The sequence below is a fragment of the Olsenella porci genome (genome assembly GCF_009695875.1).
In the GTDB taxonomy this organism is placed as follows: Bacteria; Actinomycetota; Coriobacteriia; order Coriobacteriales; family Atopobiaceae; genus Olsenella_H; species Olsenella_H porci.
In genome coordinates this window covers 115343-230685 of sequence record NZ_VUNC01000002.1, presented here as the reverse complement: position 1 = coordinate 230685, position 115343 = coordinate 115343, and the positions used below count along the sequence as shown (strand labels likewise).

The window sequence follows — 115343 nt, the reverse complement described above, 5'->3', positions numbered from 1 at the left end:
GTACCCGCGCTCCCACAGGCGCCTCAGCACCTGTGCGGTGAGCTGCTCGTGAAAGCCCTTTGCGGGCTCCAGGCCCGAGCCGGCAAAGAGGTCGAGCGAGATCCCGTACGCCTCGAGCGCCTGGAGCTGCGCCTCGTGGTTTGCCGAGACGTAGTCCACGATGGTCCCGTCGTACCCCTCGCCCTCGACCTTCTTGCGGTACCCCTCCATGATGGGGGAGCCGTAGCAGTCGGTGCCCGAGACAAAGACCACGTTCTGGCTGCCGATCCTGTCGCGGAGGAAGCGAGCGAAGAAGTCGGCGGGCACGAAGACGCCGCCGATGTGGCCAAAGTGGAGGTTCTTGTTGCCATAGGGCATGCCGCCCGTGATGACCGCCCGCTTGGGGAAGGTTGGCCTCTCGGCCGAGGAGACGTTCGAAGGCATGTGCGTCCTTAGTTTTGGCGCCGCAGGGAGCGGCAAGTGCAGTAACGGGGGAGATTATCCCACAACACGGGGGTCGCTGCGTCCCCGTGCGGGCGGTGGCGGAAGGCGGCCCGACTCCTTGACGGGCGGGAAGTGCGGTGGGAGCATGGCCGCCATGAGGGTCATAAGGGACATCGACATCATGGGAGACCTGCTGCTCCAGCGGCTGCTGTCGTGGCTCGGGTTGGGCATCCTCGCGGGTGGGTTTGCCGTGGGGCTCATTGCGTGGGGCGCCGGCGCCACGGAGGCACCGTCGCTCGCCGGCATCGTGGCCTATCTCGCCCTCTCGGTTGTCGCGCTCCCCGTCCACGAGCTCGTGCATGCGGGTGCCTTCCGCCTTTTGGGCGGGCGAGACGTTCGGATTCGCTTTGGGTACCGAGAGGGGATGCTGTACACGGGCGCCGGCGGGGCCGTGCTTCCGCGCGGGTGGTTCACCTGCGTCCTCCTCGCCCCCACCGTGGTCCTCACCTGCGGCTTCGTGGCGCTGGGCGCCACGCTGGGGCTGCCGCTGCTGGCGTGGACGTGCCTCTCCACCCACCTGGCGGGCTGCGTGGGAGACCTGGCGATGGCGTGGGAGGTCGTCCGCACACGGGGGTGCACCCACGTGCGGGACACCAGCTCCGGCATCCAGCTCCTGGGGTAGGGGGCGGCGGGTCCGCTATGCCCTCGCGGGGAGATCTGCCACCGCGTGGCCGATCACGTGGCCGCGCATGCCGTCGACCATCTCGCTCATCCAGAAGCCCTCGCGCAGGGGCAGCTCCGTGTCGAGCGCGAAGGCGGCAAGCGTGTACACGTGGGTGCGGTCGGGAGGCTGGGGCCCGTTGTAGCGGCACGCCAGGAGCGGGTCGGTGCTGCCGCCCGCCCATCTTGCGGCGCTCGAGTTTCTGCCCTGCACCATGCCGTGCTCGCCGAGGTTGGAGGCATTCTCGGCAAATCGGATGGTCCCGTTCTCCGCTTCGCTCGCAGGGATGTTGGCGGCGCACCAGTGGATCCATGGGAAGCCGCATACCGGGATGGAGTCAAAGTCCACGAACGCGAGGGCGACCGTCCGCGCCGCGTCTGGCACCTCCTCCACCGCGAAGGGGAACGACGTGGTCGGCGTGCCATGGTAGAGGTGCGCCGCGTCCGCGTGCTTTGCGTACCTGTCGGGGACCATGCCCCTCTCGTCCAGCTCGACCCGTATCCTCATGGCGCTCCCTTCCGCGTATGGATGGCTGCTAGAATTCTGTACCCAGACAACCTGGGGCATACGGGGGAAACCGATGAACGAGGCCATCCGACAGCTATTTGAGCGCGCGTCCGCGCGCGCCTTCTCGAACGAGCCCGTCTCCTCCGAGGACGAGAGGCTCATCCTCGAGGCAGCCTGCCAGGCGCCGACCGCGGGCAACCAGCGGCTCAAGGCGTTCTGCGAGCGCAAGTGGAACTCGGGCTTCTCGCGCGAGATGACCCGGTCCGTGGCGCAGATGCTCTCACCGCTGGCGACGGGCTTTAGCCAGCCTGACGAGGCGGGGGAGAGGTGAGCGCCCCTCTCGCCCCGGCCACTCCCACCGGCCGCACGCCAATCCTGCTCCACGCCTGCTGCGGGCCCTGCTCCCTGGAGCCCGTGAAGTACCTGCGGCTGGAGGGCTTTGAGCCCACGATCTGCTGGACCAACCCCAACATACAGCCGAGGGAGGAGCACGACAGGCGCCTGGGCGTGCTACTCTCGTGGGCTCGCGACGTCGCCGGCGTGGACGTCATCGTCGCGGGGGACGACCGCGACGGCTGGGAGCGCTCGGTCGCCCCCGCCGCGTTCGACCGCGAGAGGCGCTGCCGTGCGTGCTATGCCCTGCGGCTGTCGGAGGCGTGCCGGGTCGCCCGCGAGCATGGCTTCGAGTTTGTGAGCACGACCCTGGCCGTCTCCCCGTACCAGCTGTTCGACACGTGCCACGAGGTCCTCCTGGCGACCGCGCGCGCGAGCGGCCTCACCCCCGTGTGGCGCGACTTCAGGCCGCACTACCCGGAGTCCGTGGAGGACTCCCGTGCGCTCCACATGTACCGGCAGAACTACTGCGGCTGCCGGTTTTCCGCCGCGGAGGCCGCGGTCGAGCGGCAGGAGGCGCGCGACCTGAGGAAGGCTGCCCATGCCGCCGAACGTGCTGGGGATACGGTGTTGGCGGCATCGATCAGAGCACGGATCGTCGCCAGGGGATAGAGTAGAGGGCTTGGAGGGGTGCCGTCGCTGCGGCGCCACAGGCAAGACGGGGCGATCCTCTCGCCCACCAAGGAGATTCCGCATACCATGCGAACCGATGACTTTGACTACCCGCTGCCAGACGAGCTCATTGCCCAGGAGCCCGCGGAGCCGCGCGACTCGTGCAGGCTGCTCGTGCTCAACCGCGAGGACGGCGGGGTCGAGCACCGCAGGTTCCGCGATGTGATCGACTACCTGGAGCCCGGCGACCTCCTGGTTGCCAACAAGACGCGCGTGATGCCCGCCAGGCTCGTGGGCCACAAGCGCGCCACGGGCGGCGTCGCCGAGACGCTCCTGCTGCGCCGGAGGGAGGACGTTGACGCCCTGGGGCACGTGTGGGAGTGCCTCGTGAACCCCGGCAAGCGGCTCAAGCCCGGAGCCGTGGTGGAGTACCGCCCCGGCGGGCTGCACGCGCCCATGTCCGCCCCCGTGGTGCTCACGGGTGAGGTCCTGGACTTCGTGGACGACAACCGCGGCGGCCGCCTGGTGCGCTTCACGCCGGCGGAGGGCCTCACGCTCGACGAGGCCATGCACAGGGCGGGCCACGTGCCCCTGCCTCCCTACATCACCAAGTACGAGGGCGACCCTGAGAAGTACCAGACCGTCTATGCCATGCGCGAGGAGCACTCCGCCGCCGCTCCGACCGCGGGCCTGCACTTCACGCCCGAGCTGATCCAGCGCATCGAGGAGAAGGGCGTGGGCTGGGCAACCGTGGAGCTTGAGGTTGGCATCGACACCTTTCGCCTGGTGACCGAGGACGACCCCACCCAGCACGTCATGCACACCGAGCGCTATCACGTGAGCCAGGAGGTCGTGGACCTCGTGCACCAGACCAAGGAGGCCGGGCACCGCGTTGTTGCCGTGGGCACCACCTCCGTGCGCTCGCTCGAGAGCGCCTACGACCCCGAGGCGCCGGCATGGAGGGTCCCCGTCGTCGCGAGGCGCTTCGAGGACGTCCCCGACTCCGCCAAGGTCCTCGGCAGGGGCGACATAGTGGAGAGGCGCAACGCCACCACCAACCTCTACCTCATGCCCGGGTCCACCTACCACGTGGTCGATGCGCTGATCACCAACTTCCACGTACCCCGCTCCACGCTCATGATGCTGGTCTCGGCGCTCGCGACCCGCGACCAGATCATGTCCGCCTACCAGCAGGCAATAGACCAGAGGTACCGCTTCCTGAGCTTTGGCGACGCCATGCTCATTAGGTAGCGCATCCAGGCGAGAGGGACGCGGCGGGCCTCGGGGGGTTGACCCACCCGAGGCCCGCCGCATGTTGGGACGTCGTTGCGGCCGGTCGCGCTGGCCGTCGTTCGGGCGAGTGGGCTAATCGGAGAAAGGCGAGGGTAAGGAAGGGGTCGCGACGCCAGGCGTCCTGGGGTCGAGGCGTTGCCGGTTGGGGCAAGGCTGACGGGATGGGCCAGAGAATGGGCGCCAGAGACGGGTATTCGCGCCCGGGCTCGCACGGTTTCGACGGCGATAACGACCTGGTGGAAAGAACGCTTGGATGACAAGGCGTCCTTGCGGGATGCCTTGGTGGAGTGCCTTTCTATGTCCGCACTGATGCGGTGCGTGCGACCGCGACGCTTAACTTTTCCCAGCCTCATGCGGATTCGGTGCCGTCGCGCTTAGTGATCCTAGGCCTCATGTGGATTCTGCCCGAGATTGCTTAACGCCCCTAGCCCTAATGTGGGTTTCAGCCGCTTTGCATCCAAGAGGCCTAGTGAGGTTAAGCATTCCATCCTGGAATCCGCACGAGGCCTAGTGAGATTAAACGCCGCTCCCGTAGTTCGTGCAGGTTCGGGGGCAGGGAGACGCGCCTTACGCTCGCACGTGAGAGGGCTGCCAGGGAGAGGTGGGCGAGACGCTGGGGTGGGAGCGATCACGCGGTGCCGTGAACTTCGCAGGCGGGGAGACCTTGCATCCCCTTCTTCGGGCACATGAGACGTGAGGGGCCCCGCAACGGCTGCGGGACCCCTCCAGATGCCGATAACCTTCGACAGGAACGGCGCGCGGAGCGCTACTGCTAGTGCAGGTTAGGCAGCACGAGCATGACCACGACCAGCGCGAGCACGACCACGCAGGCAACCACGACGATCGCCACGAAGCCATAGCGTTGGCCGCGCGTCTTGGAGCGCAGGCCCCTCTCGGCTGCGGCAAGGCGGTCGACCTCAGCCTGCTGAAGATGGAGGCTCGCCTTGTCCTGGGCGATCTTGCCCCTGAGCTGCGCCGTGGCCTCGGGGGTGGCGTGGATGGAGTTCGCCTCGTCGAGCGCCTCCTGGGCGGCGTCGATCCTGCCCTGGGCGGCGGCAGCATCCTTGTTGGCCGCCTCGAGGTCGCCCTTGCGCGCCGCAATCTGGTCGGAGAGCTCCTTCTCCCTGCACGTGGCCTCGTTGTGCAGGCGCTCGTACTCCTCGCGTCGGGCGTCGGCCTCCTTGCGGGCCTCGCCTGCCTGGCGCTCCAGGGTCTCGAGCGACTGCTTCTGGGTCCACAGGTGCGTCTGCGCGTTGTCCATGAGCTGCTGGCACTCGGCGGTAACGCGCTTGACCTCCTCGCGGGCGGCGTCGAGGTGGGCCTGCTCGGCAACGACCTCGCTCTGCATCTTGCTCACGGCGGCGGGGGAGGCGCTTGGGTCTGCCTGAAGGGAGGTGAGCTCCGCCTGGACCTTGCGGAGCCTGTCCTGGGCGTTGTCCACCGAGCGGTTGCTGGCGTCAATGCGCTGCTCGCGCCTCTTTGCGGTGTCGCTCACCTGCTGGTCGGCGGCCTTGACGGCACGGCGCACGTCCGAGAGGGACTTCGCGGCGTCGTCCGAGCGGCCTTTGGTGGAGTTCATGAGCTCGCGATAGGGGCGCAGCTGCTCCTCGTTGGCAGCCTTCATGGCGTCGAGGCGCTGGGTCAGCCCCTCGACCTCGACGGAGAGCCGCTGGGACTCCTCCCCGGCCTTTGCGAGAAGGGTGCTTGCCTCTGCCATCTCGGCGCGCTGGCGCTCGACGATCTGGGGGTAGTCGCCCTCTATCTTGTCGCGGTGCGCGAGCTCCGCGCTGTCCGCCGCAACCTGCTTCTTGAGCGCCTCGGCACGCTCGCGCGCGTCGGCGTGCTCCTTCGAGGCGCTCCTCACGCTCCGTATGGCGTCAATGCCTCCCCGGATGGCGCCCGGCCCCTTGGAGCCCTTGGGCCTGCCCCCGGACCGATGCCGCTTCGACCGTGCGGTGCCGGCGGGCTTGTCGGGCGTGCCGCTCGCGGCCTGCCCCTGGTTGCCCTCGTCGGTCTGTTGGTCGTTGTCCATGCGATGCTCCTCACGTCATGACGCGGGCGTGCGGCGACCTGCCACCCGCCCAAGGACCATTTTGCACCAATCCGGGACCCGCATGTCCCTCTCCGACACGGTTTGCCGCCGTCTCCTGAAAAACAGCCCCCAGTTATGCATGGTTTTGTCATTTGTTTGTTACTATGTCGGAAGGCAAGCCATACGAGGGCTCGCGACCCTTCAAGCAAAGGAGATTGGCAATGGTTTCCAAGCAAGTGACTATCGTCAGCGCGACTGGCCTCCACGCACGCCCCGCTTCCCAGTTCGTCCAGGTTGCGAAGCAGTACCAGAGCGCGGTCACCATCAAGGACGTCGACAAGGGCACGGCCCCCGTCAACGCCAAGTCCATCATGATGATCCTGGCCGCCGGCCTGGGCACCGGCACCAAGGTCGAGATCGCGGCCGACGGTCCCGACGAGCAGGACGCCCTCAACGCGCTCCTTGGCATCAAGGACGGCGAAGAGGCCCTCTTCGGCGAGTAGTCCCAGCATTCAGACGTGGAAGGGCCTGGTGCCTCGCGGCATCGGGCCCTTTGCTATGGGCAGACGCGGGAGCGCATGCCCGGGAGAGGAGAGTCCCATGAGCGACGATCAGACGGCCACGCAGGGCGGCGACGAGGCGCGCTGGTTCACCTACGACATCGTCGCCGAGGACCCCGGCACGCATGCCCGGGCGGGGGTCCTGCACACCCCGCACGGCGACGTCCCCACCCCCATCTTCATGCCGGTGGGGACCAAGGGGACCGTGAAGGGGCTCCTGCCGCCCACGCTCCGCGAGCTGGGCACCAAGATCCTCCTCGCCAACACCTACCACCTGTCCATGCGGCCGGGGGAGGCGCTCGTGGAGGAGATGGGTGGACTGCACGAGTTTATGCAGTGGCACGGCCCCATCCTCACCGACTCCGGCGGCTTCCAGGTGTTCAGCCACGGGGAGTTCACCAAGCTCACCGACGACGGGGTCACGTTCCGCGCCGTAGACTACGACGGCACGTACGTGAGCTGGACGCCCGAGGACAACATGCGCATCGCGCAGAGCCTGGGGGCGGACATCTGCATGCAGCTCGACCAGTGCCCGGGCTACCCCGCCAGCCGCAGCTTCGTGGAGCGCGCCGTGGAGCTCAGCAGCATGTGGGCCGAGAGGTGCTACCGCGCGCACGACAGGCGCGACCAGGCGCTCTTTGGCATCGTCCAGGGCGGCATGCACATGGACCTGCGCCTGCGCAGCCTGCGTCACCTGGAGGAGTGCGGCGACTTCCCCGGCTACGGCATCGGCGGGTACTCGGTGGGGGAGGACCACCAGACCATGTTCGAGACGCTCGCGCCGCTGGCGAGCGAGTACATGCCGCGCGAGAAGCCCCGCTACCTCATGGGCGTGGGCAATCCCACGACGCTCGTCCACGGCGTGGAGTGCGGCATCGACATGTTCGACTGCGTGCTGCCCACCAGGACGGCGCGCATGGGCTCCGCCTTCTCGAGCGAGGGGAGGCTCAACCTCAAGAACGCCCGCTTCACGCACGACCACGACCCGCTCGACCCCGGCTGCACCTGCCCGGTGTGCACGGGCGGCTACACGCGCGCCTACATCCACCACCTGGTTCGGCAGCGCGAGATGGCGGGCTCCATCCTCCTCTCCATGCACAACGTGTACTACCTGCTCGACCTCATGCGCCGCGCGCGCGAGGCGATTGTCAGGGGGGAGTACGCCTCCTTCGTGGGCGAGTGGGACTCGCTGCCCGCTGCCCGCGACTGGTAGCCGCGTCCGGGCGGGGAGGCGTCAGGCCCCTCGCGGGCGCGAGGGGTGCCCACGGGCTAGAATGGGACGGTTGCAATAGGTTGGGTGGGCACGTCTCGCCCGAGGACGGGAGCTTCTCATGAAGGATGACAAGGAGCCCCAGGACGGCGCCACGGGGATCGACCGCTGGCGCAAGTCCGAGGGAAGGGGGGAGAGGCGCCCCAAGTCTCGCCCCCGCCGCAAGCGCGGGCATAGGATGGGCGCCCACGTTCGCCGCTACGTATCGACCCTGGTAGTGCTCGTCGTGGCGCTGGGGGTGTGCGTGTTCGGATTCACACCGCTCTCCGAGCGCATCACGCAGGGCCTCGACATCAGGGGCGGCGTCTCGGTCATCATGACCGCCAAGACCTCCGACGGTGGCACGCCCAGCGCCGAGCAGATGCAGGAGGCGACCTCCATCGTGCAGCAGCGCGTGAACTCGCTCGGCTCGTCCGAGACGACCGTGCAGCAGCAGGGGGCGGACTCCATCCTGATTCAGATCCCTGGCGCCACCAACGCGGACGACGCAATCAAGACCATCGGGCAGACGGGACACCTGGAATTCGTGCGGCTCGACGACATCGGCGACGCCGACGCTCTCGCCAAGCTCGACGCCGGCACCGAGGGCGTGAAGCTGAAGGACGGCACCTACGAGGCGTTCATGGACGGCTCGCACATCACGCAGGTGACCGTGGCGCAGGCGTCCAACTCCGCGACCGGCACGTACGCCGTCAACATCAAGCTCGACGACGAGGGCACCAAGGACTTTGCCGAGGTCACCAAGGAGCTCGCGCCCACCAACGGCAGGATCGCCATCGTGCTGGACGGCGTGGTAAAGTCGGCCCCCGCGGTGCAGTCCGAGATCTCGACCGGCGAGGTGTCCATCACGGGCAACTTCTCGCTCGACGACGCCAACTCGCTCAAGACGGTCCTGGACTCCGGGTCGCTCCCCGTCACGCTCACCTACTCCGAGAGCCGCGTGGTCGGCCCCACCCTTGGCCAGGACTCCCTCACCCAGGGCGTCACCGCCATCGTCGTGGGCGTCGCGATCGTCGTGGTCTACCTCTTCGTATTCTACCGTGGCCTGGGCCTGCTCACGCTGGGCTCCCTGGGCGTGTTCGCTGTGCTGTACCTGGGCCTTCTCGCGCTGCTCTCGCACTTTGGCGCGTTCGCGCTCACGCTCCCCGGACTCGCCGGCATGGTGCTGACGACAGGATCTGCCGCCGACTCCTCGATCCTCGTCCTCGAGAGGTTCAGGGAAGAGATCCGCATGGGCCGCAGCGTCAAGAACTCCTCCGTGAGCGGCGCCAAGCACGGCATCATGACCTCCCTTGACGCCGACGCCGTCACGCTCGTGACCGCCATCGCGCTCTTCGCCTTCGCCGTCGGCCCGGTCAAGGGCTTTGGCCTCACGCTCGCCCTGGGCATCGCCTGCGACGTGGTGACCATGTTCTGCTTCAAGGCACCTGCCCTGAGGCTCCTCGCCCTTGGCGCCATCGAGAGGCATCCCAAGTTCTGGGGCGTCGATCAGGACCTGGCTGAGGCAGCACGCCGGAAGGAAGAGAAGCTCGGGAAGGGGGGTGTGGCAAATGCGTAGCCACTTCTCAAGGGAGATCCCGTTCATGCCGCACCGCCGGCAGCTCCTGAGTGTCTCCGCGGTTCTGGTGGTCCTCGCCGTGATCGGCCTCGTGGTGCGCGGCCTGGTCTTTGGCATCGAGTTCCAGGGCGGCACCGAGATCGACTTCCGCGACACCGGCTCGGTCACCATCGAGCAGATGAGGGATGCCCTGGTGGACGCGGGCGAGAAGGACCCCACCGTCCAGACGAGCGTCACCGATGGCAAGGCGGGCTTCCTCGTCCGCTCCGACACCACCGACCCCAACACCGCCAACCAGCACGCCTCTGCGGCGGCAAAGGCCCTCTCGCTCGCCTCGGACAGCTACACCGTCACCACGATAGGCCCCGACTGGGGTGCCAACGTCACCCGGTCGTCCGCGCTCGCGTTTGGCGTTGCCATCCTGCTCATTATCGCGTTCGTGAGCATTCGCTACGAGTTCAAGATGTCCATCACTGCCGTCGTGGCGCTCCTGCACGACCTGGTCATCACCCTGGGCGTGTACGCGTGGACCCAGACGGCAATCACCCCCAACGTCGTTGCGGCGCTCCTCACCATCATGGGCTACTCGCTCTATGACACGGTGGTCGAGTTCAACCGCGTGAACGAGAACGCCAAGGAGCTGCACGACGGCGTGCACCGCACCTACTACCAGATTGCCAACTTCTCGATCAACGAGGTCATCGTGCGCACCATCAACACCTCGATCACCTCGCTGGTCCCCGTTGCCTGCATGCTCGCGCTGGGCGGGGCGACCCTCAAGGACTTCGCCTTCGCCATGCTCGTGGGAGAGGTGCTGGGAACCTACTCCAGCTTTGCCGTGGCGTCGCCGCTCCTGGCCATCTGGAAGACGCGTGAGCCCAAGTGGGCCAAGCTCGAGGCCAGGTATGGTGACGGCTCTACCAAGGTCAAGCCCGCCGCAGGGGAAGCGGAGTAGCGTGTCTGGCCTCCCCGACAGCAGGCGCTGGGACGTCCTGCCCGCACGCCCGGACGTCGAGCGGCTCCTCCGCGAGTCGCTGGGGCTTCCCGGTATCGTCGCCAGGACGCTCGCTGCCCGTGGGGTGACCTCGCCAGACGAGGCGCGTGCGTTTCTCTCGCCCTCCCTCGAGGCCTCCTGGGCAGATCCCCTGGGCATCCCGGGGATGGCCCAGGCGGCGGACAGGGTCGAGCAGGCGCTGCGCGGGGGAGAGTCGATCGCCGTCTTTGGTGACTTTGACGTGGATGGCATGAGCGCCACCTGCCTCCTGACCCTTGCCCTGCGGAGGCTGGGGGGCACGGTAAGCCCGTTCATCCCCCATCGCTTTGGCGAGGGGTATGGGCTCTCGCGCGAGGCCTTGGAGAGGGTCATCGACGGCTGCCACCCCGACCTGGTGGTGACCGTGGACAACGGCATCTCGTCCAGGGACGAGGTGGGCTGGCTGGTCTCGCAGGGCATCGACGTGGTGGTGACCGACCACCACGAGCCCTCGGAGAGCGTGCCGGAGGGGGTTCCCGTCACCGACCCCAAGCTCAGGGCGGACGGTCCAAGCCGGGAGCTCGCCGGCGCCGGGGTCGCCCTCAAGCTGGTGTGCGAGCTTGGCAGGCGCATGGGCCAGCCGGACCTGTGGCGCGACTACACGGAGGTCGCGACCCTGGGCACCATCTCGGACATGATGCTGCTCGACGAGGAGAACAGGGCCCTGGTGGCAGATGGCATCGAGCACATGAGGGACACCCATCGTCCCGGCATCGTCGCGCTCTCCGCGACCGCCCACCTGGATATCACCACGGTCACGGCGGACCAGCTGCCGTTCTCGCTCATCCCCCGGCTCAACGCCGCCGGGCGCATGGGTACCACCGACGTCGCCTTCGAGCTGCTCGTGACAGACGACCCCACCGAGGCGGCCACCCTCGCGGCGCGCCTGGAGCAGGTCAACAACGAGAGGCGCGAGATCGAGGCCCAGCTGACCGAGGAGGCCCTTGCCATGGTCGAGGCCACCTACGACGGCGGTCGCGTGATTGTCGTGGGCGGCGAGGGATGGCACGAGGGCGTGAAGGGCATCGTGGCGAGCAGGATTGCCAACCGCTACCACGTGCCTACGATCCTCTTCTCAATCTCGGACGGCATCGCGCGCGGCTCGGGGCGCTCCGTAGGCAGCGTCGACCTGTTCCACGCGGTGGAGCAGTGCTCGGACGTGCTGGTGCGCTTTGGCGGGCACGCCGGCGCCGTGGGCGTCACCTGCGACGCCGCCAACCTGGACGCATTCCGCGATCGCCTGGGCGAGGTCATGGCGGCCCTGCCCACCGAGCAGTTCGAGGACAGGGGAGAGGTCACTGCCCTGGTGGGGCTGGAGGAGATGAGCGTCCCCAACATCCGTGCGCTCGAGATGCTCCAGCCGTTTGGCCAGGGCAACAAGAAGCCGCTCTTTGGTGTGCGGGGCGTCACCATGCGCAACCGCGCAAAGGTCGGTGCCGGCGGCAACCACCTGCGCTTCTCCGCAACGGACGGAACGAGCAGCGTCGCCGCCATCATGTTCCGCGCGCCACAGATCGACCGCGCGGTGGACTGCGAGCAGGCTGTGGACCTGGTGTTCGAGCCCGTCGCCGAGACCTGGCAGGGCCGCACCAAGCCCAAGCTCATGGTTCGCGACATCCTGTACCGCGACCTCGACCGCCGCAGCGTCCCCTCGGAGGAGTCGGAGTCCATCTCGGATGAGCTGTTCTCCCGTGCCTCCCAGATCCTCTCGCGCGACGAGTACTCGGGCATCGTCGAGGCATCGTCGTTCGTGACCAAGGTCGTGGGAGTGAGCTTTGGCGGAAGGCAGGACTGCGCCAGGTCGCTCCGGGCGGGGCAGGCGCTCCTGGTCGTGCGCCAGCCTGACAACCCCGAGGACCCCAATGCCATAGCGGTCGAGACGACAGAGGGATCCTCGCTCGGGTTCCTCCGTCGGCAGATCGCTGCCGCCCTCGCCCCCGCCATGGACGCCGGCGCTGCCTACTCCGCCGAGGTGCTGTGCGTCTCCGGCGGGACGGCAGAGAAGCCCACGCTGGGCGTGAGCATCCAGGTCGTGCGTCACGACGTGCTGCCCTCGCGCGGGGGCGACCCCACGGCACCGGCGGGGGAGCGGCAGAGGCTCGCCTCGCTGGGCTACGACGAGCTCACCGACGAGCTCCGGCGCCGCATGATCGGCGGGCATGAGCTGCTTCCCGCCCAGGCCGCCGCGCTGGACCGCCTGGCCAGGGGCCACTCCACCCTCTGCGTCATGGCAACGGGCCGGGGCAAGTCGCTCATCTTCCACATCCACGCGGCCAGGGAGGCAATCGCCCGGGGACGCGCGAGCGTGTTCGTGTACCCGCTACGGGCGCTCGTCTCCGACCAGGCCTTCCACCTGGAGACCGCCCTTGCTCCGCTTGGGCTGCGCGTCCGCGTCCTCACGGGCGAGACGGGCATGGACGAAAGGGACGACGCCTTCGCCGCCCTGGCCGAGGGCAAGGCCGACGTGGTGCTCACCACGCCGGAGTTCCTGGCCATCCACGCCGCGCGCTTCGCAGCCTCGGGGCGGATCGGCTTCGTGGTCGTGGACGAGGCGCACCACGCGGGGACCTCGCGCGGCGGCAACCGCGGCGCGTACTCGTCGCTCCCGCAGGTCCTGGGCCAGCTCGGCGACCCCACGGCGCTTGCCGTGACCGCAACGGCGCAGGACGAGGTGGCGCGCGAGATCTGCCGGCTCCTCTCCATCGACCAGGAGGACGTGGTGGTGGATCCCAGCGTGAGGGAGAACCTCCATCTGGTCGACAACCGCGAGCTGCGCGACCGCGAGGCGGCGCTTGTGTCGGTCGTCGCCACGGGCGAGAAGACCGTGGTGTACGTGAACTCCCGGGAGCAGTCGGTGGCACTCGCGCGCATGCTGCGCAAGTGCATACCCGACCTGGGGCAGCGGATCGCGTTCTACAACGCTGGGCTCACGAGGTCGGACCGCACGCGCGTGGAGGACGCCTTCCGCAGCGGCACGCTATGCTGCATCGTCTCGACCAGCGCGTTTGGCGAGGGAGTCAACCTGCCGGACATCCGCAACGTGATGCTGTACCACATGCCCTTCGGCGCCATCGAGTTTAACCAGATGAGCGGGCGCGCCGGCCGTGACGGCGCCGACGCGCGGGTGCACCTCATGTTTGGTGCGCGTGACGCCCGCATCAACGAGCGCATCCTGGCCTCCGCCGCTCCCGAGCGCGGCGACCTTGTCACGCTCTACCGCGTGCTGAGGGGCCTCTCGAGGGGTGATGGCTCCGCCGGCCCCGAGCCCATTCGCATGACCAACGCCGACATCGCGCAGGTGGCGGTGGAGTCCAATCCCGCCACGCGGCTGGACGAGCGGTCCGTCTCGTGCGGCATCGGGATCTTCCGGGAGCTTGGGTTCCTCGAGACGAGCGGCTACGGCTCGGGCAGGAGCATCGCCATGAGCGAGTCGCCGGAGCGCGTCGAGCTTGGCCGCTCCATTCGCTACCTCGAGGGATTGAGGTCCCGTGACGCGTTTCTCAGTTTCAGGGATTGGGTACTCTCTAGCAGTCCCGACGAGTTGCTCGCCCGCATCAACAGCCCCATCACGCCGGGATTTGGCACGAGGGTGAGCCCATTGGAGGAATCATGAGCGTGGAGACCACTGGCGGCGCGCCGAGCGTCGCGCGACGAAGCAACGCACCCCAGGCGGACAACTGGCGCGTCCTGTCGGACACGTGCGCCACGTACCTCTCGCCCGAGGAGCTGGCCAAGGTCACGTCCGCGTACGAGTTTGCGGCAGACTTCCACCGCAACCAGAAGAGGCGCTCGGGGGAACCCTACATCAACCACCCCGTCGAGGTGGCGCTGATCCTGGCCAAGGACCTCCACATGGACGAGGACACCATCTGCGCCGCCCTGCTCCACGACACCGTGGAGGACACCCCTGCGACCCTCGACGACCTGAGGGAGCGCTTTGGCGACATCGTCGCGGAGCTCGTGGACGGCGTGACCAAGCTCACCTCCATCGAGGTTGCTTCGATGGACGAGAAGCAGGCCCTCAACCTGCGTAAGATGTTCCTGGCCATGAGCAAGGACATCCGCGTGGTGATCATCAAGCTCGCCGACCGCCTGCACAACATGCGAACGCTGGCGGCCCTCCCGCCCGACCGAAGGACGTTCAAGGCGCGCGAGACCATGGACGTGTACGCGCCCCTGGCCGACCGCCTGGGCATCTCGTCCATCAAGTGGGAGCTCGAGGACCTGGCCTTCTTCTACCTGCAGCCCGAGGAGTACGAGCGAATCGCCCGCATGGTGCAGGAGTCCCGCGCCCAGCGCGAGCAGAAGACCTCGGAGGCCATCAAGACGCTCGACGACGAGCTGTCGCGCGTGGGCCTCAAGGGCTACCAGATCAAGGGCCGCCCCAAGCACCTGTGGTCCATCTACCAGAAGATGACGCGCAAGCGCAAGGAGTTCGACGACATCTACGACCTCATCGCCCTGCGCGTCCTCACCAAGACGGTGGGTGACTGCTACAGCACGCTCGGCGCCGTCCACACCCTCTGGCACCCGCTCCCGGGGCGTTTCAAGGACTACATCGCCATGCCCAAGCCCAACGGGTACCGCTCCCTGCACACCACGGTGATCGCCTCGGACGCTCGCCCCATCGAGATCCAGATCAGAACCTACGAGATGCACGAGCAGGCCGAGTACGGCATCGCCGCCCACTGGCTGTACAAGCGCTCGGGCAACTCGCGCGGCAAGATGAGCCAGGACGACCGCGACATCGACAGCCAGATCAACTGGATCCGCCGCAGCCTTGACTGGACCGTGGACGACGAGATGGGTGACCCCCACGAGTTCCTCAACAACCTGCGCGTGGACCTCTTTGAGGACGAGATCTTCGTGTTCACTCCCAAGGGGGAGGTCATGAGCCTGAGGAGGGACTCCACGCCCCTCGACTTCGCGTACGCGGTCCACACCGAGGTGGGCAACCACTGCGTTGGTGCCAAGGTCAACGGCTCGGTGGTCCCCCTGACCTATCGCCTGCAAAACGGCGACAGGGTCGAGATCCTTACCAACAAGAACTCCAAGCCCGGCCATGACTGGCTCAACATCGTTGCGACCCCCTCCGCCAAGGCCAAGATCCGCAAGTACTTCACCTCGCTCAGCAAGGTGGACGACGCGGAGCAGGGGAGAAGCGACCTGGGCCACGAGCTGCGCAAGCACGGCTATGGCATCTCGGCCCAGCGCACGACCAAGGCGATCGACAAGGTGGTGGGCCAGCTCGACTTCGTGAAGGCCGACGACCTGTTCGCGGCAGTTGGGGCCGGCAAGCTCAGCGTGAAGCAGGTTGCCAACAAGGTCATCGGGGTGCTGGAGGAGAACTCCCCCGAGAAGGTCGCCGAGGCCGAGCGCGTTGCCGCCAAGCGCACCGCCAAGGAGCAGGCGCTCGCGGAGGACATGCCGCTCGCGAGCCCGGAGGTCCGTGCGGCCTCGGACAAGAGGCGCCAGCGCAACTGCGGCGTGGTGGTGAAGGGCGACCCCGACCTGCTGGTGCACCTGGCGCACTGCTGCAACCCCGTCGCAGGCGACAGCATCGTGGGCTTCATCACCCGCGGCCGCGGCGTGTCGGTACACCGCGCCAACTGTCCTAACGTCAAGGGCCTGATGGCGCACCCCGAGCGAATGATCGAGGTCGAGTGGGACACCACGGGAGCCACGGAGTTCCAGGTCGAGATCGTGGTGGAGGCCACCGACCGCATGGGGCTCCTCAAGGACGTGACCATCGCCATAGGCGACTCGGGCGGCAACATCCTCTCGGCGGCGACCCAGACCTCGAGCTCCGGCGTGGCGCGCCTGAGGTTCCTCGTCGCCATCAGCGACGCCAGCCGCCTCGCGCCCATGCTCGCCACCGTGGGGCGCGTCCCCAGTGTGTATGACGCCCGTCGCATCATGCCGGGCGAGGGCTCCAACCAGATGAAGAGGCGCGTCAAGTGAGCGAGAGGGACGGTTCGGCGGACCAGATACGCCAGTTCGTGGTTGGCCCCATCCAGACCAACTGCTACGCGTACGTGAGCGACGGTGAGGCCATGGTCGTCGACCCGGGCGACTGGGGCGACCAGATCGCCTCGCGCCTGGGGGATGTCAAGGTGGTCCTCATCGCCGCCACGCACGGCCACGGGGACCACGTGGGCGGCGTCGCCGCGCTCAGGCGTGCGACGGGTGCCCCCTACGCCATCAGCCGCGCGGACGAGGAGCTGGCGACCCATGCCGGCGAGGTCAACGAGATGGGCCTGCGCTACGACGAGAACGCCCCTCTCGCCGATCGCTTCCTGGGCGAGGGCGACGTCCTCAGGGTGGGTTCCGCCACGTTTAGGGTGATGGAGACGCCCGGTCACACGCCAGGTGGGGTGTGCCTTGTGGGCGGAGGGTCCGCGCGGGGCGTCTGCTTTGTGGGTGACACCCTGTTCCCGGGCTCGCACGGCCGGACGGACCTGAAGGGCGGCGACGAGGGCGCGATTCTCTCGTCGCTGCATCGAATGGCGAGCCAGATCGACCCCGACACCACGCTCTTGGTGGGGCACGGGGAGTCCACGACCATGGCGCGCGAGTTGAGGGAGAATCCCTTCCTGGCGTAGCTCGCGGGCTCAGGCCATGGGTGCGGCGCGTTCTGGTATCATGCGAAGGCGTCGATGGAATCGGCAGGCCCTGGTGGCGGAATTGGCAGACGCGGCGGACTCAAAATCCGCTTCCGGCAACGGAGTGTGGGTTCGAGTCCCACCCGGGGCACCACTTATTGATATGCCTGGTGGCACGTCGTGCGGGGTGTCCATCCCCCGAGGTATGTTGCCGTCGATCCCCCTGGTCGCACGTGACGGCAATAGTGGACGGTTTGTCTCGCCTGTCCATGCAGATATGGTGGGGCTGGATTTCCACTTGCAGGGGCGACGGTTTGCTCCTATCATAATCCGAGTGTGTTATGAGAAGCGGGGTCGAGAGACCCCCACCTACACGGCGCCCAAGGCAGCTGTCTGGTCAAGAGAAGAGTTTCCCACCACGGGTGGGGTCTGTCTCCTGGGCTGGCATGGCTGCGGGAGTTTTTTAATGCCGTGAGGCACAGACGAAGGAAGGTGTAAAAGATAGCCAAGAACGAGGGTCCTCGCATCAACGACGAGATCAACGCGCGTACCTGCCGCCTGATCGGCGTCGATGGTTCCCAGCTTGGTCTGTTCGGCATTCGCGACGCCCAGCGCATCGCCGACGAGCAGAACCTCGACCTCGTGGAGATCGCTCCCAACGCGGAGCCTCCGGTCTGCAAGGTCATGGACTATCGCAAGTTCAAGTATGAGCAGGACCGCAAGGCCAAGGCCGCCCGCAAGAAGCAGGTCAAGGTCGAGGTCAAGGAGATGAAGTTTCGCCCCAAGATCGACGTGGGCGACTACACCACCAAGAAGAACCACGTCATGCGCTTCCTGAAGAAGGGCGCGCGCGTCAAGATCACGATCATGTTCCGTGGTCGTGAGATGGCCCACCCCGAGCAGGGGAGGATGGTGCTCGACCGCCTGGCGGAGGACCTCAAGCCCTACGCCACCGTGGAGTCCGCCCCCAAGATGGAGGGCCGCAACATGCACATGGTCGTCGCCCCGATCAAGGGTGCCTTCGACGAGAAGAAGGCCGACAAGGACGACGTGGAGACCGAGAAGGAGAACTAGCATGCCCAAGATGAAGACGCACAAGGGTTCGGCAAAGCGCTTCCGCCGCACCGGCACTGGCAAGATCATGCGCGCCAAGGCCTTCAAGAGCCACATCCTCACCAAGAAGTCCCAGAAGCGCATCCGTGGCTTCCGCAAGGAGACCGCACTGTGCCCCAGCGACGCCAAGACCGTGTCGCAGCGCATGGGCAAGTAACAGGCGCACACGCGTCAGCATAATTTCGTTTTCTAGGAGTTGATTAGATATGGCACGTGTCAAGCGCGCAGTCGCCGGTCGCAAGAAGCGCCAGACCCTCAAGAAGCTCACCAAGGGCTACTACGGCACCAGCTCGCGTACCTTCCGCGGCATGAAGGAGCAGGCCCAGCACTCCGGCCAGTACCAGTACCGTGACCGCCGCAACAAGAAGCGCGACATTCGCGCCCTCTGGATTCAGCGCATCAACGCCGCGGCCCGCATGAATGACCTCTCCTACAGCAAGTTCATGCACGGCCTCAAGCTCGCTGGCGTCGAGCTGGACCGCAAGGTCCTCTCCCAGATTGCCTACGAGGACGAGGCGACCTTCGCCGACCTGGCCAACGTGGCCAAGAAGGCGCTCGCCGAGGCCGAGTAGCACAAGGTCCCAAGTCAGTTGGAAGGACCCTCTCCCACGGGAGGGGGCCCTTCTTGTATGTGGATGCCTGAGTGTCTCTCCCGTGATCTTGAGTTCTATTGTGCCGATGGTTCCAGCGTTCGGCGGGAAGCCACAAGGGCCAAAGAGGGGATGGGGTGGCCATCCCCTCTTGCCCTGCGGGGCAAACACTGTGGGGAACGTCACTTCTCCCCCAAGGAAGAGCATCCGCAGGGGAAGCGAGGGTCCGTGCGCTACCGGAGGCGATGGGTTGTCGAGAGTTTTAGAAGGGGAGGGGGTCACTCCGGACTGGCCTCTTTCAAACGGTGGCCTGCCCTTCCATGGACGGCTGCCCATTGATGCACGCTCGGGAGGTAACCCCCCTTCTCGAGTGTGGGCCCCCGTATGGGTGACCAGCATCAAACCACAAGCATTGGCAGGAAGCTCCGGGTGTGAGTGCACCCATCAGGCTCCCGGGGCCCATTGTGGGCGCTGACCCTTACCCATGCCCAGTTGTTTGAGATAAAACGTGCGACTATGGCAAATGGATTCCGATATGAGCGCTCACATCGGGCTTTGGCTGCCATGGTTCCAGATCTGATGTTCCGTCAACTGGGGAGGCGCCACGCGACAGGCGACGCCGGGCGGGCGGAGGCTCTCGCGCGAGCGACCTTCTGCCAGAGGAGGCTGCAGGGACGAGTGGGGGAAAGGCATGCGCGCACGTCCCTCGCTCTAGTTCTCGTCCTGGTGGTGGTGATGGAAGTGCTCCCGCTCCTCCAGACGCTCCTCCTCCACCTCGAAGTCCGGGTCCTGGGGTGAGATGAGCTCGTCGTCTCCCGTCTTGGGGTTGGTGTGGTGCAGCAGGACGGGACGGAACAGGTGGAGGTGGCGTGCGATGATCGCCGAGACAACCAGGAGCAGGGCAAAAATGAGCATGCGGGGCCAGAGCGAGACCTGGGTCATCACGATGCTGCCCAGGCAGAGCACACCCGTCCATGCGTACATGAAGAGCACCGCCTCCCTCTGGTCAAAGCCCTCGGAGATGAGGCGGTGGTGGATGTGCCCGCGGTCTGCCTGGCCAATGCTCACGTGCGCCCTCCAGCGCCTGACGATGGCAGAGAACGTGTCGATGATGGGAACGGCGGCGATGACCAGGGGGACGATGATCGTGGTGAGGCCGGCGACACGGGTGACGGAGAGCAGGGACACCGCCCCGAGGGCGTAGCCGATGAGGAGCGAGCCGGAGTCACCGAGGAAGATGCTCGCGGGATGGAAGTTGTAGCGCAGGAACCCGAGGGTGGAGCCAAGAATCGCGATTGAGAGCGATGCTGCGTCGCCGCGTCCGGCAAGATACGACAGCACGAACATCGTGAGGCTTGCGATTGCGGCGATGCCGGATGCAAGGCCGTCGAGGCCGTCGATGAGGTTAAAGATGTTCACGTAGGCCACGAGGTAGACGATGGTGATGGGATAGGCGAGCCAGCCGAGCTCGAGGGGACCACCTGTTAATGGGTTCACGATCACGCCAATGACGCAGCCTGCGAAGGCGGCGACGGATGCCGCAATGGCCTGACCGAGAAGCTTCTGGAGCGGCTTGAGCTGAAACACGTCGTCCAGCATCCCCGTGATGAAGATGATCGCGAACCCCAACGCAATCCCCTCGTATCGCAGGCTCTCGAGGTGGGGGCTAGGAATGAGGACGGGCGGCCAGCCCAGGTAGAGGGAGCCAAGGTACTGGATCACGAACGCGGCGATGATGCCGGAGAACACCGCGATGCCGCCCATGCGTGGGATAGGCTTCTTGTTGATCCTCCTTGCACTGGGGTAGTCGACCGCGCCGAGCTTCCAGGCGACCTTGCCCGCCACCGGGGTTATGGCGAGCGAGGTGAGAAGTGCCGCGGCAAACACGCATAGGTACGAGACCCAAGACTGAATCACGCGCTTCTCACCCCCACCCGTATCGACGTCGCATAGACCCGTCCATGATACAGGATGTTCATCCAGGGGGAACAAAGTGCCGCGCCGGCTTGGAAAAGCACACGCGCAGTGGAATGCGCGCAGGTTGGGCCGAAGATGGGGGAGAGGGGACGTCCACAAAGGTCTTGGCTGGCTGAAGCCGCGCGAACACCTGCATTTCATTAGTCTTTGCGATGCCGCTCCCCAAGTCAAGACTGGCATTGCGGCTAGGTTCTCGTATATTGAAGACGTCGTCCCCCTGCGGAGCAATAAAGGGTGAACCGACAAGCGTTTCGAGGGAGCCCATATATCGCTCTTAGTACAGGCATCCCCCGTTGTTGGGGAAGCTGGAAGAGACGACGAGGGCACCCACCTTTTTGAGAGGTGGGTTCATTACGCGACCGCAGGGGGCGACATTTCATTTGGTCGCGAAAAGTGGTTGACACCCGCAGTGGAAATCGGGATACTACCTCTTGCGCGAAAACGCGCCTGGGGATGTAGCTCAGCTGGGAGAGCGCTGCCTTCGCAAGGCAGAGGCCGAGGGTTCGAATCCCTTCATCTCCACCATGTAAATGCAGGGCACCTTGGCTTCGCCAGGGTGCCCTTTCCTTAGGGCGACGAATTACGTTTGAGGATCCGTCCGAGAGGCGCGCACCGCGCGGCCCCACCGCCGGAGGCGGTTGGCCTGTGGGTCTCCGGGGACGGGATGTCCCTGACGCCCGTCGCGAGGGAGGAAGCGGGATGGTCTCGGCAGAATCGTACAGGCGATGCAGCCTCTGCCCACGTGCGTGCGGGGCGCGGAGGCTCGAGGGCGTGGCGGGGTTCTGCGGTGCCACGTCGACGCTGAGGGTCGCCCGCAGCGCGCTCCACTACTGGGAGGAGCCCCCGATCTCGGGGGAGGCGGGCTCCGGCGCCATCTTCTTCACGGGATGCCCCCTGCGCTGCGTGTTCTGCCAGAACCACGAGATCTCGCAGGAGGGCTTTGGGCTCCCCGTCTCGACCTCCCGCCTCGCCCAGATGATGCTCGAGCTCCAGGGGCAGGGCGCACTCAACATCAACCTGGTGACGCCCCTGCACTACGCCCCGCACGTGAGGGAGGCGGTCCGTCTCGCCCGCGATGCCGGGCTCACGCTCCCCATCGTGTGCAACACCTCCGGCTACGAGACCGCCGAGGTCGTGGACGAGATGGGCGACGTGATCGACGTGTGGCTCACCGACTACAAATACGCCTCGCGCGAGCTTGCAGGCAGGCTCTCGAAGGCTCCCGACTACCCCGAGGTGGCACACAGGGCGCTTGGCCGCATGCTCGCCTCGCTTCGTTCGAAGGGCGGCAGGCTGCTGGGGGAGGACGGCAGCATGCTCAGGGGCATCGTGGTGAGGCATCTTGTGCTTCCAGGGCACGCGGACGACTCCAAGGCGGTGCTCGACCGCGTGTGGGACCTTTGCGGCAACGAGGTCGACCTCTCGGTGATGAACCAGTACACCCCAAACCGCCAGTGCCGCGAGGCAGGGGGCGCGCTTGCGCGCACCGTCACGGACGACGAGTACGAGGAGGTCTTGGACCACGCGGACGACCTGGGGTTCGAGCGCATGTGGTGGCAGCAGGGGGGCACGGTGTCCGAGAGCTTTGTGCCCGCCTTCGACGCGACCGGGGTGCGCGGCCCCGAACTGGGCGACAAGGGCTAACCTTAGGCTTGCTTATGTGGCCCGCACGGACGCGGGCCGAGAAGGGATGCGTGCGATGGCAGACGACACCAAGCCGCTGAGCGACGAGGAGCGCGAGGAGCTGGAGGCGCTGCGGCGTGAGAAGGCCCAGCGCGAGGAGGCCAGCCGCGCCGCGCAGGAGCGTGCCGAGCTAGAGCGGCTCAAGCGCGAGCGCGAGAGGGCACAGCGCGACGCCGAGGAGGACAGGCGCATTCGCGAGGTCCGCGAGCGCAACGCGAAGATCATGGAGCCCGACGACGACCTTAAGATGCCTCTGGGGCAGAAGATCGTCCTCGTCGGGATCATCGTGGTCGCAGTCGCGATCATCCTGGTCATGAACTTGGGAAGGTAGCCCAGGTGCGCCCCGTCGTGCTTCGTGCGTGACGGGGCGCCTCTCGAAGGGAAGGCACCATGGCACTGACAGACCGAACGAACCCACATGACGTATCGCTCAACACCGACCTCTACGAGCTCACCATGGCCCAAGGCTTCTGGGAGTCGGGGATGGTCGACGCCGAGGCGTGCTTCAACGTCTTCTTCCGCGACAATCCGTTTGGCGGTGGCTACGCCGTGGCGTGCGGCATGGGGCAGATCGCGGACCTCGTGAGCAACTTCGTATTCGAGGACGACGTAATCGACTACCTCGCCTCCATCCAGGCGCCGGGTGGCGGCCCCATGTTCAAGGCGGGCTTCCTCGACTACCTCCGCGGCTTCCACATGCGTGTGTCTGTCTGGGCCGTTCCCGAGGGCGACCTGGTGTTTCCCCGCGAGCCCATGGTGAGGGTCGAGGGTCCCATCATCGACTGCCAGCTGCTTGAGACCGCCCTTCTCAACCTGGTCAACTTCCAGACGCTCGTTGCCACCAAGACGGCCCGCGTGGTCCATGCGGCGGAGGGCCATCCGGTCTCCGACTTTGGCCTGAGGCGGGCGCAGGGCCCCGACGGCGGCCTTGCGGTCGCTCGCGCCTCCTACATCGCCGGCGCCAGCTCCACCTCCAACGTGCTGGCAGGCAAGATCTATGGCATCCCCGTGTTTGGCACGCACGCCCACTCGTGGGTCATGGCGTTTCCGAGCGAGCTCGAGGCGTTTCGAGCCTTCGCTGAGTCGATGCCCAAGAACTGCGTCCTGCTGCTCGACACCTACGACGTCCACCAGGGCATCAAGAACGCCATCACCGTCGCCAAGGAGATGGAGGAGAGGGGAGAGCGCCTCGCCGCCATTCGCATCGACTCGGGCGACCTCGCCAAGCTCACCAAGGAGGCACGCCGCGAGTTTGACGCCGCGGGTCTCCCCTATGTCAAGATCTCGGCGTCCAACGACCTTGACGAGTACACCATCCAGTCGCTGTTTGCCCAGGGTGCGCCCATTGACTCGTTTGGCGTGGGCACCAAGCTCGCCACCTGTGACCCCCAGCCCTCGCTCGGTGGCGTCTATAAGCTGAGCGCCACGCGCGCCACGCACGACAGCCCGTGGGAGCCCGTGATCAAGCTCTCCGAGACCGCGTACAAACGGACCATCCCGGGCGTCCAGCACGTGAGGAGGTTCTACGACGCGTCGGGCTGCCCCGTGGGCGACATGATCGTGGACGACGCGGTGGCGAGTGACGATTCCACGTCGATGGTGGACGTCCTGGACGAGTACGTGAGCTACGACATGGGCGACGCCGAGCCCCGCGAGCTCCTGACCCAGCTGGTAGATGCCGGAGAGCCCAGCGGCGTCCCGGAGGGGATCGAGGCCGCCAAGGCGCGCTGCCGCGAGGCGCTCATGAGGCTCGACCCCGCCGTCAAGCGCTTCCTCAACCCGCAGACCTACCCGGTGGGGCTCGAGCTTGGCCTCGCTCGCACGCGCTCCGAGCTCGCGCGCCGGGAGCGTCGCGCGTCGGGTCGCAGCTAGGACGGTGAGTCCGGGCAAGTCGAATCTGATTCATTTGCAAATGGGAACCCACCATGCCTTGTGCCTGATATAAACTCAATCACTAAGTATGCGTTCTTTTGCATTTTTGGCACGACCTAAGGAGATTTCATGCCAGAGACGATCGAGGGGCTTGTGAAGCAAGCCATTTCCGCTGCGCAGGCAGCGGGCGACCTGCCAGAGTTCGAGGTGGAGGACCTCGGCGTCGAGCGACCGGCGGACAGCTCCAACGGCGACTGGTCCACGACGGTCGCCCTGCGCTCCGCCCGCCTGGCGCACATGGCCCCCGCAAAGATCGCCGCCGCCATCGTGAGTCACATGCCCGAGGACCCGCAGGTCTCCAAGGTCGAGGTCGCAGGTCCCGGCTTCATCAACTTCTACCTGAGCGCCGCCTCCAACAACGAGGTCTTCCGCACCGTGCGCGAGGCCGGCGGCGACTGGGGCAAGTGTGACGAGGGCCACGGCCTCAAGGTCAACTACGAGTTCATCTCGGCCAACCCCACCGGCCCGCTCCACGTTGGGCACGGCCGCTGGGCCGCACTGGGCGACTCCATGTGCAACGTGCTGGAGCACGCCAATTTCCACGTTGACCGCGAGTACTACATCAACGACCACGGTTCTCAGATGGACGTCTTTGGCCGCTCGGTCGCCAAGCGCTACCTTCAGCTCGTTCAGATCATGCGCGAGGAGGGCATCGACGTCGACCAGGCGTACGAGAAGCTCCTCAAGGACCGCGAGGCGTACGTGGACGACGAGGCGGACGAGCACCCCGAGAACCACCCGTACATGGACGAGTTCAACGAGGCCCTTGGCGGCAACTCCTACGGCGGCGACTACATCGTCGAGATCGCCCGCGAGTTCTTCCAGGAGGACGGCGACAAGTGGGTCGACGTCGACCAGGAGACCCGCGACGCCGAGTTCCGCGAGCGCGCCTACCAGAAGATGCTCGCTCGCATCAAGGCCACCTGCGACGAGGTCCGTTGCCACTTTGACCTGTGGTTCTCTGAGCGCTCCCTCTATGTTAAGGACGAGTCGGGCACCTCGCAGGTCGACCGCGCCTTCAAGCGTCTGGACGACATGGGCTACCTCTACAAGACCGACGACGGCGCCCTGTGGTTTAAGTCGACCGCGTTTGGCGACGACAAGGACCGCGTCCTCATCAAGTCCAACGGTGAGTACACCTACTTCGCCTCCGACGTCGCCTACCACTGGAACAAGTTCCAGCGCGACGAATACTCCATCGACCTGTGGGGCGCCGACCACCACGGCTACATCGCTCGCGTCACCAACGTGTGCGACGCGCTGGGATACCCCGGCAAGTTCGAGGTCGACCTGGGCCAGTTCGTCAACCTGCTCCGCAACGGCGAGCCCGTCCGCATGTCCAAGCGCAAGGGCACCATGGTCACCTTCCAGGAGCTGATCGACGAGGTCGGCGTCGACGCCACGCGCTACACGCTCATCTCCAAGTCCTCCAACCAGACCATCGACTTCGACATCGAGGCCGTGAAGCAGAGGAACAACTCCAACCCGGTGTACTACGTGCAGTACGCGCACGCTCGCATCTGCTCCATCCTCCGCAGGGCTGCGGGCGTCACCGAGGAGCAGGCGCAGGAGATGGGCATGGAGGCAGTTGCCCAGAAGGCCATTGGCCCCGACTACGACCTCTCGCTCCTGACCGATCCCACCGAGGCAGCCCTGGCGCGCAAGCTCTCCGAGTTCCCCGAGCTCATCGCCGGTGCCGCGCGCGACCGCGCTCCGTTCCGCCTCACGCACTTCTGCGAGGAGCTCGCCGGTGACTTCCACGGCTTCTATGCTGCATGCCAGGTGCTCCCCAGCGAGGGGCGTCCGGTGGACGAGGGCCTCTCCCGTGCCCGCCTCGCCGCGATCGACGCCGTGCGTGTGAACCTCGAGGTCGCTCTCGGGCTCATCGGCGTCACCGCACCGGATGTGATGTAATTCTGCGCTCGTTAAACAATTAAGTTTCAGCGAAGTGAACTATGCCATCCTGCAAGGATGGACCCCCTGCAACTAGGGGTATGGTCAGATAAACGTTGGAACCGAGTGCGGGACGCCTCGTCACCATCGTGACGAGGCGTCTCTCTTTTGGTCACGGGAGATGGGGATGCCGCATGGAGCTTCGTGAGTACATGTCCATACGCAGGGCATACAACCTCGTGAGGCAGGACATAGAGGCAAAGAGGCGCCTGACCTTCAGCGAGTTCGCCATCCTATGCAGGCTGAAGATCTCGGGTCGCGGTCTCAAGACGTCCGAGATTGCCGAGTACCAGGGCGCCCTGCGACCGACCATGACACACAGGACGAAGCACCTCTCCAACCTGGGGCTCATCAGCAGTGTCAAGGGGAGCGTCGACCGTCGCAACGTGGTCTGCACCGTCACCGACGATGGGCGTGCCTGCGTGCGTGACCTCTGCGAGCGCACCCGTGCGCAGATTCTACCCGGCCAGTCGCTCAGCCGCACGACGGCGGATCGCATCTGCCGCTACATCGACGCAATGGGTGCCATCCCCTGCATGGCCGGTGAGCTCACGCTCCTGGGCCTTTCGATGGGCGGGGAGGAGGGCATGACCATCTCCGACCTGGTCAATGCCCTTGGACTGCTTCAGCCCACGGTTTCGATGTCCGTCTCGACCCTGGTTGAAGAGGGGGTCGTCACCAAGAGCGCCGAGGTTCCGGGTTCTCGCTTTGTGAACATCAGGCTCACCGAGAGCGGATGGGCACAGGTGGAGGACCTAAGGGCCAAGATTTCTGACGTTGTCGTCAGGCGCGGCCCGCGCACAAGGAAGCGTCAGTCCGAGGACGATGCCGAGTAGCCACTTCCAACGCAAAGGAATGAATGCAAATCGTCCGAAATCCAGCCTTTGGCCGCGGGATCGGGCGATTTTTCATGTCGCATGCTGGCATTGCGACGTGGTTATGCTATATTCGGCTCGTTGCGCGAGGCCGCGACGCATGTGAGTCTGGCATTGCCATTCCAGCGTGACATCACACCCTTGTAAATGCCGTTTTGTGGCACGGGAAGTCGCACCTCTCCCCATATGAGAACAACTTTGGACCTGGCGGCGGATAGAAGCCGCCTGGCGCAAGAAAGGTAGCCTTGATGGCAGAAGACAACCAGGAAGAGAGCTCGGAGCCCACGCAGTCTGAGGAGGCCCCCAAGCCGCGTCGTAGGCGCACCACGCGCAAGTCGGCCGCCAAGAAGGGCGAGGAGGGCACCCCGGAGCAGGCTGAGCTGCAGCTTCAGCCCGCGACGGCATCCGAGGCCACCGTGGAGGAGAAGCCCAAGCGCCGTCGCGGTCGCCCCCGCAAGGTGAAGGTGGCGGAGGATGCCCCCGAGCAGGGCGAGGCACCTCAGCCCCAAGTTTCGGAGGAGACTCCCAAGGCTGAACGCGCAGCCAACGAGGGCGGCTCGAATTCCACCGAGGAGGCGCCTGCGGCCGAGAGGCCCAAACGTCGCCGTGGTCGCCCCCGCAAAGTTAAGCCCGCCGAGGAGGTACCTGCCGACGTCCCGCAGGCAACCGAGGAGGGCGACAGTCCCACGGATGCCGCGAAGGCGCAGGACGAGGCTGGGCAGCGCGTGCTGGGCGCCCCCGCGGCAACGCTTGCCGAGGCGGATGCCGCCAAAAGTGATGCGGGCGAGCAGGAGGGCGACCAGCAGCAGCGGCACGGCGAGGATCACCAGCAGCGCCGTCGCAGGGGTCGTCAGCAGGGCAACGACCGCCAGGGCAGCCACGAGGGGCAGCAGTCCGCACGCAACGGCGGCAACGGTACCTACGGCAACGGTGGCAGCCGCAACTCCAATCGCCGTCGCAACCGCAGGGACCGCCGCCAGGAACAGCAGGTGGAGCCCAGCCTGACGCGCGACGAGGTCTCGCTCATGAAGGTTGCCGAGCTGCGCGAGAAGGCCCAGTCCCTGGGCATCCCCTACGTGGGCGTGCGCAAGAAGGACCTGGCTGAGGCGGTGTACGAGGCCGCGGCGCTCGCCGAGGGCTTTAGGCCGGTGCAGGGCATCCTCGAGATGCAGAACGAGGGCTATGGCTTCCTCCGCACGGGCAACTACATGGCGGGCGATGGCGACGCCTTCGTGCACCAGCAGCTCATCAGGCAGTACGGCCTTCGTCCGGGCGACGAGGTGAAGGGCTCCGTCTCACCCGCGCGCAACAACAGCAAGTACCCACCGCTGCACCACATTGACAGCATCAACGGCCGTCCCCCCGAGGAGATGCGCGGCAGGCCGCGCTTCCGCGACCTCACGCCCATCTTCCCCAACGAGCGCCTGATTATGGAGCACGGCAGGGACTCCATCACCGGCCGTGCCATCGACCTGGTCGCGCCCATCGGCAAGGGCCAGCGTGGCCTGATCGTTTCACCCCCCAAGGCGGGCAAGACGACCGTGCTCAAGAAGATCTGCCAGTCCATCACTGCCAACAACCCCGAGGTGCATCTGTTCTGCCTGCTCGTGGACGAGCGCCCCGAGGAGGTCACCGACATGGAGCGCTCCATCCGCGGGACCGTGGTGGCCTCCACGTTCGACATGCCGGCGAGCAACCACACCGCGGTCTCCGAGCTCGTGATCGAGCACGCCAAGCGTCTGGTGGAGATGGGCGAGGACGTGGTCGTGGTCCTGGACTCCATCACGCGACTGGCGAGGGCGTACAACCTTGCGATGCCCGCCAGTGGCAGAATCCTCTCCGGCGGCGTAGACTCCGCGGCGTTGTACCCGCCCAAGAAGTTCCTGGGTGCCGCGAGGAACATCGAGGGCGGCGGCTCGCTCACCATCCTGGCGTCCGCGCTCGTTGACACGGGGTCCAAGATGGACGAGGTCATCTTCGAGGAGTTCAAGGGCACGGGCAACATGGAGCTCAAGCTCGACCGCGACCTCGCCGACCGCAGGATTTACCCTGCCATCGACCCGATCGCTTCCGGAACGCGCAACGAGGAGCTCCTCCTCGACCCGGAGCTGCAGCCTTTCGTGTGGGGCATCCGTCGCGTTCTGGCAAACATGAACAACACCGAGCGCGCCGCGACGGCCTTGGTCAAGGGCCTGCGAGCGACCAACGACAACGCGGAGTTCCTGATTCGCTCCGCCAAGAAGGCGCAGATGTCCGACTACGTGTCGTAGGAACGTCCCAAAGTCCTGCTCGCAACGGGCGCCCGGGGGGCTATCCCTCGGGCGCCGTTTTCATACATTCCCCGCCTTACGATGATTTCCCGCGGTGGGGTGGCACCTGCGGATTCGTCTTCTCTGTTCATCCTGGACACCTTCTACGGAGATGTCTTTGAGGTGCCTCTCAAGAGCATCGACGTCTCGAACCTCGATATGTCGGGCGCCACGAGGTACATGTGCAAGAACGTGTTCCTGCCATGCAAGCGACGCCCACAGCGAGAGTCAAACCCCTCATCTGGCTTGAATCCATGAAATTGCTCGGTATCATAGGTAGCGTCTGGGAGGTTGCTCCCAAGCGCATATCACGACGGTACACGAAGCAGAGACGAAGCAAGCCGTTGTCGCCAACCGGGAGCCCCTGGGTCCCGGTGCTGTCTTCTCCTCTCCAAGAGTGGTCGTCTTGCGCTCGGCGTCTAAGCGGAGGAGAGTTTCATGGCAGTTGAGAAGAGCAATCCGGCAATCCTGGCTGGGCTCCTCGGTGCCGCTGCCTTCGCATGCCCGGCGACCGCCTTTGCTGCCACGGCTGATGGCGCGGACGGTGGATCGCCCCTCTCCGTGATTGTCCCGTTTGGAATCGGCGTCGTCACCGGCATTGCGGTCACCCGTGCCTATCAGGCTGCCTCCGCTCGCAGGAATGCAGGCGTGGGGGAGGGTGCCATCGCCGCCGATGAGGCCGTGGCCTCGAACGAGGAGTCCGCGGCGATTGGCGACCTGGACGACGACTCCCTGGACGTGACCAACCGCCTAGAGCCCATCGCGAGCGCCGAGCCCGAGTACCGGGGGAGGCACTTCCGCAAGCCCGGTGAGCCCGCTCCCTCAATCCCCTGGGGGTCGGCCATCGATGCCGACGCCTCGGACCTCTCCGGACAGCTTGAACCCGCCGACGGCGAGGCGACCGAGGGCGACGGGGGAGAGGCGCTCTTCTCCCAAATGTCAGACGACGAGAGGGAGCTGGGGGAGACCCTCGAACCCCAGGCCACCGGGGCGTTCCATCCGCTGGCGGACGCATCCGAGTCCCAGGTCACCGGCGTGCTCGAGCCGCTGGACGCAATCCAGGAACCCGAGGTGCCCGAGGCACAGGCTGCCCCTGCGGGGGTGTCGAGCGAGGAGGACCTCACCGACGACTCCGCCGCCTCGACGGCACGGCTGCGCCTGCGACAGCTTCCCCAGGTCTTCGACGCCGACCACCCCTCGCACGCTTCGAGCGACTACGAGGACGTTGCTCAGAACTACGTGAGGCGCGAGAACTTCCTTGAGCGCATGGCGCAGCGGGCGCGGGGGGTCCGCGAGGTGCTCGCGGAGCGCTTTGACCGCGACCCGTTTGAGGACCTCCCCGTGATCGAGCGCGCCGACGGCACCGTGGGGGACGTGGGGACCGGCTGGTGGAACGCCCGCCTGGGCGACTCTGTGGTGTACGTGGGCGGCAAGCCGGCCGCGCAGGTCGCCAGCGACGAGCTGGACGACACTCAGAGCCTGCACGTTCCGCGCTGGATGGGCGACGTCTCTCCCAAGCCCACGCATCGCGGGGTCGTTCCCTCGCCCCGTCCCAATCCCGCAGCAAAGGCGCGCGCCGCGGTGATCGCCCAGAGCGTCGCCGAGGTCGACCAGGGGATGTTTCCCGCCAAGCGCTCGGCGAGCGAGCTCGACCACGATGACATGTGGGAGCAGGCGCTCTCCGCAATGGGGGAGAGGCTCGAGCAGATGACGCCCGCGACCCCCTTCGCCGGCGACGCTATCGGCGGCATCGAGACCATCGACGACCCCGAGGGCCTGGAGGGCCCCACGAGCTTCATTCCCTTCCGTGCCCCCGCCGGGCACCCCGAGGTCGTGGACACCGAGACGTACGTGGATTACCTGATCGACGACGAGTTCTCGCACAACCGTTCGCAGGCCGCGCGCAAGTCGTCGCGCGACTACCTCCGCGTGATCGAGGGGGGCAGTCAGTCGACCGAGGGGACCAACAAGCTCGCGAGGCTCGCGCGTCGCAGGCGCGAGGGTCGCGAGGGCAGCCCCAAGCACATGGCCGGCTCCGTTAGGGAGGCCTAACCCATGCCGTTTGAGAGGCGCGGGGGCAAGGCGGGCGGAAAGCCATCAGTTTCGCTCCGAGCCCTGGTCCTGTGCCTGTGGATGGCCTTCATCTGGGGGCACTCTCTGAGGGACGGGACCGCCTCCTCGGGCGAGAGTGACTTCTTCGCTCGCCTCAAACCAATCATGGACCTGCTGGGTGCCATGGGCGTTACCAGCTGGAGCGACCGCACCTTCCTGGTGCGCAAGATGGCGCACTTCATTGAGTACGCCGTCCTGGGAATCTTTGGGTGGCGTCTCTCCAATGCGATGAGGACCAGGTCGCGCGCCGCGACCCGGCTCATAGTCCTGCTCGTGTGCCTGGTCCCCGTGGTGGACGAGACGATCCAGCTGTTCGTGCCTGGCAGGAGCGGACGGGTCACCGACGTCCTGTTGGACCTCAGTGGCGTGGCGTTTGGAGCGGCCTTGTCGCTCGTCATCTCCAAGATTACGAGGCGATGAAATCATTTATTGCCCGGAAGCTTGCGGCCTGGTATTGATTGTGGAAGAAATGGCACGTCAAAACGCCAGATGAGGCAACATCATAAAAAGTTGTCGAATGTGTTACGAGCTTGAAAACGATGCCCGTTCTGAGGGCACGCCCTTCAGCTTGCGTCTAGAGTACCCGTTGAGAGGTCGCCACGGGGCGGCCCAGGAAGTCTAGCCCAGGGAGGGTGAACAATGGCAAACGCTATGAGCAGGCGTAACTTCGTCAAGCTGAGTGGCATCGCTGCTGCGGGTCTGGGTGGTGCATCCATTCTAACCGCCTGCGGTGGTGGGTCCTCCTCTAGCGACGACTCCAGCATCAAGGTCGGCCTGATGGGCCCCTACTCCGGTGACGTGGCTCAGTACGGCCTCGCGGTCCGCAACGGCGCTCAGCTCTACGTGAAGCAGCTCAACGACAAGGGCGGCATCAACAACAAGAAGATCGACCTCGACACCCAGGACGAGAAGGGTGACGCCACCGAGGCCAAGAACGTCTACGACAAGATGGTCGAGGATGGCGTCGTCGCCATCATCGGCGACGTGACCTCCACCCCATCCATCGCTGTGGCGCAGGCGTCCGTGAACGACAACATGCCGCTGGTCTCGGCGTCCGCGACCGCAGCCGACTTCATCAAGTACGGCAAGAATGCCTTCCGCGCCTGTATCACCGACCCCTACCAGGGCAAGCTCATGGCCGACTTCGCGGCCAAGCAGGGTTACAAGACCTACGGTGCCATCTTCAACTCCGGCGGAGACTACGAGGTCGGCGTCAAGGATGCCTTCGTCAAGGAGGCCAAGTCCAAGGGCCTTTCGTCCGTCGCTGACCCGCAGGGCTACTCCGCCGGCGACACCGACTTCAAGGCGCAGCTGACCACGATCATCTCCGGCAACCCCGATTGCATCTTCTGCCCCAACTACTACCAGGACGACGGCAAGATCGTGACCCAGGCCCGTCAGCTGGGCTACAAGGGCGTCTTCCTTGGTGCCGATGGCTGGTCCAACATCGTGGGCGGAGACCAGGACTATGCCAGCGCCGCCGACCTTGAGGGTTGCTACTATGACTGCTCCTTCACCGTCAACAACGACGACGAGAAGGTCCAGCAGTTCATCAAGGACTACAAGGCCGAGTACAACGCAGACCCCTCCAACTTCTGCGCGCTGGGCTACGACGCCGCCATGGTCGTTATGACCGCCATCGAGCAGGTCGAGAAGGACGGCAAGTACAAGCCCTCCGACGACGACTACAAGCAGGCCATCATCGACGCCATTTCGTCCGGCTCCGTCGACGGCGTCACGGGCACCATCAAGTACGACGGCACCGGCGACCCCGTGAAGCCGACCCTGGTCATCACCTTCAAGGATGGCAAGGAGAGCGTGTTCGACACCATCGAGGCCAGCTAGTGGTGGCACTCTCAAAGTAGGAATGCCCTAGGGCGCCGGGGGCGCGAGAGTCTCCCCGGCGCCCTTGCGCATAGGGGGTATCTAGCACGCGCCCCCGCAAGACGAAGAAAGGAAGTGTGTGCCATGACGTTCTTGACGCAGGTGCTCAACGGCTTGCAGCTGGGCAGCATCTACGCGCTCGTCGCACTGGGCTACACGATGGTGTACGGCATCATCCTGCTGCTCAACTTCGCACACGGCGACATCATCATGGTCGGCGCGTACATATCCTGGATCGTGATGGCTCAGCTGGGCATGTCGCCCGTCCTTGCGATCATCCTCTCCGTTGTGGGGTGCACGGTCCTGGGCGTCCTCATTGACAAGGTCGCCTACGCGCCGCTGAGGAACGCACCGCGCCTCTCGGTCCTAATCACGGCCATCGGCGTTTCGTACTTCCTCGAGAACGGCGCGCAGCTGGTGTTTGGCGCGGACGCAAAGGTCGTCCCGACCTACTTTAACCTGCCCAACCCGCAGGTTGGCGGGGCAACCTTCAACGGTGTCGCCATCCTCACCGTCGTGGTGACGGCTGTCTCGACCATCATCCTCACGCTCCTGGTGCAGAAGACCAAGTTCGGCAAGGCCATGCGCGCCGTCTCGGAGGACATGGGCGCAGCCCGTCTGATGGGCATCAACGTCAACAACACCATCTCGTTCACCTTTGCGGTGGGCTCCGCGCTCGCGGGCATCGGCGCCGTGCTCTACAGCATGGCCTACACCCAGGCCACGCCCACCATGGGCATCATGCTGGGCACCAAGGCGTTCGTCGCCGCGGTCCTTGGTGGCATCGGCTCAATCCCCGGAGCCGTGATCGGCGGCTTGCTGGTTGGCTTCGCCGAGGTCTTCGTGTCCGCCATGGGCTTCTCCGTCTGGCGCGACGCCGTGGTGTTCCTTCTGCTCATCATCGTTCTGATCGTGAAGCCCACGGGCATCCTCGGGCGCACCATGAACGAGAAGGTTTAGGGGAGGCACGATGGACCAAGAACTCAATGGGGGACAGGAGCGGCCGTACGTCACCGCCAAGGCGTCGAAGCACGGCGGTGGACGAAAGACCCTCTCCACCAAGAAGCGCTACATCATCAACGCGCTCCTCTTTGTGGCGATGCTCGCAATTGGGCAGGGGCTGATCGATGGCGACTTTATCAGCCGCTACCAGACCACGGTCATCGAGCAGATCGGCATCTACATCATCATGGCGGTCTCGCTCAACGTGGCGACGGGCTACCTGGGGCAGCTGCCCCTTGGCCATGCCGGCTTCATGTCGGTGGGTGGCTACTCGTGCGCTATCTTCATCATCCGCATGATGCCGGTCTTCGACCTCAACATGCGCTCGTTCGTCACGGGCGAACCCATGGCGGTGGTGCTCTTCGTCGTGGGCGTGCTGTTCGGCGGCCTGATGGCGGGCCTGAGCGGCCTCATCATCGGCATCCCGGCACTGCGCCTGAAGGGCGACTACCTGGCGATCATCACACTCGGCTTTGCCGAGATCATCCGCGTGGTGATGCTCAACATCGACGGCGTGGTGGGCTTCGAGCTCACCGGCGGTGCCAAGGGCCTCACCGGCATCCCCAGCTACACCAACTTCCTCAACACCTTCATCGTGGTGGGCATCGTCCTCTTCCTGATTCACACCATGATGAAGTCTCGCCACGGCAGGGCCATCCTCGCCATCCGCGACAACGAGATCGCCGCCGAGGCCACGGGCGTCAACACCACCTACTACAAGACGCTCGCCTTCGTGGTGTCCGCCTTCTTCGCCGGCGTCGGTGGAGCGCTCTACGCCGGGTGCATCGGCGTCATGGCCCCCGCAAAGTTCGGTTTCATGAAGTCCATCGAGATCCTGGTCATGGTCGTCCTGGGCGGCATGGGCTCCATGCTGGGCTCGGTCCTCTCCGCCACGGTCCTCACCATTCTGCCCGAGGCGCTGCGTGCCTTTGCGGACTACCGCATGGTCGTCTACGCCGTGGTCCTGATCCTGGTCATGATCTTCCGCCCGCAGGGCCTGCTCGGCACCTACGACTTCTCCATGGGCGACTTCCTGGAGAAGCTCATCAACGGCGAGCTGTTCCGCGGGAAGTCCAAGCAGAAGAGCGAGGAGGTGGAGGCCAATGCCTAACAACCGCCATGGCGTCGTGGTTCAGATGGAGTCCCCCAACCTCATCCCCGAGAGGGACCTGGGTACGATTCCCGTCCTCCAGGCGGAGCACCTGGGTATCGACTTCGGTGGCCTCACCGCCGTCGACGACTTCAACATCGCAATGGGCCGAAGCGAGATCAGCGGCATCATCGGCCCCAACGGAGCGGGCAAGACCACGATCTTCAACCTGCTCACCAACGTGTACAAGCCCACGCGTGGCACGATCCTGCTCGACGGCATCGACACCGCGGGCAAGAGCATGGTGCAGGTCAACAAGATGGGCATCGCACGCACCTTCCAGAACATCCGCCTCTTCAGCCAGATGACCGTGGAGCAGAATGTCTTGGTGGGTCTCGGCAACTCCATGTCCACGCGCCTGGTGGACGACATCTTCCGCACTCCCAAGCACTGGAAGCAGGAGCGGGAGTTTCACGACCAGGCCATGGAGCTCCTGAGCTTCTTTGGCATGGAGAGGTTCGCCAACACCAAGGCGGGCAACCTCCCGTACGGCGAGCAGCGCCGCCTCGAGATTTTGCGAGCGCTCGGCACGCACCCCAAGGTGCTGCTGCTCGACGAGCCCGCTGCTGGCATGAACCCCAACGAGACCGAGGACCTGATGGAGAACATCCTCAGGATCCGCGACGAGTTCCACCTTGCGGTGCTCCTGATCGAGCACGACATGAAGCTCGTCATGGGCGTGTGCGAGGTCGTCGCCGTGCTGGACTACGGCAAGATCATCGCAAAGGGCACTCCCGAGGAGATCCAGAACGACCCGAGGGTCATCGAGGCATACCTCGGCAAGCAGGAGGTGAAGTAGATGGGGACGATTCTCTCCGTCAAGGACCTTCGCGTCTCGTATGGCGCCATCAAGGCCGTCAAGGGCATCTCCTTCGACATCTCCGAGGGCGAGATCGTCACCCTCATCGGCGCCAACGGCGCGGGCAAGTCCACGACCCTCAACACCATCGCCGGCCTGCTCAAGCCCGAGTCGGGCGAGGTCAAGTTCAAGGGCGAGAGCCTCATAGGCATCAAGCCCCACAAGATCGTCTCGATGGGCATCGCTCTGTGCCCCGAGGGCAGGCGCGTCTTCACGCAGATGAGCGTTGAGGAGAACCTGGAGATGGGCGGCTACACCAGGAGCGACGCCGAAAACCAGGAGACCATGGAGCGCGTGTACGAGCGCTTCCCGCGCCTGAAGGAGCGCATGGGGCAGTCCGCGGGCACCATGTCCGGTGGCGAGCAGCAGATGCTCGCCATGGGTCGCGCCCTCATGAGCCGTCCTCAGCTGCTGATGCTGGACGAGCCGTCCATGGGCCTGGCGCCCATCCTGGTACAGGAGATCTTCGACATCGTCAAGGAGCTCAACGAACAGGGGACGACCATCCTGCTGGTTGAGCAGAACGCGTCCATGGCGCTCTCCATCGCGGACCGCGGCTACGTCCTCGAGACCGGCACCATCACCAAGACGGGCACTGGCCAGGAGCTGCTGCACGACGACGACGTGAGGAAGGCCTACCTGGGCGGGTAACGCTTGTGGTAAAGGGTTACTAATCGGGCCCCGTTCGCCAGAGCGGGGCCCGTATTAGTGTCAGGCGAGACGTGCGTTCCATTCACGTTGAATGGGGGAGAGAGGAGTTTACAGACCGGGCTCTCCCATGTCACCTACCAGGTGCGGTTCTCCGCCACACCCGTGCGGTGGTGCTGCGACGTGGAAGCGTGACCTCTCCCCAGCGAAAAGGAAAGCGGCCCCCGAGCCATTCGGGGACCGTTGCAATGTGCGGGTCATGTAGAAGGCTAGACCTCGAACGTCACGCCTTTGGGGCTGCATCCCAGGACCCGGACCCACAGCCCGTCGATATGGTTCTCGACCATGTTGTTGACGGCGTTGGCGACGCGCCTCGCTCCCTCGTCGCCGTCGCAGACTGCGAGCATCGTGGAGCCGGAGCCGCTGATGAGGAATGCGGCGGCGCCCGCGGCGAGGGCGGTGCGCCTGAGCGGCTCGTAGTCGGGGATCAGGCGCGCGCGAAAGGGCTCGTGCAGACGGTCCTGGCAGGCCGCCGCGAGGAGGTCGCAGTCGCCCGACTGGAGGGCCTGTACCGTCGCCACGGCATGGCCCACCTGCCACACGCAGGTCTCGGTGGACACGCTCTCGGGCATGACCTTGCGGGCGTCCGCCGTCCTCACCTCGTAGGGCGGGGCGATGGCGACGAACGAGATGCCGTCCGCGACGTCAAAGCGCAGGGAGCGCGTGTCCCTGCCGTCCGAGAAGGAGCTCACCAGGCCGCCCATGATGGCGGGGGCGACGTTGTCGGGGTGACCCTCCAGGAAGGTCGCCACGTTGAGGGCCGCCTGGGGATCAAAGCCGTCGCCGTTGAGCAGCTGTGCCGCCACCACGCCCGCGACCACACAGGTGGAGCTTGACCCCAGCCCGCCCGAGAGCGGGATGGGCGAGTCTATGGTGAGGTGCATTGGCCTGGGCTCGCGGTACATGCGGCGGCAGGCCTCGAGGTAGCTTGTCCAGGCAAGGTTGTCCTCGCCGCGGAACTTCTCAAGGCAGCCGTCAATCACGAGCCCGTCGGACTCCTCAAAGGTGAAGGTTGCCCTGAGGTCCAGCGCTATGCCCAGGCAGTCGTACCCCACGCCCACGTTTGCGGAGGTCGCGGGGACGCTCACGACGGCCTTGCGCGCTCCGCTCATGCGAACACCCGCTGGCACGCGCCCTCGACGAACGCAGCCATCTGGTCTCGGTCGCACACGTCGGGGTGCAGCACGGCCTTGTCCCTCAGCTCGGAGAGCTGGGCGGGGGCGGCGATGCCCGTGAGCTCCTGGAGCGCGTCCATGCACGCGAAGCCGTCGCGACCCTCCACGTTGCCACCAAGGGCGCCGAGGACGTCGGCGGAGAACTTGTACGGGTTGGCGGTCGAGAGGCACACGCGCTGGCGTCCCTCGCGGGGGATCCTGTCCAGCACCGTCTTGGCGACGGCTGTGTGAGGGTCGATCAGCCGGTGGTCGCCCTCCCACGTGGAGCGGATCGTCTGGCGCGTCTCGTCGTCGTCCGCGAAGCCGCAGTCAAAGGTCTCGCGCAGCTTGCCCAGCAGCCCGTCTCCGATGGAGTAGGAGCCCTTCTCCCTCAGGTCAGCCATGAGGGAGGCAACGCGCTCGCAGTCCCCGTCGGTGAGGTAGTAGAGCATTCGCTCCAGGTTGGACGAAACCAGGATGTCCATGGAGGGCGAGATGGTCTTGAGGAACTCGCGCCTGCGGTCGTAGGTGCCGGTCGTGATGAAGTCGGTGAGGACGTTGTTGGCGTTGGACGCCACGACCAGCCTGCCCACTGGGAGCCCCATGCGCTTGGCGTAGTAGCCCGCCAGGATGTCGCCGAAGTTGCCGGTGGGGACCACGAAGTCGACCTCGTCGCCCTCCACAATGGCGCCGGTGCCCACCAGCTGCGCGTAGGCGCTGAAGTAGTAGGTGACCTGCGGGGCAAGCCTGCCCACATTGATTGAGTTGGCGCTGGAGAGGACCACGCCGCCCTTGGCCAGGCGGCCGGCGAGCCCGCGGTCGGCAAAGATGCGCTTGACCTGGGTCTGGGCGTCGTCGAAGGTGCCGCGAATCGCGCACACGGCGACGTTGCCACCCTCCTGCGTCACCATCTGCAGGTGCTGGATGTCGGACACCTTGCCCTCGGGGTAGAAGACCGTGACTCCGCAGCCGTCGACGCCCGCGAAGCCGGCGAGGGCCGCCTTGCCCGTGTCGCCCGAGGTGGCGGTCACGATCATCACGTGGCGGCCGTCAGACCCGCGCGCGACCGACATCAGGCGGGGGAGCATCTGCAGCGCGACGTCCTTAAACGCGCAGGTGGGGCCGTGGTAGAGCTCAAGGAGCCAGTCCTTGCCCACGGGCGAGAGGGGCGTTACCAGCGGGGAGTCGAAGTTGTCCCCGTAGGCCCCCGCAACGCAGGACGCGATCTCGTCCTCGGTGTAGTCGGTGAGGAGGGTCGAGAGGACCCTGCGCGCAGTCGCCTGGTAGCCCTCCTGGCAGACGGAGGGGAGGTCCACCCTCGCCTGGCCCAGCCCGTCCGACACGTAGAGGCCGCCGTCCGGGGCGATGCCCTGCAGTATTGCTTGCTTGCTTGTTACGGGATTAGAGCAGTCGCGCGTGCTGTGATACAACATGTTCATCAAAGTGGTGCTCCTTGCCTCGGGGCCGTCGCGCCCGACGAGTATGGTCCTGCACTTTGGTTCGTATCATAGCCTTTGGGCGTGGCGGGTCCCCGGCCCGTCACACAGTGGAAAGATAGGGAGAGCATGAAGATTGCGATCTTGGGCCACGGCGTCGTGGGCCGCGGCGTCGACCGTATCGTGACCGAGCGCGTGGAGGGCGTGGAGGTGTCGCGCATCCTCGAGCTGCCCGACCGCCTCACCGACCCCCGCATGACGTCCAACTTCCAGGACATCGTCGACGACCCGGAGATCTCGCTGGTCGTCGAGTGCATGGGCGGCATCGAGCCCGCGCACACCTTCATCATGGACGCCCTCTCGGCGGGCAAGAGCGTGGTCACCTCCAACAAGGCCGTCGTCGCGGAGCACTTTGGCGAGTTCGTGAGCCAGGCCAACTTCTCGCACGCCGGGCTGTACATCGAGGCCACGTGCGGCGGCGGCATCCCTTGGATCGCGAGCATCCTCAAGGCGCGCAGGATCGACGACATCTCGTCCATCTCGGGCATCATGAACGGGACCACCAACTACATCGTGGACGCCATGGTGCGCGAGGGCGCCGACTTCGACGTGGTCCTGGCCGAGGCGCAGCGCCTGGGCTACGCAGAGCGCGACCCGTCCGCCGACATCGACGGCATCGACGTGCGCAACAAGACCATCATCGCCTCGAGCGTGGCGTTTGACACCACGTGCACCGGCTCCATCCCCGTGACCGGCATCCGCACGCTCACCAAGGCGGACCTGGACCTCTTCGAGTCGCGCGGGCTCTCCGTCAAGCTGCTCGGCCGCGCCGTGCAGGGCGACGGGCGCTACGCCGCCGCCGTCGAGCCAGTGGCGGTCCCCCTGAGGTCGCTCGAGGCCAACGTGCCCTCCAACTTCAACCTCTGCACCCTCGTGGGCACCACCGTGGGCGAGCTCAAGTTCTACGGCCAGGGCGCCGGCTCGCTCCCCACGGGCAACGCCATCGTGCAGGACATCCTGGACTTCTCCGAGGGCAGGGTCCCGCACTACGACATCGACACCCCCAAGCAGTACGACCCCACGCTCCTTACGAGCGACTACGTCATCCGCACCAGCTCGTACGTGGAGGACAGCGAGCCCTACGCCGAGGACTTCGAGTTCGTTGGCGGCGACAGGGCGTTCCTGCTCCGCGGGATCACGGCCGAGAAGGCGCACGAGGCGTTCGTGAACGTCCTCGACCAGGATCCAAGCAGCTTCATGGCTGCGATCGCGCGGGAGGACTAGGGCAGCATGATCAAGGTTGCAAAGTTTGGTGGGTCCAGCGTCGCAGACGCAGCCCAGTTCAAGAAGGTGCGCTCCATCGTCAAGGCGGACCCCGACCGTCGGTTCGTGGTCGTCTCCGCCTCTGGAAAGCGGTTCTCGGGTGACAACAAGATCACCGACCTGCTCCTGCTGGTGAACGCGCACATCCAGTACCACGTCGACTGCAGCTCGCTGCTCGAGTCCATCGAGCAGCGCTACGTCCAGATCGCGCAGGAGCTGGGCCTCAAGTACCCCATTGCGGAGAAGTTCGAGGAGTTCTCCTCGGTCATCCAGAGCCTGAGCCCCGAGTACATCGTCTCGCGCGGCGAGTGGTTCACGGGCCAGCTCATGGCCGAGTACCTAGGCCTGCCGTTCCTCGACGCCGCCGACGCCATCGTGTTCCACCACGACGGCACCGTGGACATGGAGCGCACCCAGACCCGCGTGCGCGACGCGGTCGCCCGCCTGGGCTCGTTCGTGCTTCCCGGCTTCTACGGCGCCACCGTGGACGGAACCATCAAGCTGTTCCAGCGCGGCGGCGGTGACATCACGGGCGCCATTCTCGCGCGCTGCATCGACGCCGGCGTGTACGAGAACTGGACGGACGTCTCGGGCTTTCTCGCGGCCGACCCACGCGTGGTCAAGAACCCCCGCTCCATCCACCGCATCACCTTCGACGAGATGCGCGAGCTCTCGTACATGGGCGCGTCCGTCCTGCAGGAGGAGGCCATCTTCCCCGTCCGCGAGGCCAACATCCCCATCCAGATCAAGAACACCAACGACCCCGACGCCAAGGGGACCATCATCCGCGAGACGGCCGAGGAGCACGAGCAGGAGCACCTCATCACCGGCATCGCTGGCAAGCGCGACTTCATGGCCGTGCACGTGCAGAAGGCCCACATGTCCAACCAAGTTGGCTTCCTGCGCCGCGCCCTCTCGGTCTTCGAGCGCTACGGCGTGAGCATCGAGCACATCCCCACGGGCGTCGACTCGTTTGGCGTCGTGGTCAATGGGTCCGACGTCAAGGACAGCATCTACTCCATCGTCAACGACCTGCAGCAGGAGCTCAAGCCCGACAGCATCAACGTGATCGACAGCCTGGCGCTGATCAGCGTGGTCGGCCGCAACATGAGCCGGCGCGCCGGCACCTCGGGCCGCATCTTCGGCTGCCTGGGCGAGGCGGGCATCAACATCCGCATGATCACCCAGAGCTCGCAGGAGATCAGCATCATCGTCGGTGTCAACAACGCCGACTTCGACCGCGCCATCAACGTCATCTACGACAACTTCGTTGCCGGCGAGATGGTCCAGATCCCGACCAAGGCCCTCGCGTAGGCACACGAAACAGGAGGTTTCTCATGAGTGAGAAGGTCGTCGCAATCCTCGGAGCCACCGGTGTCGTCGGCACGCAGATGCTCCAGTGCCTGGAGGAGCGGGACTTCCCCGTCTCGCGCCTCGTCCCGCTGGCAAGCGCCCGCTCCGCGGGCAAGACCCTGACCTTCAGGGGCGAGGAGGTCGCCATTCAGGAGGCCCGCCCCGAGGCGTTCGAGGGGGTCGACATCGTCCTCGGCGCGGCCGGCGACGACATCGCAAAGGCGCTTCTCCCCGAGGCCGCCGCTCGCGGCGCCGTGTGCGTGGACAACAGCCACGCCTTCAGGCTCGATCCCGACGTGCCGCTGGTGGTGCCCGAGATCAACGCGGGCGACATCGCCAACCACCCCCGCAACATCATCGCCAACCCCAACTGCGCCACGATCATCGGCCTGGTGCCCACCTACCCGCTCCACAAGGCCGCCGGGCTTAGGAGGATGATCGTCTCCACCTACCAGGCCGCCTCCGGCGCCGGCATGCCCGGTCTGCGCGAGCTGCAGCGCGAGACCTCGGTCCTGGCAAACGGGGGAGAGATGGGCGACACCTCGCCCTTCGCCTACCAGCTTGCGGCGAACCTCATCCCGCAGATCGGCTCCTTCAAGGACGAGGGCTACACCTCGGAGGAGTGGAAGATGCAGAACGAGGGCCGCAAGATCATGCACCTTCCCGAGGTCCGCGTTAACTGCACCTGCGTGCGCGTCCCCGTCATGCGCTCGCACTCCGAGTCCATTACCTGCGAGTTCGATCGCCCCCTCACGCCCGACCAGGCTCGCGAGATCCTTGCGGCGGCACCCGGGGTCAAGGTCGTGGACGATCCGGCCACGCTGTCGTACCCCATGCCGCTCGACACCAGCGACCAGGACCTGGTCTACGTCGGGCGCATCCGTCGCGACCTCTCGGCGCCGGAAGGAGTCAGCTCCCTCACGTTCTGGTGCTGCGGCGACCAGATCCGCAAGGGTGCCGCCACCAATGCCGTGCAGATTGCCGAGTACCTGGTCTAGGCGAGAGACACGAGGCAAACGCGAAGGGGGCCCGGCTGACGCCGGACCCCCTTCTCTTGTCGCGACCCATCCCGCCGGCTGCCAGCGGCTCAGTCCTCCGCCCTTGCGAGGAAGGCGCGGGTGCGCGGATCGGACGGGTTGCCCAGCACCTCCTCCGGGGTGCCCTCCTCGGCGATCTCGCCGTCGAAGAGGAAGGCCACGCGGTCGCTCACGTCTCGGGCAAAGCCCATCTCGTGGGTCACGATGCCAACGGCCATGCCCCCTCTCGCCAGCTCTCGCACGAGGTCGTGCATCTGGGCTGTCAGACGAGGGTCCAGCGCGCTCGTGGCCTCGTCGAAGTAGATGACCTTGGGGTGCATTGCCAGGGCACGCGCGATGGCGACGCGCTGCTGCTGGCCGCCCGAGAGCTGGCATGGGACCTTGTCGGCGTGTTCCGCCAGGCCTAGCCTCCCCAGCAGCTCGCGGCCCTCGACCTCTGTCTTGGCGCGGTCACGGTGCTGCACGATGATGGGGGCGTCGGTGACGTTCTGGAGCACCGTCCGGTGCGGGAACAGGTTGTAGTCCTGGAACACGATGCCAAAGCGCATGCGCGCCTGGGGGATGGACTCGCGGTCGTACTCGATGCCCGACCCGTCGCTAGCGGGCTTGGCGACCACGACGTCGCCGTAGGCGAGCGTGCCGCCGTCAAAGCGGTCAAGCAGAGTGAGGCAGCGCAGGAGCGTTGACTTGCCCGCGCCCGAGGGGCCGATGATCGAGACGACCTCGCCCTTGTTGATGATCAGGTCGATGCCCCTGAGCACCTGGCGGTCGCCAAACGACTTGGTGGCTCCGTGCACGTACACGGCGGGAAGGCCGGCAAACGACGCGAAGCTCTGGTCGGGACGCGGTATCGAGATCCTCGAACGGTTAGTCATGGTAGTAGGAGAGCCTCCTCTCGGCACGCCTGAGCAGGAACTCTATGACCAGGCAGGTGACCCAGTAGATGAGGGCGGCAAGGGCGAAGGGGACCATGCTCCTCTGCGACGCCACGAGCGCCCTGCTCTGCGTGAACATCTCCGCCAGGCCGATGGAGAACGCCAGCGACGTGTCCTTCACGAGCGTGACGACCTCGTTGCCCATGGCGGGGAGGATGCGCTTCACCACCTGGGGGAGGATCACGTGGAAGAAGGTCTGGGGCGCGCTGTAGCCCAGGACCTCGGCCGCCTCGTACTGCCCGCGCGGCATGCTCTGGATGCCGGAGCGGTATATCTCGGCGAAGTAGGCGGCGTAGTTGAGCACGAACGAGATCATGACCGCCGTGTACATGTAGCCGGAGCCTGTCCTGATGCCAAAGATGTAGAAGGGCGCGAAGAAGACCGCGAACATCTGGAGCATGAGCGGGGTGCCGCGCATTACCGAGATGTACAGGGCCACGAGCCCCGAGAGCGGCTTGAAGCGCGAGAGCCGCCCCAGCGCCAGGATGACGCCCAGGGGAAGCGCCCCCAGGAGCGTCACGAAGAATATCTGCAGGGATACGCCGTACCCCCGCATGAGCATGCCAAGCATCGTGGAGATCTCCACGTCCCACCGCCCCTTGTCAGATTGCGGCCCCGAGGGGCCTGCCTGTCTTGCCCGAGCTGACTACTTCGCCTTAGGCAGGCACCAGAGGTCGTACGAGACGCCCTGGTCGGCGTACTTCTCGCACAGCTCCTTGACCTTGCCCTGCTCGTCGAGCTTCTGGAGGTCTGCCTCGACCTGCTTTGCCAGGGCACGGCCCTCGTCGGTCTTGGCGAAGCCCACTCCAAAGTGCTCGGAGTTGAGTGCCTCGTCCAGGATCGTGTACTTAGAGGTGTCGCTCCCGATGTTGTAGGTTGCCACCGGGTAGTCCACGGCGATGGCATCGACGGACCCGTTCTGGAGCATCATGAAGGCCGTGTTGTAGTCTCCAATGGTCTGGAGCTGGGCAAAGGTCTTGCCAAGCTCCTCCTGGGAGCCGCCGGAGCTCAGCAGGTTGTAGGCGGCGGAGTCAGTTTGGGTGATCACGTTCTTGCCCTTGAGGTCGGCGAGGGACGAGATTCCCGAGTCGCTGCGAACAACCACGACCTGGCGGTTCTCCATGTACGCGTCGGTGAAGGCATAGTCGTCCTCGCGCCCCTCGATGGTGAAGCCGTTCCAGATGCAGGTGATCTGGCCGCTGTTGAGCAAGCCGTCCTTGGCGTCCCACGAGATGGGGTTGGGGGAGTAGGTCCACCCCTCGATGTCGCAGACCGCCTTTGCCAGATCCAGGTCGAAGCCGGTGTAGTTGCCGTCGTCTCCCACGTAACCGTAGGGCGGGAAGTCCTGGTCAAAGCCGATGATGAAGTTGCCATCAAACGCCGCGAGACCAGAGGCGCTGCTGTCGCTCGAAGATGAGTCCTTGCTGGATGAGGAGCCTGGGGTGCTTCCGCAGCCGGTGGAGAGGCCAATCGCTGCGGACGAGAACAGGATTGCGGACGCCTTGAGGAACCCGCGGCGATCGATCGTGAGGCTAGTGCGAGTCATGTCGGAATCTCCACTTCTCCTACGGAGTAGGAATCGAGGGCACTTTAGCGCGATGGAGTAAGTGTATCCCCAGCACTGGGCGCGTTCAAGGTTGGGGGAGCGGGATTATCCGAATCGACTCAAGGGTGTCAACCAGGGTGCCCTTGGGGCAATTGCAGCTGGAGGAATTCCAGAAGTCAAGGAGGGGGGTGGCGCGGCCCACTGCGGGATGGCACTCCCTCGAGAGAGAGGTTCAACGCGCCAGGTGGCAAACGGGTTCCCTGCGGACTCGGTCGCGCGCAGCGAAGAGTCGCCCGCCCATGGGGTTGGGTGGCAGCCAAGTCCCTATATGAGCGCTTTTCCGCGGGAGGGGAGCCCGCGCGGGCCAGACCCACTTGACGATCCCCCAGGTGGGGGGCTCGCACGAGGCGGCAGTCTACCGACACGTGGCGACAGCCTCCCGATGTGAGTGCACATATCGGGAAGTTGCTGCCGCTCGGAAGGAATCGGCGGGCCTAATGGCAAGAGACTCCCCTTATGAGTACTCACTTCGGGAGTTTGCCGCAAAAGATTAATGTTTGATGCAATCAAACTGGGGGTGGCGCTCGGTCGACCGACTGCTCTGGCAGTGGGGGACCGAAATGTGTGCTCACAACGGGAGTTTCTTGCCAACCGGGCTGTCGAAGCAGGATTCAGCCGACGCCTCGCGCAATCCTCGGAATGAGCAGCGCTCGAAGGGGTGAACGACGAGGGCCTGTCTCGTGGAAGGGCGGGCTGTGCGAGAGGGGAACGACCCCCCAATTCCTTGGCTATCGATTCCCTGACATGAGCGTAATGGTTTCAATCCAATCTGAATATCATTCCGATTGGCGGCAGGCTTTTCGGACGAGCTCCCACATCAAGGAGTTTGCTACCGGGGCTGACCACGGGGCAGGGGGCAAACCCATCTCCGTTCTCAGGCTTGATCTGTCGGGGACTTGTGGCCCCCCAGGGTTTCAGCCCTTCCCGGTTGGAGGAGACAGCCGGTCTTGATGAACGAGTCAGCCCCTCCCGCGATTACCCATGGAGACGGGGAGGACGCAACCAGGCACCTCACGTCACGAATGTCACGACGGTGCGGGTTGGCTGCCCAGGAGTCGTGGAGCTGCAAGTCACGAGCGTGAGCGCCCTCTGGGCGGTTGCGACCCATGTCTGGGCGTCTCCCGCGACGGCTGTGGACGAGGCGACTCTCGATCGGAGCCACTCCCGCAGCTCACCCTCGTCGGAAAAGTATGTACGTTGCACCTCCTCGTCATCGCTTCCCACGACGGATGCGCAGAGCGGGTGGAACGACGTCGCCCCGACCGAAGTCGTCCATCGTGCGCCCCCTGCAAGCACATCCACGAACTCCCCCTGCTCGTGGCAGGTCCTGAGGGGAGAGAACATTGCTCCCGTCCCGGCAAGGTTGTGTCCGTACACCACCACGTGGGTGTTGTCCGGGCTAGACTCGCATGGCATGAAGGGGGCGCCTGCGGGGGAGGGCAAGCCCCCCGCGGAGTGCGTGAGGTAGTAACCCGGGTCCTCGGGAGTAGGCCGCATGACGGGAAGGTCGATTCCTGCCCCCGGGACCTCGAGCCAGGCAACCGCGTTGGGGCACGTCTCGCTCACCCGCTGCCAGGACACTCCCGCCGAGGCGCCCGGGGTCGATGCTCCTGGCTCGCGGACCACCCGCGCCCGAGCTAGACCAACAGGGATTTCGCAGAGCTGAGGCGTGACGAGTGTTGCTCCCGCCGCGAGCATGCAGAGGCCGACGCACACCAGGATGCCCCCGAGCACTGTCCGTATGGGCGGAACCCGATTCGGACGTCGCCCCCATTTCCGGTTTCGCCTCTTCCTGTGGTGAGCGCGTCCTCTTCTCTTCAGCTTCATGAAACGTCCTCCACACGAGTTGCTGAACAGCGACTGCGCAGGTAGGAGTGCCCGTTATGGTTGTCTTCCCCAGAAGTTGCAGTCGGATTGCAGAAAATTTTGAATTCTCGCTTGCAAGACCCAGGGGTTTTGGGCATTATAGACAAGCGCGTTGCGGGTGGGCCAAATGGTGGGTGTAGCTCAGTTGGCAGAGCGACGGACCGTGGCTCCGTAGGTCGAGGGTTCGAGCCCCTCTACCCACCCCATTTACAACCGTATATGGGTCGTTAGCTCAGTTGGTAGAGCAGGGGACTCTTAATCCCAAGGTCGAGGGTTCGACCCCCTCACGACCCACCATGTGCACTCAAGACCGGCGAGAACCTCGTCGGTTTCTTTTTGGGTCGTTAGCTCAGTTGGTAGAGCAGGGGACTCTTAATCCCAAGGTCGAGGGTTCGACCCCCTCACGACCCACCACGTGAAGCCAAGGCCGGCGAGGAGACTCGCCGGCCTTTTTTATAGGCTTCCACCTCGCGCCAAGCACACCCAGGAGTATCCGGGCTGTCGCTACGTTTCTCTCCCCGTGAGCATTCCCAGCGCCATCGTCGCCGCTCCGCAGCCCATGAGGATGATGGCGTCCGGACCAACGCCCGTTTGGGGCATTCGCCTAGCACTGGACCCTCCTCCGCGGGCGGGCTTTCCCTCCTTTTCCGTCTCGACCTTCTCCTCCTGCTCACTGCCAGAAATGTTCAGCGCCGTGTCTCCGTGCGACTCCCCCTCCGCATGTGCCGTCACGGCGGGGGAGAGCGCCAGCGCCATCGCCGACGCCAGCGCCACGGCGCAGACGGACTCGTCCCTTCTCATCTCACGAGCTCCCCTCTGATCCGGAACCCACTGCAAAGGTCCACTTGACCGTGCCGACCGGTGCCTCCCTCACGTACGAGGAGAGGTCGCCCATCTTGCCCCGCAGGTCGTTGAGGAACAGGTCGGAGCTCGCCCCAAGGGTCCAGTCCGCCGGCCTCTCGGGGCTGCATCCGCCCTCCGAGTAGGTGGCCAGGCTCACGGGGGTTCCCGTGCCGGGCGTCATGCTCAGCTCGATCTGCCCCAGGTCGGGCTCTCCCGCCGTGAGGCTCAGGCCCTCCTCCGCCACTGTCTCGATCCTGCTCACGTGGATCGGCATCTCGCTGCGGTTCTCGATGGCAACCATGTCGTTTTCCGGTCCGCTCAGCGTTCCATCGGACGAGGCCACGTAGCCAATGGAGACGGGCACCACGACGTCGATCTGTCGCGGCTCCCATTGTGCGTAGAGCGTCACCGTCTCACCGTTCTTCTCCGTCAGGTTCTTGACCGTGTCCCCAAGGTCATAGCGCGTCCCCGTGCCGTCGGCCTTGGTGTTCCACCCCGCGAGCACGTGCGTCTGGCGCGTGAAGCCGTCCTTTGGCAGCTGCAGGTCCTCGCCGTACGTCGCCTCGAGGTCGTCGACCTTGCCCCTTACGTCGCTCGCGTTGGGGTCGAACTTGACCTGGTAAGTGTTCGTGTCCCATTCCGCCGTGAGGCGGACGTCCTTGGTTCCCATCGTGATGGTGGTTCCGTCGAACATCGCGTCCCTTTGGTTGCACTTCCATTTCGTGAAGGTGTGGCCAGCCCACATGGGCTGCTCGAGCTTGTACGTCTCGGCGTCACCGAGTTTGATGGCGCTGGGCTCGGTCGATCCCATCCAGCTTCCGCCGTTTGGGTCCACGGTCAGCGTGTGGAAGCCGACGGCCCAGATCGCCTGCAACGTGATCACCTCCCCGTCTCCCTCGCAGAGCCCCTGGACCTGCTTCTGGTCCGAGAGCCGGATGCCGCTACCCTTCCTCTGCCAGCCGAGGAACTTGTAGCCCTTCTTCCTGAACTCGTTTGCCGGGAGCCTTCGCGACTCCGTGTACCTGAGGGTCATCGGCGCCATGCTGCCCGAGTCGGCGCCGTTGCCCTCGAACCTGATCGTGTACGAGTGCTCCCGGTAGCGGGCGACCACCTCGGTGTCCCTGAGGATGGGCTGGTAGTCACCCACCCATCTCTCGAATGTGTGCCCCTTCTCCTCGGGAGGCTTGGGCGGCCTGGCATCCGAGTGGTACTGGACCTTCTGCTTCTCGATTAGCCTGCCGGTAAGGCCGCTCTTGAAGGTCACGTCGTGCTCGTTGACGAAGAGGCGCAGGCGCAGGCCGTCCACCGCGGCCCCGTTGTGGGTTGCCGGTCCGCCGTTCACGGCCTTGCCCTGGGTGTCGTTTCCGTCCTTGTCCCTCTGGTTGAGCCCGTGGACGTTGTAGAGGAGCCGGTAGTGGTCCGTGATGGGGCCGGTGAGCCTGAGGATGACGCCGGTCGCCCATCCCCTCTTGTCTCCCTTGCTCCCCGAGACCTCTCCGTTGCTCTTCCACTCGCTCGTGGACCCGTCGCGGTACTGGAGCTTGTACTCGATCTTCCCGTCGGACTCCGACCCTCCCGTCAGCTTGATTCTGATCGCATTGAGGCCTGCGTTCGCGCAGTCGAACACGTCCCCGACCTTCTCCTTCACGTCCTTTGTGAGCGCGGAGAACTCGGGGCCGCCCTGGTTGTTGTTCGTGACGGGGTTCTTGAATCCCGTCCAGCCGCTGTGTCCCTTGGCGTCGGAGTAGAACAGGTCGTAGGAGATTGTGGGGTGTCGGAACTCCTCGGCGACGCGCCCGACCGTGTCGCCCACTGCCCGAATCGCGGAAGCGACGATGCCGCTGTGACCGTCCGTCTCATCGCTTTGGTTCTCGTCCCGTGTCCCCTCTGTCTTTTCGGATTCGGACCTCCCGCGCTCCTTCACCTTGGCTTGCTCCCTCTCCTTGGGAGGCTCCTGCTGCGTCGTTGCTCCGTTCCCCTTTGCTTTTGCCTTCTCCCGAGTCTCCTCTGCCTTTTGCTCCGGTTTCGGTCCCGGCTGCTCCGTTGGGGGAGAGGTACGCCCAGGCTCATCCCCGCCGGCCCCCTCCGTTGGCTCCGCGGGTTTCTCGGCTTCGTCTTCAGTCTCCGGCTCGACCTCGGCATCCTGGGAAGCAGAGGGTGCCTCGTCCTCGTCCGTCGCCTCGTCCGCCTCGGTTTCCTCCTCGGGAACGCCCCATGCCTCGAGGGTCACCGTCCCGTTGGGGGAGAGGCCGAGAAGCTCCAGTCCCTCGCCCTCAGAGACGGTTCCGTTGGCATCCCGGTCCCAGCGGGCGAGCGTCCCGTCCAGCGTTGCGTCCGCGGGGATGACCACGCCGCCGGCCTCCCTTGCCGTCCATCCCTGGAGGGCCAGGCCCCTCTCGCTCGCAGCCGAGGTCCCCGCGAGCGGAGCGGACGTCCCCTCCCTCGAGTCCTGGGTCGCGAGCGTCTGGCCCTGGGAGTCCACGTACAGGAGGCGCACCTGCCCCGCATCCCCCTCCTGAGTCGCCCCGACCCCGGCGCACGCTGCGGCGGCAGGGGCGCATCCCGCGGCAATGGTCGCCGAGACGGCGCATGCAGCCGCCACTCGCGCGGGCTCGGCTAGCCTCGCACGGCCCCACCAGCGGCGTCTCCTCCTTCTCCTTGGGTTCATGTCAGGCGCCGCCTCCCCCGTTGGCAGCCTTCGCCAGGCCCGGCCTGACCGTCCAGTGGATCTGGCCCACCTGCGTCTCCCTGGCGGGGTCGAGCTTGCCAAACCCCGAGATCCTTCCTCCCAGCTTGTTGAGATAGAGCTTGTTCACCGAGTCCGTCTCCCGCTTCTTCCCGTCCTGCTGTGGGGAGCGGGCGATGTCCCACGCTCCCTCCTTGAGGGCGCCCCCGTCGCCCGTGTAGCCGCCGAGGTCGATCGCGTCGCCCCTGGAGTTGGTGAGTCCCAGGTGGATGACGTCGGCCTCGCCCTTGGCCTCCGCCGCGCGCTCCTCCTCCGCAGTCGTGATGCGCGTGCCCTCCGAGCTCGTGACCTTGGCGCTCGCAACGTGCACCGGCATCGTGGAGTTGTTGGAGAACTTGACCACGCCGTCCCCTGGCCCCTTCAGCTCTCCGTCGGACTTGGCCACGAAGTCGATCTTCACGGGGATGGTGACGCGCACCTGGTCGAGCTCTTTGTTCTCGCCCTCCGGCGTGGTGAGGTCGGTGCCGTCGGCGCGTACCATCAGCTGCGTCTGGCCGTACGACTCGCCTGGCTTGCCCTCGGTGCCGTGTGGCGTCTCCGCCATCGCCGCCACGGGGCTCGCGGCCAGCGCCACGCCGAGTCCCGCTGCGACCACCCTTGCCGCCATGGAATCTGGTCTGTGCACGAACATTGCCTCTCCCTTCGCGTCGTCGCCCGGCACCGATGCCGGGTCGCTACTTGGCCACGCAGCTGATGGGAACCTCGGCTGCGCAGGATGCCCCAAAGGCGTCGTGGCCCAACAGCTCTCCCTGGTTTGAGACGAGCGAGCGATGCCGCTCGTAGCCTTGAAACTCCACGATCGCGTCGTGCCTGCCCAGCTCGAGCGGGTGCGCGAGCTCGATGGTCTCGATCGTCTGGCCCGGTGCCAGGGCCCCGCTCTGGTACAGGATGTCGTCGGGCCTCTCGCGGGTGTAGATGCGCACCCGCTGGTCCACGTGGTTTGATGCGGGGTTCTCCAGGCGCGCTTCCACCGTGGTCTCGCCCTCGCGCACCCTCATTGCCGCCGCGCAGCTGATCTCCATGGAGGAGGAGTCCACCTTGCCCTTGCCCTCCCTCGTGACCTCCGGGCGCACGAGCCCCTCGTACGAGCCCTCCGTGGCCAGTGGGTCCTCCCACCCGCCGAGCAGCGCCGCCATGCCCCAGCCAACGCCCAGCACGGCGACCGCCGTGAGGGCGAGGACGCATGCCCGTCTCCGCGTGAGCCACGTGGAGCGTGGGACCTCCGGGCGCCTCACGTGCCCACCCCACAGGCCAGACGTCCCCTCTGCACGTGCATGCGACCATCACCTCCGCTCGTCTGGAACCGGCACTGATACCATGGTGGGCGAGCGACGGGCGTGCTCCGGCAGCCCAAAAATATTTCCCGCACGGGGATTGTGCATAGGTTGCGAAAACCTGCAGGTACGATGTGGCGGACTTTGCAAGTGACCAGCCCGACTTCTGGGAGGTGCCCGCCAGTTCCCCTGCGGGGGCAGGTGAGAGGGGACGGCATGGCGGCAGTTGGGGAATCCGATGGCATCAAGGCGATCCGGGAGCTCCTCCGTGACGACGGGGGTCTCAGAGAGGTGCCCACGGGGGCGGCCACGCACTGGATGGGGCGGGTCTTCGAGGCCCAGACCGTGGGCGTGAGGCTCCCCGACGGGACGGAGGGGGAGCGCGAGATTGCCTGGCACCACGGCGGTTGCGGCGTCTGTGCCGTCATCGATGGCCGCATGTGCCTGGTGAGGCAGTACCGCCTCGCCATGGGTGCGGTGACGCTCGAGATTCCCGCGGGGAGACGCGAGGAGGGGGAGAGCCCCGAGGACTGTGCGGCGCGCGAGCTGGGGGAGGAGACTGGCCTCGTCGCCGAGCGCCTCGAGCTCGTTGCGCGCGCGGCGGGGTCGCCGGGTTTCACCAGCGAGACGACGTGCATCTACCTGGCCCATGGCCTCTCTCCCCACGCGGCGCATCCTGACGAGGGCGAGCTCGTGGACGTGCACTGGATACCCGTGAGGGACGTGGTCGAGGCCATACTCGAGGGTCTGATCTGCGACTCCAAGACCATCATCGCGGCGCAGGCGGCACTCATCCGCGGCCTGGCGTGACGCGGGCAGCATTCCACCGCGGCTCACCCCCCCCCAAACGACGGGGGGCGAGGTTCTCCGCTGGACTATCATCTGGCTGAAAGTCCATCGACGAAAGGAACGCGCATGATCGACATGGGCGGAGGGTTCATCAAGGACCCCAAGTTCCACGACGACGACCTCATATTCACCGAGCCCATCTTTCACGAGAAGATCTGGGGTGGCAGGAGACTCCAGACCGACTTTGGCTACGACATCCCCGACGGCCCCATTGGCGAGTGCTGGGCGATAAGCGCTCACCCCAACGGCGACTGCACCGTGACGTCCGGCCAGTACCATGGCCTGACGCTCTCGTTCCTCTGGAAGCATCACCACGAGCTCTTTGGCAAGGCGGGGGGCGACCGTTTCCCGCTGCTCATCAAGATCCTCGATGCCGAGGGGGACCTGTCCATCCAGGTCCACCCGGACGACGAGTACGCCCGCGTCCACGAGAACGGCTCGCTGGGCAAGTGCGAGTGCTGGTACGTGCTGCATGCGGAGCCAGGCGCGACCATCGTTGTTGGGCAGCACGCCCATGACCGCGAGGAGTTTGCCCGGATGGTGGAGAGGGGCGAGTGGGACAGGCTCCTCAACGTGATCCCCGTCCACACCGGCGACTTCTTCCAGATCAACCCCGGGACCCTGCACGCCATCAGGGGCGGCACCACGGTGCTCGAGACCCAGCAGAGCTCGGACGTGACCTATCGCGTGTACGACTACGACCGCGTGCAGGCGGACGGCACCAAGCGCGAGCTGCACCTTGTCCAGAGTCTGGACGTCGTCGACTACGCTGCCAAGCCCCTCTCGACCGGAGCGGTGATCGCGCCCGAGGTCGACGGCATCACGCGTCTGGAGTCGTGCCCCCGCTACGTGGTTGACCGCGTGCGCGTCGAGGGTTCGCGCGACCTCCCCACGCCGTACGACTTCGCCTGCGTGAGCGTGATCGAGGGCGAGGGCACCGCCGCCGGGGTACCCGTGACTAAGGGGAGCCACTTCGTGGTGCCTGCCGCCAGGGAGACGCTTCCCCTGGAGGGAGCCATGACGCTGGTGGTGTCGCACGTGCCCCGCGAGGGCTAGGCATGCAAAGGGGGTCGGACCAGGTGGCCCGACCCCCGTCGTGTGCTGGTGCGCCCTAGGCGATTCGAACGCCTGACCGGCGGTTTAGAAGACCGATGCTCTATCCAGCTGAGCTAAGGGCGCTTGCGAGAGAGATGGTATCACGAGCCGGCCGCCGGTGCGAGGGCTCTTGCCGCGGGCGTTGGGGGCAGCATCATGCGCACGGGGGCGTGCCTGGAAAATGAATGAAACTGGTGGCCCGTCCGCGAATTATACCCATCGGTGATTCACAGGGCCGTTTGAGGACCGATGCGCGTATTTTTCGTTATCATGTGAGTGCATATTTGGGCGAGAGGAGCTCGAGTTGATTTATACCGTCACGTTGAACCCTGCCATCGACTACGTCATGCATCCCCTGACGCTCGACATGGGCTTCACCAACCGTTCGTCGAGCGAGGAAATCTACTGTGGTGGGAACGGCATCAACGTCTCCACCCTCCTCAACGAGCTCAAGGTGCTCAATGTTGCCTTTGGCATCGCCGCGGGCTTCACGGGGGAGTACCTGATCAACACGCTCCAGAAGTCGGGGATCTCGTCCAACTTCGTGATGCTTGACCACGGGTTCACCCGCATCAACGTCAAGCTCAACGGCATTGTCATGACCATGGTCAACGGCATGGGTCCCAAGATTCCCGAGAAGAAGGTTGACGAGCTCCTCGAGCGCATCGACTGCATCCAGCCGGGTGATACCCTCGTCCTCACCGGCTCGATTCCCAAGTCGCTGCCCGAGAACATGTACGACATCATCATGAAGCGCCTCGCCGGCCGCGGCATCCGCTTTGTCGTCGACGCCCCCGGCCAGCTCCTCATGGAGGCACTGGCTGCCAAGCCGTTCCTCATCAAGCCCAACAACCACGAGGTCGGCAGAATCTTCGACGCCCGACCCGAGACCCCGGAGGAGTGCATCCCCTTCGCGGAGAAGCTCCACGAGCGTGGCGCCCAGAACGTCATCGTCTCGTGCGGTAGCCACGGCGCGCTCCTGTACGACAACGACTGCCAGGTCCATACCGTCCCCACCGCAAAGATCAAGCTCGTCAACGCAACCGGCGCGGGCGACTCCATGGTCGCTGGCTTCGTGGCCAAGTGCCAGGAGGGGGCAGACTACGAGACCGCCCTCCGCTTCGCGTCCGCATGTGGCACGGCGACGGCGGCGAGCAGGGGCATCGCCAAGCGCGCGACCATCGACAAGGTGTACGCGCGTCTCAACAAGATCATCGAGGAGCAGTCCAACTAGGCTTTTCCCGGGGTATAGCGTCGCCCCGTCCCTTCGTAAGGCTTTACCCAAGCGCAGTGCTTGTTACAAGAGGAGGAATCTATGTTCAAGGGTATCAATGCGTCTGATGGCTACGGCATCGGCGTCGCCCAGGTCGCGGTGGCCCCAGACCTTTCGTTCACCCCCAGGGTCCCCGAGAACGCCGAGGAGGAGAAGGCGCGCTACGCCGCCGCCCTCGACAAGTTCGTGGCGCAGACCAACGCGCAGATCGAGCGCATGAAGAAGACCGTGGGCGAGGACGCGGCCGAGATCATGGGTGCCCACATTGAGTTTGCCGAGGATGACGGCATCAAGGACATGGTCAACGGCTCCATCGACTCGGGCATGTGCGCCGAGCAGGCCGTGAGCGAGGCGTACGACACCTACTACACGATGTTCTCCCAGATGGAGGACGAGCTCTTCCGCGAGCGCGCCGCAGACGTCGCCGACGTCAAGACCGGCCTTCTCGCCGACCTTCTGGGCAAGGAGGTCGTGGACCTCTCCACGCTGCCCGAGAACTCCATCGTCGTGGTCCACGAGCTCACCCCCTCGATGACCGCCGACATCGACAAGGAGAACGTTGCAGGCATCGTCACCGAAACCGGCGGCAGGACCTCGCACTCCGCGATCATCGCTCGTGCGCTCGAGATTCCCGCGGTCCTCTCCGTCGCCGACGCCACCAAGAACATCAAGACCGGCGACATGGTCGTGGTGGATGGCACCAACGGCAAGGTCATCGCCAACCCCGACGACCACGACCTTGAGCACTATCGCGCCAAGGCAAAGGTGTACGCAGAGGAGAAGCAGGCTCTCGAGGCGTATCGTGGCAAGGAGACCGTGACGGGCGATGGGGAGAAGAAGCTCCTCGTTGCCAACATCGGCAACCCCGACGACGCCAACAACGCCGCCGAGCATGACGCCGAGGGCATCGGCCTCTTCCGCTCCGAGTTCTTGTTCATGGATGCCAAGGAGCTCCCCTCCGAGGACGAGCAGTTTGCCGCGTACCAGAAGGTCGCGCTGCGTATGAAGGACCAGCCGGTCATCATCCGCACTCTCGACGTGGGTGGCGACAAGGAGATCCCGTACCTTAACCTCCAGAAGGAGGACAACCCCTTCATGGGGTTCCGCGCCATCCGCTACTGCCTCAACAACCCCGAGCAGTACAAGGTGCAATTGACCGCGCTCCTGCGCGCCTCCGCCTTTGGTGACATCAAGATCATGCTGCCGCTCGTGACCAACCTCGACGAGGTGCGCCAGGCCAAGCAGCTCATTGAGGAGTGCAAGGCCGACCTCGATGCCCGCGGCGTCGAGTACAACAAGGACATTCAGGTGGGCACCATGATCGAGACGCCCGCCGCCTCGCTCATTGCCGACGACCTCGCCGCCGAGTGCGACTTCTTCTCCATCGGCACCAACGACCTCATTGGCTACACCATGTGCGCCGACCGCGGCAACGACCGCGTCGCCTACCTGTACCAGGTGTACCAGCCTGCCGTCCTGAGGTCGCTCAAGCGCATCATCTCCGAGGGCAACAAGGCCGGCATCATGGTCGGCATGTGCGGAGAGGCCGCGGCTGACCCGCTGCTCATCCCCGTCCTGCTGTCCTTCGGCTTGGAGGAGTTCTCCGTCTCCGCCCCGTCCATCCTGCGCACGCGCCGCATCATCTCGCAGTGGACCAAGGAGGAGGCAGACGCCCTCACCGAGAAGGTCATGGCACTCAAGACCGCGACCGAGGTCAAGGCCATGCTGCAGGCTGCCGTGAAGTAGGGTTGCGCCACAAGCGAGGGAGAGGGGGCGTCCCAGCGGGGCGCCCTTTTTTCTGGGACTGCGGGCGGGTTCGCCGGGGGGCGTGCCCTCCTTCCGCCCGCAGGCAATCTGCCCGGCTCCGCTCAAAAGGACTCAGAGAAGGGGGCATAGGCTGATCTCGGTCTGGGAGAGAACCTCCGCAGTCCAAGGGAACCTTGGTCTCTACGGCCTTTGGGTTGTGGCCGCGACCCTCAGGCGAGTTGGGACGAAGTTGGGGGTGGCTAAGAGGGGGCGAGGAGTCAGGTCGACCGGGCTTCGGAGCTGGTCGCACCGGTATGTTTCCCGGGTGCCAGGGCTGGGTAGCCCTCATGGCGTGCTCCTTGATGACAAGCAGCCTGCGTGAACACTCACGCGAGCGATTGGGTGCCATAGGTAGTCGCTTGAAGCGCTTGCCGCCGTTCGCCGGAACCCCCACGGCAGCCAAGTCCCGATCTGAGTGGCCTCGAGTGGTTGTCAGTCGGCGCACTTCCAGGATTTCCGAACGTTTGCCCAGGTAGATCGGTCGTCCGCCTACGGCTGGCCCCTCCAGTGGCAACGAGTGCCCGATATGTGCACTCACTTCGGGAGTTTCCTGCCAGCCGGTCTGCGGGAGAGGGGGTGGGCCAGCGTCCCACGTAATCCCCGGAACGAAATATGCTCAAGGAAGGGGACGAGGGTCACCGACCGTGCGAGGAGGGACCGGCTGAGCGAGAGAGATTGACCCTCCCCACTCTTAGACATCGATTCCCCGCAACGGGCGGTGTGGCTCTCGACACGAGGGGGTTGACCCTCCTCCATCCTTAGACCATCGAATCCCCGCCGTGAGTGGCGTGGCTTGCGACCCGAGGGGCCAGCTGCGGGGAAGCCATAGAGTGACTTCTTATGAAGCGGGCATCACAGGGGGCTGAGGAGCGTCCCGTGGAAGGGGAGCTCATCTGGGCGGCAATGGAGGACGGTGGCATTCAGCTTGCGGAGGGGCCGACGGTCAGACAGGTGCGCGACCGTTCTGCTCTTTGACCATGATCCCCTGCAGTGATCGATGTAGCTAGGTAGTCGGAGGGAGCTGGATGCCGACGGGAGACCCTTGCGACGGGAGAGCAGTTCTTCTCTACCAGCGACAACCTGTTGGCACGATCACGTCCAGGGCATTTGGCACCGACTCCACGTGGAAGCTCGTCCCATGGACCCTCTCGCCGTCCGCCTGGCACGGAGGCTCTTCCTCCTCGAACCGGATGTCGAGGCTCGAGGCCTTGACCGTTCGCAGGACCTTGGAGCGCGTGTGCAGGCCAAACCGGGCGAGCGCAAAGAGCGCGAGGGTGTGGGGGAGGCGTGGCTGGAGGACGTTGTGGCAGACGCAGAGCGTTGGGTCGGCAGGGCAGGCGTCGGGACAGATTCTGAACCCGCCGCCGTAGGTGGGGCCGTTCTGCACGGCGAACACCATCACGCGGAGCGGCATGGGCGCGCCGCCGTCGAAGCTCGCGCGAGCGGGGAAGCATTTGCCCCCGGACGAGAACACCTTGAGTCCCGATGTCGCGAACAGCGCAGGTCCCTCCTGGGAGGTCTGCGCCGCGCGGCGGTCGGTGGTGTCGAGTGCGATGGCGGCGTCGAGGCCAAACGAGAGCGTCTGGGCAAAGTGGCGCGACTCGCCGGCGTCAGAGGTCACGAGGCCTAGGCCGATGGCCCTTCTCTCCCCCAAGAAAAGCTGGGAGAGGGCATCTTTTGGACGGTTGAGGGCGAGACCCAAGGTGCGTGCGAAGTCGTTTCCCGACCCCATGGGAATCACGGCGAGGGTGGGCCTGTTCTCCCTCGGCAGGTGCATGAGCCCGTTCACGGCCTCGTTGATCACGCCGTCGCCGCCCATTACAAGCAGCGTGTCGAAGTCGCCCGCCGAGGAGGCGATGGATGCCGCGTCTCCTGGCCCCGAGGTTCGCCTGAGCTCGAACGCACCCGCGAGCGAGGGGTCGGATGCAAAGATGCCCTCGAGCTCGTCAGCCGCCCCCGCGCCCCGTCCGCTGTGCGAGGCGGGGTTGGCGATGGCAAGGGTCCTTCCCAGGCTTGTGTGTGGCATGCGGCTCCCCTCTGACGTGGTGAGCCCATTGTAGGGGAGAGGGGACGCCGTGGCGGGCCGTCGCGCTGGACGGTGGCCGCGCGTTACCCCTTGAGGCGCGCCATCTGGAAGAGCCAGTCCTCGTAGGCCCTGCGCACGTCTCGCATGCTTGCCTTCCTCACGTGGACCCAGTCGCCCCCGAACATCTGGAGCGACATCAGGGATTCGTTGATGTCCTCCACGAAGTTGAGGTTGGCGACGAAGCTCTTGTGGCAGCGAACGAACTGGGGCTCGTCCAGGTTGGCAGAGACCTCGTCGAGCGTTCCTCTGACCTTCACCACCCTCCCACTGGAGAGGTGGATGAGAACGTAGTGCCCCGACTGCTCCATGTACACGATCTGGGAGATGGGCACGTTCACGTCGTGTCCCTCGCTGCGGAGCCTGAGGCCGGGGAGGTGGTCGCGCATGCCCAACGCAAACGAGAGGACGTCGTCCACCTGGGCCTGCGTGACGGGCTTCTCGATGTAACGGGCCACATCCAGGCGAAACGCCTCTAGCGCGAAGTCCTTGCTGGTGGTCACGAAGGCAACGGGGACGTTGGGGTCCACCGCGCGGATGCGGCGGATTGCCCTCAGCCCCTCGGGCTCCTCCGAGCTGGGCGCCGCATCCTCGCCCAGGAAGATGTCCATGAGGATGAGGTCGTAGATGCCGGGGGTGAAGTCCTCCACGAAGGCGTTGGCCTCGGAGTACAGCGCCGCCCTCGCCGGGACCGGGCTCCTCTCTACGAGGTCGATGAGCCTTCGCTCGTCGTCGACGTCATCCTCGCAAATTGCAACGGTCAAGGGGTTCATGGACGACCTTTCTCTGGTGGTGTGGTGGAAAGCGCGAGGTAGACGGACGAGGCGAAGACCCCGCCGCTTGCCTCGAACCGCGCGCTGCCCCCGTTGCGGCGTGCGCACGTCTCGACGGAGCGGAGCCCTATCCCGCTCCCCTCGCGCTTGGTGGTGGAGAAGCCCCCAAAGCCGTCCCCGCGCACGCACTGGTAGGTGTTGTCCAGGGTGATCACGAGCTTCCCCGACCTCTGGAGGCCCCTCATCCTGATCCAGGGGTCGCCGCCCGCCCCCATGACCTCGCCGAGCGCGGCGACCGCGTTTTCAAGGAGGTTCCCCACGATGGAGCAGAGGTCGTCCTCGACCTCTCGGGGGAGGCTGGCGGGGACATCCAGCGCGATGTCGACCTCGGTGAGCCCGCGCTCGCGGGCGAGGTCCGCGTAGTACCCCACCACCGAGTTGACGGCGAGGTTGTCGCAGTACGTCCGCTCGCACGGCGTGGGGATGTGCGCGTCGAGCGAGCGCACGAGCCCGTCGAGACCCTCCCGGTCACCCTGGTCGTTGTAGCTGCGGATGGCGGCGAGCATGTGTCGCATGTCGTGCCGCTGGCGCCGCATCTCGCTGCTCGTCCGCGACATCTGCTCGAGCTGGCGGTCGCGTGCCTCGTCCCGCACGCGCATGAGCTCGACCTGCTGGTGCAGCTCCTCGTTGCCCTGGGCGCTCTGCGTGGTGTCGCGCACCGTCATGAGCGACATCCACATGGTGAGTGCCACGAAGAGGACCGACCCCACGAGGGTGAAGGTCATCTCCGGCACGACCAGCCACACGTAGTAGTTGAGGAGCTCCAGGAGGAGGAAGAGGTCGTACAGGAACATCACCGCCAGGTACCACAGCTGGAGCCTCCTCGCCTCCCTCCTGCGGAGTGCCTGCACGGCAATCCACACGGACGGGACCAGGTGCGTGAGGAAAAACAGGGCGAAGAAGGTGAGGATGCTCCGACTGAACTGGACCAAGCCGAGCAGCTGGAGGGCGACGGCAATGGGGGCGAACAGCTCCGTCGCCCCGCAGGAGGGGCGGAAGAGCCTCCCTCCGGTGGGGTCGTCCTCGATGAGGGACGTGAGGTGCGCCAGTGGGATGGGCATGGCGTAGAGGCCGAGGTAGGCCACGAAGTGCAGGAGCGAGGGGCGGGGGATGAGCAGGCAGGTGAGGTTGCTCTCGCCAAAGCTCCACAGGCTGACGAAGATGTTGAGGAGCCCAACCCACGCAAAGGTCTGGCTCTGCAGGCGGAAGGTCGCCATCGCCCTGCTTGCCACAAGCAGGGCGAGACCGAAGAATCCCATGGTGATCGCAAAGAACGTCTGGGTCCCCATGGTGCCAAAGAGCCAGCGTCTCATGGCGTCGGGGGAGCCCACGTAGGCATCCGCCAGTCGGAGGGACGTGCGCCCGCTAGGGACCGTGTAGCGGATCCTGAGGGTATGAGATCCCGTTCCCCCGCCAACCTGCGCGCACCTGCTCGCGGGTGGGGGACACGCCAGGAAGCCGGGGTAGGTCCCGCCCTCGCCATACGAGGTGACGAGGCTTCCGTCCGTCCAAGCGGTGAATGGCGCATAGAAGGTGGAGAGGTACAGCACGTCTCGCTGCGAGCTCTCCACGTTGGCAGTCAGCTCCACGATGTCGCCCTCCGTGAGGCCATGGAGGGTCGTGGGTGTCGACGCCGTGGCCGGGATCCCGTCGGCGCCTCCCAGCCTTCTGCCGGCGGCATCCCATGCGGAGACGTGCCATTCAGTCACGCTCGCGACCTCTCGCCCCGAGACCGTTCCGGCCACGGCCCAGGGTAGCGTGAGGACCACCCCCGCCACGAGGAGCGCGAGAAGGGCGAGGAGCGCGAGGCGGGTGCGCAGGACGGCCCCGGGCAGCGAGCCTGCATTGCCAAAACGAGCGTGCCTCATGCAGTCCCCTCCCAGGTCCGACGAGCGGCGTCGTCCTCCCGCCAGCTCCTGGCAGGTTCGAAAGGGAACGATATCAGCCATGCTTACAAAATCAATGGGCAGTTATGCCAACAAGATGGCATGCATGCTGCTCATCGGCCCCTAGTTGCATGACATTCCCGTGTCGTCGCGTCATGACGCGGAACCCGTGAGACCCGCCCTCATGCCCTCGGGACCTCCATCCCAGCGGGTGGCCTATGCTTGTGTGCGTGGTTCGGCGTTGGTGCGGGGAGGCTCCCGTGGGGGCTGCGCGTTGCAAACCACAAGAGGGGCGGCGGCCAAAGGTGTGGGAAGAGACGGCCGCCGCCCCCGTTGGAAGGGCCGGCGAGTCCCTGGGCGCCGTCGGGAAGTGCGCATGCAGGTGTCTCAAGCCGACCGTGAGCCCATTCTATTTTGATGCGACCTCCCCCTGGGTGCCGACTTCTGCCAACATATGGCTCCCTCCGCGCACGTCCCATGGGGGAGGGCGCGTCTCTCTGGGCAGCGGCAGGCGACGTATGATGGGAGAACCATCCCCGTAGGCAGGAGGCCCGCAGCCGTGCCGTTCGCAGAGGTCGTCCCAGACATTCCGTCCCGCTCTCTCGACGGGACGTTTGACTATGCGATTCCGCCCGAGCTCGAGGGCGAGTGCGTGGTTGGGGCGACGGTGCTCGTGCCCTTCTCGCACCGTAAGGCCGTTGGATACGTGGTCGGCGTCGGCGAGCGCCCACAGGAGGGGCTGGCACCCCATCGCATTCTGCCTGTCGAGCGTGTCCTTGCCGGGCCCGCCTTCGACCAGGTCGCCGCCCGCGTGGCACGTTGGATCGCGCGGGAGTACGCCTGCCCCCTGAGCGAGGCCCTGCATCCCTTCCTGGCGCCTGGGCAGACCGTCCGGGTTCGTCGCGACGGCCCCGATGGCCCTTGGACCCTGGTGTGCGAGAAGTCCGGCCCCGTGGACGAGCGATGGGTGAGCCTGGCAGAGGGGGCTTCCGGCTTCGTCCCTCGGGCCAACGCCTCGAGGCAGCGACAGGTTCTGGAGGCGCTGCAGGCGGGGCCCGCGAGGATGGCGGAGCTCGCGGCGACGCTTCCCGGGTGTGCGTCCGCGGTGTCCTCCCTCCGTGAGCGCGGCGTGGTGAGGGTCGAGGAGCGCCGGCGCGTCAGGGGCGTGGAGGAGACGACCCTCTCGTCCGCCGTGGCGCAGCGGCCGAGCCGGCTCACGCGCGGGCAGGAGGAGGCGCTCGCCGCCATAGCGCGTGCCTGCGACGCGGGCAGGGGCGACGTGGTGCTGGTGGACGGCGTCACGGGCTCCGGCAAGACCGAGGTGTACCTCTCCGCCATCGAACGCGAGCTTGCAAGGGGGAGAGGGGCCCTCGTCCTGGTGCCCGAGATCTCTCTTACGGCTCAGACGGTCGGCCGCTTTAGGTCGCGCTTTGGCGACGACGTGGCGATTCTGCACTCCCGGCTCTCGGCGGGGGAGCGCTTTGACCAGTGGGACATGGTGAGACAGGGGAGGGCTCACGTGGTCGTGGGCGCCCGATCCGCCCTGTTTGCGCCTCTGTCCAACGTGGGCGTGGTGATCATCGACGAGGAGCACGAGGCCTCCTACAAGCAGGGGAGCGCCCCGCGCTACCACGCGCGCGAGGTCGCGGCACGGCTTGCCCGGGAGCGCGGGTGCGCGCTGGTGCTGGGGTCCGCCACGCCCTCGCTCGAGAGCCTGGAGCGCTGCCACGAGGGCTCGTGGGGCGGCGCCTCCTGGACCAGGGTCAGCATGCCCGAGCGCCCCGGCGGCGCGGTCCTCCCCAGCGTGCAAGTGGTGGACATGACGCAGCAGTTTGGCTCGGGAAGGAGGTCGGTCTTCTCAAGGCCGCTCGAGGACGCCCTCCTGGAGGTCATGGGGAGGGGCGAGAAGGCCGTGCTCATGCTCAACCGGCGCGGCTTCGCCAACTTCCTCATGTGCCGCGAGTGCGGCGCCGTGCCCGAGTGCCCCCACTGCTCCACCTCGCTCACCTACCACGAGCGCACCCACTCGCTTGTGTGCCACAGCTGCGGCAGGAGCTGGCCGGTGCGGGCGTGGCCGGACCCCTCCACGCGGTGCCCCAACTGCGGGAGCAGGTACCTGGGCGCCTACGGGGTGGGCACGCAGCGGGTGGAGGACGAGCTGAGGGCGCTTCTCCCGCCTGACGTGGAGGTCATCCGCATGGACGCGGACACAACCAGGGGGAAGGGCGACCACCAGCGCCTCCTGGAGCGGTTTGACGGCGCGGAGCGGGCGGTTCTCGTGGGCACTCAGATGATTGCCAAGGGGCTGGACTTCCCGGAGGTCACCCTCGTCGGCGTCATCAACGCCGACACGACCCTCAAGCTCCCCGACTTCCGTGCGGCGGAGAGGACCTACGACCTGCTCGAACAGGTGAGTGGCCGCGCCGGGAGGGGCGAGCGGGCGGGACGCGTGATCGTCCAGACCTACTGGGCGAGCCACCCCGCCATCCAGGCGGTCGCCTCCCACAGGAGGGACGTGTTCCTCTCGCCCGAACTCGCGGACCGACGGGAGGGCGACTACCCGCCGTTCTCGCGGCTGTGCAACGTGGTGCTGTGGGGGAGGGACGCCTTGGCGGTCCGACGCTCGTGCGACGCGGTCGCTGCGCGGCTGAGGGAGAGGCTCGACGGCGTGCGGGGTTGGGAGGTCCTTGGGCCGGCAGACTGCCTCAAGGCGCGCGTGAAGGACCGCACGCGCAGGCACGTCCTGGTGAAGGCGCCGGTGGGGTCTGAGCCGGGCGAGCTCCTCTCCGCCTGCGTTACCGAAGCCGACGTCCGGCGCGGCGTGAGCGTGGCCATTGACGTCGATGCCTACGACCTGATGTGATGGTTGTAAGGTGCCAATTTGGCGTTTGGTGGGCTTGCGGGGCCCGAGCGCAAGGTGGCGCCGCACGGTGGGTAGTAACATGGCGTTGACAAAGATCATGCGCGCCGCGTGCGCGCACACCCAGAAGGGATACCAATGAGCGCCCTAGACGATATCGTCGTCGCCCCCGACGACCGGCTCAAGACGGAGTGCGAGCCCATCCAGGACATCGACGGCAAGGTGGCGCGTCTCGCGCGCCGCATGCTCAGGGACATGTACGCCGCCGACGGCTGCGGCCTTGCCGCCCCGCAGGTGGGCGAGCTGATTCAGCTCGTGGTCATCGACGTCGACTACACCTCCAAGGGGAAGAACCCCTACGTCCTCATCAACCCCAGGGTAATCGTCGCCGACGGCGAGGAGCGCGAGGGTGGCGAGGGCTGCCTCTCGTTCCCCGGCATCACCGTCCCCGTGCGCCGTCCCAGCCACGTGGTCGTGCAGGCCAGGAACCTCGACGGCGACCTGATGCAGTACGAGGCGGCCGACAACCTGCTTGCCGTCTGCCTGCAGCACGAGATTGACCACCTGCACGGCATCACGATGCTCGACCACCTGTCCGCCGGGCAGCGCGTGGCTGCCATGCGCGACTACCAGGAGGCGCTCGAGGCGGGCGCCAAGCCCGGGGACGTGGCGGAAGACTAGCTGGGGGACAGCCATGCGCATCATCTTCATGGGGACGCCCGACTTCGCCGTCCCGTCGCTCAGGGCGCTCGCGGCGCGCCACGAGGTCACGCTGGTCCTCACCAGGCCGGATGCCGTGAGGGGGCGCGGGCGCAGGCTCGAGCCGTCCCCGGTCAAGGTTGCCGCTGGCGAGCTGGGAATCCCCGTCGTCGAGACCAAGCGCGTGACGCCCGAGGTCCTGGACCGGCTCCGCGAGGAGCGGCCCGATGCCATCTGCGTCGCCGCCTACGGGTGCATCCTGCCGGACGAGGTGCTGGGCATCGCGCCGCTCGGCTGCGTCAACGTGCACGGCTCGCTGCTCCCCCGCTGGCGCGGTGCCGCCCCCATCCAGCGGGCCATCCTCGCGGGCGACGAGCGTGCGGGCGTCTCCATCATGCGCGTGGCTCACGACCTGGATGCGGGCGCGTACTGCCGTCAGGCCTCGACCGAGGTGGGGGAGAAGGGCTGCGACGAGCTGATGTCCGAGCTCGCCCAGCTGGGTGCGAGCGAGCTGCTTGCCGCGCTCGACCAGATGGCCGACGGGACCGCCACCTGGGTGGAGCAGGACGAGTCCAAGGTGACGTATGCCAAGAAGATCTTGAAGGCGGAGCTGCTTCTCGACCCCTCCGCCACGGCGCTCGACAACCGCCGCCGCGTGCAGACCTCCAGCGATGCCGCGCCGTCGCGCCTCGAGGTGGCGGGCCGCGGCCTCAGGGCAATGCGCGCGTCCGTCGCGCCGGGCGATGTCTCCGTCGGCCGGGGAGAGGTGCTGGTGCGCAAGGGCCGCGTCTTCCTCGGCTGCTCCGACGGCGCACTCGAGCTTTTGCGCGTGAAGCCGGACGGCAAGCGAGGGATGGACGCCTCCGCCTGGGCAGCGGGCCTCCACGCCAAGGCCCTGACGTGGGGCGTCGCATAGTGGCCCGTCTCGCCCCGGCACGTCGGGTCGCCTCCCAGCTGCTCGCAGAGCAGCGGAGGAGGGATGCCCGCGCGCGCGACCTTCTCAGGACCAGCGAGCGTATGGACGGTCTTGACGAGCGCGACCGCGCCCTCGTCACCAGGCTGGTGCTGGGGGTCGTCGCTTGCAGCGGGAGGCTCGACGAGGCCATTGGGTCGCACCTCTCGCATGGCTCGCACCTGGAGCCCCGCGTGCGCGACGCCCTGCGGGTCTCGTGCCTGGAGCTGCTGTACCTCAGGACCCCCTCCGCCGTCGCCGTGAGCCAGGGGGTCGAGCTCGTGCGCGCCGCCAACCCCCGCGCGGCGGGGCTTGCCAACGCCGTCCTCAGGCGCGTGGCGCGGGAGGACGCCCCGCGGGTGGAGGACGCGCGGTCGCGGCTCGTTGCCGGAACGCCCGCAGCTGGCGACATCGCGCTGGTGGCGGGGTGGCCGCAATGGCTTGCCGACGAGGTCGTGGCGTCGTGTGGCATGGGGCCCGCGTGTGCCCTCGCCCTGCGGGCCCTTGAGCCCGCAGGCCCCTACGTGGCGGGTGACGTCCTGCGCAACGGCCCCTCCCAGACCGAGGGGCTGCTGAGACGGGCGGGCCTCTCTCCCCGGCAGACTCTGCTGCCGGTTTCCTGGATTCTGTCGTCCCCGGCGGGACTTGCCTCGTCGGGGCTGGTGGAGACGTGCGATGCCGTTCCCTGTGACCTCGCCTCGCAGGCTGTGGCCTGGCTCTGTTCGCCCGAACCGGGGTCATCCTTGCTCGAGGTGGGACAGGGGAGGGGCACCAAGACCATCCTCCTGCAGTCCGCCGCGGCGCAGCGTGGGGGGACGGCTCGGGTCTCTGCTGTCGAGGTTGACCAGGCAAAGGTTCGTCTCGCCCGGTCGCGCATGGAGCGTGCCGGCCTCTCCGACGTCACCCGGTGCGTCTGCTGGGATGGGCGCGAACTCGATGGCGAAAGCCTTCCCTCCGCGCTCTCGGGCGAGTTCGACCGCGTGTTCGTCGACGCCCCGTGCTCGGGGACGGGGACGATGCGCCGCCACCCCGAGACCGCCTGGGCGCTTGAGCCGGCGTCGGTTCGCGATGCGCTGCCCGCCATGCAGCTCGCGATCCTCTCCTCTGCTGCCGCGCGCGTGCGCGTGGGAGGGACGCTCTGCTACGCAACCTGCTCGCTCCTCAAGGAGGAGGACGAGGCCGTGGTCGATGCGTTTCTGTCTGGCAACGGCGCGGGCTTCTCGCCGGTCGACCCCAGGACATTGGGCGGCTATGGGAGCCTCCCCACCGGGGCCCGCCAGCTCGTGGATGCCATGGCGACAGATGACGCGACCATCAGGACCGCCCGCGCTGACTCCGAGGGACTTCCCCTGGACGGGCACTTCCTCGCGGCGTTTCGCAGGGTGCGGTAGACGGGGCAGGTGGAGGGCGGCCATGTGCCACGATTCCACTCTATATGTATCAATACATGAACTGTGGCAGCAAACTCCCCGCGTGAGCAATCCCCGATTGTCTTCGAGGCTGACTGGGTCGCGTTCGCCCAGTTGGCAGTTGCGAGGAGGGAAGAGCTAAGAGAAGACGAGCGGACGAACCATGGGGGTAGTGTCGCCGTGCGGTGTTGGGGCCTGTCGCCGACGGCTGGGGCTCCGATCCTCTTTTGCGGGCAGGTGGCCAGGCGAGTGCGTTCGGGGGTCCGTGACCTTGGGCATACACATTCGCTGCCAGTTGTCCATCGGGGCATGTGCCTGAAATCCCGTCCCGCGTGTACACGTGGGATGGACTTTCTGCCAGGGTAGAGGGCAACACTTCCTGCCGGCAGGGGAAACGTTCCGCCTTGGCGAGTCCATGTCGGGAACATCGTCCCGCGTGTACACGCGGGACGGACGTTCTGACCTTGGCGGGGCCGTCGGCGTCCTCCATGCCTGAAATCTCGTCCTGCGTGTACACACGGGATGCACTTTCTGACGGGAGCGGGATCATTGCGCGCCGCCAACTGGGAAAACACGCTGGGAGAGATGGGCCCATGCCGGAAGGCGCATGGCGTGTGCACACTCGCCATGCTATTCCCGACACGGCTCTTCCGTTGTACGGCCCGCACGTGGTGCCAATGACTTCGGCGGGGGAGAAGAGCCCACCCGAGGGTTGCCCATCTCGCTGGGGGTCGCCCCTCTCCCTTCTTTGGGCCCGAGGGCTCTCTGGTTGGAGCCGATGGGGTGCATCCAACTTGCTGGCAGGTACGTCTTCGCAGTGGGACTCGCGGGCTGAGTTTTGGCTCGGGTGATGGGTCGAGTGGGGGAGTCCCCGCTTCGCCTAGACACAAAAAAGGACCGTGACGCCACCTGACGCCGCGGTCCATCTCTTACCTACTGCTCCAAAAGGGGTTACTTCTTGCCCTTCTGGTCCGTGTTATAGAAGCCAGAGCCCTGGAACACGATCCCCGAGGTCTCGAAGACACGCTGTGCCTCGCTACCACACTTGGGGCAGGTTACCCTGGGATGGGCGCTCATGGGGTGCTCCACCTCGAACTGGGTACCGCATGAGGTGCACTTGTAGTCATAACGAGCCATTGGATCCTCCAAGATAAGGTCGCACATAACAAGTGGCCTCGCGGCCACGTTATTTACTGTACCCAAGAGGTGTGCGGCGCATGGCGAGGTTTTCGCCACGCGTGCTGCTACCATGAATTTTGCACGCTGAATATTGGTATCCAGGGCCGCTGCGGCCAGGGGGAGGAAGCATGGGAATCACCGGGGCGATCTTCGACTGCGACGGGACGCTCGTCGACTCCATGCCCATGTGGCATAACGTCGTCGTGGAGCTGCTTCGCGACTACGGCGTGCCCAACGTGGAGCACGTCTACGAGGTCACCGAGCCCCTCTCCCTGGGCGAGATGTGCGAGGCCTTCCACTCGCAGTACGGCGTCCCCCTGCCGGGCGAGCAGATCCTCGCCGAGGTCAAGCGGCGCGTGCGCGAGGCGTATAGGACCACGGTGCCCCTCATTCCCGGCTGCGGCGAGTTCCTGCGCAGTCTGCGCGATGCCGGGGTGCGGATGATCGTCGCCTCGTCCACCACGGTCCCCGAGGTGCGCGTGGCCCTCGCCGCACACGGCATCGAGGACTGTTTTGACGACGTCATCTGCGCGGGGGACGTGGGGCGCAGCAAGGATTACCCCGACGTCTACCTCGAGGCCCTGAGGAGGCTGGGGACCAACGTCCAGACCACCTGGCTCTTCGAAGACGCCCCCTTCGGCCTACGCACCGCACGTCGCGTGGGGCTGAGGACCGTATGCATCTTCAACGATCACGATGGCAGGGACGAGGCGTTCTGCCGCCAGCAGGCCGACATCTTCAGCCATGGCTACGTGGACGTCTCCCTCCCCATCATCCGCGACTTTGAGCCTGCGCCAACAAGGACGGACGGCATCATGCGCGCGCTGCTGGTGGACGGGTCCCCCGAGCCCAGCTCGACGGCCCTTGTGCAGGAGCTGAGCGACCAGGCGGACTTCGTCGTGGCGGTGGACCGTGGTGCGCGTGCCCTGCTCGATGCGGGCGTGAGGCCGGACCTCCTGTGCGGCGACGCCGACTCAGTGGATCCCGAGGCGCTCGCCTGGGCGCGCTCCGGCACCGGGAACGAGATCGAGTATCCCTCGGAGAAGTACTGCACCGACCTGTCCATCGCCGTGTCGTGTGCCCGTCACGAGGCTGCGAGGAGGGGGGCCGCGCTTCGCCTCACCGTCACGTGCGCCACGGGCGGGCGGCCCGACCACGCGCTCGCGGCGCTGGGGGTCCTCGTCAGTGCGGCGGACGCCTGTCCCCGCATCGTGGAGGACTCCTTCGAGTGCCAGATTCTCTCTCCCGACGGCCAGGCATCCTGGAGGCTGGGCGAGAGGGGCGTGGGCAGGACCTTCTCGGCCATCGCCGTGGCGCCTGGCACAACGCTGTCCGAGCGTGGGCTCAAGTGGGAGCTCGATCACAAGGGGATCCCACTTCTGGGGGACCAGCCAGTATCCAACGTGGTGGTGGACGCGGACGCCACGGTGACCTGTGACTCTGGCGCGGTGGCGGCGTACCTGCTGTCGTGACGAGTGATCTGGGGGGCGGGACGTGCTCCCGTCTCCCCTGCGCACGAAAAAGGGGAGACCCTAAGGCCTCCCCGCAGAATCGCATATGTGAGCCGACCTATGCCGGCAGTTGCCGCTACGCCTGGTAAGGCGAACGCGCGATGTTGCCCTTCTTGAGGCAACGGGTGCAGACGTTCTTCTTAACGGCGCGGCCGTCGACGTAGACGGTGACGCGCTGGATGTTGGGCTTAAACTTGCGGGCGACGGTGCGGTGGGAGTGGCTAATGGAGCGACCAGCAACAGCGTGCTTACCGCAGAAATCACAGACCTTCGACATGTTCACGACCTCCATAGGGTGACGCTGCTGCGTCACATACGACCAAAAGCTGTCCAAATATAGCACAGCCTTCCCATGCTGCAAACGCGACGGACACAATGAATGTGTCAGTTGTGTGCGCGGCTGGTCAGGGCTTCTGGTGGCAGAGCATTCGAGGGAGTCCACCTCGTGTCACCGGGGACGGATTTTAGCAGAGGGAGAATGGCTTTTGGACACGCGTGGGAGTCCCGTATGCGCAGACACCAGTTCTCCATTGCGGATCCGTCCAAATTGGAACAGAATCACGCGTCTGTGGGCGAGAAGCACCACATAGCTGCAGATGCGGGAAGTCGTCTCTGTCCTACGCTGCGTTATACTTGCGAAAGAAACATGCTGCGGCCGTGGTTTGGCCAGGCGAGAGGAGACACTATGGCAAAGGTCGTTCCGGGGACCCTCAAGGTATCCAACGACTGCATCGCCGACCTTGCGGGCTATGCCGCCCTCGAGTGCTACGGCGTCGTCGGCATGGCCGACATCGATCAGCAGGAGGGCGTCGCCCGCCTGCTTCCTGCCAACCGGCTTCGCAAGGGCATCGACGTGGGGACCGAGGAGGGCAAGGTCGTGGTCGACCTCCACGTGATCGTGGAGCAGGGCGTCAACATGGCATCCGTCTCGGGCAACCTCCAGAGCTCGGTCAAGTTCATTCTCAAGCAGATCGCAGAGCTTGATGGCGTCGAGGTGCGTGTACATATCGAGGGAATGCGCACCCGCTAGGCGCTTCGCTCCCGTCATAGAGAAGAACCGAGGTTTACCAAGCCATGATTGCAGAGACCGTTAGAACCTGTTTCCCCGTTGCCGCCAAGGTGGTGGCCGACAAGGCTGACGAGATCAACAAGCTCAACGTCTTCCCGGTTCCCGACGGCGACACCGGCACCAACATGTCGCTCACGCTGGGGACCGTCGTGAAGGAGGTCGAGGCCCTCCCCAAGGACGCCTCGATGGAGGACATCGCCAAGGCGATTACCCACGGCTCTCTCATGGGCGCCCGCGGCAACTCGGGCGTCATCACCAGCCAGATTCTGCGCGGCGTCGCGGAGGGGCTTGCGGGCGTGCGCGGGCCCGAGGCGACCACGTCGGACATCGCGGCGGCACTGCGCAACGGGGTCAAGGTCGCCTTCAAGGCGGTCCGCAAGCCGGTCGAGGGGACCATCCTCACCGTCCTCAAGGACGTCTCGGCAAAGGCCGACCAGATGGAGAAGGCTAAGGCCAACCCGGTGGAGACGCTCGATGCCATCGTGGTCGAGGCCTACGAGTCCGTCGCCCGTACCCCCGACCTGCTCCCCGTTCTCAAGGAGAACGGCGTCGTCGACTCCGGCGCCTTCGGCCTCGCCACGTTCATTGAGGGCTTTGTCAACGCCTACGAGGGCAAGGCAGGCGAGGTGTCCGACTTCAAGACCACCGTTGACTCTTCTGACGCCAAGGCGGACGTCGCCAACGTGGTTGACATCGAGATCAACGACGACTGGGAGGGCTCCCAGTACCGCTACTGCACGGAGTTCCTGTTCCGTGCCGACAGCCCTGACTTCGACGAGGAGGCCAACCTCCGCTACCTCGCCTCTATGGGAGACTGCGAACTTCTGGTGGGCTCCAACCCCGACTACAAGATCCACGTGCACACCAACCGCCCCGACCGGGTGTTGCGCCACATGCTGCACCGCGGGCAGATCTTCAACGTTTTCGTGCACAACATGGACCTGGAGGCCCACGAGCGCACCGAGGGCATCCGTCAGGACAAGGCGGAGGCCGCAGCAGCTGCCAAGGCGCCGCGCAAGGCGCTCGGCTTCGTGGCCGTCGCGGCGGGCTCCGGCGAGGCGGACATCCTCAAGTCGCTCGGCGTGGACGTCGTGGTGTCCGGTGGGCAGACCATGAACCCCTCGACTGCAGACATCCTCGCCGCCATCGAGGAGTGCAACGCCGACCAGGTCATCGTCCTTCCCGACAACGGCAACATCCGCATGGCCGCCGAGGCAGCTGCCGGTGCGTGCACCGCGAGCAAGGTCGCCGTGGTCCCCACCAAGACGGTTCCCCAGGCGTTCGCCGCCATGTTCGTGGCGGACGTGGAGGGCGACCTCCAGTCCAACGTGGACGAGATGACCGACGCCATCTCGCAGGTGCGCGACGGCGAGGTCACCACGGCAGTCCGTGACTCCGCCGCGGCAGACGGCACCCCCATCCACGCGGGCGACGTGATGGGCATCCAGGACGGCTCCATCGAGGTCGTGGGGTCCGACGTGGAGGATGTGACGCTCAAGGTCATCAACCGCATGCAGGACGAGGAGGAGGGGGACACCCTCACCATCCTCGCCGGCAGCGACCTGGACGACGACGCGTTCAAGCACCTGCTCGACGCCATCGAGGCCGCCCAGCCCGACCTCGAGATCGACTCCCACCGCGGCGAGCAGCCCCTGTATCCCGTGGTCTTCTCGATCGAGTAGACCTTGGCTCAGGGCGGACGCGTCCCAACAATCGCAGAGGTCGGCGAGCGCCTGGGAAGGACCAGTGCGCTCGCCGACGACGTTTCGCACCTTAGGTACGTCTCGGGCCAACGTCGGGAGGCGCTCGAGAGGCTGGGGATTAGGCGGGTCCGCGACCTCCTCCTCCACGTGCCCCATCGCTACCTCGACTTCTCGTGCGTCGCGCCCATCTCGCATGCCGACGTGGGGCAGGAGGTCACGGTCGTGGGGACGGTCGACAGGGTCAAGTCCAAGCGACCCCGGCCCAACCTCCAGATCGTCGAGGCCTACGTCCTCGACCAGACGGGCGTCATGCAGGCCACGTTCTTCCGCCAGCCCTGGATTGCCGACCGCCTCAAGGTCGGAACGAGCGTTGCGCTCTCGGGGCGTGTGGAGTTCGCCTACGGCTTCAAGCAGATGAAGGCCCCGTTCCTGGAGGTCCTGGAGGGCTCCGGGGAAGGCGGAGACTCGTCCGGGGAGGGAGAGGGACGGTCCTCCCGGGCAAGGATATTACCCGTGCACCCGGTGGGGGAGGGCATCTCCGCCTCGTGGATGCGTCGCATCGTCTCGTGCGCCCTGGCGGACGCCGGTGACGTGTGCGACTTCCTCCCGCCGGAGCTTGTTGCCGGGCATGGCCTGATGTCGCTCTCCCGTGCGCTACGCGAGGTCCACTTCCCGTCGAGCCTGGCAACCGCGGAGGAGGCGCGCCGCCGCCTCGCCTATGACGAGCTGCTGTGCCTGCAGATCACGCTCCTATCGCGGCAGCACCTGGAGTTGGGGGGCATCACGCCCTTCTCGCACGTGGTGGACGGCCCTAGGCTCGCCGCCTTCAGGGGTTCGCTGCCCTTCTCCCTCACGAGGGAGCAGGAGGCCGCCCTGAGCGACATCCTGCGCGACATGGCGGCCCCGCACGTGATGAACCGGCTCCTCTTGGGAGACGTGGGCACGGGTAAGACAGTGGTCGCGGGGGCGGCGATCGCCGCTGCTGCGGACGGCGGCGCGCAGTCGGCCATGATGGCGCCGACGTCGGTCCTGGCGGCCCAGTACGCGCAGAAGCTCGGCCCGCTCCTCGACGCCGCGGGCGTGAGCTGGCAGCTCATCACCGGGGCGACCCCGACGGAGGAGAGGAGGCGGGCCGTCGCGGGCGTCGCCTCGGGCGAGGTCTCGGTCACCTTTGGCACCACCGCGCTCCTCTCCGACGACGTCGCCTTCGCCCGTCTCGGCCTCGTCGTGATAGACGAGCAGCATCGCTTTGGCGTGGACCAGCGGGCCGCGCTCAGGAGGAAGGGGCCGGGAGCCGACCTGCTTGCGATGACGGCGACGCCCATCCCGCGATCGCTGGCGCTCACCATATATGGCGACGTCAGCTGCTCCCGCATCAGCCAGAGGCCCAACTTAGGTGCGGGCGTGACCACCAAGGTCATCCCGCCGGAGCGCCTGGACCTCGCCTACGGCGCCATCCTAGAGGCGCACGAGCAGGGGCACCAGGCCTATGTGGTGTGTCCCCTCGTGGACGACGCGGATGACGGCTCCGAGCTGGACGACGTCCCCGAGGGGGTGCGCTCGTCCGCCAAGACCGTCCACTCCGCCAGCACCACACAGGCGCGTCTTGCCCGCGGTCCCCTCAAGGGCCTCTCGGTCGGCCTCGTGACGGGGCGCCTCTCTGCCGCGGACAAGGACCGGGTGATGGACGACTTCAGGTCGGGAGCCATCGACGTCCTGGTTTCTACCACTGTGATCGAGGTCGGCGTGGACGTACCCAACGCCACCGTGATGCTCGTGCTGGACTCGGACCGGTTTGGCCTGGCGACGCTGCACCAGCTGAGGGGGCGCGTGGGACGCGGCGACTGCGCCGGCACCGTCTTCCTGGAGTGCGCGGCAAAGCGAGGCAGCACGGCGAGGAAGCGCCTCTCCGCGCTGGAGTCCACCTCAGATGGGCTTGAGCTCGCGGAGCTGGACCTCAAGCTCAGGCACGAGGGTGAGGTTCTGGGCTACCGGCAGCACGGTGGCGTTTCTCTGCGCGTGAGCGACCTCGCGGTGGACGGTGACCTCGCCCAGGCTGCGCACGAGGACGCCCGTCGCGTCGCCGACGCCGACCCGGAGCTTTCGGCGCCCGGCGACCTCGCCCTGGGCATAGAGGCGCAGGACCGCTTTGGCGGCTACTTCGAGGAGGTCGAGAGGGCATAGTCACCCGTCGTAGCTGCCTGGCCTAATGGGTGGAAATGGCGGCCGGAGAACGGTAGCATCTACCGGGTTTGGCGCGGGACGGTCCCGTGCCAGCGTTGGGGCACATGAAGGGACGTGGGCGGTTGGCGCGCGTGAAGATCGTGGGGGGTGCCTGGAGGGGGAGGTCCATCCAGGTCCCGGAGGGCAGGGAAGTGACCCGCCCCACCATGGACAGGACCCGCGAGTCCATGGCGTCGATGGTCCTCTCGGCGTTTGGCCTCGACCTCTCGGAGGTGAGGGTGCTCGACGCGTTTGCGGGGTCCGGGGCAATCGGCTTTGAGCTCCTGTCCCGCGGGGCACTTTCATGCACCTTCGTCGACCGTGACGCCACTGCGCTGCGCTGCGTGCGCTCCAACTCCGAGGCACTTGGCGCAAGGCCGCCGCGCGTGACCGCGACAAGGGGAGACGTCCTCGCCCTCGCGCGCAGGGGGAGGGTTCCCGGCGGGCCCTTCTCGCTCGTGGTCCTGGACCCTCCCTATGCGGTCGCCGCCGAGTCGGTCTCGGGGCTGGTCCGGGACCTTCGCGCGGCAGGGCTCCTGAACGACGGAGCGGTGATCCTGTACGAGCGGTCCGCCGACGCCCCCGACCTGGACGTCGACGGTGCCGAGCTGGTGAGCGAGAGGGGACGGGGCATCACCGCCGTCTCCCTTTGGAGGCTGGGTGGTTCGCATGAGTGATGTCGGTCAGACGCACGTTGTGGTTCCGGGGACCTTCGATCCGGTCACCTTTGGACACTTGGACGTGATACAGCGCACGCGCAGGCTCTTCCCCCGCGTGACCGTTGCCGTGGCGGCGTCGGTTGGTAAGCGTGGGGTGGGGACCGCCTTCACGCTCGACGAGCGCGTGCAAATGCTCCGTTCGGCTCTTAACGCCGAGGGCCTGCGCGACGTGGATGTGCAGCCCTTCACGGGGCTGCTGGTCGACTTCTGCACGCAAGTTGGCGCAAGCGCGGTGGTCAAGGGCCTGCGCGCCATGACCGACTTTGAGTACGAGCTGCAGCAGGCGGGCCTCAACAGCCACCTGGCCCCCGACCTCGAGTCGGTGTTCGTCATGTCCAGCCCCGAGTACGGCTACGTCTCGTCGTCCATCGTGAGGGAGCTCGCCTCCCTCGGCTCGGACGTGAGCTTCCTGGTCCCCCCGGTCGTGGAGGAGGCGCTCGTGCGCCACTACGGGACGGCGCAAGGCGAGTAGGACTCTCGTCTCCCATCCAAGGGTTTGCATAACCTGCTTGCTCCCACGCCCCAATGGGAGACTTCATGCGCTCGCCCGCTGGTGGGCAGCATTGGGCATGGGGGGAATATACAATCTGCTACCATGGGTTCGATGCGGCCTGAATCATAGTTTATAGGCGGCAGCAGGTCGCAAGCAAGAACGAAAGGAGCCCCGCATGCAGCCGGGTGAAGAAATCGAGAGCCTGGTAGGTGAGCTCGAGCAGATTGTGAGCGAGGGCAAGACGCCCTTTGCGGGAGGGGCGGGCAAGAAGATCGTGGACGCCAACGACGTCTACGAGATCATCGACGAGATCCGGCGCGTGTTCCCCCAGGAGTTCGCGGACGCCCGTCGCATCGTCAAGGAGGAGGCCGAGACCCTTGAGCGCGCGCAGCAGCAGGCCGACTCCATCATCGCGGACGCTCAGCAGCAGGCTATGATCCTCGCTGGGGATCAGGAGGTCGTTCGTCTCGCACAGCAGCAGGCAGACGACATCCGCGACCGGGCGGCCCAGTACGAGCGCGACACCCGCTACAACGCCGAGGAGTACGCCGACACTGTGCTCGCGCACCTGGAGGACAACCTCAAGTCGCTCACCACGTCCGTCACCCGCGTGCGCCAGACGCTCGACGAGAACTCCGGCCCGCGCAATCAGACCAACGACGTCAACTGGTAGGTGCCATGCTCGAGGTAAGGCAGATTCTGGACGAGAGGCTCGAGAACCCCGGCGACACGCTTTCCGTTAAGGGAAACGTGCCCCAGGCGGGCTACGAGCTGGGCGGGCACCACTTTGACCTTCCCCGCGGGATCGACTACGACCTGGTGCTCACCAATGCGGGCGAGGGGATCCTGGCCACGGGCATGATACAGGCCCACGTGGTGGGCACGTGCGACCGGTGCCTTGATCCCGCCGAGTTTGACGTGGATGGCGAGGTGGACGAGTACTATCTCTTCCACGCGCCCAGCGAGGACCAGCAGGCGGACGACGACGAGGACGACGTGGACTTTGCCCTGGTGGGAGACGACCACACGGTCGATTTGGGCGAGGCGATTCGCGACACGCTGGTGATGGAGACGCCCTTCGTGGTGCTGTGCCAGCCCGATTGCAAGGGCCTGTGCCCGGTGTGCGGGGCAAACCTCAACAAGGAGGACTGCGGGCATGCGGCGCAGATCGAGGCCCAGCGCGAGCAGGAGCGGCTCGACGCAAGCCCGTTCGCCGCGCTGCGCGACCTCGACCTGGGCGACGGCGAGGGTTCGGAGAGCTAACAGCTTGGATAAGGTTAGGCCCTCCCCCGGCAAGTTCCCAATTGGGAATTGGCTGGGGGAGGGTCGTTGTATATGCAGGTTGCCTTATTGTCTTGCGCGTTCGCAGTTCACGAGGGCGAGGAGAGTCGCCAGCTGTTGCCGCTGCATAATACCCCGATCACCCGCTCCGCGCAGGCAGAGGGGAGAGAGAGGGGACTCCCTCCTGGCGTGAGACCCTGAACGCAACCTGAACACTCGGCATATCCTATGCATGTTGTCTCACCGAGCTGTGTGGAAAGTTACCGAAACTGCGCTGGGGAGGAGAAGATGGCGTCGGACAATGCAGCCCGCTTTTGCACCGAGTGCGGAATGCGGATGGAAGTGTTCCACCGCGAGATGAGGGACTGGTACTTCCTCTCGTCGGATGGCGTGCTGCGGGAAAGTGGCTCCGGTGGCGCCTTTACCGGCTTTGACGACTATTTCCACGTCACGTCCGGCGGCGTCGAGAAGTTCGCGTCGGCGTCCTGGGACAGGACGAACCCGGATGACCTTGGCGACGCGAGCGTCACATTTCTCTATTCGAACTCCGACGGGGACGCCAGCAACAGGGAAGTGGACTCTGACTTTGTCAAGCGGCTCGAGGACAGGCATCCCACCAAGTCCTATGACGACTATGATCGGGAACAGAACCCTCTGGGATAGTCTTCAGGTTTGCTGTGGCGGCCCGCCGCGGCTCACCCCCGCGAATGTAGTATTTCTGTTGGCGTGCGAGGGTCGCGCGTACGTGGTATAGTCAGTTCTCGCGTGTTCACAGGCAAGATCGTCGGGCGGGTGCCTGGCGTGCAGCTATGTAAGAGAGGTCAAGATGGCAGTTCCCAAGCAGAAAAAGGGCCGCGGCGCCACGCACACTCGTCGTTCGGCCAACAGCAAGCTCGCCGCTCCGGCACGTTCCGTCTGCCCGCAGTGCGGCGCTCCTAAGCTTCCGCACCACGTGTGCCCCAACTGCGGCTACTACAAGGACCGCGAGGTCGTCGTTACCGAGTAGCGCAGAGCCAAGCTCAACGAGCCTGGGAGGTCGGCCCCTGCCGGGGTTGGCCTCCCTTTTCACATTGGGGCAACGCCCCGGTCTGGAGGAGCCATGACTACCATCTGCGTTGACGCGATGGGCGGGGACGAGGGCCCTGAGGTCGTCCTGGACGGCATCGACGCCGCACTCTCCGCAGATTCCGACCTCTCGGTCCTCGTCTCGGGGCCGGAGGACGTGGTCACGCCGTTCGCAGCATCAAGGGAGAGGGTCCGCGCCCTCGTTGCGAGCGAGGTCATCGGCATGGGCGAGCACCCTGCCGATGCCGTGAGGGCAAAGCGCGACTCGAGCATCGTGCGCGGCTGCCAGGCGGTTCGTTCGGGGGATGCGGACGGGTTCTTCTCCGCCGGCTCCACGGGTGCCATCTTCGCCGCCGCCACCCTTCACGTGGGGCGGATTCGCGGGATCAAGCGCCCCGCCATCGCGAGCGCGCTCCCCGGCCTCTCCGGGAGAGACACGATCTTCTGCGACATGGGTGCCAACGCGGACGCAAGGCCCGAGATGATCGTTCAGTTTGCCCAGATGGGACGCGCCTTCTCGCACATCCTGCTGGGGGTCGAGGACGCATCGGTCGCGCTCCTCTCCAATGGCTCCGAGGACACCAAGGGCTCCGAGGCCGCCCTGGCGGCGCACGCCGCGCTGGCGGAGGCGTGCGGGGACGCGGGCTGGTTCAAGGGCAACTGCGAGGGCGGCGACATCCTGGCGGGTCGCTTTGATGTGATCGTCACGGACGGTTTCACAGGCAACGTCGCGCTCAAGACCATCGAGGGCACGGCCAAGTTCATCCTTGGGCGCGTGAAGGGGGCGGTGGAGCAGAGCACGAGGGCAAAGCTTGGCGCCGGCCTCCTCAAGCCCTCACTCAAGGCCGTCGCCGCGGAGCTCTCCGGCGACGACTACGGCGGTGCCATGCTCCTGGGGGTCAAGGCCCCCGTCCTCATTGGCCATGGGGCGACCTCGCGCGAGGCCGTTAAGAACGGGACTCTCGCCTGCGCAAGGGCGGTCCGCGAAGGGCTTGTGGACAAGGTGGCGCAGCAGGTCTCGTAGGGTTTGGCGTACCCCAACAGGGTACAATCGTCAGGATTCGTTAATCTGCCGGCCGTGGCTCGGTGCCGCGGCCGGTTGCACGATGGGGAGGCAACCATGAGCCACGATCAGATCCTGGAGAAGGTCATCGGCCTTACCGCCGACGAGCTGGAGGTAGACCCCTCCACTCTTGGTGAGGACACCGAGTTCAAGAGCCTTGGCGCAGACTCCTTCGACCTCCTGGAGCTCGTCACTTCGTTTGAGGACGAGTTTGGCAAGGAGCTTCCCGACGACGAGCTCCAGTCCATCGTCACGATCGGCGATGCGGTCAAGACCATCGAGAGCGCCCAGTAGGTGAGCCGGTTGGGGATTGAGAGGAGCATCGCGCGCGTCGAGGAGATCGTCGGCCACCACTTTGAGGACCGAAGGCTGATCACCTCGGCCATCACGCATCCGTCGGCGGTGGAGAACCAGCCCGTGTCAGCCTCATACGAGAGGCTCGAGTTCCTGGGGGACTCCATCCTCGGCGCCATGGTCGCGACCGACCTCTTCGAGGCGTTCCCCAGCATGGACGAGGGAGAGCTCACACGCCTCAAGATCTCGCTCGTCTCGGGGAAGACGCTCAGCGAGGTCGCAGGCGACCTGGGAATTGGCGACGTGATCGTGTTCGGCGAGTCCGAGAAGGGCACCGGGGCGCGGGGTATGCACTCGGCCCTCGAGAACGTGTACGAGTCGATCGTGGGGGCGCTCTACCTGGACGCCGGGTTTGAGGTCACGCACGAGTTCGTTTCGAGGACGCTCGCCCCGCACATGTCGCCCCAGCTCGCGAAGCGGCCCATCTCGCCCAAGTCCCGCCTTCAGGAGGTGACCCAGCGCGACCTTCGCTGCGCCCCCGAGTACAAGCTCGTGGGGGAGGAGGGGCCGGCGCACAAGCCCACCTTCACGAGCGTCGTCTTTGTGGATGGCGCACGCGTCGGGCGCGGCTCGGGCTCCTCGAAGAAGGAGTCGGAGTCCGAGGCGGCGCTCGACGCGCTGCGGCGCATGGGATACATGGACTCCGACGGCCTTGACGACGCGGCGGGGGGAGAGGGGGAGTAGCCCCCCCTCTCGGGAAGGTGTCTGGCACGTGTATCTGAAGTCGCTCACGCTCAAGGGGTTCAAGTCCTTCGCGGACCGTACGGCCATGGTCTTTGACCCTGGCCTCAACGTGGTCGTGGGGCCAAACGGCAGCGGCAAGTCGAACATCTCGGACTCGATCCTGTGGGTCCTGGGCGAGCAGAGCGCCAAGATGCTGCGCGGCCAGGCCATGGAGGACGTGATCTTCTCCGGCTCCTCCGGAAGGCAGGCCGTGGGGCTGGCCGAGGTCACGCTGGTCCTGGACAACTCGGACCACACGCTCCCCATCGAGTTTGGCGAGGTGGCCATCACCCGAAGGATGTATCGCTCGGGTGAGTCAGAGTACCTGATCAACGGTGCACCCGCCAGGCTACGCGACATCACCGACATCCTGCACGACTCCGGCCTGGGCAAGGACACCCACTCAATCATCAGTCAGGGTAAGCTCGACAGCGTCCTCTCGAGCAGGCCAGAGGAGCGACGCGAGCTCATCGAGGAGGCGGCGGGCATCAGCAAGCATCGCCGCCGCAAGGAGCGCTCGCAGCGAAAGCTCCAGGGAATGCAGGAGAACCTTACCCGGGCCAAGGACATCGAGCGCGAGATCAACCGCCAGCTCAAGCCGCTCGAGCGTCAGGTGGACAAGGCAAAGCGCGCGCACGACCTGCAGGGGCGGCTCGCCGAGCTCAACACCACGCTCGCGGTGGACGACCTCAGGCAGCTCCAGGCGCGCTACCAGCGCCTCTCCGAGCGCGGCAAGGAGGCAGACGCCGCCATCGAGCTCGCCCAGTACCGCCTGGACGAGAAGAACCACGACCTGGAGAAGTACCAGTCGCTGCTTGAGCAGAAGGGCATCTTCGTTGGCGACCTGGGCGAGCAGCGTCGCAGGATGCAGGACCTCCTCGGGCGCATGGACTCCGACATGCGCCTTCTCGAGGAAAAGGGCAAGAACATGGTCTCGCGCCTCTCCGAGATGCGCATGAGCCTCTCCGCCATGGAGCGCCAGCGCGCGCAGGCCGAGGACGAGCACGCCAAGGTCGCGGAGGAGCTGGAGGAGGCAACCGCACGCACACGGGAGCTGAGGGGCCGCGTGAGCGAGCTGGGCCCGCAGGCAAAGGACGCCGCGGACGAGAGGCGCAGGCTCGGCTCTCGCCAGTCGCAGCTCACGGCAGACCAGCGCGCCGCCCAGCGCGAGGCGGACCAGGAGACGCTGGAGTATGCCAAGCTGCGCGACCAGATATCTAACTCCGAGGTCGAGGACGGCATGTTCCAGAGCCGCCTAGACCAGATCGCCGACGACCTTGCCACCGCGACCGAGGCGCTCTCGCAGCGCAGGGCGCAGGAGGAGGAGTGCCGCACGTCGCTCGAGGCGGCCCGCTCCCGCGAGCGCGAGGCGGACGACGCCATCAGGTCGTGCAAGGACGAGGTCAGGGCTGCCCGCAGCGCGGAGCAGGAGAGCCGCTCGAGGCTCTCGAAGGCCCGCGCCAACCTGGGGGCCCTTGAGTCCGTGGACGAGCAGGCGCAGAACTCGTCCCAGCTGGTGGCATCCCTCACGAAGGGGCCAGACGGCAGCCTGGTGAGGTGCCGCCTCGCCGACCTCGTGGAGGCGCCCGACGAGCTGGAGGGCGTGGTGGAGCGCCTGCTGGGCGACGACCTGGGGGCATTGGTAGTCTCGTCCGGTGACGACGCAGCCAGGCTTGCCCAGACCGCCTTGGGGTCCAAAGCAAAGGGCCGCGCCGCCATCGTGAGCATGGACGAGGCCGGAGGGGGGAACGCGGACGGCGACGGCCTGCCCGGGGAGTCCCTTCTCGCGAGGCTGCGCGTGCGCGACGACGCCGACGGGCTGGTCTCGTCGGTGCTGGGCGGGGTCCGCGTGGTCCCCGATGCCCGCGCCGCCCTCGAAGCCCATGCCAGCGCTCCCGGGCTCACGTTCGTGACGCCGGAGGGGGTCACCGTCCTGCCCGACGGGCGCACCTACGTGGGGCTCGCGTCCAACGCCGAGCAGGGCGCCCTCGAGCGCAAGCGACGCATCCGCTCCCTCCGCGAGGGGATGGGCGAGCTGGAGTCCGCCCTTGCCGATGCCACTGGGGCGATCTCCTCTGCCGAGGCGCGTCTCTCCTCCGCCCGCGAGGGGAGCGCACAGGCTAAGGGCGAGGTCGCGGGCCTCTCCGGCGAGCTGTCGTCCGTCACGGCGGAGATCGGTCGCCTTGAGGCGCAGATCCGCAAGGCGGAGTCCGAGCGAGCCCAGGTGACCAAGGGACGCGAGGCCGCTGCGGCGCGCACGGGCAAGGCGCGCCAGGAGGTCGAGAGGCACAAGGCAGCCGCGGAGGCCGCCAAGGAGCGGGCCGCTCGGCTCTCCGATGAGCTCGACGAGGTATCGGGCAAGCGCCAGCAGGCCTCCCGCAAGGAGAACGATCTGGAGGGAAGGCTTTCCGAGGCCAAGCTCAAGCTCGCCACCGTGTCCGAGCGAAAGAACCACCTCGCGGTCCGTGAGGAGCAGCTCGCGCGCCAGGTGGCGGACATCGACAAGAGGCGCGAGCAGACCGAGCAGGGGGCGGCAGCGCTCGACGTGCTGAGGCTGAGGGTCGAGCCCCTCCACGAGCGCTACGACGCCATACACGAGCGCGCACTCGCCTGGGCCGCACGGCTCAAGGACCGCGCGTCCCTCGCCGAGGCCGACTCCGACTCGCTCAAGCGCACCATCGGCGAGGCCCGCCAGGCGGTCGATGCCGCGTCCACCGAGCTTGAGGGCGCCAAGACCACCGCCAACGACGTCAAGGTCGAGATGGGTAGGCTCGAGGTCCAGGTGGAGAATGCCATCCAGGCCATCACCGCCGACGGCTACGTGTTAGAGGACGCGCTCGCTCTTCCCGAGCCCGAGGACCGCGAGGCCATGGAGCGCGAGGTGGAGCGTCTGCGCAAGCAACTCTCCGGCATAGGCCCCGTCAACGAGGTTGCGATGGACGAGTACACCCGACTCAAGGCGCGCGCGGACTACATCGGCGCCCAGGTCGAGGACCTCGAGAAGGCCAGGAAGTCGCTCCAGAAGATCACGCAGGCGATCGAGCGCAAGATGCGGCGCCAGTTCCTGGTGGTGTTCGACCGCGTCAACGCAAACTTCACGGAGATCTTCGCGATGCTCTTCCCCGGAGGGCATGCGCACATCGAGATGACCGACCCCGACCACCTGGACGAGACGGGCATCGAGATCGTGGCACAGCCCCGCGGCAAGAGGATCCAGAAGATGACCCTCATGAGCGGAGGCGAGAAGTCCCTCACGGCTCTCGCGCTGCTCTTTGCGGTATATAAGACCAGGACCGTCCCCTTCTACGTGTTCGACGAGGTGGAGGCGGCACTGGACGACGCGAACCTCTCAAAGCTGCTCGACGCCATCGAGCTGCTGAAAGAGGACACCCAGCTCATCGTCATCAGCCACCAGCGCAGGACGATGGAGCAGGCGGACGTACTCTATGGCGTGTCGATGCAGGCCGACGGCGTGAGCCACGTCGTGAGCCAGCGGCTCGACCGCTCCACGGGAAAGGTGGTGCAGGCTTAGATGGGACTTAGGGACCGGCTCAGGAAGGGCCTCTCACGCTCGCGCGAGACGCTCTCAGAGATCTTCTACATGGGCGGCGAGGTCGACGAGGACTTCTGGGAGGACCTCGAGGACCACCTCGTGATGGACGACATGGGCGCCGAGGTGGCCATGCGCGTCACCGACGACCTGCGCGAGCAGGCGGCGAGGGAGGGGCTTCGCACGGCGAGGCAGCTCAGGGCCGCGTTGGCCGAGCGCATCTCGCATGAGTTTGCAATAGCAGATCGTGACCCCTTCGAGGACCTTCCCTCGTGCGTGCTCTTCGTGGGCATCAACGGCGCGGGCAAGACCACCACGGTGGGCAAGCTCGCGGGCGTCGCAAGGGGAGAGGGGAGGTCCTGCCTCATCGGCGGTGCCGACACCTTCCGTGCGGCGGCGATCGAGCAGCTCGAGGTGTGGGGCCAGCGCTCCGGGGTCGAGGTCGTGACGCGCGAGCGCGGGGCGGATCCCGCCAGCGTGTGCTACGACGTCCTCGAGCGCGCCGAGAGGGACTCGGCAGACCTCGTGCTGATCGACACCGCGGGGAGGCTCCACACCTCGCCCGAGCTCATGCGCGAGCTCCAGAAGGTGGTCAGGGTCACACGCAAGCGCGCCACCATGCCCGTGAGCGTGGTCTTGGTGATCGACGCGACCACCGGACAGAACGGCCTTGCCCAGGCGACCGAGTTCAACGAGGCGCTCGACCTCGACGGACTCATCGTCACCAAGCTCGACGGCACCGCCAAGGGCGGCATCGCCGTGGCAATCTCACACACCCTCGGACTGCCGATCTATCGCATCGGCGTGGGCGAGGGGATCGACGACCTCCAGTCCTTCGACGCGGCGGAGTTCTCACGCGCGCTCGTGGGTGACGGAGAGGGGGAGTAGCTCATCATGTTCAACAGCCTGTCCGACCGTCTCCAGGGCACCTTCGACAAGCTCCGCGGCAAGGGCCGCCTGACCGAGGACGACATCAACTCTGCCATGCGCGAGATCCGCATGGCCCTGCTCGAGGCCGACGTCAACTACCGCGTGGTGAAGACGTTCGTCTCCGCCTGCAAGGAGAAGTGCATGACCTCTGAGGTCCTGGACTCCCTCACGCCGGCGCAGAACGTGGTCATGATCGTCCTGGACCAGCTAACCAAGCTGCTAGGCTCCACCGAGTCCAAGCTCGTCCTGGCCCAGAACCGCACGCCCAACGTGATCATGCTCGTGGGCCTGCAGGGCTCCGGCAAAACCACTGCTGCAGCCAAGCTGGCCTACCTGCTGAAGGGGCAGGGTCACAGCCCCCTGCTTGCGGCATGCGACACGCACCGCCCCGCCGCGGCAGACCAGTTGCAGACGCTGGGCAACGAGATTTCCGTCCCCGTGTTCCGTGGCGACGGCAAGGACGCGGTTGCCGTGGCGAGGGACTCCATCCAGGAGGCGGTCGACCATCTCAACGACATCGTCATCGTCGACACCGCCGGCCGCCTGCAGGTCGACGAGGAGATGATGCAGGAGGCGGTGGACATCAAGTCTGCCGTCAAGCCCGACCAGATTCTCATGGTAGTCGATGCAATGACCGGTCAGGACATCGTCAACGTCGTCCGCGAGTTTGCTGAGCGCGTGGACTTCGACGGCGTCATCATGTCCAAGCTCGACGGTGACGCGCGTGGCGGCGGTGCCCTCTCGGTGCGCGAGGTCACGGGCAAGCCCATCAAGTTCGTCTCCATGGGCGAGAAGCCCGACTCCCTCGAGGTCTTCCACCCCGACAGGATGGCCAAGCGCATTCTGGGCATGGGCGACGTCTATGGAATCATCGAGCAGGCGCAGAAGGTCGCCGACGAGAAGCAGGTGGAGGACGCCGAGCGCATGCTGCTCGAGGGCTTCACCATGGACGACTACCTTGGCCAGCTCCAGCAGATCCGTAAGATGGGCGGCCTCCAGAAGATGATCGGGATGCTTCCCGGCGGCGAGCGCATGCTCCAGCAGGCGGGCAACCAGGCGGACGAGAGCCAGCTCACCAAGGTCGAGTCGATCATCAGGTCGATGACCAAGGAGGAGCGAAAGAAGCCCAAGAAGATCAACGGGCAGCGCAGGAAGCGCATCGCCGCAGGTTCCGGCCACACTGTCCAGGACGTGAACCAGGTCCTGAAGCAGTGGGACCAGATGAACAAGATGATGGGCAAGATGCGTCAGATGACGCAGGTCTCCCCCAAGGGGAAGAAGAAGGGCTCCACCTCGCGCAAGCAGATGCGCCAGATGCGCGGCATGATGAAGAACATGGGTATTGGTGGCATGAACGGCCTGGGCAACATGGACATGGACCAGATCGCCAAGCTTGGGGGCAAGAAGTTCTAGGGTCCTCCCGCGCGAGGCATCGCTGTTTGGGACGGTCAAGACGACGGGGCGCATCGGGCCAACGAACTGGCTCGGTGCGCTCCGTTTGTTTGTGGCCGTTCCGCGAGGCCTTGCGCCAAGTCCGTGCCGGTTTGAAGGGCTCAAAGAAGGGGAGAGGGGCGTCTCCCGTGTCCGACGCCGCACGTCGCGCCCCCGCTCGGGGAGGGTCCCCTGGTCAAAGAAGGGGAACAGGTCACCCGGTACGGACGAGCCTTGGTCAGAGAGCAAGCCTCCCCCCGCTGGTGATGGCCGCTGGCCGCACGGTAATCCCCCTGCCATCATCCCTCCGAGCGCCTCCCACACGGTAGCGGACTCCCCTTCCTGGGGGGAGAACCCTGGCTCCTCGCAGGCGGCTTTAGACAGAGTGGACTATTGGGTTGACTTTCCCTAGTTGACATCCAGCCAAGTCTCCAGCCTTGGAAGAAGGTTGCTTGCGCGAGCAATCTGCTGCCAGCCTACCGTCTCCTCTGCTGCCGATGGCAGCTGCGTCCTGAAATGAGCACTCACAAGGGGAACTCACTGCCAAAGTTGCGATGTTGATAGTGGCTCAACTGGGGGAACGCAATCCCCCGGGCCCTACGTGGCAGCAAACGACCGATATGAGCACGCGCATCGGGAGTTTGCTGCCAAGTGAGCGTCTTTCAACCTTCGATTGGCAGCTGCTTCCTGGTTTGAGCACTCACATCGGGAGTCTGTTGCCAGTAGGCGTGCCGCGGGAGGAGTACCTGGAGTCTTTGAAGGTGTAGGGACGCCACTGCTTAATCACCCTAAGCCTCCTGTGGATTCGGCAACCGAATGCTTAGCCGCACTAGCCCCCATGCTGATTTCCGGCACTTTTGCTCGCACGAGGGCTAGAAGGGTTAAGGAATTTGCTTCGAAATCCACATGAGGGCTAGTGCGGCTAGGCAACAGGCTCTCAAAACCGCACGAGGTCTAGGGAAACTAAGCGCATGTCGCAGAACATGCATGTGCTTGGGGAATACAGGGCGTCGCGATTGACCTCCCCTCCATTCCCTGACTATGGGCAGGTTCGTGAGGATGGCTGGTTGCGTGTCCCTCTGCATTTCTGGTTTTGCCGGGAGCAGAACTGCATGTCTTCACAGGCATCTGGTCAGATGGCTCCCACGGGTCTGTCCTCGTTGCGGGCGCAGGCTCCCAGGCGGCCGGCGGGAGGGGTCAGGGGCACGACCCTCGCTCTTCTCCCCCAAACGAGAAGCCTCCCGTCCCCCAACCTAGGGAACGGAAGGCAATCAAAACCCCTCGAGATGGGTCGCAGCCCCGTCGTGTGGTGACGCCTAGCTGTGGACCACCACGACGTCCCCGACCTTCACCAGCGAGTACAGCGTCTTTGCCGCATCGGACGGCAGGTTCACGCAGCCATGGCTGCCGTCGGTCTGATAGATGGTCCCGCCAAAGGAGCTGCGCCAGCTGGCGTCGTGGAAGGCGACCATGTTGCCCACGAAGGGCATCCAATAGCTGACCTGGCTCTTGTAGTCTGGCTCGCCGTCGCCGTTCTCGTCCTCTCCGATGAGCGTCTGGTTGGTGCCCATGTACGAGTCGATGGTGTACACGCCCTCGGGCGTCCCGTGCCCCTTGGAGGTGTTGCCGGACACGCAGTCGCTCTCCCAGATGAGGTTGCCGCTTTCGTCGTACATCCTCACGTGCTGCTCGCTGAGGTCGCAGTCGATGTAGCGGCTGCCCCAGTCGGCCCCGCCGGGGTTGTAGGTCGCTGCCGTGGTCTTCCAGGGGATCTCGACCGACGCCGCCTTGCCGGCCTGGATGTTTGCCGCCAGGGACTGTGCCAGGGAGGACCCGTCGAGCACCCATCCGTACGTGCCGCCCGATACCGTCACCTGCTTGCCGTACGGAGTGGTGTAGGTGCGGGAGGTTCCGACGGTGTCGTACTGCTTGGACAGGTCACCCGTCGCCCAGGTGGTGATGGCGTTGGTGTCGAGCGAGACCGAGAGGTCGTCCCCCACGCTGACCCACTTAGAGATGGTGTCCGCGTCCACCGTGGCGGCGGTCGAACCGTTGACGGTGAGGGTCTGCGTCGCGGCGAGGTAGGAGTTCGCCGTGGACGCCGCGGTCTTCAGGTTCTCGTCGTCCTTGGTGACGGTGGGCTGCTGCAGGCTGTCCGATCCCAGCTCCAGCGTGGTCTGGCCAGAGTCGATGGCCGCCTCCACCGCCTTCTCGACGGCGGATTCGTCCAGGGCGGTGCCCTGCTGCTCGGCAGTGATCGCGTAGGTCTTGCTCGACGAGTCGTAGGCGATCGTGGCGTTGGTGGGGGCGGTCGCGCTCGCATTGACCTTGTCGACGGCGGCCTTGACCAGGGCGGTGAGCTTGTCCTTGTCGTAGGAGGGGGAGAGGCTCACGGTGATGTTGTTTCCACGCGCCACTTTGACGGGCCACAGCCACGCGTTGGAGGCGGACTGGATCGCCTGCGCGATCGTTTCGGTCCCGCTTGCGTAGTCGATGTCCGACGCGCCAACGGTGAGTGACAGTCCCTCGCCCGACACCGCCAGCGAGTAGTTGCTGACGGTGCTCGCCTTCTCCTCCGCGACCGACTGGGCGGTCTTGAGCGAGGCATCCTCGCCGTTCACAGTCGTGTTGGGCATGAGGACCCTCGACCAGGCGACGACCCCTCCCAGGTAGACTCCGCCAACGACCCCAGCGCACACCAGGGCCACCTTGGCGCCCTTGGGAATGCCGCCCTTGCGACTGTGTGGCCTGTCTCCCCTGCTTTGCTTGCGGCTGCGGCTGGGCCCGTCGTGGTGGTGCGCCCCCACCGACGCGTCGTGCGAGAGGTGCGTGGGCACGATGGGCTTTGGTGCCAGCACGGTCTTGGCGGGATCGCCCTCGGGGGCGTCCCCCTGCCTGTTGTCCTTGTCGTCTTGCACGTGTGCTCCCTCGTTGCGTGCCGGTTCCGTTGCCCGGCCGCGCCTTGTTTCCTGTCGGGGTATTCTACCCCTCGAGAAAGAGAAGGGGCGAATGGTTGGTGCGCAGATGACAATTACACGGATAGCAGATGAATCTGACCCTAGGCTCGATGTGTACACGCGACTCTCGGACCGGCAGCTGAGGAGCCTTGCGGACCCGTCGCAGGCAGTGGTCGTATGTGAGTCCCTTCTCGTCATCAAGGTCGCCGTTGAGCGCGGTCTTGAGCTGCAGTCGGTATTGGTGGACGAGAGGCACCTGGACAACCTGCTCCAGACCGTCCCCGCCCTGGATGGTATGGACGTTCCCATCTACACCGCCACGCGCGATCAGCTTCAGGGGGTCACGGGGATCAACGTCCACCGTGGGTATTTCGCCGCCGCGAGGAGGCCGCGACCCAGGGGGCTGGGAGAGGTGCTCGAGGGTGCGGGTCGCATCGCCGTCCTCGAGGGGCTCGTGGACATCACCAACGTGGGCGCGCTCTTCCGCTCCGCCGCGGCGCTCGGGGTCGACGGGATCGTCCTCGCGCCGCGGTGCGCCGACCCCCTCAACCGACGCTCCGTGCGAGTGAGCATGGGGACCGTTTTCGTGCTTCCCTGGGCCGTCGCCCCGGAGCCGTGGCCGCAGTCGCTTCTCGGCGAGCTGGGCGAGAGGGGCTTTCACACCGTGGCCCTGGCGCTCGACGACCGGGCCGTCCCCATAGATGACCCCTCGCTCGCGGGCCACGACCGCCTGGCCCTCTTCTTTGGCAGCGAGGGCTGGGGCCTCTCGGACCAGGTGCTCGAGGGTGTCGACTCAACGGCGATCATCCCGATGCAGAGGGGCGTCGACTCGCTCAACGTGGCGGCGAGCAGCGCGGTCGCGTTCTGGGAGCTCTGCTCCCGCGGCAGGTCGTAGGCACCCGTCGCGAGTCCGCCGCGACCCCGACGAATTGCGGGTCTCGCGGTCCCGGCGGACAGACTCGCGCAATCTTGGGTAATAGGCAAACAGGCACCAAGCCGTGTCATGCCCGCGGCACAGAAGGAGAAACCCACGATGGACATGGATAACAGAAAGCGACGGCAGTCGATGATCATCTACGTGATCATCGCCATCATCGTCGCGATAGCGTTGAGGTCGACGCTGTACCCTAGCATCGTCTCGAGCCAGGTCAAGGAGGTCAGCTACACCGACTTCCTGTCGATGGTCGACGACGACAAGGTGTCCGAGGTCAACCTCGACACCTCAAACAGCCAGATCCGCTTCAAGCTCAAGGACCAGGACGGAAGCATCCAGTACTACGAGACCACGCTCTTCCCCAACGACGACTCGCTGGTGAGCCGCCTGGAGGAGCACAACGTTGACGCGTCTGCCGAGATCCCGGACGACTCCAACAACATGTGGCTGTACCTGCTCCTGTCGTATGGCATTCCGCTGCTGATCATCTTTGGCGGTGGCTGGCTCTTCAACCGCCAGCTCAAGAAGTCGATGGGCGACGACGGCCCGTCGATGAACTTTGGCGGCGGCTTTGGCCTCGGAGGAGGCGGGCTCGGGAAGTCCGGCGCCAAGGAGGTCAAGGGCGAGGACACCGGCGTGACCTTCAAGGACGTTGCCGGCCAGGACGAGGCAAAGGACTCGCTGCGCGAGATCGTGAGCTTCCTGGAGGACCCGCAGAAGTACAACGACATCGGAGCGCGCTGCCCCAGGGGCGCCCTGCTCGTGGGCCCTCCGGGCACGGGCAAGACCCTGCTCGCCAAGGCGGTTGCCGGCGAGGCGGACGTCCCGTTCTTCTCCATCAGCGGATCCGAGTTCGTCGAGATGTTCGTGGGCCGTGGCGCCGCAAAGGTGCGCGACCTGTTCAAGCAGGCCAAGGAGAAGGCCCCCTGCATCATCTTCATCGACGAGATCGATACCGTCGGCAAGAAGCGTGACACGAGCATCAACTCCAACGACGAGCGCGAGCAGACGCTGAACCAGCTCCTTGCCGAGATGGACGGCTTCGACAACCACAAGGGCATCGTGGTCCTGGCGGCCACCAACAGGCCCGACTCGCTCGACCCTGCCCTAACGCGCCCCGGCCGCTTTGACCGCCGCATCCCCGTCGAGCTTCCCGATCTCGCCGGCCGCGAGGCGATCCTCAAGCTGCACGCCGGCGACGTGAAGATGGAGCCCGGCGTCGACTTTGGCGCCGTCGCCCGACAGACCCCCGGCGCCTCGGGCGCCGACCTCGCCAACATGATCAACGAGGCGGCACTGCGCGCCGTCAGGTTTGGCCGCAAGCGCGTCACCCAGGAGGACATCGAGGAGTCCGTCGACACCGTCATCGCGGGCGAGAAGAAGAAGAAGTCCACGGTCCTCTCCGAGCACGAGAAGGAGGTCGTCGCCTACCACGAAACCGGCCACGCCATCGTCGCGGCCGTCCAGGACGGCAAGGCGCCCGTCTCCAAGATCACGATCGTGCCCCGAACCTCCGGCGCCCTGGGCTTCACCATGCAGGCGGAGGAGGACGAGCACTACCTCACCACGCGCGAGGAGTACGAGCAGCGCATTGCCGTGCTCTGCGGCGGCCGTGCGGCCGAGGAGCTGATCTTTGGCCAGATGACCTCGGGTGCCGCCAACGACATCGAGAAGGCCACCAAGATCGCCCGCGCCATGGTCACGCAGCTGGGGATGTCCGACAGGTTTGGAATGACCGCCCTCGGCGAGACCACCAACCGCTACCTGGGCGGCGGCATGGAGCTCACCTGCTCCGAAGGCACGCAGCGCGAGGTGGACGAGGAGGTCCAGCGCCTGGTCGAGGCCGGGCACCAGACCGCCCTCAAGACCCTGCGCGAGAACCGCTTCAAGCTGCACGAGATCGCGCACTACCTCCAGAAGAAGGAGACGATCACGGGCGAGGAGTTCATGAACATCCTCAACCGCGACGACGGATTCGCGCCGCGCTATCAGGCAAACCCCGAGGCATAGGCGGGGGAGAGACGCGCAACAAGGCGGGGGAGGGGCTGCCGGTGACGGCGGCCCCTCCCCCTTACGCACCACGCTGGCTGGCGTTCCTTCCTACGCCGTGGGCTTCCTCTCGCTCAGGATGCCCTCGCGATAGGCGGAGAGGAGCCGTGAGAGGTCTCGGATCTGCCTGCGGATGTCGGCGCCCGTGTCGGTGTCCGCAATCCTGAGCTCGTGGGGCTCGCGCTCTATCACCGTCACATCGCTCTCGATGTCGGCGTTATCGTCCAGGGCGGCCTCCACGCTCTGGAAGGGGCGGTGCGCCTTGATGCGCATGCCGTCCGAGCCGGAGATGAGCGTGTATCCCGCGATGCCAGTCTTCTTGTGGTAGGCGGAGCAGAACCCGCCGTCGATCACCAGGAGGCGACCGCCGGCGCGACTGGGGCTCTCGCCGTCGATGGCCTTTACCGGGCGGTGTCCGTTCACGATGTGCCCGCGTTCGCCGTCGAGGCCAAACTCCTCCAGGATGCGCGCACAGACGCCTTGGTCGTGGGTGAGCCGGTAGTACGGGTCCTCCGGTTCCTCCCAGGTTGAGCGGTCGTCGACGAAGGTGCGCTCGAAGGTCTTCACCACGCGCCCCGAGAGGGGGGAGTGGCGCCCGCACCACAGGTACCACATCCAGTCGAGCGAGGCCTGGTCTCCCACATGCCATGCGCGGCGTGCGATGCGGTCGCAGAAGTCCATGTACTCGCGGCCGGAGTATTCCCGGCCCTCACAGGTGACCCTGCTGAAGCTGCCGTTCTCCTCCAGGGGAAGGCAGCCGTGGAACAGCAGGTTGCCGTTGCGCACCAGGTAGATGCTCCCGCGCTCGTATAGAAACTCAACCTGGCGGCGCAGCCTCTCGCTCGACTTGAACGAGCGCACGAGCCCGTCGAGGACGCGCCTCTCGTCTGCGTCGAGCTCGTAGGGGTGAGCGGTGTTGATGGTGGGGAAGTCGCAGGTCCTGAGGGCGTGCGGCACGCCGTCGATGGTGACCGTTCCGTCCACGACGTCGATCTTGTCCAGCAGGAGCCTTCCCTCCATCCCAAACTCGGGGTTGCGCATGATCAGCTGCCCCTCGAGCTTGAAGAGGATGACGCTGATGGCCTTCTCCATGGGGGAGATCACGTCGTACTCCACGTAGTTGCGGTCGGCGAAGAGCGCGAGCTCCCTCAGGCTGATGCCGTAGGCGCCCTCCAGCACGTCGAGCGTGCGGTAGCGGACGTTGTTGCGCACCACCGACGCCACGCAGGCCTCGGAGCCGGCGGCAGCGCCCATCCAGCTGATGTCGTGGTTGCCCCACTGGATGTCGAGCGAGTGGTAGGCCATGAGGCTGTCGATGATCCTGTCGGCGTGGGGCCCGCGGTCGAAGATGTCGCCTACCAGGTGCAGGTGGTCGACGGCCAGGCGCTTGATGAGGGAGGAGAGGGACACGATGAAGTCGTCCGTTGCCTCCGTCCCCACTATCGAGGCGATGATCTGCTCGTGGTACTCGTGGCGGCTCGTCTCACCCTCGCCCGACGCGTGGAGGAGCTCGTCGATGATGTAGGCGTAGGAGACGGGCATGGCCTTGCGGACCTTGGAGCGCGTGTACAGGCCGCTCAGGCGCCGCGCAAGCCGCACCAGGAGGAACAGCGTGTGGGCGTACCACTCGTCGCTCGTCTCGCCCGCCTCGTGCATGCGGCGGAGCTTCTCCTGCGGGTAGTAGATGAGGGTGCAGAGGCTGGCGCGCTGAGCGCTTCCAAGCTCGGTCGAGAACAAGCGGTCCACCTGCTCGCGGATGACCCCCGAGCAGTTGTTGAGGATGTGCAGGAACGCCTCGTACTCGCCGTGGACGTCGCTCATGAAGTGCTCGGTGCTCTTGGGGAGGTTGAGAATCGCCTCGAGGTTGATGATCTCGGTGAACGCCGCCTGCTGCGTGGGGAAGCTCTTCGAGAGCAGCTCGAGGTAGCGCTCATCCTCCGGGCCCAGGGGCTCCTCCGCCCCGTTTCCCGCCGTTCTCTCGGTTTCCCTCTGGTCCAGGGTCATGCGCATGTCTCCCTTCGCTGTGGTGTCACGAAGATTCTCGCGCAACGGGGAAGGGGAAAGCTTTTATATCGCAACGGAATCGGCGGGGGAGCCGCAACGGGCGGCGCAGCGCGCAAGGTGTGTCCTTTGGGTGGAGCGTCCGTGTGGCTTGGGTGACGGGCGGATGCGGCGGGCGTTCCAGGTGTCGATACGGTTAAGGGCTCCCGACCGCGGCAGGCGCGCGTTGCGGCGTGCTATCATGCGCTCTGTTGCTGTGATGGGGAGAGTACCCGGGGCAGCGCGACCCACAGAGAGCGGGCATGGTGAGAGACCGCGGTCGCGTCCCGGAGAAGATCACCCCGGAGCTGCGGCCCCAAAGCGCCCTTGGGCGTGAGTAGGCGTCGCCGGAGTGGCCGCCGAGACAGGCCAGCCGAGTTTCGGGGGAGACCCCTTGCTGGGTGGTTCACAAGCGGAGCATGCCACAGGGCGCTTCGTCCCAGCAGAACGGGACGGGCGCCCTTTGTCTGGGACACCCGGGAAGAGAGAGGTGAGCGAGAGGTGGCGAATCAGTACAAGAAGACGATGAACCTCCCCAAGACAGGCTTTCCCATGCGGGCTAGCCTGGCCCAAAACGAGCCCAAGCGGCTCAAGGACTGGGAGGACAACGACGTCTACGGACTGATGCTCAAGAAGAACGAGGGGCACGAGAAGTTCGTGCTGCACGACGGCCCTCCCTACGCCAATGGACCGATCCACCTCGGCCACGCGCAGAACAAGATCAGCAAGGACATGATTAACCGCTACTGGGCGATGAGGGGCTACCAGACCCCGTACGTCCCCGGTTGGGACTGCCACGGCCAGCCCATCGAGCACAAGGTCGAGGAGACGCTCGGCACCGCCAAGTTCAACCAGCTCCCCACCGTCAAGATCCGCGAGCTCTGCAGGACCATGGCCGTGGAGCAGGTGGACACGCAGCGACAGGGGTTCAAGCGCCTGGGCGTCCTCGCCGAGTGGGACAACCCCTACCTCACCTACACGCACGACTACGATGCAACGGACGTCGAGATCTTCAAGGAGATCTTTGACAAGGGCGCCATCTATCGCGGACGCAAGCCCGTGCACTGGTGCTCCCACTGCCACACCGCCCTCGCGGAGGCAGAGATCGAGTACTCCGACGAGGTGAGCCCCGCCATCTTCGTCAGGTTCAGGATGACCACCGTTCCGCAGGGGCTCGAGGCGTACTCGGACAACCTGTGGGTTGACATCTGGACCACCACCCCGTGGACTCTGCCCGCCGACGACTGCGTGATCCTGCACCCCGAGGCCGACTACGTCGCAGTGCTGGTCGATGGCCGCGCCGAGATCATGGCGCGCGCCCTCGTGGAGAGGGACTGCCAGAAGTTTGGCTACGAGGGCTGGGAGCTCGCCAAGGGCAGCGATGGCCAGGAGTGGCACATGAGCGGCGTCGAGCTCGCCCACAACAAGTACGAGCAGCCCATCTTTGGCGACCAGGGCGTCGAGGGCGAGTTCATCTATGCAGACTACGTCACGCTCGAGGACGGCACCGGCGTGGTGCACTCCGCCCCCGGCCACGGCGTGGACGACTACAACGCGGGCATGCGCTTTGGCATCCCCGTGGTGATGCCCGTCGACGACGACGGCGTGTTCTACAAGGGCGAGGGCCTGGGCGCGGGCGGCCCGTGGGGTGGCATGGAGGTCAACGAGGCCAACCCCAAGATCATCCAGTGGCTCTACGACCGTGGCGTGCTCATCCTGCACGAGGACATCACGCACAGCTACCCGCACTGCTGGCGCTGCAAGCGTCCCGTCATCTTCCGCGCCACGAGCCAGTGGTTCGTCTCCATGGACAAGACCGGCCTCAGGGGGCAGGCGCTCGAGGAGCTGGGCAAGGTCCGCTTCTACCCGTCGCACTCGGTCAAGCGCATTGGCTCCATGGTCGAGCAGCGCCCCGACTGGTGCATCTCGAGGCAGCGCAACTGGGGCGTTCCCATCCCCGCCTTCACCTGCCAGGACTGCGGCGAGACGGTCATCAACGACCAGACCCTGGACCGCGTGATCGCCCTCTTCCGCGAGAAGGGCTCCGACGCCTGGTTCACCGACGACCCCAAGGACTACCTGGGCGACGCCTGCACCTGCCCCAAGTGCGGCAGCCACAACCTCAAGGCCAACAGCGACATCCTCGACGTGTGGTGGGACTCCGGCGTGAGCCACACCGCAGTGTGCAAGCACCGCGACTACCTCAAGTTCCCCGCCGACATGTACCTCGAGGGCTCCGACCAGCACCGCGGCTGGTTCATGAGCTCGCTCATGACCTCGGTGGGTGCCTACGGGGTGGCCCCCTACAAGTCCGTGGTCTCGCAGGGCTTCACGCTCGACGGCCAGGGCAGGAAGATGTCCAAGTCGCTTGGCAACGTCATCGACCCCAACAAGGTCTGTGACGAGCGCGGAGCCGACGTCCTCAGGCTCTGGGTCGCCTCGGTCGACACCTCGACCGACGTCCCCTGCGACGAGACGATCCTCTCGCACGTGGGTGACGCGTACCGCAAGATCCGCAACACCCTCCGCTTCCTGCTCGGTGAGCTCGAGGGCCAGTTCGACCTCGCCACCGACGGCGTGCCCGTCGACCAGCTCCTGCCGTACGACCGCCTGGCGCTTGCCCGCATGTGCCAGGTCCACGACGAGGTGAGCAGGGCCTACGAGGGCTACCGCTTCAACCAGGTGTATCGCACGCTGTACGACTACGTGATCACTGAGCTCTCCAACGACTACCTCAACGCGACCAAGGACCGCACCTACTGCGGCGTCCCGGGCTCGCTCGAGCGCAGGAGCGCCCAGACCGTCTGGTCGTACATCCTCTCGATGCTCGTTCACGACCTCCAGCCCATCCTCGTGTACACGACCGACGAGGTCATGCAGTACCTGCCCGAGTCCCTCCGCGACGGCCAGCGCTACGCGGCGCTCCTGGACTGGTTCCAAGCGCCCATGGCGGCGGACGAGTACGAGCCGCTCCTCGCCACGTACGAGGCGATGGTCCGGGCCCGCGGCGCGTTCACCAAGGCCTACGAGGAGGCCGCCGGCAACGGGACCATCGAGGCCAAGACCACCCAGGCGGCTCGCGCGGAGCTCACGCTGCCACACGAGGAGTACGCGCTCCTCACCGGCGACGGCGCCGTCGACCTTGCCGAGGCGTTCGTGTGCTCCGAGGTCTGCGTCCACGAGGGCGACGAGCTCTCGTGCCAGGTCCTTCCCGCCAACGGCGAGAAGTGCCCGCGCTGCTGGAACTGGCGCGAGCTTGGCGAGGACGGGCTCTGCGAGCGCTGCTCCGAGGCCGTCGCCGCCTGTGGTGACGGGGAGTAGCACCTGTGCCCGCAGTCGAGCATAAAAGTTTGGGTCGCCGCCGCAGGGTGGCCGCCCTCGCCTCCACCGCCCTCCTGGCACTGGTCCTCGACCAGGTCACGAAGGCGGTGGTGAGGGCCTCCCTCCCGGTAGGGGAGGCGAGGCCCCTCCTCCCCGGGGTCATCGAGCTTCTCCACGTTGAGAACACCGGGGCGGCCTTCAGCATGGGGGAGGGCGCCACGATGGCGTTCGTCGTGGTCGCGCTCGTCGTCGTTGCCGGGGCCGTCGCCCTCGCGTGGCACGAGCCCCTTCCCGCCTGGCTCTCCGCGCTCCTGGGGTGCGTGGTCGGCGGGGGAGTGGGGAACATGGTCGACCGCATCGCGGCCGGGTCCGTCACCGACTTCCTCGCCACGACGTTCATGGACTTCCCCGTCTTCAACGTTGCCGACATCTTCGTCACCTGCGGCATCGCGGCCTCGCTCGTGGGGTACTGGTGGTGGGACTCGCGGCGCGGTGGTGACGCCTCGTGAGGTGCGTGGTCCGCGAGTTCCTGGTAGGCCCCGAGGGGGACGGCGCCAGGATGGACAGCTTCCTCGCCTCGATGGAGGGCATGCCCAGCAGGTCGGCCTGCGCCCGCCTGATCGAGGGTGGCGAGGTCTTCATCAACGGGACCGAGGCGCGCGACAAGAGCGAACGCGTGCTGCTGGGGGACCGCGTGACTGCCAACGTGGAGATTGAGGAGGACGGCGACGGGCTCCTCTCGCCCAACCCTGGCATACCGCTGGACATCCGCTACGAGGACGACCACCTGATCGTCCTGAGCAAGCAGGCGGGGTTGGTGTGCCATCCCAGCCCCGGCCACGTGAGTGACACCCTGGCAAACGCCCTCGTGGCTCACTGTGGCTATGGGCACCTGGGGATGCTGCAGGGCGACGACAGGCCCGGCATCGTGCACAGGCTCGACATGGACACCTCGGGCCTCATGGTCGCCGCAAAGGACGACCAGACCCAGCGGGCGCTGCAGGACCTCATCAGGCTGCGCGTGCTGGACAGGCGCTACGTTGTGCTGGTGCAGGGGTACGTCGCGCCGTCCGAGGGAACCATCACCACCGGCATCGCCCGATCCAGGCGAGACAGGCTCCGCATGGCGGTGAGCGACGACCCCATGGCGCGCGAGGCCATCACCACCTTCACGACGCTCGAGCGCTTTGAGGCTGGCCGCCGCGACGACGGCTACTCCCTCCTGGAGTGCCACCTCTACACGGGGCGCACGCACCAGATTCGCGTCCACATGGCACACATCGGGCACCAGGTGGTGGGCGACCAGCTCTATGGCAGGGGCGACGAGCGGCAGAACCTCATGCTGGGAAGGCAGTTCCTGCACTCGTGGCACATACGGTTCGACCACCCGGTAACAGGAGAGACGATAGAGCTCGCTGACCAACTCCCGGACGACCTCCTGCGTGTACTAGAATCCCTGAAGGGAACGTCAATGGGTCGCACGGAGGCTGGAGAGCGCATCTGTCCCCAGCTTGGCGTGGGAGACCTCTCCTAGGCCTACGTCGAAAGGCATCTGTCTTGGAACTCAACAGGATGGGGCTGACGCCCATCGTCATCTTCAACGGCGTCATCTGGCTCTTCTTCACCCTCGCCTACTTCTACCAGTTTGTCTACATCATCCGCGTGTGGAGGAGGGGCACGGTCGTCCTGCCCAAGGCAAAGAAGAACCACTGCTATGCCTTCTTCATTGCCGCGCACAATGAGGAGCCGGTCATCGGAAACCTCGTGAGGTCAATCCTGGGCCAGGACTACCCGCGCGAGCTCATCGACTGCTTCGTGGTTGCAGACGCGTGCACGGACAACACGGCCGAGGAGGCGCGCAAGGCGGGTGCCATCACCTGGGAGCGCAACGACCTCGTTCGCAAGGGCAAGAGCTGGGTCATGGACTACGGCTTCAACCGAATCCTCAACGAGTACGGAGACAAGTACGAGGCCTTCTTCGTGATGGATGCGGACAACATCATCGCACCCAACTACGTGAGCATCATGAACCAGGCCTTTGACGCCGGCTACCTGGTGTGCACCAGCTACCGAAACTCCAAGAACTTCGACTCCAGCTGGATCAGCTCCGCCTATGCGCTCTGGTTCATGCGCGAGGCGAAGTTCCTCAACAACGCCCGCATGATGGTTGGCACCAGCTGTGCCATCTCCGGGTCCGGCTGGATGGTCTCGGAGAAGATCGTCCGCGGCATGCACGGTTGGAACTTCCACACCCTCACGGAGGACATCCAGTTCTCCACGTTCTGCTGCGCTCACGGCATCCAGATCGGATACGCCCCCGCCGAGTTCTTTGACGAGCAGCCCGTGGACTTCAAGAGCTCCTGGACGCAGCGCATGCGCTGGACAAAGGGCTTTTACCAGGTGTTCTTCTCGTACAACAAGAACCTGCTAGAAGGCATCCGCAAGGGCAGGTTTGCCTCGTATGACATGCTCATGACCATCGCCCCCGGTATGATCCTCACGCTCCTCTCTGCCGCTGTGAACGCCACCTACCTCATCGTGGGGTCCCTCTCCCACGGCTTCGTCGCCACAAATGCGGAGCTCGCCATGTGTGTTGGCTCGCTCGTGATGACCTTCCTCTCCATGTACGTGGTCTTCTTCCTGCTGGCAGTCCTCACCACGGTGAGCGAGCGGAAGCACATCCACTGCCGCAAGGGTCGCAGGTGGCGCATCTTCACCAACCTGTTCACGTTCCCCATCTTCATGATGAGCTACATCCCCATAACGGTCGTGGCGCTCTTCAAGAAGGTCGAGTGGGTCCCCACCAAACATGACATTGCCGTGAACTTCGACGACGTGATGAGCGAAGGGGCCTAGCGCGACTCCTCGCGGGGAGGGTGCTACAATCGGTCAAAAGTTTTTCGGGAGAAGCGCTGCCCACGTCGGCGCGCGGCAAAGAGACAAGGAGCCCTACATGGCAACGTTCTTCGAAGGGGAATCGCACACCTTCTCCGAGTATCTGCTGGTCCCCGGTTACACCTCTTCGCAGAACATCCCCGCCAACGTGTCGCTCGATACGCCGCTGGTGAAGTACCGCAAGGGGGAGGAGCCCTCAATCAAGCTCCACATCCCCATGGTGTCGGCGATCATGCAGGCCGTCTCTGGTCCGCGCCTTGCCATCGCGCTCGCACAGGAGGGTGGCATCTCGTTCATCTACGGCTCCCAGACGCCTGACGACGAGGCCGCCATGGTCCGTGAGGTCAAGTCGTACAAGGCAGGCTTCGTGGTCTCAGACTCCACGCTCACGCCCGAGATGACGCTTGCCGACGTGCTCGAGATCCGCGACCGCACCGGCCACACCACGATGCCCGTCACCGAGGACGGCACCCCCACCGGCAAGTTCTGCGGCATCGTGACAAGCCGCGACTACCGCGTCTCGCGCGACGACCGCGGCAAGAAGGTCAAGGAGTTCATGACTCCCGCCTCCGAGTGCGTTACCACGGGGACCGACACCTCCCTCAAGGTCTGCAACGACATCATCTGGGACAACAAGATCAACACCCTCCCCGTTGTTGACAAGGACGGCAACCTGTCGTCCCTGGTGTTCCGCAAGGACTACGACTCCCACAAGTCTCGCCCCGACGAGCTCCTGGACGAGCACAAGCGCTACCTCGTTGGCGCTGGCATCAACACCCGCGACTACGCCGAGCGCGTCCCCAAGCTGGTCGACGCCGGTGCCGACGTACTGTGCATCGACTCCTCCGAGGGCTACTCCGAGTGGCAGAAGCTCACCCTCGAGTGGATTCGCGAGAACTATGGCGACTCCGTCAAGGTCGGCGCGGGCAACGTGGTCGATGCCGAGGGCTTTCGCTTCCTCGCCGACTGCGGTGCGGACTTCGTCAAGGTGGGCATCGGCGGCGGTTCCATCTGCATCACCCGCGAGCAGAAGGGCATCGGCCGCGGCCAGGCGTCCGCCCTCATCGACGTGTGCCGCGCCCGCGACGAGTACTTTGAGGAGACGGGCGTGTACGTCCCCGTCTGCTCCGACGGCGGCATCGTGTACGACTACCACATGACCCTCGCCCTCGCCATGGGCGCCGACTTCCTCATGCTGGGCCGCTACTTCGCCCGCTTTGACGAGTCACCCACGCGTCGCCTCAACGTCAACGGCTCCTACGTCAAGGAGTACTGGGGCGAGGGCTCCGCTCGCGCCCGCAACTGGGCACGCTACGACTTGGGCGGCTCCAAGAAGCTCTCGTTCGTCGAGGGCGTGGACTCCTACGTCCCCTACGCCGGCCCGCTCAAGGACAACGTGGACACCTCGCTGACCAAGGTGCGCTCGACCATGTGCAACTGTGGCGCGCTCAACCTGGCGGAGCTACGCCAGAAGGCCAAGCTCACGCTTGTCTCCTCCACCTCGCTCGTCGAGGGCGGCGCGCACGACGTCATCCTCAAGGACTCCAACTCCGACGTCAACTTCCGCTCGTAGCGACTGGTCGAGCCATCCTGGGCCCTGGCAGAGGTCAGGGCCCTTTTTTTGTCGGGCGAGAGGGGCGTGCCACATGCCCCGGGTTCGTTTCGATGGCATGGCGATGCCCGTCTCGCCCGCGCATGCATGCTAGAGTATGCAGGTCACACGTTTTAGGAGGACTTTCATGGCAGACACCAGTGCCCAGAGGGACGGCGAGGCGGGCTTCCCCGCCTATGACGCCCAGGCCATCGAGACCAAGTGGCAGCAGATCTGGGAGGACGAGAAGCTCTACAAGACGGACGAGGACCCCTCCAAGCCCAAGAAGTACGTCCTCGAGATGTTCCCGTACCCCTCGGGGGACCTCCACATGGGCCACGCCCGCAACTACACTATCGGCGACGCCATGGCGCGCCAGGCCCGCATGCGCGGCTACGACGTGCTGCATCCCATCGGCTTTGACGCCTTCGGGCTCCCCGCCGAAAACGCCGCCATTAAGCACCACACCCAGGCGGCGGCGTGGACCTACTCCAACATGGACCAGGCCGTGAGGACCATGCGTCGGATGGGCTTCTCCTATGACTACGATCGCATGGTCAAGACCTGCGAGCCCGACTACTACCGCTGGGGCCAGTGGTTCTTCATCAAGATGTGGGAGAAGGGCCTGGCCTACCGTGCCACCTCGCCGGTCAACTGGTGTCCCACCTGCAAGACCGTCCTTGCCAACGAGCAGGTCGTGGACGGGCGCTGCTGGAGGTGCGGCTCCATCCCTGAGAAGCGCGAGCTGTCGCAGTGGTACCTCAAGATCACCGACTACGCGCAGGAGCTCCTGGACGGCCTGGACGACCTTCCCGGCTGGCCCGACCGCGTGAAGCAGATGCAGCGCAACTGGATCGGGCGTTCCGAGGGCGCCGAGATCGACTTCAAGCTTGCCGCCGAGGACGGCGTGACGCCCACCGACCGCACCATCACCGTGTTCACCACGCGCGCCGACACCCTCTTTGGCGTCAGCTTCATGGTGCTGCCGCCCGAGTCCAAGCTGGCGGAGGAGCTCGTTGCGGGGACGCAGTACGAGGCCGACTTCAGGCGCCTGCGCGAGGCGACCGCCAAGGTGAGCAGCGTCGAGCGCCAGGGCACCAACCGCGAGAAGCACGGCGTCTTCACCGGTCGCTATGTGATCAACCCCATCAACGGCCGCCCCGCGCCGCTTTGGGTCGCCGACTACGTCCTGATGGACTACGGCACGGGCGCCGTCATGGGCGTCCCCTGCGGAGACCAGCGCGACTTTGACTTCGCCCGCAAGTACGGCCTCGAGATCGCCCCGATCATCTGCCAGAAGGACGACCCGCTCTATGAGGACCTGAAGGACGAGCGTGAGCTCAGGGTTACCAGCGTGGACTGGGACGGAGCCATGGAGGCCGAGGGCTACCTCGTGCAGTCCGGCCAGTTCACCGGGCTCAGGGGAGGCAAGCACTCCGAGGGCGTTGACGCTATCGTCGCGTGGCTCGAGGACCACGGCGTGGGTCGCAGGAAGGTCCAGTACCGCCTGCGCGACTGGCTCATCAGCCGCCAGAGGTACTGGGGCAACCCAATCCCCATGATTCACTGCGACCACTGCGGTGACGTTCCCGTGCCCGAGGACCAGCTCCCCGTGGTGCTTCCCGACAACCTGGACCTTGGCGCGGGCGACACGCTTGCAGAGTGCAAGGAGTTCTATGAGACGACCTGCCCCAAGTGCGGCAGGCCCGCCAGGCGCATCACCGACACCATGGACACCTTCACGTGCTCCAGCTGGTACTACCTGCGCTACTGTGACCCCCACAACGACTCCGAGCCCTTCTCCAAGGCCGCGGTGGACCGCTGGATGCCCGTCGACAACTACATCGGTGGCATCGAGCACGCGATCCTGCACCTTCTGTACTCACGCTTCTGGACGCGCGTTGCCCGCGACCTGGGCATGATAGATGCCTCGGAGCCCTTCACCAACCTGCTCTGCCAGGGCATGGTCAAGGACCAGAACGGCGACACCATGAGCAAGTCCAAGGGCAACGTGGTGCCCCCCTCCAGCGTCATCGAGCCCTACGGCGCCGACACCATGAGGCTCTCCATCCTGTTCATCGCGCCACCCGAGAAGGACTTCGACTGGGACGAGGAGGCCGTCGCGGGCGCAAACCGCTTCATCAAGCGCGCCTGGCGCGTGGTGTGGCAGCTCTGCCAGTCCGCTGACCCCGAGGCGACGCTGAACCCCGCTGGTCTCGACCCGGTCTCGAAGGAGCTCAACCGAGTCCTCAACGAGATGGGCATCAAGTGCACGGACGACTTCGACCGCGGCCAGTTCAACACCGCCATCTCCGCGTGCATGGAGATCGTGAACGCGGCCTCCAAGTACGTCATCGAGGTTCCCGCCGAGAGGCGCGACCCGGCGTTGTGCCAGCGCGTCGCCCACGACCTGGTGTGCATGCTCTCTCCCATCATCCCGCACTGGTCCGAGGAGCTCTTCCACGCCGCCCTGGGACGCGAGACCTCGGTCTACAACGAGCCCTGGCCCGAGTTTGACCCTGAGCAGGCCAAGAGCGACGTGGTCGAGATCGCGGTGCAGGTGAAGGGCAAGGTCCGCGCCCACATCGCGGTGCCCGCCTCGTCCAGCCGCGAGGAGCTCGAGGCGGCCGCGCGCGCCGCCGTGGCCCCGCAGCTCGAGGGCAAGGAGGTCAAGAAGGTCATCGTGGTGCCCGGAAGGCTCGTCAACATCGTGGCTGTCTAGGGCCTGCTGGGCGCTGACGCCGCCGCGTCCTGTTGGAATTGTGGAAGCTTGACACCCGTGTGCGGCAGGCAATATAGTGAAGCAAGCAGATTCGTACTCGTAGGAAGTGGGGTGGAACTTCTCACCCCGCTTCCTTTCTGTATGTAGGAGCGAACGTCAGGGAAGGAGCAGCGCGTGGCCTCAAGCGAGCTAGAGAAACAGATTCTCGAGACCCTCGAGGGCGTCGCCGCGACCCATGGCATCGACATCGTCGACGTTGAGGTTGTGGGATCGAGGAAGGCGCCCACGGTGAGGGTCCGGATCGACCATGCGGAGGAGGGGCTTGCGCCCATTTCCCTCGACGAGGTGTCCGAGCAGACCCAGTGGGTGAGCGAGGCGCTCGACTCCCTCGACCCCATTTCGGGCTCTTACACCCTGGAGGTGTCGTCGCCCGGGCTCTCGCGGCCACTTCGGAGGCCGCGTGACTTCCGGCGCTTCGCTGGCAGCACGGTGACCCTCTCGACCACCGCAACCGAGGGGCGCCGTCGCTACACCGGCACCCTCGAAGGGATCGACGAGGACAACGTGGTTACCCTCACGGTGGACGGTGAGCGTGTCGCCGTCCCCCTGGGCGAGGTCCGCTCCTGCAAGATCAAGCCAACCTTCGACTAGGCGCATCGCGCCCCTGAAAGGAAACACGACATGGCATCCGAAATGATGGAAGCACTCATGGCCCTCTGCCAGGAGAAGCACATCGACGAGCTGTACCTCATCGACCGCCTGGAGCAGTCCCTCGCAAAGAGCTACAGCGAGGTCCTGCACCTGGACTTTGGCGCTCGCGTCACCATCGACCGCGCCACCGGCAAGGTGTACGTGTACAAGCTCATCCCGCGCGACGACTCCTTCGACGAGGAGACCGGCGAGTACACCGAGTTCGACGAGGAGGACGTGACCCCCAAGGACGCGTCGCGCATCGCCGCCCAGCACGCCAAGAGCGAGATCATGGACATCGTGCGCAACGCCGAGCGCCAGCAGATCTACGAGGAGTTCTCGCAGCGCATCGGCGACATCATCACGGGCACCGTCCTGCAGACCACTCCAGACTTCGCGATCATCAAGATTCGTGAGGGCGTGGAGGCGGAGCTTCCCTACTTCGACTTGCGCCGCTACCCCGACGAGCGCAACGAGCGCCCGCAGGGCGAGCGCTACTCGCACAACCAGCGCATCCGCGCGATCATCATCGACGTCCGCGACCCCAACAGCACCCAGCCCCCCATCAGGAGCGAGCGCCAGCGCCCGTCGATCGTGGTCTCCCGCACGCATCCCGACCTCATCCGCAGACTCTTCGAGCTTGAGGTCCCCGAGGTCTACGACGGCGTGGTCGAGGTCCGCTCCATCGCGCGCGAGCCCGGCGTGAGGTCCAAGGTCGCCGTCTCGAGCCTGGACGACAGGCTCGACCCCGTGGGCGCCTGCGTTGGCCCCAAGGGCAGCCGCGTGCGCACCGTGGTGTCCGAGCTCCGCGGCGAGCGCGTGGACGTGGTGCTGTGGAGCGACGACCCCGCCCGGTGCGTCGCCAACGCGCTGTCGCCCGCCCGCGTCTCCAAGGTCCTCGTCGACCAGGAGAACAACTACGCCACGGTCATCGTGCCCGACGACCAGCTTTCCCTCGCCATCGGGAAGGAGGGCCAGAACGCCCGCCTCGCCGCGCGTCTCACCGGCATGCACATCGACATCAAGAACGAGTCCCTGGCGCGCGAGATCATGCGCGGCATCCCCGAGGATCATGAGGCCCCCGACCTCGAGGAGGCGGAGGAGGGCTCCCATCGCTGCGAGTACGTGGGTCCCACCGGGATCCAGTGCCGCAACATGGCGCGCCCCGGCTCCCGCTTCTGCGGCATCCACGAGAAGCTCCAGGAGCTTGGCGAGACGCCCGTCTCAGACGATCCCGACTCCCTGATCTAGTCGCAGGTCAGCTAACACGTCACACCCCGTCAGACAGTTTGGAAGGTTGGTTACATGGCAAAGACCCGCGTACATGATCTAGCCAAGGAATATGGCATGAGCAGCAAGGAAATGCTCGGGCACCTCCAGGACATGAAGATCCCTGCCAAGTCGCCCTCGTCCACCCTCGAGGACGCGTACGTCTCCATCGTGCGCAAGAAGCTCAAGCCCATCCTCGAGGCTCGTGCCGCCGAGATCGAGGCTCAGAAGAAGGCCGAAGCGGAGGCGAAGGCCGAGGAGGAGCGCAAGGAGGCCGAGAAGGCCGAGAGGGAGCGCATCGAGGCCGAGAAGCGCCGCGAGAAGGAGCGCGCCGAGGAGGAGCGCAAGCGCGCCGCCGCCGAGGCCGCCCGCAAAAAGGCCGAGGAGGAGCGCAAGGAGGCCGAGCGCAAGCGCAAGGAAGAGGAGGAGCGCAACCGCGTGAGGGATACCGCCCCCAAGTCCATCCCCTCGTTCACGAGTCTGCTCGACCAGATCGCCCAGCAGGAGAAGGTGCTGGAGGAGCAGGCCGCCGAGGCCGCCAAGAAGAAGGAGGAGGACCGCGCTGCCCGCGACCACGGAAAGGGTCGCGGCCGCAGGTCCGACCGCCCGTCGCGCGGCGGGGAGTCCGAGGAGACGCACCGCGGCGGCAGGCGTTCGAGCGCCCCGCGCGTCGGCGCTGCTGTTCCCGGCCCCGTCCCCGAGGGCGAGTCCGAGGGCAGGGGCCGCGGCAAGGGCCGGAAGGGTGGCCGTCACGGCCATGAGGACGAGGACCGCTACAGCCGCATGGCCCGCGAGGCGGAGGAGTACAACCGCTCCCACGTCTTCGAGGAGGCCCGCGAGGCCGTTGAGGAGGCGCACCAGGACACCGGCAGGCGCCGCAAGCGCAAGGAGCGCCGCAAGAAGCAGCAGGCCGAGGCCGCCGAGGAGCAGCGCATCCAGGAGGCGATCGAGAACGACCAGGACCTCTCGCAGCTCGACACCGTCAAGGTGCCGCAGGGCTCCACGGTCGCGGACCTCGCCAAGCTCCTCAACGTTCCCGCCAACGACATCATCAAGAGGCTCTTCCTGCTGGGGAACCCGCTCACCCTCACCGAGTCCATGTCCGACGACCTCATCGAGCTCGTCGCGGACGACCTGGGGCGTGACGTCAAGGTCATGACCAAAGAGGAGGAGAACTCCTTCTCGTTCTACGACGACCCCAAGGACCTCAAGCCCCGCCCGCCCGTGGTCACGGTCATGGGCCACGTCGACCACGGCAAGACGTCCCTGCTCGACGCGATCCGCCACACCGGCGTCGCGGAGGGCGAGGCCGGCGGCATCACGCAGGCCATCGGCGCCTCGCAGGTGCAGATCAACGGGAGGACCATCACCTTCATCGACACCCCCGGCCACGAGACCTTCACGGCCATGCGTGCCCGTGGTGCCAAGGTGACTGACATCGTCATCCTGATCGTCGCGGCCGACGACGGCGTGATGCCCCAGACCATCGAGTCGATCAACCACGCCAAGGCGGCAAACGTGCCCATCATCGTGGCGGTCAACAAGATCGACAAGCCCGGCGCAGATCCTACGAGGGTCCGTCAGGAGCTCACCGAGCACGGCATCATCCCCGAGGAGTGGGGCGGGCAGAACATGTTCGTCGACATCTCGGCCAAGAAGCACATGGGCATCGAGGACCTGCTCGAGGCCGTCCTGCTCGAGGCCGACGTCCTCGAGCTCAAGGCCAACCCCGACACGTTCGCGTCGGGCCACGTGCTCGAGGCCAAGCTCGATCGCGGCCGCGGCTCCGTTGCCACGCTGCTGGTGAGCCGTGGCACGCTCCACGTGGGTGACGCCATCGTCGCGGGCATGGCGTTCGGCAAGATCCGCGCCATGATGGACCCGCGTGGCAGAAACGTGAAGGAGGCCCGCCCCTCCGACCCCGTCGAGGTCCTCGGACTCCAGAGCGTCCCCATGGCCGGTGACGAGTTCCGCGTGTTCCAGGACGAGCGCGACGCGCGCGCCCTCGCCGACGAGCGCGCCCTCAAGGCCCGCATTGAGGAGCAGAACAAGGTCAAGCACGTCACCCTCGAGAACCTCTTCGACACCATGGCAGACGCCGACGTCAAGGAGCTCAACCTCATCATCAAGGCAGACGTCCAGGGCTCCATCGAGGCGCTGGTCGACTCCCTCAACAAGATGGACCAGAGCGAGGTGCGCATCAACGTGATCCACTCCGCCGTCGGTGCCATCAACGAGACCGACGTCACGCTCGCCGACGCCTCCAACGCCATCATCATCGGCTTTGGGGTCCGCCCGGACGCCAAGGCGCGCACCCAGGCCGAGCAGCAGGGCGTCGAGATCCGCTGCTACAGCGTCATCTACAAGGCCATCGAGGAGATCGACGCCGCCCGCATCGGCATGCTCAAGCCGACCGAGCAGGAGGTTCAGACGGCTTCCGTGGAGGTGCGCAACACCTTCAAGGTCCCCAAGGTCGGCATCGCCGCGGGCTGCATGGTGCAGGAGGGAGAGGTCTCGCGCGACGACCTCTGCCGTCTCGTCCGCGACGGCATCGTGGTGTACGAGGGCAAGCTCGCCTCGCTGCGCCGCTACAAGGACGACGTCAAGAGCGTCAAGGCCGGCTTCGAGTGCGGCATTGGCCTCGACAACTTCCAGGACATCCACGTTGGCGACATCATCGAGACGTACCGCATCGAGCAGGTCGCCCGTACCGAATAGGACGAGATGAAGCAGAATCACAACTCTCGCCGCGTGAACGAGATTGCCAGGGAGAAGCTCGCGAGCATCCTCCTGTTCGAGGTCAGCGACCCCGAGCTCTCCCTGGTGACCCTCACCGGCGTCGAGGTATCGATCGACAAGTCGGTCATGCGTGCCTATGTCAGCTGCGACCGCGACAGGTACGACGAGGTCTCGCAGGCCCTCGAGCGCGCAAAGGGGCGCATACGCAGCCTCCTCGGCCATGCGCTGGGGTGGCGCGTGACCCCCGAGCTCATCTTCCAGATCGACACGACCGCCGACGAGGCGGAGCGCATCGCAAAGGCCCTCCAGAACGTGCCCTCGACCCTCTCCGTGGAGAAGGACGAGTTTGGCTACCCCGTCATCGACGGGGAGGAGGGCCAGGACGAGCAGGGCGAGGGGGAGAAGTAGCGACATGGGCCTTGCTTGCAACCCCTCGCAGGAGGCGGCGTTCGACAGGATCGCCCAGGCGATCGACGGATGCCGGAGCGTCGCCATCTGCGCTCACACGAGCCCCGATGGCGACGCCCTCGGGTCGGGGCTCGCCCTGGCGATGATCATCAGGGCTAGGTGGCCAGAGATTGAGGTCACCAACCTCCTTGCTGACCGCGAGCCGGTTCCCCGGATCTACTCCTTCCTCCCCGGCGCGTCCGACTTCGTGTGCGCCGGCGACTATGAGCAGAGCCCCGACCTCTTTGTGAGCGTCGACCTCTCCGTCGCGTCGAGGCTCAATCTCGCGGAGGACGTCATGAGGAGGGCGGGTGCCACGGTCATCATCGACCACCACCCGTGCGAGAGCCCCTACGGTCAGGTCAACCTCGTGAGGCCCTCCGCGGCGGCGGCCGGCGTCATCGTCACGGAGTTCGCCCTGCACCTGGGCGTCACCATCACGCCCGACATTGCGGAGTGCCTCTATTGCGCCGTGTGCACGGACACCGGGCGCTTCCAGTACCAGAACGCAGACTCCGAGGCCTTTGCGGTCGCGGGGCTGCTCGTGGACGCAGGGGCCGTCCCAAGCCGGACCGCGCTCAACGTGTACCAGAACTTCAGCCTCTCGTACCTGCACCTGGAGTCCGCCGTCATGGGGCGCATCACGACCTTCTCAAAGGGGAGGATCGCCTACAGCTATGCGACGTCCGCCGACCTGGTGAGGACTGGTGCGAGCCTTGACGAGTGCGACGGGCTCATCGACGTCGTTCGAAGCGTCGCCGGCTCCGAGGTCGCGCTCTTCCTCAAGGAGGTCGGCGACGGCATGGTTCGCGGCAACCTCCGCTCCAAGACGAGCCTGGACATCTCGGGCATCGCGCGGTCCCTCGGCGGGGGTGGCCACAAGGCTGCTGCCGGCTTCACGATGGAGGGTGACATCGACCAGGTCCTGAGCAAGGCGCTCCCGCCGCTCGTCGCCCTCGTCGAGGGCGACGGAGAGGGGAGCGACGCCAGGTGAGGCGGGGAGAGAGTGGCATCAACTGCCTCCTCGCCATCGACAAGCCCGCTGGGATGAGCAGCCACGACGTGGTGTCACGGGTGCGGCGCGCCTTGGGGGAACGTCGCGTTGGGCACGCCGGCACGCTCGACCCCGCAGCGACCGGAGTCCTGGTCGTTGGCGTTGGCCAGGGCACGCGCACCCTCGGGCTTCTCACCATGGACGAGAAGTCCTATGTCGCCTCCATCGAGCTTGGCTCCGAGACGGACACGGACGATGCCGAGGGAACGGTCACCAGGACCGCCCCCGTTCCGGCATGGGCGGGGGACGGCGATCGGGTCTCCGCGTTCGTCTCGTCCGCCGCGGGGGAGTGCGACCAGCTCCCGCCTGCCTACTCCGCCATCAGCGTCAACGGCAGGAGGGCCTACGACCTCGCTCGCTCGGGCGAGGAGGTCGAGCTCAAGCCGCGCCACGTCAGGATCATCGAGTCCACGCTGCTCTCGATTGAACCTGGGGAGCCCGTTGCCTGGGACTGCGCCTTCCGCGTCTCAAAGGGCACCTACATCAGGAGCCTCGCCCGTGACCTCGGGCGTGAGGCCTCAAGCGCCGCGCACCTGAGGGGACTCCGCAGGACCTCGTCCGGTGCGGTCACGCTTGCAGACTGCATCCCGCTCGACGAACTGGAGGAGCGCGGCACCGACGTCCTTGCATCCCGCCGCCTCGACCCCGTGCATGCGCTCGGCCTGCCGGCACGGACGCTCTCCGCGCGGGAGGCCGATGACGCCAGGTGCGGCCGTCGCATCTCCCCTCGGCCACTCCAGCTTGAGGAGGGGGAGAGGTGCTGTCTCGTCCGCGACGGGCGGCTCCTCGGGGTGTGGGAGCGTCGTGGGCCTTGGCTCGCCTGCGTCGCGAACTTCCCCAGCGGCATCGATGGGGTGAGGTCGTGAGCGAGGCGATCTTGGGAAGGACCCTGCCGCTCACCGAGGAGGACTCCCGCGCGCTGTGCAGGGACTCGCTTCTCCTCGGTGGCCTTGAGGTGAGCGCCGTCCGGCTTGACGGCGCGACGCTTGTCACTCGGGCGGCTGTCCACCTTGCGCCGGGCTCGGATGCATGCGTCTGCATCGGGGCCTTCGACGGCCTCCACAGGGGACATCGCCGGCTCCTTGCGCATGCGGTTGCGGACGCCCGCGAGCTCTCGCTCCCCTGCGTGGCCGTGACCTTCTCGCCCGACCCGTCTGACCTCCTTGAGGGGGAGACGCCCCTCTCCCGCCTGCTCGAGGTTCGCGACAGGGCGCGGGGGCTCCTCCTCCTTGGTGCAGACGCCGTCCTGGTGCTGGACTTTGGCGAGGAGCTGGAGCACACCAGCCAGGAGGCGTTCCTGCGGCGGATGCTCCCACGGCTGGTCCGCCCCCGCTCCGTGCGGGTGGGCACCAACTTCCGCTTTGGTGACGGCGGCCGTGGCGACCTCGACTCGCTGCGCGAGCTGGGGAAGCGGGAGGGAATCGCCGTCCACGGCGAGGAGTTGCTGCAGGAGGACGGCAAGACGGTCTCGGCGACGCAAATCCGCGCACTCCTTCGAGACGGGCAGCTGGAGCGTGCCAACGCGCTTCTCGCCCGCCCGCACTTCGTCCGTGGCACCGTGGCGCACGGCAGGGGAGAGGGGACGTCCTTTGGCTTCCCCACCGCTAACGTCCAGGTTCCCTCCGTCACGTGCCTGCCGTCGGACGGCGTCTACGCGGGGTACGTCGTGGCGGACAGGACGGCATACCCCTCAGCGATCAACGTGGGGGCGCCACCGACGTTCTCGGGCCCCCGACAGTCGTTCCTCGAGGCCAACCTCCTCGGGTTCTCGGGCGACCTCTACGGGAGGGAGGTGTCCGTGGTCTTCGCCCGCTGGCTCAGGGCGTCGAGGCCCTTCCCCTCCACCGAGGAGCTCGAGCGTGCGGTTCTGTCGAACGTCGACTGGGTACGTACGCAGGTAGGTCAGCATGGCGTGGAGGTGGGCGAGTGATCACGGACGAGGACAAGGAGCGCGTCCGGCAGGCAAGCGACATCGTCCAGATCGTGGGCGAGACGGTCGAGCTCAGGCAGCGCGGCCGCGACTTCTGGGGGTGCTGCCCCTTCCATCACGAGAAGTCCCCCTCGTTCCACGTAATCCCATCCACCGGATTCTGGTATTGCTTTGGCTGCCACCAGGGCGGCGACGTCTTCAATTACATCATGAAGAGGGAGAACCTCGACTTTCCGGATGCCATCAGGTACCTCGCTGACAAGGAGGGCATCGAGCTCTCCGAGGAGCGCGGAGCGGCCCGTCGCGGCCCCAAGAGGTCCCGCCTCGTCGAGTGCCTCACCGAGGCTGAGTCGTTCTACTCCACGCTCCTCCTCAGGGGGCGTGGCGAGGGCGCGGAAGAGGGGCGCAGGTACCTCTCGGGTCGTGGCTTCGGCTCAGACGTGTGCCGTCGCTGGAGGCTGGGGTACGCCCCCGGCCATGGCCTCCTGGTCTCCCATCTGCGCGAGGCGGGCTTCTCGCGCGACGAGATCGTCTCGGCCGACCTCGCCCTGGAGGGGCGGGCCGGGCTCAGGGACCGCTTCTTCGACCGAGTTATGTTCCCCATCCACGACGAGCAGGGCCGCTGCATCGCGTTTGGCGGCCGCGTGATGGGCGACTCCAAGCCCAAGTACCTCAACACCAAGGACACGCCCGTGTTCCACAAGGGCAAGCACCTCTTCGCGTTTGACCGTGCCAAGGACTCCATGGTCGCCACGGGCACGGCGATCGTGTGCGAGGGGTACACGGACGTCATCTCAATGCACGAGGCGGGCTTCACCAACGCCGTCGCCGCGCTGGGAACGGCGCTCACGCTCGACCACGTCAGGCTCATCGAGCGCTTTGCCAAGGACCGCATCGTCTGCATGTTCGATGGCGACGCCGCCGGTCAGCGTGCGGCGGAGC

91 protein-coding genes and 6 tRNA genes (2 of these 97 running past the window's edge) are annotated in these 115343 nt (G+C 66.0%); 75 read left to right on the top strand and 22 right to left on the bottom strand.

Going from position 1 to position 115343, the window contains the following annotated elements:
* Window positions 1–423: the 5' portion of a class I tRNA ligase family protein gene (locus FYJ68_RS03745; protein ID WP_154434098.1), read on the bottom strand. 1614 nt of this gene lie to the left of the window's left edge; 423 of the gene's 2037 nt are visible here — the first part of the coding sequence; it begins with the start codon at window positions 421–423; its stop codon lies off the left edge, out of view.
* 154 nt (window positions 424–577) lie between these two features.
* Here FYJ68_RS03745 and FYJ68_RS03740 point away from each other — a divergent pair, with 154 nt between their 5' ends.
* Entirely contained in the window at window positions 578–1105 is a 528-nt protein-coding gene (locus FYJ68_RS03740; protein ID WP_195837703.1) for a DUF3267 domain-containing protein, read from the top strand.
* A gap of 15 nt (window positions 1106–1120) precedes the next feature.
* On the opposite strand, the gene FYJ68_RS03735 is transcribed toward FYJ68_RS03740, so the two are convergent.
* Window positions 1121–1651, bottom strand: a complete 531-nt coding sequence (locus FYJ68_RS03735) for a YbhB/YbcL family Raf kinase inhibitor-like protein (protein WP_154434094.1) — start codon at window positions 1649–1651, stop codon at window positions 1121–1123.
* 73 nt (window positions 1652–1724) lie between these two features.
* Between FYJ68_RS03735 and FYJ68_RS03730 the strand changes: the two genes are divergently transcribed.
* The 3 genes from FYJ68_RS03730 to queA all read left to right on the top strand — a co-directional run bounded on the left by FYJ68_RS03730 (window position 1725) and on the right by queA (window position 3907).
* Window positions 1725–1982 (top strand): nitroreductase family protein, encoded by a 258-nt coding sequence (locus FYJ68_RS03730; protein ID WP_154434092.1) that lies wholly within the window; start codon window positions 1725–1727, stop codon window positions 1980–1982.
* Entirely contained in the window at window positions 1979–2656 is a 678-nt protein-coding gene (locus FYJ68_RS03725) for an epoxyqueuosine reductase QueH (RefSeq protein WP_326832211.1), read from the top strand. The genes FYJ68_RS03730 and FYJ68_RS03725 overlap by 4 nt, the downstream gene beginning before the upstream one ends.
* Before the next feature lie 87 nt (window positions 2657–2743).
* The gene (gene queA, locus FYJ68_RS03720) at window positions 2744–3907 is read left to right on the top strand and encodes a tRNA preQ1(34) S-adenosylmethionine ribosyltransferase-isomerase QueA (protein WP_154434089.1); all 1164 of its coding nucleotides are present in this window, start codon (window positions 2744–2746) and stop codon (window positions 3905–3907) included.
* 814 nt (window positions 3908–4721) lie between these two features.
* Here queA and FYJ68_RS03715 read toward each other — a convergent pair.
* Complete coding sequence (locus tag FYJ68_RS03715) at window positions 4722–5981, bottom strand: coiled-coil domain-containing protein (protein ID WP_154434087.1); 1260 nt, start codon at window positions 5979–5981, stop codon at window positions 4722–4724.
* Window positions 5982–6202: 221 nt separating this feature from the next.
* Between FYJ68_RS03715 and FYJ68_RS03710 the strand changes: the two genes are divergently transcribed.
* From FYJ68_RS03710 to rplT, 11 genes are all read left to right on the top strand, one after another.
* Window positions 6203–6484: an HPr family phosphocarrier protein gene (locus FYJ68_RS03710; RefSeq protein WP_154434085.1), complete on the top strand. Its 282-nt coding sequence runs from the start codon at window positions 6203–6205 to the stop codon at window positions 6482–6484.
* A gap of 97 nt (window positions 6485–6581) precedes the next feature.
* Window positions 6582–7754: a tRNA guanosine(34) transglycosylase Tgt gene (gene tgt / locus FYJ68_RS03705; protein ID WP_154434083.1), complete on the top strand. Its 1173-nt coding sequence runs from the start codon at window positions 6582–6584 to the stop codon at window positions 7752–7754.
* A 118-nt stretch (window positions 7755–7872) separates the two neighbouring features.
* A complete protein-coding gene (gene secD / locus FYJ68_RS03700; RefSeq protein WP_154434081.1) occupies window positions 7873–9369 on the top strand; it encodes a protein translocase subunit SecD in 1497 nt (498 codons plus the stop codon).
* Window positions 9362–10324, top strand: a complete 963-nt coding sequence (gene secF / locus FYJ68_RS03695) for a protein translocase subunit SecF (protein ID WP_154434079.1) — start codon at window positions 9362–9364, stop codon at window positions 10322–10324. The genes secD and secF overlap by 8 nt, the downstream gene beginning before the upstream one ends.
* Before the next feature lies 1 nt (window position 10325).
* Window positions 10326–14015, top strand: a complete 3690-nt coding sequence (gene recJ, locus FYJ68_RS03690; RefSeq protein WP_326832210.1) for a single-stranded-DNA-specific exonuclease RecJ — start codon at window positions 10326–10328, stop codon at window positions 14013–14015.
* Window positions 14012–16363 carry a RelA/SpoT family protein gene (locus tag FYJ68_RS03685; protein ID WP_154434074.1) on the top strand — a complete coding sequence of 784 codons (2352 nt, stop codon included), beginning with the start codon at window positions 14012–14014 and terminating at the stop codon, window positions 16361–16363. The genes recJ and FYJ68_RS03685 overlap by 4 nt, the downstream gene beginning before the upstream one ends.
* Window positions 16360–17004, top strand: coding sequence for an MBL fold metallo-hydrolase (locus FYJ68_RS03680; protein ID WP_326832209.1), 645 nt, complete (start codon window positions 16360–16362; stop codon window positions 17002–17004). Before FYJ68_RS03685 ends, FYJ68_RS03680 begins: the two co-directional genes overlap by 4 nt.
* 67 nt (window positions 17005–17071) lie before the next feature.
* Window positions 17072–17158, top strand: a tRNA-Leu gene (locus FYJ68_RS03675).
* A 347-nt stretch (window positions 17159–17505) separates the two neighbouring features.
* Window positions 17506–18078, top strand: coding sequence for a translation initiation factor IF-3 (gene infC, locus FYJ68_RS03670; protein ID WP_326832226.1), 573 nt, complete (start codon window positions 17506–17508; stop codon window positions 18076–18078).
* A 1-nt stretch (window position 18079) separates the two neighbouring features.
* On the top strand, window positions 18080–18274 hold the full coding sequence (rpmI, locus tag FYJ68_RS03665) for a 50S ribosomal protein L35 (RefSeq protein ID WP_154434070.1): 195 nt from the start codon (window positions 18080–18082) through the stop codon (window positions 18272–18274).
* A gap of 49 nt (window positions 18275–18323) precedes the next feature.
* The gene (gene rplT / locus FYJ68_RS03660; protein WP_154434068.1) at window positions 18324–18689 is read left to right on the top strand and encodes a 50S ribosomal protein L20; all 366 of its coding nucleotides are present in this window, start codon (window positions 18324–18326) and stop codon (window positions 18687–18689) included.
* A 729-nt stretch (window positions 18690–19418) separates the two neighbouring features.
* Here the strand turns inward: rplT and FYJ68_RS03655 are convergent.
* On the bottom strand, window positions 19419–20621 hold the full coding sequence (locus FYJ68_RS03655; protein WP_326832225.1) for a glycosyltransferase family 4 protein: 1203 nt from the start codon (window positions 20619–20621) through the stop codon (window positions 19419–19421).
* Window positions 20622–21133: 512 nt separating this feature from the next.
* Between FYJ68_RS03655 and FYJ68_RS03650 the strand changes: the two genes are divergently transcribed.
* The 14 genes from FYJ68_RS03650 to FYJ68_RS03585 all read left to right on the top strand — a co-directional run bounded on the left by FYJ68_RS03650 (window position 21134) and on the right by FYJ68_RS03585 (window position 37094).
* Window positions 21134–21209: transfer RNA gene (locus FYJ68_RS03650), tRNA-Ala, on the top strand.
* Window positions 21210–21383: 174 nt separating this feature from the next.
* Window positions 21384–22328 (top strand): radical SAM protein, encoded by a 945-nt coding sequence (locus FYJ68_RS03645; RefSeq protein ID WP_154434064.1) that lies wholly within the window; start codon window positions 21384–21386, stop codon window positions 22326–22328.
* A gap of 55 nt (window positions 22329–22383) precedes the next feature.
* Complete coding sequence (locus FYJ68_RS03640; RefSeq protein ID WP_154434062.1) at window positions 22384–22698, top strand: hypothetical protein; 315 nt, start codon at window positions 22384–22386, stop codon at window positions 22696–22698.
* A gap of 59 nt (window positions 22699–22757) precedes the next feature.
* Entirely contained in the window at window positions 22758–24239 is a 1482-nt protein-coding gene (locus tag FYJ68_RS03635; RefSeq protein WP_154434060.1) for a nicotinate phosphoribosyltransferase, read from the top strand.
* A 129-nt stretch (window positions 24240–24368) separates the two neighbouring features.
* Window positions 24369–26213: an arginine--tRNA ligase gene (argS, locus tag FYJ68_RS03630; RefSeq protein WP_154434058.1), complete on the top strand. Its 1845-nt coding sequence runs from the start codon at window positions 24369–24371 to the stop codon at window positions 26211–26213.
* Window positions 26214–26386: 173 nt separating this feature from the next.
* Window positions 26387–27088, top strand: a complete 702-nt coding sequence (locus FYJ68_RS03625) for a MarR family winged helix-turn-helix transcriptional regulator (protein ID WP_154434056.1) — start codon at window positions 26387–26389, stop codon at window positions 27086–27088.
* A 287-nt stretch (window positions 27089–27375) separates the two neighbouring features.
* On the top strand, window positions 27376–29397 hold the full coding sequence (gene rho, locus FYJ68_RS03620) for a transcription termination factor Rho (protein ID WP_154434054.1): 2022 nt from the start codon (window positions 27376–27378) through the stop codon (window positions 29395–29397).
* Window positions 29398–29874: 477 nt separating this feature from the next.
* The gene (locus tag FYJ68_RS03615; protein WP_154434052.1) at window positions 29875–31488 is read left to right on the top strand and encodes a hypothetical protein; all 1614 of its coding nucleotides are present in this window, start codon (window positions 29875–29877) and stop codon (window positions 31486–31488) included.
* Window positions 31489–31491: 3 nt separating this feature from the next.
* A complete protein-coding gene (locus tag FYJ68_RS03610; RefSeq protein ID WP_154434050.1) occupies window positions 31492–31968 on the top strand; it encodes a VanZ family protein in 477 nt (158 codons plus the stop codon).
* A 219-nt stretch (window positions 31969–32187) separates the two neighbouring features.
* On the top strand, window positions 32188–33393 hold the full coding sequence (locus FYJ68_RS03605; RefSeq protein WP_154434048.1) for an ABC transporter substrate-binding protein: 1206 nt from the start codon (window positions 32188–32190) through the stop codon (window positions 33391–33393).
* 123 nt (window positions 33394–33516) lie between these two features.
* Entirely contained in the window at window positions 33517–34392 is an 876-nt protein-coding gene (locus FYJ68_RS03600) for a branched-chain amino acid ABC transporter permease (RefSeq protein ID WP_154434046.1), read from the top strand.
* Window positions 34393–34402: 10 nt separating this feature from the next.
* Window positions 34403–35545, top strand: a complete 1143-nt coding sequence (locus FYJ68_RS03595; protein WP_154434044.1) for a branched-chain amino acid ABC transporter permease — start codon at window positions 34403–34405, stop codon at window positions 35543–35545.
* Window positions 35538–36383 carry an ABC transporter ATP-binding protein gene (locus FYJ68_RS03590; RefSeq protein WP_154434042.1) on the top strand — a complete coding sequence of 282 codons (846 nt, stop codon included), beginning with the start codon at window positions 35538–35540 and terminating at the stop codon, window positions 36381–36383. Before FYJ68_RS03595 ends, FYJ68_RS03590 begins: the two co-directional genes overlap by 8 nt.
* On the top strand, window positions 36384–37094 hold the full coding sequence (locus FYJ68_RS03585; protein ID WP_154434040.1) for an ABC transporter ATP-binding protein: 711 nt from the start codon (window positions 36384–36386) through the stop codon (window positions 37092–37094).
* Window positions 37095–37360: 266 nt separating this feature from the next.
* On the opposite strand, the gene thrB is transcribed toward FYJ68_RS03585, so the two are convergent.
* Window positions 37361–38263: a homoserine kinase gene (gene thrB, locus FYJ68_RS03580; protein WP_154434038.1), complete on the bottom strand. Its 903-nt coding sequence runs from the start codon at window positions 38261–38263 to the stop codon at window positions 37361–37363.
* A complete protein-coding gene (gene thrC, locus FYJ68_RS03575) occupies window positions 38260–39744 on the bottom strand; it encodes a threonine synthase (protein ID WP_154434036.1) in 1485 nt (494 codons plus the stop codon). Before thrC ends, thrB begins: the two co-directional genes overlap by 4 nt.
* Before the next feature lie 126 nt (window positions 39745–39870).
* On the opposite strand from thrC, the gene FYJ68_RS03570 reads away from it, so the two are divergent.
* From FYJ68_RS03570 to FYJ68_RS03560, 3 genes are read left to right on the top strand one after another with little or no spacing between them, the layout of a single operon-like run.
* Window positions 39871–41025, top strand: coding sequence for a homoserine dehydrogenase (locus FYJ68_RS03570; protein ID WP_154434034.1), 1155 nt, complete (start codon window positions 39871–39873; stop codon window positions 41023–41025).
* Window positions 41026–41031: 6 nt separating this feature from the next.
* Window positions 41032–42378 carry an aspartate kinase gene (locus FYJ68_RS03565; protein WP_154434032.1) on the top strand — a complete coding sequence of 449 codons (1347 nt, stop codon included), beginning with the start codon at window positions 41032–41034 and terminating at the stop codon, window positions 42376–42378.
* Window positions 42379–42401: 23 nt separating this feature from the next.
* Entirely contained in the window at window positions 42402–43415 is a 1014-nt protein-coding gene (locus FYJ68_RS03560; RefSeq protein ID WP_154434030.1) for an aspartate-semialdehyde dehydrogenase, read from the top strand.
* 89 nt (window positions 43416–43504) lie between these two features.
* Here FYJ68_RS03560 and FYJ68_RS03555 read toward each other — a convergent pair whose 3' ends face one another.
* The 4 genes from FYJ68_RS03555 to FYJ68_RS03540 form a co-directional block, all read right to left on the bottom strand.
* Window positions 43505–44329, bottom strand: a complete 825-nt coding sequence (locus FYJ68_RS03555; protein ID WP_154434028.1) for an amino acid ABC transporter ATP-binding protein — start codon at window positions 44327–44329, stop codon at window positions 43505–43507.
* Window positions 44322–44975 (bottom strand): amino acid ABC transporter permease, encoded by a 654-nt coding sequence (locus tag FYJ68_RS03550; RefSeq protein ID WP_326832208.1) that lies wholly within the window; start codon window positions 44973–44975, stop codon window positions 44322–44324. Before FYJ68_RS03550 ends, FYJ68_RS03555 begins: the two co-directional genes overlap by 8 nt.
* Before the next feature lie 60 nt (window positions 44976–45035).
* Window positions 45036–45935 (bottom strand): transporter substrate-binding domain-containing protein, encoded by a 900-nt coding sequence (locus FYJ68_RS03545; RefSeq protein ID WP_154434026.1) that lies wholly within the window; start codon window positions 45933–45935, stop codon window positions 45036–45038.
* 1071 nt (window positions 45936–47006) lie between these two features.
* The gene (locus FYJ68_RS03540) at window positions 47007–47576 is read right to left on the bottom strand and encodes a class B sortase (RefSeq protein ID WP_326832207.1); all 570 of its coding nucleotides are present in this window, start codon (window positions 47574–47576) and stop codon (window positions 47007–47009) included.
* 415 nt (window positions 47577–47991) lie between these two features.
* On the opposite strand from FYJ68_RS03540, the gene FYJ68_RS03535 reads away from it, so the two are divergent.
* The 3 genes from FYJ68_RS03535 (at window position 47992) to FYJ68_RS03525 (ending at window position 48275) form a co-directional block, all read left to right on the top strand.
* A tRNA-His gene (locus FYJ68_RS03535) sits at window positions 47992–48067 on the top strand.
* A 15-nt stretch (window positions 48068–48082) separates the two neighbouring features.
* A tRNA-Lys gene (locus tag FYJ68_RS03530) sits at window positions 48083–48158 on the top strand.
* A 41-nt stretch (window positions 48159–48199) separates the two neighbouring features.
* Window positions 48200–48275: transfer RNA gene (locus tag FYJ68_RS03525), tRNA-Lys, on the top strand.
* Between the two features lie 90 nt (window positions 48276–48365).
* Here FYJ68_RS03525 and FYJ68_RS03520 read toward each other — a convergent pair.
* The 4 genes from FYJ68_RS03520 to FYJ68_RS03505 are packed head-to-tail and all read right to left on the bottom strand — an operon-like array spanning window position 48366 to window position 52685.
* A complete protein-coding gene (locus FYJ68_RS03520; protein ID WP_154434022.1) occupies window positions 48366–48662 on the bottom strand; it encodes a hypothetical protein in 297 nt (98 codons plus the stop codon).
* Between the two features lies 1 nt (window position 48663).
* Complete coding sequence (locus FYJ68_RS03515; RefSeq protein ID WP_154434020.1) at window positions 48664–51372, bottom strand: InlB B-repeat-containing protein; 2709 nt, start codon at window positions 51370–51372, stop codon at window positions 48664–48666.
* Window position 51373: 1 nt separating this feature from the next.
* Window positions 51374–52081, bottom strand: coding sequence for a hypothetical protein (locus FYJ68_RS03510; protein ID WP_154434018.1), 708 nt, complete (start codon window positions 52079–52081; stop codon window positions 51374–51376).
* Window positions 52082–52124: 43 nt separating this feature from the next.
* Window positions 52125–52685, bottom strand: a complete 561-nt coding sequence (locus tag FYJ68_RS03505; protein WP_154434016.1) for a hypothetical protein — start codon at window positions 52683–52685, stop codon at window positions 52125–52127.
* Between the two features lie 255 nt (window positions 52686–52940).
* Between FYJ68_RS03505 and FYJ68_RS03500 the strand changes: the two genes are divergently transcribed.
* Both FYJ68_RS03500 and FYJ68_RS03495 read left to right on the top strand, forming a co-directional pair.
* Window positions 52941–53534 carry an NUDIX hydrolase gene (locus FYJ68_RS03500; protein WP_154434014.1) on the top strand — a complete coding sequence of 198 codons (594 nt, stop codon included), beginning with the start codon at window positions 52941–52943 and terminating at the stop codon, window positions 53532–53534.
* A 105-nt stretch (window positions 53535–53639) separates the two neighbouring features.
* Complete coding sequence (locus tag FYJ68_RS03495) at window positions 53640–54629, top strand: type I phosphomannose isomerase catalytic subunit (protein ID WP_154434012.1); 990 nt, start codon at window positions 53640–53642, stop codon at window positions 54627–54629.
* Window positions 54630–54675: 46 nt separating this feature from the next.
* Here the strand turns inward: FYJ68_RS03495 and FYJ68_RS03490 are convergent.
* Window positions 54676–54752 (bottom strand) — tRNA-Arg (locus FYJ68_RS03490).
* A 220-nt stretch (window positions 54753–54972) separates the two neighbouring features.
* Here FYJ68_RS03490 and pfkB point away from each other — a divergent pair.
* Window positions 54973–55902, top strand: a complete 930-nt coding sequence (gene pfkB / locus FYJ68_RS03485) for a 1-phosphofructokinase (RefSeq protein WP_154434010.1) — start codon at window positions 54973–54975, stop codon at window positions 55900–55902.
* An 81-nt stretch (window positions 55903–55983) separates the two neighbouring features.
* Window positions 55984–57687, top strand: coding sequence for a phosphoenolpyruvate--protein phosphotransferase (gene ptsP, locus FYJ68_RS03480; RefSeq protein ID WP_154434008.1), 1704 nt, complete (start codon window positions 55984–55986; stop codon window positions 57685–57687).
* Between the two features lie 1126 nt (window positions 57688–58813).
* Here the strand turns inward: ptsP and FYJ68_RS03475 are convergent.
* The 3 genes from FYJ68_RS03475 to FYJ68_RS03465 form a co-directional block, all read right to left on the bottom strand.
* Window positions 58814–59773 (bottom strand): diacylglycerol/lipid kinase family protein, encoded by a 960-nt coding sequence (locus FYJ68_RS03475; protein ID WP_154434006.1) that lies wholly within the window; start codon window positions 59771–59773, stop codon window positions 58814–58816.
* Window positions 59774–59856: 83 nt separating this feature from the next.
* Window positions 59857–60594, bottom strand: a complete 738-nt coding sequence (locus FYJ68_RS03470; protein WP_229771988.1) for a LytR/AlgR family response regulator transcription factor — start codon at window positions 60592–60594, stop codon at window positions 59857–59859.
* Window positions 60595–60599: 5 nt separating this feature from the next.
* On the bottom strand, window positions 60600–62531 hold the full coding sequence (locus FYJ68_RS03465) for a sensor histidine kinase (RefSeq protein WP_195837701.1): 1932 nt from the start codon (window positions 62529–62531) through the stop codon (window positions 60600–60602).
* Window positions 62532–63108: 577 nt separating this feature from the next.
* Between FYJ68_RS03465 and priA the strand changes: the two genes are divergently transcribed.
* The 4 genes from priA (at window position 63109) to FYJ68_RS09970 (ending at window position 68451) form a co-directional block, all read left to right on the top strand.
* Window positions 63109–65412, top strand: coding sequence for a replication restart helicase PriA (priA, locus tag FYJ68_RS03460; protein WP_326832206.1), 2304 nt, complete (start codon window positions 63109–63111; stop codon window positions 65410–65412).
* Between the two features lie 135 nt (window positions 65413–65547).
* Window positions 65548–66090: a peptide deformylase gene (def, locus tag FYJ68_RS03455; protein WP_154433998.1), complete on the top strand. Its 543-nt coding sequence runs from the start codon at window positions 65548–65550 to the stop codon at window positions 66088–66090.
* 13 nt (window positions 66091–66103) lie between these two features.
* Window positions 66104–67024, top strand: coding sequence for a methionyl-tRNA formyltransferase (gene fmt / locus FYJ68_RS03450; protein WP_154433996.1), 921 nt, complete (start codon window positions 66104–66106; stop codon window positions 67022–67024).
* The gene (locus tag FYJ68_RS09970; RefSeq protein WP_195837700.1) at window positions 67024–68451 is read left to right on the top strand and encodes an RsmB/NOP family class I SAM-dependent RNA methyltransferase; all 1428 of its coding nucleotides are present in this window, start codon (window positions 67024–67026) and stop codon (window positions 68449–68451) included. Before fmt ends, FYJ68_RS09970 begins: the two co-directional genes overlap by 1 nt.
* 969 nt (window positions 68452–69420) lie before the next feature.
* On the opposite strand, the gene FYJ68_RS03435 is transcribed toward FYJ68_RS09970, so the two are convergent.
* On the bottom strand, window positions 69421–69606 hold the full coding sequence (locus tag FYJ68_RS03435) for an FmdB family zinc ribbon protein (protein ID WP_154433994.1): 186 nt from the start codon (window positions 69604–69606) through the stop codon (window positions 69421–69423).
* A 170-nt stretch (window positions 69607–69776) separates the two neighbouring features.
* Here FYJ68_RS03435 and FYJ68_RS03430 point away from each other — a divergent pair, with 170 nt between their 5' ends.
* On the top strand, window positions 69777–71120 hold the full coding sequence (locus tag FYJ68_RS03430; RefSeq protein ID WP_154433992.1) for a thiamine diphosphokinase: 1344 nt from the start codon (window positions 69777–69779) through the stop codon (window positions 71118–71120).
* Between the two features lie 115 nt (window positions 71121–71235).
* Here the strand turns inward: FYJ68_RS03430 and rpmB are convergent, their stop codons facing one another.
* Window positions 71236–71436 carry a 50S ribosomal protein L28 gene (rpmB, locus tag FYJ68_RS03425; protein ID WP_154433990.1) on the bottom strand — a complete coding sequence of 67 codons (201 nt, stop codon included), beginning with the start codon at window positions 71434–71436 and terminating at the stop codon, window positions 71236–71238.
* A 408-nt stretch (window positions 71437–71844) separates the two neighbouring features.
* On the opposite strand from rpmB, the gene FYJ68_RS03420 reads away from it, so the two are divergent.
* The 15 genes from FYJ68_RS03420 to ffh all read left to right on the top strand — a co-directional run bounded on the left by FYJ68_RS03420 (window position 71845) and on the right by ffh (window position 87745).
* Complete coding sequence (locus FYJ68_RS03420) at window positions 71845–72189, top strand: Asp23/Gls24 family envelope stress response protein (RefSeq protein WP_154433988.1); 345 nt, start codon at window positions 71845–71847, stop codon at window positions 72187–72189.
* Window positions 72190–72233: 44 nt separating this feature from the next.
* Window positions 72234–73910, top strand: coding sequence for a DAK2 domain-containing protein (locus tag FYJ68_RS03415; protein WP_154433986.1), 1677 nt, complete (start codon window positions 72234–72236; stop codon window positions 73908–73910).
* 3 nt (window positions 73911–73913) lie between these two features.
* On the top strand, window positions 73914–76115 hold the full coding sequence (locus FYJ68_RS03410) for an ATP-dependent DNA helicase RecG (protein WP_154433984.1): 2202 nt from the start codon (window positions 73914–73916) through the stop codon (window positions 76113–76115).
* Between the two features lie 104 nt (window positions 76116–76219).
* The gene (locus tag FYJ68_RS03405; protein WP_154433982.1) at window positions 76220–76831 is read left to right on the top strand and encodes an RsmD family RNA methyltransferase; all 612 of its coding nucleotides are present in this window, start codon (window positions 76220–76222) and stop codon (window positions 76829–76831) included.
* Window positions 76824–77345: a pantetheine-phosphate adenylyltransferase gene (gene coaD, locus FYJ68_RS03400; protein ID WP_154433980.1), complete on the top strand. Its 522-nt coding sequence runs from the start codon at window positions 76824–76826 to the stop codon at window positions 77343–77345. The genes FYJ68_RS03405 and coaD overlap by 8 nt, the downstream gene beginning before the upstream one ends.
* A 196-nt stretch (window positions 77346–77541) precedes the next feature.
* Window positions 77542–78039: an ATPase gene (locus FYJ68_RS03395; protein ID WP_154433978.1), complete on the top strand. Its 498-nt coding sequence runs from the start codon at window positions 77542–77544 to the stop codon at window positions 78037–78039.
* Window positions 78040–78044: 5 nt separating this feature from the next.
* On the top strand, window positions 78045–78629 hold the full coding sequence (locus tag FYJ68_RS03390) for a YceD family protein (protein ID WP_154433976.1): 585 nt from the start codon (window positions 78045–78047) through the stop codon (window positions 78627–78629).
* A 306-nt stretch (window positions 78630–78935) separates the two neighbouring features.
* Complete coding sequence (locus tag FYJ68_RS03385; protein WP_154433974.1) at window positions 78936–79310, top strand: hypothetical protein; 375 nt, start codon at window positions 78936–78938, stop codon at window positions 79308–79310.
* A 163-nt stretch (window positions 79311–79473) separates the two neighbouring features.
* A complete protein-coding gene (rpmF, locus tag FYJ68_RS03380; RefSeq protein WP_009279317.1) occupies window positions 79474–79653 on the top strand; it encodes a 50S ribosomal protein L32 in 180 nt (59 codons plus the stop codon).
* Between the two features lie 93 nt (window positions 79654–79746).
* Window positions 79747–80736 carry a phosphate acyltransferase PlsX gene (gene plsX, locus FYJ68_RS03375; RefSeq protein ID WP_154433972.1) on the top strand — a complete coding sequence of 330 codons (990 nt, stop codon included), beginning with the start codon at window positions 79747–79749 and terminating at the stop codon, window positions 80734–80736.
* A gap of 96 nt (window positions 80737–80832) precedes the next feature.
* Window positions 80833–81069, top strand: coding sequence for an acyl carrier protein (locus tag FYJ68_RS03370; RefSeq protein ID WP_154433970.1), 237 nt, complete (start codon window positions 80833–80835; stop codon window positions 81067–81069).
* Between the two features lie 9 nt (window positions 81070–81078).
* Window positions 81079–81813: a ribonuclease III gene (gene rnc, locus FYJ68_RS03365; RefSeq protein ID WP_154433968.1), complete on the top strand. Its 735-nt coding sequence runs from the start codon at window positions 81079–81081 to the stop codon at window positions 81811–81813.
* Between the two features lie 28 nt (window positions 81814–81841).
* On the top strand, window positions 81842–85384 hold the full coding sequence (gene smc, locus FYJ68_RS03360) for a chromosome segregation protein SMC (protein WP_195837718.1): 3543 nt from the start codon (window positions 81842–81844) through the stop codon (window positions 85382–85384).
* Window positions 85385–86290 (top strand): signal recognition particle-docking protein FtsY, encoded by a 906-nt coding sequence (gene ftsY, locus FYJ68_RS03355; protein WP_154433963.1) that lies wholly within the window; start codon window positions 85385–85387, stop codon window positions 86288–86290.
* Window positions 86291–86296: 6 nt separating this feature from the next.
* Entirely contained in the window at window positions 86297–87745 is a 1449-nt protein-coding gene (gene ffh / locus FYJ68_RS03350; RefSeq protein ID WP_154433961.1) for a signal recognition particle protein, read from the top strand.
* A 1334-nt stretch (window positions 87746–89079) separates the two neighbouring features.
* Here ffh and FYJ68_RS03345 read toward each other — a convergent pair.
* Window positions 89080–90681 carry a L,D-transpeptidase family protein gene (locus FYJ68_RS03345; protein ID WP_326832205.1) on the bottom strand — a complete coding sequence of 534 codons (1602 nt, stop codon included), beginning with the start codon at window positions 90679–90681 and terminating at the stop codon, window positions 89080–89082.
* A 151-nt stretch (window positions 90682–90832) separates the two neighbouring features.
* On the opposite strand from FYJ68_RS03345, the gene FYJ68_RS03340 reads away from it, so the two are divergent.
* Entirely contained in the window at window positions 90833–91615 is a 783-nt protein-coding gene (locus tag FYJ68_RS03340; protein WP_326832204.1) for a TrmH family RNA methyltransferase, read from the top strand.
* 138 nt (window positions 91616–91753) lie between these two features.
* The gene (gene ftsH / locus FYJ68_RS03335; protein ID WP_154433957.1) at window positions 91754–93664 is read left to right on the top strand and encodes an ATP-dependent zinc metalloprotease FtsH; all 1911 of its coding nucleotides are present in this window, start codon (window positions 91754–91756) and stop codon (window positions 93662–93664) included.
* Between the two features lie 90 nt (window positions 93665–93754).
* Here ftsH and FYJ68_RS03330 read toward each other — a convergent pair whose 3' ends face one another.
* A complete protein-coding gene (locus tag FYJ68_RS03330; RefSeq protein ID WP_154433955.1) occupies window positions 93755–95707 on the bottom strand; it encodes a fructose-1,6-bisphosphatase in 1953 nt (650 codons plus the stop codon).
* A gap of 537 nt (window positions 95708–96244) precedes the next feature.
* Between FYJ68_RS03330 and ileS the strand changes: the two genes are divergently transcribed.
* The 14 genes from ileS to dnaG all read left to right on the top strand — a co-directional run.
* Window positions 96245–99064 (top strand): isoleucine--tRNA ligase, encoded by a 2820-nt coding sequence (gene ileS / locus FYJ68_RS03325; RefSeq protein ID WP_326832203.1) that lies wholly within the window; start codon window positions 96245–96247, stop codon window positions 99062–99064.
* A gap of 5 nt (window positions 99065–99069) precedes the next feature.
* On the top strand, window positions 99070–99573 hold the full coding sequence (gene lspA / locus FYJ68_RS03320; protein WP_326832202.1) for a signal peptidase II: 504 nt from the start codon (window positions 99070–99072) through the stop codon (window positions 99571–99573).
* Window positions 99574–99623: 50 nt separating this feature from the next.
* A complete protein-coding gene (locus FYJ68_RS03315) occupies window positions 99624–100598 on the top strand; it encodes an RluA family pseudouridine synthase (protein ID WP_154434428.1) in 975 nt (324 codons plus the stop codon).
* Between the two features lie 38 nt (window positions 100599–100636).
* Window positions 100637–101920, top strand: coding sequence for a glycosyltransferase family 2 protein (locus FYJ68_RS03310; RefSeq protein WP_154434426.1), 1284 nt, complete (start codon window positions 100637–100639; stop codon window positions 101918–101920).
* 97 nt (window positions 101921–102017) lie between these two features.
* Complete coding sequence (locus FYJ68_RS03305; protein WP_154433953.1) at window positions 102018–103532, top strand: IMP dehydrogenase; 1515 nt, start codon at window positions 102018–102020, stop codon at window positions 103530–103532.
* Window positions 103533–103698: 166 nt separating this feature from the next.
* Window positions 103699–106272, top strand: coding sequence for a leucine--tRNA ligase (gene leuS, locus FYJ68_RS03300; RefSeq protein ID WP_154433951.1), 2574 nt, complete (start codon window positions 103699–103701; stop codon window positions 106270–106272).
* 174 nt (window positions 106273–106446) lie between these two features.
* Entirely contained in the window at window positions 106447–106923 is a 477-nt protein-coding gene (locus FYJ68_RS03295) for a ribosome maturation factor RimP (RefSeq protein WP_326832199.1), read from the top strand.
* A 30-nt stretch (window positions 106924–106953) separates the two neighbouring features.
* Window positions 106954–108213, top strand: a complete 1260-nt coding sequence (gene nusA / locus FYJ68_RS03290) for a transcription termination factor NusA (RefSeq protein ID WP_154433949.1) — start codon at window positions 106954–106956, stop codon at window positions 108211–108213.
* 54 nt (window positions 108214–108267) lie between these two features.
* On the top strand, window positions 108268–110949 hold the full coding sequence (infB, locus tag FYJ68_RS03285; RefSeq protein WP_154433947.1) for a translation initiation factor IF-2: 2682 nt from the start codon (window positions 108268–108270) through the stop codon (window positions 110947–110949).
* 6 nt (window positions 110950–110955) lie between these two features.
* Complete coding sequence (gene rbfA, locus FYJ68_RS03280) at window positions 110956–111378, top strand: 30S ribosome-binding factor RbfA (protein ID WP_154433945.1); 423 nt, start codon at window positions 110956–110958, stop codon at window positions 111376–111378.
* Window positions 111379–111382: 4 nt separating this feature from the next.
* Window positions 111383–112411 carry a DHH family phosphoesterase gene (locus FYJ68_RS03275; RefSeq protein ID WP_154433943.1) on the top strand — a complete coding sequence of 343 codons (1029 nt, stop codon included), beginning with the start codon at window positions 111383–111385 and terminating at the stop codon, window positions 112409–112411.
* Complete coding sequence (gene truB / locus FYJ68_RS03270; RefSeq protein WP_326832198.1) at window positions 112408–113337, top strand: tRNA pseudouridine(55) synthase TruB; 930 nt, start codon at window positions 112408–112410, stop codon at window positions 113335–113337. The genes FYJ68_RS03275 and truB overlap by 4 nt, the downstream gene beginning before the upstream one ends.
* On the top strand, window positions 113334–114401 hold the full coding sequence (gene ribF, locus FYJ68_RS03265) for a riboflavin biosynthesis protein RibF (protein WP_195837699.1): 1068 nt from the start codon (window positions 113334–113336) through the stop codon (window positions 114399–114401). Before truB ends, ribF begins: the two co-directional genes overlap by 4 nt.
* A protein-coding gene (gene dnaG, locus FYJ68_RS03260) for a DNA primase (RefSeq protein ID WP_326832197.1) crosses the window boundary here: on the top strand, window positions 114398–115343 show its 5' portion. 923 nt of this gene lie beyond the right edge of the window; the window shows 946 of its 1869 coding nt (coding positions 1–946); its start codon is at window positions 114398–114400; its stop codon lies beyond the right edge, outside the window. The genes ribF and dnaG overlap by 4 nt, the downstream gene beginning before the upstream one ends.

What these genes read in the sequence shown, in the direction of transcription:
- FYJ68_RS03740 (WP_195837703.1), top strand. Translation starts at nt 578, where the DNA reads ATGAGGGTCATAAGGGACATCGACATCATGGGAGACCTGCTGCTCCAG.
- FYJ68_RS03735 (WP_154434094.1), bottom strand. Translation starts at nt 1,651, where the DNA reads ATGAGGATACGGGTCGAGCTGGACGAGAGGGGCATGGTCCCCGACAGG.
- FYJ68_RS03730 (WP_154434092.1), top strand. Translation starts at nt 1,725, where the DNA reads ATGAACGAGGCCATCCGACAGCTATTTGAGCGCGCGTCCGCGCGCGCC.
- queA (WP_154434089.1), top strand. Translation starts at nt 2,744, where the DNA reads ATGCGAACCGATGACTTTGACTACCCGCTGCCAGACGAGCTCATTGCC.
- FYJ68_RS03715 (WP_154434087.1), bottom strand. Translation starts at nt 5,981, where the DNA reads ATGGACAACGACCAACAGACCGACGAGGGCAACCAGGGGCAGGCCGCG.
- FYJ68_RS03710 (WP_154434085.1), top strand. Translation starts at nt 6,203, where the DNA reads ATGGTTTCCAAGCAAGTGACTATCGTCAGCGCGACTGGCCTCCACGCA.
- tgt (WP_154434083.1), top strand. Translation starts at nt 6,582, where the DNA reads ATGAGCGACGATCAGACGGCCACGCAGGGCGGCGACGAGGCGCGCTGG.
- secD (WP_154434081.1), top strand. Translation starts at nt 7,873, where the DNA reads ATGAAGGATGACAAGGAGCCCCAGGACGGCGCCACGGGGATCGACCGC.
- secF (WP_154434079.1), top strand. Translation starts at nt 9,362, where the DNA reads ATGCGTAGCCACTTCTCAAGGGAGATCCCGTTCATGCCGCACCGCCGG.
- FYJ68_RS03685 (WP_154434074.1), top strand. Translation starts at nt 14,012, where the DNA reads ATGAGCGTGGAGACCACTGGCGGCGCGCCGAGCGTCGCGCGACGAAGC.
- rpmI (WP_154434070.1), top strand. Translation starts at nt 18,080, where the DNA reads ATGCCCAAGATGAAGACGCACAAGGGTTCGGCAAAGCGCTTCCGCCGC.
- rplT (WP_154434068.1), top strand. Translation starts at nt 18,324, where the DNA reads ATGGCACGTGTCAAGCGCGCAGTCGCCGGTCGCAAGAAGCGCCAGACC.
- FYJ68_RS03645 (WP_154434064.1), top strand. Translation starts at nt 21,384, where the DNA reads ATGGTCTCGGCAGAATCGTACAGGCGATGCAGCCTCTGCCCACGTGCG.
- FYJ68_RS03640 (WP_154434062.1), top strand. Translation starts at nt 22,384, where the DNA reads ATGGCAGACGACACCAAGCCGCTGAGCGACGAGGAGCGCGAGGAGCTG.
- FYJ68_RS03635 (WP_154434060.1), top strand. Translation starts at nt 22,758, where the DNA reads ATGGCACTGACAGACCGAACGAACCCACATGACGTATCGCTCAACACC.
- argS (WP_154434058.1), top strand. Translation starts at nt 24,369, where the DNA reads ATGCCAGAGACGATCGAGGGGCTTGTGAAGCAAGCCATTTCCGCTGCG.
- FYJ68_RS03625 (WP_154434056.1), top strand. Translation starts at nt 26,387, where the DNA reads ATGGAGCTTCGTGAGTACATGTCCATACGCAGGGCATACAACCTCGTG.
- rho (WP_154434054.1), top strand. Translation starts at nt 27,376, where the DNA reads ATGGCAGAAGACAACCAGGAAGAGAGCTCGGAGCCCACGCAGTCTGAG.
- FYJ68_RS03615 (WP_154434052.1), top strand. Translation starts at nt 29,875, where the DNA reads ATGGCAGTTGAGAAGAGCAATCCGGCAATCCTGGCTGGGCTCCTCGGT.
- FYJ68_RS03610 (WP_154434050.1), top strand. Translation starts at nt 31,492, where the DNA reads ATGCCGTTTGAGAGGCGCGGGGGCAAGGCGGGCGGAAAGCCATCAGTT.
- FYJ68_RS03605 (WP_154434048.1), top strand. Translation starts at nt 32,188, where the DNA reads ATGGCAAACGCTATGAGCAGGCGTAACTTCGTCAAGCTGAGTGGCATC.
- FYJ68_RS03600 (WP_154434046.1), top strand. Translation starts at nt 33,517, where the DNA reads ATGACGTTCTTGACGCAGGTGCTCAACGGCTTGCAGCTGGGCAGCATC.
- FYJ68_RS03595 (WP_154434044.1), top strand. Translation starts at nt 34,403, where the DNA reads ATGGACCAAGAACTCAATGGGGGACAGGAGCGGCCGTACGTCACCGCC.
- FYJ68_RS03590 (WP_154434042.1), top strand. Translation starts at nt 35,538, where the DNA reads ATGCCTAACAACCGCCATGGCGTCGTGGTTCAGATGGAGTCCCCCAAC.
- FYJ68_RS03585 (WP_154434040.1), top strand. Translation starts at nt 36,384, where the DNA reads ATGGGGACGATTCTCTCCGTCAAGGACCTTCGCGTCTCGTATGGCGCC.
- thrB (WP_154434038.1), bottom strand. Translation starts at nt 38,263, where the DNA reads ATGAGCGGAGCGCGCAAGGCCGTCGTGAGCGTCCCCGCGACCTCCGCA.
- thrC (WP_154434036.1), bottom strand. Translation starts at nt 39,744, where the DNA reads ATGAACATGTTGTATCACAGCACGCGCGACTGCTCTAATCCCGTAACA.
- FYJ68_RS03570 (WP_154434034.1), top strand. Translation starts at nt 39,871, where the DNA reads ATGAAGATTGCGATCTTGGGCCACGGCGTCGTGGGCCGCGGCGTCGAC.
- FYJ68_RS03565 (WP_154434032.1), top strand. Translation starts at nt 41,032, where the DNA reads ATGATCAAGGTTGCAAAGTTTGGTGGGTCCAGCGTCGCAGACGCAGCC.
- FYJ68_RS03560 (WP_154434030.1), top strand. Translation starts at nt 42,402, where the DNA reads ATGAGTGAGAAGGTCGTCGCAATCCTCGGAGCCACCGGTGTCGTCGGC.
- FYJ68_RS03555 (WP_154434028.1), bottom strand. Translation starts at nt 44,329, where the DNA reads ATGACTAACCGTTCGAGGATCTCGATACCGCGTCCCGACCAGAGCTTC.
- FYJ68_RS03545 (WP_154434026.1), bottom strand. Translation starts at nt 45,935, where the DNA reads ATGACTCGCACTAGCCTCACGATCGATCGCCGCGGGTTCCTCAAGGCG.
- FYJ68_RS03520 (WP_154434022.1), bottom strand. Translation starts at nt 48,662, where the DNA reads ATGAGAAGGGACGAGTCCGTCTGCGCCGTGGCGCTGGCGTCGGCGATG.
- FYJ68_RS03515 (WP_154434020.1), bottom strand. Translation starts at nt 51,372, where the DNA reads ATGAACCCAAGGAGAAGGAGGAGACGCCGCTGGTGGGGCCGTGCGAGG.
- FYJ68_RS03510 (WP_154434018.1), bottom strand. Translation starts at nt 52,081, where the DNA reads ATGTTCGTGCACAGACCAGATTCCATGGCGGCAAGGGTGGTCGCAGCG.
- FYJ68_RS03500 (WP_154434014.1), top strand. Translation starts at nt 52,941, where the DNA reads ATGGCGGCAGTTGGGGAATCCGATGGCATCAAGGCGATCCGGGAGCTC.
- FYJ68_RS03495 (WP_154434012.1), top strand. Translation starts at nt 53,640, where the DNA reads ATGATCGACATGGGCGGAGGGTTCATCAAGGACCCCAAGTTCCACGAC.
- ptsP (WP_154434008.1), top strand. Translation starts at nt 55,984, where the DNA reads ATGTTCAAGGGTATCAATGCGTCTGATGGCTACGGCATCGGCGTCGCC.
- FYJ68_RS03475 (WP_154434006.1), bottom strand. Translation starts at nt 59,773, where the DNA reads ATGCCACACACAAGCCTGGGAAGGACCCTTGCCATCGCCAACCCCGCC.
- FYJ68_RS03465 (WP_195837701.1), bottom strand. Translation starts at nt 62,531, where the DNA reads ATGAGGCACGCTCGTTTTGGCAATGCAGGCTCGCTGCCCGGGGCCGTC.
- def (WP_154433998.1), top strand. Translation starts at nt 65,548, where the DNA reads ATGAGCGCCCTAGACGATATCGTCGTCGCCCCCGACGACCGGCTCAAG.
- fmt (WP_154433996.1), top strand. Translation starts at nt 66,104, where the DNA reads ATGCGCATCATCTTCATGGGGACGCCCGACTTCGCCGTCCCGTCGCTC.
- FYJ68_RS03435 (WP_154433994.1), bottom strand. Translation starts at nt 69,606, where the DNA reads ATGGCTCGTTATGACTACAAGTGCACCTCATGCGGTACCCAGTTCGAG.
- FYJ68_RS03430 (WP_154433992.1), top strand. Translation starts at nt 69,777, where the DNA reads ATGGGAATCACCGGGGCGATCTTCGACTGCGACGGGACGCTCGTCGAC.
- rpmB (WP_154433990.1), bottom strand. Translation starts at nt 71,436, where the DNA reads ATGTCGAAGGTCTGTGATTTCTGCGGTAAGCACGCTGTTGCTGGTCGC.
- FYJ68_RS03420 (WP_154433988.1), top strand. Translation starts at nt 71,845, where the DNA reads ATGGCAAAGGTCGTTCCGGGGACCCTCAAGGTATCCAACGACTGCATC.
- FYJ68_RS03415 (WP_154433986.1), top strand. Translation starts at nt 72,234, where the DNA reads ATGATTGCAGAGACCGTTAGAACCTGTTTCCCCGTTGCCGCCAAGGTG.
- FYJ68_RS03405 (WP_154433982.1), top strand. Translation starts at nt 76,220, where the DNA reads ATGAAGGGACGTGGGCGGTTGGCGCGCGTGAAGATCGTGGGGGGTGCC.
- coaD (WP_154433980.1), top strand. Translation starts at nt 76,824, where the DNA reads ATGAGTGATGTCGGTCAGACGCACGTTGTGGTTCCGGGGACCTTCGAT.
- FYJ68_RS03395 (WP_154433978.1), top strand. Translation starts at nt 77,542, where the DNA reads ATGCAGCCGGGTGAAGAAATCGAGAGCCTGGTAGGTGAGCTCGAGCAG.
- FYJ68_RS03390 (WP_154433976.1), top strand. Translation starts at nt 78,045, where the DNA reads ATGCTCGAGGTAAGGCAGATTCTGGACGAGAGGCTCGAGAACCCCGGC.
- FYJ68_RS03385 (WP_154433974.1), top strand. Translation starts at nt 78,936, where the DNA reads ATGGCGTCGGACAATGCAGCCCGCTTTTGCACCGAGTGCGGAATGCGG.
- rpmF (WP_009279317.1), top strand. Translation starts at nt 79,474, where the DNA reads ATGGCAGTTCCCAAGCAGAAAAAGGGCCGCGGCGCCACGCACACTCGT.
- plsX (WP_154433972.1), top strand. Translation starts at nt 79,747, where the DNA reads ATGACTACCATCTGCGTTGACGCGATGGGCGGGGACGAGGGCCCTGAG.
- FYJ68_RS03370 (WP_154433970.1), top strand. Translation starts at nt 80,833, where the DNA reads ATGAGCCACGATCAGATCCTGGAGAAGGTCATCGGCCTTACCGCCGAC.
- ftsY (WP_154433963.1), top strand. Translation starts at nt 85,385, where the DNA reads ATGGGACTTAGGGACCGGCTCAGGAAGGGCCTCTCACGCTCGCGCGAG.
- ffh (WP_154433961.1), top strand. Translation starts at nt 86,297, where the DNA reads ATGTTCAACAGCCTGTCCGACCGTCTCCAGGGCACCTTCGACAAGCTC.
- ftsH (WP_154433957.1), top strand. Translation starts at nt 91,754, where the DNA reads ATGGACATGGATAACAGAAAGCGACGGCAGTCGATGATCATCTACGTG.
- FYJ68_RS03330 (WP_154433955.1), bottom strand. Translation starts at nt 95,707, where the DNA reads ATGACCCTGGACCAGAGGGAAACCGAGAGAACGGCGGGAAACGGGGCG.
- FYJ68_RS03315 (WP_154434428.1), top strand. Translation starts at nt 99,624, where the DNA reads ATGGACAGCTTCCTCGCCTCGATGGAGGGCATGCCCAGCAGGTCGGCC.
- FYJ68_RS03310 (WP_154434426.1), top strand. Translation starts at nt 100,637, where the DNA reads ATGGGGCTGACGCCCATCGTCATCTTCAACGGCGTCATCTGGCTCTTC.
- FYJ68_RS03305 (WP_154433953.1), top strand. Translation starts at nt 102,018, where the DNA reads ATGGCAACGTTCTTCGAAGGGGAATCGCACACCTTCTCCGAGTATCTG.
- leuS (WP_154433951.1), top strand. Translation starts at nt 103,699, where the DNA reads ATGGCAGACACCAGTGCCCAGAGGGACGGCGAGGCGGGCTTCCCCGCC.
- nusA (WP_154433949.1), top strand. Translation starts at nt 106,954, where the DNA reads ATGGCATCCGAAATGATGGAAGCACTCATGGCCCTCTGCCAGGAGAAG.
- infB (WP_154433947.1), top strand. Translation starts at nt 108,268, where the DNA reads ATGGCAAAGACCCGCGTACATGATCTAGCCAAGGAATATGGCATGAGC.
- rbfA (WP_154433945.1), top strand. Translation starts at nt 110,956, where the DNA reads ATGAAGCAGAATCACAACTCTCGCCGCGTGAACGAGATTGCCAGGGAG.
- FYJ68_RS03275 (WP_154433943.1), top strand. Translation starts at nt 111,383, where the DNA reads ATGGGCCTTGCTTGCAACCCCTCGCAGGAGGCGGCGTTCGACAGGATC.